This window comes from Priestia abyssalis (assembly GCF_002019595.1).
GTDB lineage: Bacteria > Bacillota > Bacilli > Bacillales > Bacillaceae_H > Bacillus_BA > Bacillus_BA abyssalis.
This window is the reverse complement of the sequence record NZ_KV917369.1, coordinates 216129-331471: the sequence shown is the minus strand read 5'-3', so window position 1 is coordinate 331471 and position 115343 is coordinate 216129. Positions and strand designations below refer to the sequence as shown.

General features: G+C 39.8%; 108 protein-coding genes and 2 riboswitches (2 of these 110 cut by a window edge). Of the genes, 31 read left to right on the top strand and 77 right to left on the bottom strand.

All coding sequences use genetic code 11. The features are described 5' to 3' along the window. From BK575_RS01645 to BK575_RS01625, 5 genes are all read right to left on the bottom strand, one after another. Positions 1-816, bottom strand: partial view of a thiolase family protein gene (locus BK575_RS01645; RefSeq protein ID WP_078408619.1) — the 5' portion only. 360 nt of this gene lie to the left of the window's left edge; the window shows 816 of its 1176 coding nt (coding positions 1-816); it begins with the start codon at positions 814-816; its stop codon lies off the left edge, out of view. Positions 817-1038: 222 nt separating this feature from the next. Beyond that, the gene (fabG, locus tag BK575_RS01640) at positions 1039-1779 is read right to left on the bottom strand and encodes a 3-oxoacyl-ACP reductase FabG (RefSeq protein WP_078408618.1); all 741 of its coding nucleotides are present in this window, start codon (positions 1777-1779) and stop codon (positions 1039-1041) included. Beyond that, positions 1776-2687, bottom strand: a complete 912-nt coding sequence (phaZ, locus tag BK575_RS01635; protein WP_078408617.1) for an intracellular short-chain-length polyhydroxyalkanoate depolymerase — start codon at positions 2685-2687, stop codon at positions 1776-1778. The genes fabG and phaZ overlap by 4 nt, the downstream gene beginning before the upstream one ends. Before the next feature lie 316 nt (positions 2688-3003). After that, positions 3004-6228: a BTAD domain-containing putative transcriptional regulator gene (locus BK575_RS01630; protein ID WP_078408616.1), complete on the bottom strand. Its 3225-nt coding sequence runs from the start codon at positions 6226-6228 to the stop codon at positions 3004-3006. Positions 6229-6561: 333 nt separating this feature from the next. Continuing rightward, a complete protein-coding gene (locus BK575_RS01625) occupies positions 6562-7170 on the bottom strand; it encodes a TVP38/TMEM64 family protein (RefSeq protein WP_078408615.1) in 609 nt (202 codons plus the stop codon). 317 nt (positions 7171-7487) lie between these two features. On the opposite strand from BK575_RS01625, the gene BK575_RS01620 reads away from it, so the two are divergent. Further along, positions 7488-7724 (top strand): IDEAL domain-containing protein, encoded by a 237-nt coding sequence (locus BK575_RS01620; RefSeq protein WP_078408614.1) that lies wholly within the window; start codon positions 7488-7490, stop codon positions 7722-7724. Positions 7725-7859: 135 nt separating this feature from the next. On the opposite strand, the gene aceA is transcribed toward BK575_RS01620, so the two are convergent. The 9 genes from aceA to BK575_RS01575 form a co-directional block, all read right to left on the bottom strand. After that, positions 7860-9140, bottom strand: coding sequence for an isocitrate lyase (gene aceA / locus BK575_RS01615; RefSeq protein ID WP_078408613.1), 1281 nt, complete (start codon positions 9138-9140; stop codon positions 7860-7862). A gap of 509 nt (positions 9141-9649) precedes the next feature. Next, a complete protein-coding gene (locus tag BK575_RS01610; protein ID WP_078408612.1) occupies positions 9650-10903 on the bottom strand; it encodes a M48 family metallopeptidase in 1254 nt (417 codons plus the stop codon). A 262-nt stretch (positions 10904-11165) separates the two neighbouring features. Next, a complete protein-coding gene (locus tag BK575_RS01605) occupies positions 11166-11960 on the bottom strand; it encodes an ABC transporter ATP-binding protein (protein ID WP_028398722.1) in 795 nt (264 codons plus the stop codon). Next, positions 11935-12945 (bottom strand): ABC transporter permease, encoded by a 1011-nt coding sequence (locus tag BK575_RS01600; protein WP_078408611.1) that lies wholly within the window; start codon positions 12943-12945, stop codon positions 11935-11937. The genes BK575_RS01605 and BK575_RS01600 overlap by 26 nt, the downstream gene beginning before the upstream one ends. 309 nt (positions 12946-13254) lie before the next feature. Beyond that, positions 13255-14253, bottom strand: coding sequence for an ABC transporter substrate-binding protein (locus tag BK575_RS01595; RefSeq protein ID WP_078408610.1), 999 nt, complete (start codon positions 14251-14253; stop codon positions 13255-13257). A 346-nt stretch (positions 14254-14599) separates the two neighbouring features. After that, the gene (locus tag BK575_RS01590; protein ID WP_078408609.1) at positions 14600-15376 is read right to left on the bottom strand and encodes an enoyl-CoA hydratase-related protein; all 777 of its coding nucleotides are present in this window, start codon (positions 15374-15376) and stop codon (positions 14600-14602) included. 82 nt (positions 15377-15458) lie between these two features. Beyond that, positions 15459-17012 carry a fatty acid--CoA ligase family protein gene (locus BK575_RS01585; RefSeq protein ID WP_078408608.1) on the bottom strand — a complete coding sequence of 518 codons (1554 nt, stop codon included), beginning with the start codon at positions 17010-17012 and terminating at the stop codon, positions 15459-15461. Positions 17013-17274: 262 nt separating this feature from the next. Continuing rightward, a complete protein-coding gene (locus BK575_RS01580) occupies positions 17275-17439 on the bottom strand; it encodes a lipoate protein ligase C-terminal domain-containing protein (RefSeq protein WP_235867451.1) in 165 nt (54 codons plus the stop codon). Between the two features lie 22 nt (positions 17440-17461). After that, on the bottom strand, positions 17462-18199 hold the full coding sequence (locus BK575_RS01575) for an MBL fold metallo-hydrolase (RefSeq protein WP_078414598.1): 738 nt from the start codon (positions 18197-18199) through the stop codon (positions 17462-17464). A 551-nt stretch (positions 18200-18750) separates the two neighbouring features. Between BK575_RS01575 and yhfH the strand changes: the two genes are divergently transcribed. Continuing rightward, positions 18751-18882, top strand: coding sequence for a protein YhfH (gene yhfH, locus BK575_RS01570; RefSeq protein WP_078408606.1), 132 nt, complete (start codon positions 18751-18753; stop codon positions 18880-18882). A gap of 120 nt (positions 18883-19002) precedes the next feature. Here yhfH and BK575_RS01565 read toward each other — a convergent pair whose 3' ends face one another. The 6 genes from BK575_RS01565 to BK575_RS01535 all read right to left on the bottom strand — a co-directional run bounded on the left by BK575_RS01565 (position 19003) and on the right by BK575_RS01535 (position 28320). After that, positions 19003-20583, bottom strand: a complete 1581-nt coding sequence (locus tag BK575_RS01565; protein ID WP_078408605.1) for a response regulator — start codon at positions 20581-20583, stop codon at positions 19003-19005. A 5-nt stretch (positions 20584-20588) separates the two neighbouring features. After that, entirely contained in the window at positions 20589-22400 is a 1812-nt protein-coding gene (locus BK575_RS01560) for a sensor histidine kinase (protein ID WP_078408604.1), read from the bottom strand. 226 nt (positions 22401-22626) lie between these two features. Beyond that, positions 22627-23925 (bottom strand): ABC transporter substrate-binding protein, encoded by a 1299-nt coding sequence (locus BK575_RS01555; RefSeq protein ID WP_078408603.1) that lies wholly within the window; start codon positions 23923-23925, stop codon positions 22627-22629. 657 nt (positions 23926-24582) lie between these two features. Beyond that, positions 24583-26031, bottom strand: coding sequence for an aldehyde dehydrogenase family protein (locus BK575_RS01545; RefSeq protein ID WP_078408601.1), 1449 nt, complete (start codon positions 26029-26031; stop codon positions 24583-24585). Between the two features lie 119 nt (positions 26032-26150). Continuing rightward, positions 26151-27110 carry a hydroxymethylglutaryl-CoA lyase gene (locus BK575_RS01540; protein ID WP_078408600.1) on the bottom strand — a complete coding sequence of 320 codons (960 nt, stop codon included), beginning with the start codon at positions 27108-27110 and terminating at the stop codon, positions 26151-26153. A 1-nt stretch (position 27111) separates the two neighbouring features. Further along, positions 27112-28320, bottom strand: a complete 1209-nt coding sequence (locus tag BK575_RS01535; RefSeq protein WP_078408599.1) for a CaiB/BaiF CoA transferase family protein — start codon at positions 28318-28320, stop codon at positions 27112-27114. A 624-nt stretch (positions 28321-28944) separates the two neighbouring features. Here BK575_RS01535 and BK575_RS01530 point away from each other — a divergent pair. After that, the gene (locus tag BK575_RS01530; RefSeq protein WP_078408598.1) at positions 28945-29187 is read left to right on the top strand and encodes an HPr family phosphocarrier protein; all 243 of its coding nucleotides are present in this window, start codon (positions 28945-28947) and stop codon (positions 29185-29187) included. Between the two features lie 416 nt (positions 29188-29603). Here the strand turns inward: BK575_RS01530 and BK575_RS01520 are convergent, their stop codons facing one another. The 9 genes from BK575_RS01520 to BK575_RS01480 form a co-directional block, all read right to left on the bottom strand. Further along, positions 29604-30743 carry a Ger(x)C family spore germination protein gene (locus BK575_RS01520; RefSeq protein ID WP_078408596.1) on the bottom strand — a complete coding sequence of 380 codons (1140 nt, stop codon included), beginning with the start codon at positions 30741-30743 and terminating at the stop codon, positions 29604-29606. Beyond that, positions 30740-31849 carry a GerAB/ArcD/ProY family transporter gene (locus BK575_RS01515; RefSeq protein WP_204524850.1) on the bottom strand — a complete coding sequence of 370 codons (1110 nt, stop codon included), beginning with the start codon at positions 31847-31849 and terminating at the stop codon, positions 30740-30742. Before BK575_RS01515 ends, BK575_RS01520 begins: the two co-directional genes overlap by 4 nt. Continuing rightward, entirely contained in the window at positions 31846-33399 is a 1554-nt protein-coding gene (locus BK575_RS01510; RefSeq protein ID WP_078408595.1) for a spore germination protein, read from the bottom strand. The genes BK575_RS01515 and BK575_RS01510 overlap by 4 nt, the downstream gene beginning before the upstream one ends. A gap of 764 nt (positions 33400-34163) precedes the next feature. Continuing rightward, positions 34164-35399 (bottom strand): MFS transporter, encoded by a 1236-nt coding sequence (locus BK575_RS01505; RefSeq protein WP_078408594.1) that lies wholly within the window; start codon positions 35397-35399, stop codon positions 34164-34166. A 432-nt stretch (positions 35400-35831) separates the two neighbouring features. Next, the gene (gene aroQ / locus BK575_RS01500) at positions 35832-36269 is read right to left on the bottom strand and encodes a type II 3-dehydroquinate dehydratase (protein ID WP_078408593.1); all 438 of its coding nucleotides are present in this window, start codon (positions 36267-36269) and stop codon (positions 35832-35834) included. 238 nt (positions 36270-36507) lie between these two features. Next, positions 36508-37332 carry a sugar phosphate isomerase/epimerase family protein gene (locus BK575_RS01495; RefSeq protein ID WP_078408592.1) on the bottom strand — a complete coding sequence of 275 codons (825 nt, stop codon included), beginning with the start codon at positions 37330-37332 and terminating at the stop codon, positions 36508-36510. 37 nt (positions 37333-37369) lie between these two features. Next, entirely contained in the window at positions 37370-39127 is a 1758-nt protein-coding gene (locus BK575_RS01490) for a thiamine pyrophosphate-binding protein (RefSeq protein ID WP_078408591.1), read from the bottom strand. Further along, the gene (locus BK575_RS01485; protein ID WP_078408590.1) at positions 39124-40122 is read right to left on the bottom strand and encodes a zinc-dependent alcohol dehydrogenase; all 999 of its coding nucleotides are present in this window, start codon (positions 40120-40122) and stop codon (positions 39124-39126) included. The genes BK575_RS01490 and BK575_RS01485 overlap by 4 nt, the downstream gene beginning before the upstream one ends. A gap of 124 nt (positions 40123-40246) precedes the next feature. Further along, positions 40247-41695, bottom strand: a complete 1449-nt coding sequence (locus BK575_RS01480) for an aldehyde dehydrogenase family protein (RefSeq protein WP_078408589.1) — start codon at positions 41693-41695, stop codon at positions 40247-40249. 816 nt (positions 41696-42511) lie between these two features. On the opposite strand from BK575_RS01480, the gene BK575_RS01475 reads away from it, so the two are divergent. Next, a complete protein-coding gene (locus BK575_RS01475; RefSeq protein WP_078408588.1) occupies positions 42512-43270 on the top strand; it encodes an IclR family transcriptional regulator in 759 nt (252 codons plus the stop codon). Positions 43271-43887: 617 nt separating this feature from the next. Here BK575_RS01475 and BK575_RS01470 read toward each other — a convergent pair. Continuing rightward, the gene (locus tag BK575_RS01470) at positions 43888-44604 is read right to left on the bottom strand and encodes a FadR/GntR family transcriptional regulator (protein WP_078408587.1); all 717 of its coding nucleotides are present in this window, start codon (positions 44602-44604) and stop codon (positions 43888-43890) included. Positions 44605-45153: 549 nt separating this feature from the next. On the opposite strand from BK575_RS01470, the gene BK575_RS01465 reads away from it, so the two are divergent. Further along, positions 45154-46503 carry a hypothetical protein gene (locus BK575_RS01465; protein WP_078408586.1) on the top strand — a complete coding sequence of 450 codons (1350 nt, stop codon included), beginning with the start codon at positions 45154-45156 and terminating at the stop codon, positions 46501-46503. A gap of 125 nt (positions 46504-46628) precedes the next feature. Next, complete coding sequence (locus BK575_RS01460; protein ID WP_078408585.1) at positions 46629-47183, top strand: shikimate kinase; 555 nt, start codon at positions 46629-46631, stop codon at positions 47181-47183. Positions 47184-47332: 149 nt separating this feature from the next. Here the strand turns inward: BK575_RS01460 and BK575_RS01455 are convergent, their stop codons facing one another. From BK575_RS01455 to BK575_RS01420, 8 genes are all read right to left on the bottom strand, one after another. After that, positions 47333-48628 (bottom strand): ABC transporter substrate-binding protein, encoded by a 1296-nt coding sequence (locus BK575_RS01455; RefSeq protein ID WP_078408584.1) that lies wholly within the window; start codon positions 48626-48628, stop codon positions 47333-47335. Between the two features lie 107 nt (positions 48629-48735). After that, entirely contained in the window at positions 48736-49563 is an 828-nt protein-coding gene (locus BK575_RS01450; protein ID WP_078408583.1) for a carbohydrate ABC transporter permease, read from the bottom strand. Next, positions 49563-50531, bottom strand: a complete 969-nt coding sequence (locus BK575_RS01445) for a carbohydrate ABC transporter permease (protein ID WP_078408582.1) — start codon at positions 50529-50531, stop codon at positions 49563-49565. The genes BK575_RS01450 and BK575_RS01445 overlap by 1 nt, the downstream gene beginning before the upstream one ends. Positions 50532-50811: 280 nt before the next feature. Beyond that, positions 50812-52998, bottom strand: coding sequence for a YhgE/Pip domain-containing protein (locus BK575_RS01440; RefSeq protein ID WP_078408581.1), 2187 nt, complete (start codon positions 52996-52998; stop codon positions 50812-50814). 120 nt (positions 52999-53118) lie between these two features. Continuing rightward, positions 53119-53691 (bottom strand): TetR/AcrR family transcriptional regulator, encoded by a 573-nt coding sequence (locus tag BK575_RS01435; protein ID WP_078408580.1) that lies wholly within the window; start codon positions 53689-53691, stop codon positions 53119-53121. A 192-nt stretch (positions 53692-53883) separates the two neighbouring features. Beyond that, positions 53884-54819, bottom strand: coding sequence for a ferrochelatase (hemH, locus tag BK575_RS01430; RefSeq protein ID WP_078408579.1), 936 nt, complete (start codon positions 54817-54819; stop codon positions 53884-53886). Between the two features lie 300 nt (positions 54820-55119). Then, positions 55120-56166, bottom strand: a complete 1047-nt coding sequence (gene hemE, locus BK575_RS01425; protein WP_078408578.1) for a uroporphyrinogen decarboxylase — start codon at positions 56164-56166, stop codon at positions 55120-55122. Positions 56167-56308: 142 nt separating this feature from the next. Further along, positions 56309-58456 carry a transglycosylase domain-containing protein gene (locus BK575_RS01420; protein ID WP_078408577.1) on the bottom strand — a complete coding sequence of 716 codons (2148 nt, stop codon included), beginning with the start codon at positions 58454-58456 and terminating at the stop codon, positions 56309-56311. Between the two features lie 293 nt (positions 58457-58749). Between BK575_RS01420 and BK575_RS01415 the strand changes: the two genes are divergently transcribed. Both BK575_RS01415 and BK575_RS01410 read left to right on the top strand, forming a co-directional pair. Next, entirely contained in the window at positions 58750-59259 is a 510-nt protein-coding gene (locus tag BK575_RS01415; protein WP_078408576.1) for an antibiotic biosynthesis monooxygenase family protein, read from the top strand. A 390-nt stretch (positions 59260-59649) separates the two neighbouring features. Next, positions 59650-61041: a hypothetical protein gene (locus tag BK575_RS01410; RefSeq protein ID WP_078408575.1), complete on the top strand. Its 1392-nt coding sequence runs from the start codon at positions 59650-59652 to the stop codon at positions 61039-61041. Between the two features lie 129 nt (positions 61042-61170). Here the strand turns inward: BK575_RS01410 and BK575_RS01405 are convergent, their stop codons facing one another. Next, complete coding sequence (locus tag BK575_RS01405; RefSeq protein ID WP_078408574.1) at positions 61171-61821, bottom strand: phosphatase PAP2 family protein; 651 nt, start codon at positions 61819-61821, stop codon at positions 61171-61173. A 192-nt stretch (positions 61822-62013) separates the two neighbouring features. Between BK575_RS01405 and BK575_RS01400 the strand changes: the two genes are divergently transcribed. Further along, positions 62014-63225 (top strand): M20 metallopeptidase family protein, encoded by a 1212-nt coding sequence (locus tag BK575_RS01400; RefSeq protein WP_078408573.1) that lies wholly within the window; start codon positions 62014-62016, stop codon positions 63223-63225. A 115-nt stretch (positions 63226-63340) separates the two neighbouring features. Here BK575_RS01400 and BK575_RS01395 read toward each other — a convergent pair whose 3' ends face one another. The 3 genes from BK575_RS01395 to BK575_RS01385 all read right to left on the bottom strand — a co-directional run bounded on the left by BK575_RS01395 (position 63341) and on the right by BK575_RS01385 (position 66076). Beyond that, complete coding sequence (locus BK575_RS01395) at positions 63341-64060, bottom strand: EcsC family protein (protein ID WP_078408572.1); 720 nt, start codon at positions 64058-64060, stop codon at positions 63341-63343. A gap of 68 nt (positions 64061-64128) precedes the next feature. Beyond that, positions 64129-65340 carry an ABC transporter permease gene (locus BK575_RS01390; protein ID WP_078408571.1) on the bottom strand — a complete coding sequence of 404 codons (1212 nt, stop codon included), beginning with the start codon at positions 65338-65340 and terminating at the stop codon, positions 64129-64131. Next, positions 65333-66076, bottom strand: coding sequence for an ABC transporter ATP-binding protein (locus tag BK575_RS01385; protein WP_078408570.1), 744 nt, complete (start codon positions 66074-66076; stop codon positions 65333-65335). Before BK575_RS01385 ends, BK575_RS01390 begins: the two co-directional genes overlap by 8 nt. Positions 66077-66943: 867 nt before the next feature. Here BK575_RS01385 and BK575_RS01380 point away from each other — a divergent pair. From BK575_RS01380 to BK575_RS01370, 3 genes are all read left to right on the top strand, one after another. Further along, a complete protein-coding gene (locus BK575_RS01380) occupies positions 66944-67378 on the top strand; it encodes an HIT family protein (protein ID WP_078408569.1) in 435 nt (144 codons plus the stop codon). 280 nt (positions 67379-67658) lie between these two features. Further along, a complete protein-coding gene (serC, locus tag BK575_RS01375) occupies positions 67659-68762 on the top strand; it encodes a 3-phosphoserine/phosphohydroxythreonine transaminase (protein ID WP_078408568.1) in 1104 nt (367 codons plus the stop codon). Between the two features lie 120 nt (positions 68763-68882). Next, positions 68883-69407, top strand: coding sequence for a tryptophan transporter (locus BK575_RS01370; RefSeq protein ID WP_078408567.1), 525 nt, complete (start codon positions 68883-68885; stop codon positions 69405-69407). 197 nt (positions 69408-69604) lie between these two features. On the opposite strand, the gene BK575_RS01365 is transcribed toward BK575_RS01370, so the two are convergent. Beyond that, a protein-coding gene (locus tag BK575_RS01365) for an IS630 family transposase (protein ID WP_139367955.1) occupies positions 69605-70649 on the bottom strand; the annotation gives its coding sequence in 2 pieces (ribosomal slippage) (positions 69605-70150 and positions 70152-70649; 1044 coding nt in all). Between the two features lie 316 nt (positions 70650-70965). Continuing rightward, positions 70966-71157 carry a hypothetical protein gene (locus BK575_RS01360; protein WP_078408566.1) on the bottom strand — a complete coding sequence of 64 codons (192 nt, stop codon included), beginning with the start codon at positions 71155-71157 and terminating at the stop codon, positions 70966-70968. A gap of 401 nt (positions 71158-71558) precedes the next feature. On the opposite strand from BK575_RS01360, the gene BK575_RS01355 reads away from it, so the two are divergent. Both BK575_RS01355 and BK575_RS01350 read left to right on the top strand, forming a co-directional pair. After that, a complete protein-coding gene (locus BK575_RS01355) occupies positions 71559-71933 on the top strand; it encodes a YtxH domain-containing protein (protein ID WP_078408565.1) in 375 nt (124 codons plus the stop codon). Positions 71934-72070: 137 nt separating this feature from the next. Next, complete coding sequence (locus BK575_RS01350; RefSeq protein ID WP_078408564.1) at positions 72071-72670, top strand: HTH-type transcriptional regulator Hpr; 600 nt, start codon at positions 72071-72073, stop codon at positions 72668-72670. On the opposite strand, the gene BK575_RS01345 is transcribed toward BK575_RS01350, so the two are convergent. Further along, entirely contained in the window at positions 72667-73011 is a 345-nt protein-coding gene (locus tag BK575_RS01345) for a DUF1878 family protein (RefSeq protein ID WP_078408563.1), read from the bottom strand. The genes BK575_RS01350 and BK575_RS01345 overlap by 4 nt on opposite strands. A gap of 222 nt (positions 73012-73233) precedes the next feature. On the opposite strand from BK575_RS01345, the gene BK575_RS01340 reads away from it, so the two are divergent. Further along, positions 73234-73413, top strand: coding sequence for a hypothetical protein (locus BK575_RS01340; protein WP_078408562.1), 180 nt, complete (start codon positions 73234-73236; stop codon positions 73411-73413). A gap of 50 nt (positions 73414-73463) precedes the next feature. Here the strand turns inward: BK575_RS01340 and BK575_RS01335 are convergent, their stop codons facing one another. Further along, entirely contained in the window at positions 73464-73556 is a 93-nt protein-coding gene (locus BK575_RS01335) for a YjcZ family sporulation protein (RefSeq protein WP_139367954.1), read from the bottom strand. Between the two features lie 232 nt (positions 73557-73788). On the opposite strand from BK575_RS01335, the gene BK575_RS01330 reads away from it, so the two are divergent. After that, complete coding sequence (locus tag BK575_RS01330; RefSeq protein WP_078408560.1) at positions 73789-74646, top strand: peptidylprolyl isomerase; 858 nt, start codon at positions 73789-73791, stop codon at positions 74644-74646. 191 nt (positions 74647-74837) lie between these two features. On the opposite strand, the gene BK575_RS01325 is transcribed toward BK575_RS01330, so the two are convergent. The 4 genes from BK575_RS01325 to BK575_RS01310 all read right to left on the bottom strand — a co-directional run bounded on the left by BK575_RS01325 (position 74838) and on the right by BK575_RS01310 (position 78385). After that, positions 74838-75032 (bottom strand): sporulation YhaL family protein, encoded by a 195-nt coding sequence (locus tag BK575_RS01325; RefSeq protein ID WP_078408559.1) that lies wholly within the window; start codon positions 75030-75032, stop codon positions 74838-74840. A gap of 74 nt (positions 75033-75106) precedes the next feature. Continuing rightward, positions 75107-76048, bottom strand: coding sequence for a 3'-5' exoribonuclease YhaM (yhaM, locus tag BK575_RS01320; RefSeq protein WP_078408558.1), 942 nt, complete (start codon positions 76046-76048; stop codon positions 75107-75109). Between the two features lie 197 nt (positions 76049-76245). Beyond that, entirely contained in the window at positions 76246-77493 is a 1248-nt protein-coding gene (locus BK575_RS01315) for an ABC transporter permease (RefSeq protein WP_078408557.1), read from the bottom strand. Beyond that, positions 77486-78385 (bottom strand): ABC transporter ATP-binding protein, encoded by a 900-nt coding sequence (locus BK575_RS01310; RefSeq protein ID WP_078408556.1) that lies wholly within the window; start codon positions 78383-78385, stop codon positions 77486-77488. The genes BK575_RS01315 and BK575_RS01310 overlap by 8 nt, the downstream gene beginning before the upstream one ends. A 130-nt stretch (positions 78386-78515) precedes the next feature. Here BK575_RS01310 and BK575_RS01305 point away from each other — a divergent pair, with 130 nt between their 5' ends. Continuing rightward, positions 78516-78701, top strand: a complete 186-nt coding sequence (locus BK575_RS01305) for a YhzD family protein (RefSeq protein WP_078408555.1) — start codon at positions 78516-78518, stop codon at positions 78699-78701. A gap of 153 nt (positions 78702-78854) precedes the next feature. On the opposite strand, the gene BK575_RS01300 is transcribed toward BK575_RS01305, so the two are convergent. Beyond that, a complete protein-coding gene (locus BK575_RS01300) occupies positions 78855-79631 on the bottom strand; it encodes an enoyl-CoA hydratase (protein WP_139367953.1) in 777 nt (258 codons plus the stop codon). A gap of 97 nt (positions 79632-79728) precedes the next feature. Beyond that, positions 79729-81348 carry a long-chain fatty acid--CoA ligase gene (locus tag BK575_RS01295; RefSeq protein WP_078408554.1) on the bottom strand — a complete coding sequence of 540 codons (1620 nt, stop codon included), beginning with the start codon at positions 81346-81348 and terminating at the stop codon, positions 79729-79731. Between the two features lie 253 nt (positions 81349-81601). On the opposite strand from BK575_RS01295, the gene BK575_RS01290 reads away from it, so the two are divergent. Then, positions 81602-82072 carry a DUF3920 family protein gene (locus BK575_RS01290; protein ID WP_078408553.1) on the top strand — a complete coding sequence of 157 codons (471 nt, stop codon included), beginning with the start codon at positions 81602-81604 and terminating at the stop codon, positions 82070-82072. Between the two features lie 92 nt (positions 82073-82164). Here BK575_RS01290 and BK575_RS01285 read toward each other — a convergent pair whose 3' ends face one another. From BK575_RS01285 to BK575_RS01270, 4 genes are all read right to left on the bottom strand, one after another. Continuing rightward, positions 82165-83679: a coproporphyrinogen III oxidase gene (locus tag BK575_RS01285; protein ID WP_078408552.1), complete on the bottom strand. Its 1515-nt coding sequence runs from the start codon at positions 83677-83679 to the stop codon at positions 82165-82167. A gap of 211 nt (positions 83680-83890) precedes the next feature. Then, positions 83891-84757 carry a Cof-type HAD-IIB family hydrolase gene (locus tag BK575_RS01280; protein ID WP_078408551.1) on the bottom strand — a complete coding sequence of 289 codons (867 nt, stop codon included), beginning with the start codon at positions 84755-84757 and terminating at the stop codon, positions 83891-83893. A gap of 401 nt (positions 84758-85158) precedes the next feature. After that, complete coding sequence (locus tag BK575_RS01275) at positions 85159-85515, bottom strand: YlbF/YmcA family competence regulator (RefSeq protein ID WP_078408550.1); 357 nt, start codon at positions 85513-85515, stop codon at positions 85159-85161. 190 nt (positions 85516-85705) lie between these two features. After that, positions 85706-86836, bottom strand: coding sequence for a DUF445 domain-containing protein (locus BK575_RS01270; RefSeq protein WP_078408549.1), 1131 nt, complete (start codon positions 86834-86836; stop codon positions 85706-85708). A 274-nt stretch (positions 86837-87110) separates the two neighbouring features. Here BK575_RS01270 and BK575_RS01265 point away from each other — a divergent pair, with 274 nt between their 5' ends. The 7 genes from BK575_RS01265 (at position 87111) to BK575_RS01235 (ending at position 94719) form a co-directional block, all read left to right on the top strand. Beyond that, positions 87111-88232: a YheC/YheD family endospore coat-associated protein gene (locus tag BK575_RS01265; RefSeq protein ID WP_169907480.1), complete on the top strand. Its 1122-nt coding sequence runs from the start codon at positions 87111-87113 to the stop codon at positions 88230-88232. Continuing rightward, positions 88233-89309 (top strand): YheC/YheD family endospore coat-associated protein, encoded by a 1077-nt coding sequence (locus BK575_RS01260; protein ID WP_078408547.1) that lies wholly within the window; start codon positions 88233-88235, stop codon positions 89307-89309. A 16-nt stretch (positions 89310-89325) separates the two neighbouring features. Continuing rightward, the gene (locus tag BK575_RS01255; protein WP_078408546.1) at positions 89326-90675 is read left to right on the top strand and encodes a YheC/YheD family endospore coat-associated protein; all 1350 of its coding nucleotides are present in this window, start codon (positions 89326-89328) and stop codon (positions 90673-90675) included. Further along, entirely contained in the window at positions 90672-91883 is a 1212-nt protein-coding gene (locus BK575_RS01250; protein ID WP_078408545.1) for a YheC/YheD family endospore coat-associated protein, read from the top strand. Before BK575_RS01255 ends, BK575_RS01250 begins: the two co-directional genes overlap by 4 nt. A 41-nt stretch (positions 91884-91924) precedes the next feature. Further along, entirely contained in the window at positions 91925-92134 is a 210-nt protein-coding gene (locus tag BK575_RS01245) for a DUF5342 family protein (protein ID WP_078408544.1), read from the top strand. A 286-nt stretch (positions 92135-92420) separates the two neighbouring features. Then, complete coding sequence (locus BK575_RS01240) at positions 92421-93311, top strand: PucR family transcriptional regulator (RefSeq protein WP_169907478.1); 891 nt, start codon at positions 92421-92423, stop codon at positions 93309-93311. A gap of 298 nt (positions 93312-93609) precedes the next feature. Continuing rightward, complete coding sequence (locus BK575_RS01235; RefSeq protein WP_078408542.1) at positions 93610-94719, top strand: ABC transporter ATP-binding protein; 1110 nt, start codon at positions 93610-93612, stop codon at positions 94717-94719. Positions 94720-94753: 34 nt separating this feature from the next. Here the strand turns inward: BK575_RS01235 and BK575_RS01230 are convergent, their stop codons facing one another. Next, positions 94754-94999 (bottom strand): hypothetical protein, encoded by a 246-nt coding sequence (locus BK575_RS01230; RefSeq protein ID WP_078408541.1) that lies wholly within the window; start codon positions 94997-94999, stop codon positions 94754-94756. A 298-nt stretch (positions 95000-95297) separates the two neighbouring features. Here BK575_RS01230 and BK575_RS01225 point away from each other — a divergent pair, with 298 nt between their 5' ends. After that, positions 95298-95519: an alpha/beta-type small acid-soluble spore protein gene (locus BK575_RS01225; protein WP_078408540.1), complete on the top strand. Its 222-nt coding sequence runs from the start codon at positions 95298-95300 to the stop codon at positions 95517-95519. Between the two features lie 519 nt (positions 95520-96038). Here the strand turns inward: BK575_RS01225 and BK575_RS01220 are convergent. The 14 genes from BK575_RS01220 to BK575_RS01155 all read right to left on the bottom strand — a co-directional run bounded on the left by BK575_RS01220 (position 96039) and on the right by BK575_RS01155 (position 105602). After that, positions 96039-96773 (bottom strand): amino acid ABC transporter ATP-binding protein, encoded by a 735-nt coding sequence (locus BK575_RS01220; RefSeq protein WP_078408539.1) that lies wholly within the window; start codon positions 96771-96773, stop codon positions 96039-96041. Positions 96774-96803: 30 nt separating this feature from the next. Next, entirely contained in the window at positions 96804-97508 is a 705-nt protein-coding gene (locus BK575_RS01215) for an amino acid ABC transporter permease (protein WP_078408538.1), read from the bottom strand. Then, positions 97492-98316, bottom strand: a complete 825-nt coding sequence (locus BK575_RS01210) for an amino acid ABC transporter substrate-binding protein (protein WP_078408537.1) — start codon at positions 98314-98316, stop codon at positions 97492-97494. Before BK575_RS01210 ends, BK575_RS01215 begins: the two co-directional genes overlap by 17 nt. Positions 98317-98596: 280 nt before the next feature. Continuing rightward, positions 98597-99253: a thiamine phosphate synthase gene (gene thiE / locus BK575_RS01205; protein ID WP_078408536.1), complete on the bottom strand. Its 657-nt coding sequence runs from the start codon at positions 99251-99253 to the stop codon at positions 98597-98599. Continuing rightward, a complete protein-coding gene (gene thiD / locus BK575_RS01200) occupies positions 99250-100056 on the bottom strand; it encodes a bifunctional hydroxymethylpyrimidine kinase/phosphomethylpyrimidine kinase (RefSeq protein WP_078408535.1) in 807 nt (268 codons plus the stop codon). The genes thiE and thiD overlap by 4 nt, the downstream gene beginning before the upstream one ends. Before the next feature lie 17 nt (positions 100057-100073). Beyond that, positions 100074-101093 (bottom strand): thiazole biosynthesis adenylyltransferase ThiF, encoded by a 1020-nt coding sequence (locus BK575_RS01195; protein ID WP_078408534.1) that lies wholly within the window; start codon positions 101091-101093, stop codon positions 100074-100076. Then, positions 101090-101857 (bottom strand): thiazole synthase, encoded by a 768-nt coding sequence (locus BK575_RS01190; protein WP_078408533.1) that lies wholly within the window; start codon positions 101855-101857, stop codon positions 101090-101092. The genes BK575_RS01195 and BK575_RS01190 overlap by 4 nt, the downstream gene beginning before the upstream one ends. 2 nt (positions 101858-101859) lie before the next feature. Further along, the gene (gene thiS / locus BK575_RS01185) at positions 101860-102063 is read right to left on the bottom strand and encodes a sulfur carrier protein ThiS (RefSeq protein WP_078408532.1); all 204 of its coding nucleotides are present in this window, start codon (positions 102061-102063) and stop codon (positions 101860-101862) included. A 12-nt stretch (positions 102064-102075) separates the two neighbouring features. Continuing rightward, positions 102076-103206 carry a glycine oxidase ThiO gene (gene thiO / locus BK575_RS01180; protein ID WP_139367952.1) on the bottom strand — a complete coding sequence of 377 codons (1131 nt, stop codon included), beginning with the start codon at positions 103204-103206 and terminating at the stop codon, positions 102076-102078. Beyond that, on the bottom strand, positions 103187-103822 hold the full coding sequence (gene tenI / locus BK575_RS01175; RefSeq protein ID WP_078408530.1) for a thiazole tautomerase TenI: 636 nt from the start codon (positions 103820-103822) through the stop codon (positions 103187-103189). The genes thiO and tenI overlap by 20 nt, the downstream gene beginning before the upstream one ends. A gap of 84 nt (positions 103823-103906) precedes the next feature. Then, positions 103907-104009: riboswitch (TPP riboswitch) on the bottom strand. A gap of 75 nt (positions 104010-104084) precedes the next feature. Continuing rightward, positions 104085-104399, bottom strand: a complete 315-nt coding sequence (locus tag BK575_RS01170; protein WP_078408529.1) for a YbjQ family protein — start codon at positions 104397-104399, stop codon at positions 104085-104087. Then, positions 104380-104583, bottom strand: a complete 204-nt coding sequence (locus BK575_RS27900; RefSeq protein ID WP_235867284.1) for a hypothetical protein — start codon at positions 104581-104583, stop codon at positions 104380-104382. The genes BK575_RS01170 and BK575_RS27900 overlap by 20 nt, the downstream gene beginning before the upstream one ends. A 357-nt stretch (positions 104584-104940) precedes the next feature. Next, complete coding sequence (locus tag BK575_RS01160) at positions 104941-105255, bottom strand: DMT family transporter (RefSeq protein WP_078408527.1); 315 nt, start codon at positions 105253-105255, stop codon at positions 104941-104943. Beyond that, entirely contained in the window at positions 105255-105602 is a 348-nt protein-coding gene (locus BK575_RS01155; RefSeq protein ID WP_078408526.1) for a DMT family transporter, read from the bottom strand. The genes BK575_RS01160 and BK575_RS01155 overlap by 1 nt, the downstream gene beginning before the upstream one ends. Before the next feature lie 68 nt (positions 105603-105670). Then, positions 105671-105769, bottom strand: a riboswitch (guanidine-I (ykkC/yxkD leader). 556 nt (positions 105770-106325) lie between these two features. On the opposite strand from BK575_RS01155, the gene BK575_RS01150 reads away from it, so the two are divergent. From BK575_RS01150 to BK575_RS01140, 3 genes are all read left to right on the top strand, one after another. Next, positions 106326-106805 (top strand): nucleoside deaminase, encoded by a 480-nt coding sequence (locus BK575_RS01150; RefSeq protein WP_078408525.1) that lies wholly within the window; start codon positions 106326-106328, stop codon positions 106803-106805. Between the two features lie 461 nt (positions 106806-107266). Further along, positions 107267-108424, top strand: a complete 1158-nt coding sequence (locus BK575_RS01145) for a C40 family peptidase (protein WP_078408524.1) — start codon at positions 107267-107269, stop codon at positions 108422-108424. A 373-nt stretch (positions 108425-108797) separates the two neighbouring features. Next, complete coding sequence (locus BK575_RS01140; protein ID WP_078408523.1) at positions 108798-109118, top strand: ArsR/SmtB family transcription factor; 321 nt, start codon at positions 108798-108800, stop codon at positions 109116-109118. Positions 109119-109258: 140 nt separating this feature from the next. Here BK575_RS01140 and BK575_RS28255 read toward each other — a convergent pair whose 3' ends face one another. From BK575_RS28255 to BK575_RS01130, 3 genes are all read right to left on the bottom strand, one after another. Continuing rightward, positions 109259-109405: a hypothetical protein gene (locus BK575_RS28255; protein ID WP_169907475.1), complete on the bottom strand. Its 147-nt coding sequence runs from the start codon at positions 109403-109405 to the stop codon at positions 109259-109261. 225 nt (positions 109406-109630) lie between these two features. Next, a complete protein-coding gene (gene yppF / locus BK575_RS01135; protein WP_169907473.1) occupies positions 109631-109846 on the bottom strand; it encodes a YppF family protein in 216 nt (71 codons plus the stop codon). 150 nt (positions 109847-109996) lie between these two features. Continuing rightward, positions 109997-111409, bottom strand: coding sequence for a SpoVR family protein (locus tag BK575_RS01130; protein ID WP_078408521.1), 1413 nt, complete (start codon positions 111407-111409; stop codon positions 109997-109999). 642 nt (positions 111410-112051) lie between these two features. Between BK575_RS01130 and BK575_RS01125 the strand changes: the two genes are divergently transcribed. Together BK575_RS01125 and BK575_RS01120 are read left to right on the top strand one after the other, a co-directional pair. Beyond that, positions 112052-112294, top strand: a complete 243-nt coding sequence (locus BK575_RS01125; RefSeq protein ID WP_078408520.1) for a YhdB family protein — start codon at positions 112052-112054, stop codon at positions 112292-112294. Positions 112295-112434: 140 nt separating this feature from the next. Beyond that, on the top strand, positions 112435-113040 hold the full coding sequence (locus BK575_RS01120) for a biotin transporter BioY (RefSeq protein WP_078408519.1): 606 nt from the start codon (positions 112435-112437) through the stop codon (positions 113038-113040). A gap of 192 nt (positions 113041-113232) precedes the next feature. Here BK575_RS01120 and BK575_RS01115 read toward each other — a convergent pair whose 3' ends face one another. The 3 genes from BK575_RS01115 to BK575_RS01105 form a co-directional block, all read right to left on the bottom strand. Next, complete coding sequence (locus BK575_RS01115; protein WP_078408518.1) at positions 113233-113766, bottom strand: NADPH-dependent FMN reductase; 534 nt, start codon at positions 113764-113766, stop codon at positions 113233-113235. 297 nt (positions 113767-114063) lie between these two features. Then, complete coding sequence (locus tag BK575_RS01110; protein WP_078408517.1) at positions 114064-114717, bottom strand: response regulator; 654 nt, start codon at positions 114715-114717, stop codon at positions 114064-114066. A gap of 10 nt (positions 114718-114727) precedes the next feature. Then, positions 114728-115343 carry the 3' portion of a GAF domain-containing sensor histidine kinase gene (locus BK575_RS01105; protein ID WP_328589542.1) on the bottom strand. 506 nt of this gene lie beyond the right edge of the window, so only the last 616 of its 1122 coding nucleotides appear in the window; its start codon lies beyond the right edge, outside the window; the stop codon is at positions 114728-114730.

Here is a 115343-nt window from a genome sequence, read left to right as displayed (position 1 = left end):
AGCAAGCGGCTTGACACCCTTTCTCTTTGCCATTTCTTCTGTCATCAGCACAAGTGCGGCCGAGCCGTCGTTTAAGCTTGATGCATTACCAGCTGTGACAGTACCGCCTTTTCTAAATGCAGAGCGCAATCCAGCTAATTTTTCGATGGTTAAATCAGGTCTCGGACTCTCATCTTTCGTTATAACTGTTTCGCCTTTTCTCGTTTTAATCGTTATCGGTACAATTTCTCGTTCGAAATACCCTTCTTGTATGGCTCTTACAGCACGCTGATGACTTAATAACGCTATTTCATCCTGTTCCTCTCTTAAAATTTGATGTAAATCTGCTAAATTCTCTGCTGTTTCACCCATCATAATATGATGGATGGGGTCCTCTAAAATCTCCCATACTGTATCGGTTACTTGACCATGTTGAAGCCTTCCTCCCCAACGATGCTGCTTCAATACATAAGGACTTGAACTCATGGCTTCTACTCCGCCGGCGACGACTATTTCACACATGCCGGCTTGAACCTGCAGAAATCCAGAAATAATCGCTTGTATGCCCGATGCACATTGACGCTGTACGGTATAGCCGGTTGTCGTATCGGCGAAGCCGGCCAACAAGGCGGCTGTACGGCCAATATTAGGCTCGTCCGTGCGCTGAATGCAATGGCCTAGAATGACTTCATCCACTTCATTTTCCCTCACACCGCTCCGCTTTATCGCCTCTTTTAATACAGGAACAATCAAATCAGAAGGCAGTAAGTCTTTGAATGCCCCTCCAAATGTTCCAATTGGTGAGCGCACTGCCGATGTAATCACAATGCTATTCATAGCCGTCCTCCCGTCTTTTGTTACTATATACATTCCGCTCAATAACTCGACACATCTTCCTCCCATCAAATGGTACTACAATCGGTCGTCTAGACGACTTAAATCGTCCCTCAAAGATTAGAAAATTCGACATGACCGCCTTTTAGTCATGTCGAATTTTCTAATCTATTTATATAGTAAAGGATAAAATTGGACGCAAATGATTTGCGTCCAATTCGTTACTTACATCATAATCCCACCATCAACATGAAGCACCGTTCCATTAACATAATTTGATTCATCAGAGGCTAAGAAAAGATAAGCATATCCAATTTCAGAAGGCTGACCTAAACGTTGCATTGGAATCATGCCTCTAATTTGATTAATAACCTTTTCTGGCACCTGCGCTACCATGTTAGTTTCAATGAATCCAGGGGCAACGGCATTCACATTAATTCCTTTTCTCGCCAATTCCTTGGCCCATGTCTTCGTCATTCCTACTACCGCCGCTTTAGCCGCAGCATAATTCGTTTGGCCAAGATTTCCATATACGCCTGATACGGATGAAGTGCTGATGATTTTTCCTTTTCCTTGTGCGATCATATGCGGCACAACTGCTTGTGTACAATGAAACACTCCGGTTAGATTTACATCAATGACTTTTTGGAAATCTTCTACGGAAAGCTTTGTTAAAAACCCGTCCCTTGTAATACCCGCGTTGTTTATCAAAATATCAATCTTTCCAAATCGTTCAATCACTCCGTTAACCATCGCGTCTACACTATTTCGATCAGCCACATTGACTTTAAAAAACTCTGCATCTCCACCCGCATCTCTTAATTCTTCTACCCTTTGGGTTCCTGTTTTCTCATCAAAATCGACAAGCGCCACTTTCGCGCCTTCTTTAATAAAAATACGAGCAGCCTCCAACCCTAATCCATTTGCAGCACCAGTAATAATAGCTACCTTGTTTTCAAGTCTCATCTCATTACCTCCTGATGTTTTAAAAATTCAGAAACATGATCGAGCAATAAATCCAAGCTATCTACTAAAGGCGAGTGTCCACAATTTTTCAACTCCACATATGTTGCGATTTCTCCCAAGTCTTGCAAAATTTCTTTTGTCATTTTATCTGTCACAACCAAATCTAAATTGCCGCGAAGCACTAATACAGGGATGCGAATGTTTGAAACCTCTCCTGTTGCTTTTGCCGCTTCATTATCAACATGACTTATGTTAAAGACGTTTAACGAATGGTACACGTCAGCCAGGTTCTGTTGAGTCAGCATATCATCAATATATTCCTCGTACAGTTCTTGTGAAGGCTGATTTTTCCGGTAGATAAGCATATTCCACATTTGTTTTAAAAATGTGCGGTTTTTTTTATCGTAAGCGGTTTGCACAGGCAAGGTTTTTCCGGCGTCTTTTGAGACCTCTTCCTTTGTCTTTAAACGATTTGTTACATCTGGCTGTCCTAAAGCATTCGTCCCATAGAAAGGATAGCCTCTCGTAGAAGCGGAAGCCAGCAACACCAGCTTTTTACAGTATCCCGGATAGTCGGCAGCAAACTGCATACAAACGGCTCCCCCCATAGACCACCCTATTAAACTAAAATTCTGCAAACCCAGTTCATCTACAAAAAGCTTGAGATCTTCCGAAAAATCACGGATACTGTCAACAGGCTCATGGTAAGTGGAGGCACCGAAGCCTCTCATATCTACAGCATAAAGTTTAAATGTTTCATCCATTCTGTCTAACAATAAATCCCAATGTTTAGATGAAGTCATATTTCCATGAACAAGAATGACAACATGCTTTCCGCCCGCTCTTTCACGATATCCCATCGTTTCACCATTCTGTAGTTCAACCGTTTTCAATGCAATCACGTTCATCCCCCCTTGCAATGTAGGACCCATAAAAAAATGAACCTTTCTTCATTTTTAGTCCATTCCTCGTAAAATCATGTATATGTTTTACCTTATTCGATTCACCTAACTTTTATGGCACTTTTGCTGATTCAGCCACACAGCTTAGGGAGGCGGTACGTATATCTTTCCATGAGCGAATGAAATAGACAATGTCCACAACTCTCTCCACGAATAAATACACGGTAAGAAAACGTCTGTTGTTTTCATCATTGTGAACATTGCCTTATATAGTCTAATTACACCTATCTTATATAAAAACGGTTACAAGAAAGTTACAGACTCACATTTTAACAATCATTTCATATACTTGTTCCGTTTTAATTGATGGTGAAATTCCAAGTTCCTTTTTCAACTGCTCCCGGCATTTCTGATATACCTTCAATGCTTGTGGACGATTGTTTTTCTGCATATAACAAACCATTAATAGGCGATAGGCTTCTTCCCAGAGAGCATCTTGTTCCAAAATTTTTTCGCACCACATAATAACCTGATCGTATTGATAATCATTCATCAATAAGGAAGCAAGTTTTTCAGCTCCCCGTAAGAAATATAACTTTAATTTTTCCTTTTCATGAATGCACCAATCTTCGTATCTTCTATTTGGCAGATACTCCCCTTTATACAAGGCAAGACCCTCTTGTAAACAATGCATGGCTTTTTGTTCATTTCCCTCTTCTAAACCCTTTTGAACCTTTTTTTCAAAATTTATTACGTCCATCTCATAGTCGGCTTGTTCATTTAAACCATACGCACTTTCTACTCTGCGGATATAAAAGGTGTTTCCTCTTGCTTTTCGGTTAGGTTCAAGGACATTATTAAGAGCATTTAACGCCACTTTAAAATCCCTCAAGGCGGTTTCTTCTTCAACATTCGCCCATAAATAGGCGATAATCTCTTGTTTTTGCAGTAGGGTACGGCGATTTGTCACAAATAGCTCTAATAATTCCTTCGCCTTTGCTCTTTGCCAATCTCTCTCTTGAATTTCCTGTCCTCCTAACCACACTCGAAATGCCCCCAGCGTTTGAAATCTCAGTGTATACCCAGGATGACTGGCTGCATCCCCTATCCCGGACTCTTCCAGCAAACGGATCATTTGTGTTCTATACACATTACGCTTTTGCCCTTCAAGTAAAATGGGAATGAACCGCTTTAAGTCTCTTGGACCAAACATTGACCGCTTAAATAATAAATATTCATAGCCTCCTTGTTCGACACTCTCCCAGAAAGCAGAAAGCAGCTGTTCAAACTCTTGCCACTGCCCGTTTTCATAGGATGAAAATGTTTGCCACATGTAAACCAAACTTTGACCGTAGCCATCCCCGCAATGATGGAACAGCCGCTGTGCCTCCAATAAAAAATGGACGCCTTCTTTCCACTTTTCATTATGTACAGCAACCACTCCCATACAAAGTTGAATGAAACCTGACATCCAGGAATCGTTCACTGAGTCTGTTTCTTTTAAAGCTCGTTTTCCTTGATGAATAGCGGTTTCATAAGACCCATTAAAACCATGTAAAAGACACAGTCCCATGAATGCTTCTGCTTTTCCCCTTGAAACGGATAAATCATCCATAATCTCAAGAGCAGTTTCATAACACTTTTGCGCAAGATCTGAATCATAACGTTCAAGAAGCTGTACTGCATGGCCCATTCTCGTCCATCCACAAGCTTCCAAAAAAGGTGCCTTTACCTTGACCCCTCGTTTAATTCCATCATTCGCCAATTTCTTGGCTTCCTCTGGATTTCCTGCCCATGACTCAATAAGTGATAATAGCAGAACATTTTCGCGATGTGATTGTTGCAGCCGCATAAACATTTCAGGAGCATCTTTTTGCTTTTCAATCAGCTTTTTCCGGGCACTCTCTAAATTCCCCGTTCTTAGTTGCAGCCTGATTTCTAAAGACTTATCATCAAGACCTGCCTTTAATGACTTGCCTTTTTCATACCACTTCTTCGCCCGGGCTGCGCTTCCTCCATTCAGTAAGTTTTCTGCCATTAGATAATAAAGCTTTGCCTTTTCTCCGGCTGAAGAAGCTTCATGTCTTTCCAAACATGCAACCGCATGCTCCAAGAAACACTCTGCCTTCCTTGGCTGAATAGTATCCAAATAAATTTTGGCCTGCCCCTCTGCAGCCTTTCCTTCTCCATTTACATCGTTTGCCGTTCGTGCAAATTCTGCCGCTTTTTGATAACATTCTCCCGCTTTTTGGTACATGCAATGATATCGATAAACTTCCCCTTCGAAATACCATGCCATATAGTGCTCATTTTTAATGGTTTCCGGCATTTGGTCTAAAATCTCTTTCATTTGGTGCAAATATCCTCTTTCTAACATTTCTTCACCGTTTGTTCCAAGCAAATGTGCTATCTCTTTGTAGCATTCAATAGATTTATAATGTTGTAATGCCTGTAAGTACTGCTTTTGTTTCAAAAAATAAGAAGCTGCACCCATATGCAATTGATGGTAGAGTTCCCTGTTTTTCTTTAAATGCATTTCCAAAAACTCCCTAAATAAAGCATGATAGCGAAACTGGCCTTCTCCATTCATCATGAGAAATAAGTTTCTCATTTGCAATTCTTCTAATATAGGACGAGCATTTTGGATATGCAGGACATGTAAACATAGATAGGAATCGATTTGTTCAAAAATAGACGTTTTCAACAAAAATTGTTGTATATCTGGAGGCTGATTCATGAAGACTTCCATAGCTAAAAAGGAGAAAAGTTCTTCTAATGAACTTTGTTTATTGTGTAGAAACTCTGCAGCATGTTCCGATTCTTTCATTTGCTGAATGATCATTTGTACAGCAATCATCCACCCCTCTGTTACATGTGAAATAACCTCCACATCGGCCGGACAAAGGGAACAGTGATAATAATCATTCACTAACACATCAATTTCTTCCTTGGAAAGAGCCAAGTCTTCTTGAGTAATCTCGAGTAGATGCTTTTTGACCCTCAACGCAGGAAGAAAGGTCCAATTAATTTTAATCCGACTGGACAGTACAAGAAAAAAATTAGGGGGCTGATGTTCTAAAAGCCATTCAATAAAACGCTGAATATCTTCCGAATGAAGCACATGATGAACGTCATCTAAAACGAATATAATCTTTTGGTCGTATGCGGAAATTTCATTAATAAACAAGGCACATAAAAAATGAATATCCTCCTCATGAAAATGATGTTCCAATTCGCTAATGTAAGTCAGGAATTGTTCACCAAACATGGGAAGCTTCTTCCGAAGGCTATACGTCATGTATCGTAAAAAAGGGATTAGATCATAATCGCTTCTATCAAGTGAATACCAGCCATATACTTCTTTTATAGACTGTACAAACGAAACCAGCATCGTACTCTTTCCATAGCCGGGACCGGAATGAATCACGGTTAAGGGATATTGAGAAATTTGCTGCATCTTCTTCATTAATTGGGGACGTTGAAGAATCGGCCCTTTCAACGCAGGAATAGATATTTTCGTTTCCATTACATACGCTTTTGGAGGCATACTACCAACACCTCTCATTTATCATTTTCTTCCATCATTTTACCATATAGATGTGATTTACACATATATAAAATATGTACAGCAGATAAAAAACATCTGCTGTACATATTTTATAGAAGAAAGAATGACTCAAAGGGGCAAAAAGAAGTCCTTTTGAGTCATTCTCCTAAAAGACCCCGTCATGAAAATCCAGTAAAACCAAGAATTTCGTGACGGGGCCTTTTATTAAAAATCAGTTCTTTTGACTTGCAAGAGACTTACGGGACAGCCTCTTCTATGATTTAGGCTGATTTATTGATACAGGATTTAAGAAAATCTTCACTATCCATAAGGTTATTCATAACGCCTTTGCACAACCTTACTGCTCAGACGCGATTCCAACCGTTTGCCTATAAACCACAGAACAAAGATAATGACTCCGACAATTGCCGTCCGAATGGGCTGAACAAAAAACGCTCTAAAGTCAGCACCAATAAAACTCATAATAAAAATCATGACCATTTTCCCTGCTAATACCGCTAAACCGAATTGCACAACACTTACACGCGAAAGTCCCGCAACGATATTAATAGCAGCCGATGGAGTAAACGGAAAACAAAGCATTAAGAATAACGGGCCAAATCCGTGACCTTCCAACCAGCCCATAATTTTTCGAATTTGTTCATGACGTCTTACAAAAGAGAAAAAGTGTTCTTGACCATATTTCCTGACAAGAAAAAAGACAAGGAACGCTCCGGTACATGCACCAATCCATGAAAGCAAAAAGCCTTGCCATAAACCGAATGCGGCTGCATTTGCCATGACAAATGCAAAAAGAGGCAGAATCGGCAAAAAAGCTTCGAGCATCGGTAGCAGCAATCCTGGTAAAGGCCCGATATCCCGATAATCTTCAAGTAACTTTAAAATATATTCTAACGTAAAAAATTGTTGTATTGATTCCATTGTTTCTCCTTCTTCAAATACTTGTCCATTACATCTTCTATTTTACAACCAATTCCCTGTTTAAAAAAAGTTAATCCAACATAAAATTTTTTGAACTTAAATGAATAGATATGATAATGAGTAAGAAACAAATTTTTCCTTATAAGCAACTCAGCGTTCAAGATATAAGAGTCAATGAGAGGGAAGGTTCTTTTTATTATGCTGTCAAATCGTTAAGAAAAATGATTCCGAATAAATTTTTAGAAAATTTAGAAAAAAAGTTGTTTTTTTACCCCTAAGTCTATATAATAAAAAAAAGGCTTCAGGGGTGATTTCTCATGAAACATGAAAAATCTTATACGGAAATGATGAAGTCGTTAGCTCATTCAAAAAGGGACGCAGATGTAAAAAAAATCCTTCATATTTACATTGATATGATCATTGACGAAGCGATTTTTCTACATCAAAAGGAAAAATTAGAAAAGAAAATTGATAATGCACTGGACATGAGAGATAAACAAAAGTTTGAATTTCTTTCAACCAAGTACAAACTATTGATGGAAAAAGCTACTTAGACATAATAAGAATGTGACACCAAAAGGCCATTGAGAAGATGTTTCTCAATGGCCTTTTGGTGTGTCTATACTCAGTGAATCGACAAAAAACCTTCATACTTCCGCATGAAGGTTTTGGTTTTTGGACATAGTCAATTACGCCTTTGTGAATTGTTCTTCTTCTGTCGATCCTTTTAATGCTGTTGTTGAAGAAGTTCCTCCCGTTACGATTTGAGCTACTTGATCGAAGTAACCCGTTCCTACTTCACGTTGATGTCTTGTCGCTGTATATCCATAGGCTTCACTCGCAAACTCTCTTTGCTGCAGTTCAGAGTAAGCACCCATTCCTCTTGTTTTATATCCTCTTGCTAATTCGAACATGCTGTGATTAAGGGCATGGAACCCTGCCAATGTTACAAATTGGAATTTATATCCCATTTTTGCGATTTGCTGTTGGAAGGTTTCGATTGTCTTGTCATCCAATTTCTTTTTCCAGTTAAAAGATGGAGAACAATTATAAGCCAACAGTTTGCCCGGGAACTTTTCATGAATGGCATCCGCAAACTTCTGAGCCTGCTCCAAGTTCGGTTCGGACGTTTCGCACCAGATTAAATCAGCATACGGTGCATAGGCAAGCCCTCGAGCGATCGCTTGGTCAATTCCTGCCTTTGTACGATAGAAGCCCTCTCCTGTCCGCTCACCTGTAATGAATTCACGATCTACCGGATCGATATCACTTGTGATTAAATCAGCCGCATCCGCGTCAGTACGGGCTATTAAAACCGTAGGAACATCCATAACGTCTGCTGCCAGACGGGCTGAAATTAAATTGCGGACTGCGGTTTGCGTCGGCAATAATACTTTACCTCCAAGGTGCCCGCACTTCTTCTCTGACGAGAGCTGATCTTCAAAGTGTACAGCAGATGCCCCGGACTCGATCATCCCTTTCATCAGCTCAAATACATTAAGCTGTCCTCCAAATCCGGCTTCTGCATCTGCAATAATTGGCAAAAAGTAATCAGTGTCGCCTTTTCCTTCAAGATGTTGAATTTGATCGGCACGCTGTAAAGCTTGATTAATCCGTTTCACTACATGCGGTACACTGTTTGCCGGGTATAAACTTTGGTCAGGATACATGTTCCCTGAAAGGTTAGCATCTGCCGCTACTTGCCACCCGCTTAAATATACGGCTTTCAAACCAGCTTTTGCTTGCTGAACAGCCTGATTCCCTGTCAATGCACCTAATGCATGGACATACTCTTCTGTCTGGAGAAGATTCCAAAACTTCTCCGCTCCCTTACGCGCCAATGTATGTTCAATATCAATTGACCCTCTTAAGCGAATAACATCTTCGGCTGAATATGGGCGTGTAATACCATTCCAACGTTTTTCATTTTTCCAGCTCTCTTCAAGTTTTTGGATACGTTGATTGTTCATCTTAACATCCCCCTAATTAGTTAGTCATCTCGTATATTCCAAAATTTTCATTATGAACTGCGGCTACCCCTCTCGAAGCCGCCTAAAAAAGCTTTTGAGTAATCAAGCTGCTTCCGTGAAGCATTCTTATTTAGCAGATTCTTTCTTGGTGAGTGAAATATGAGCTGAAGTGGTTGCAAAAATTGAATTGTATGTAGTGTTATAATCTCGAGGTAAGTGGAAGTGATTTTAAAGATCATCTGTACATCAGTTATACCAAATTCTATTTCTATAAGCACCCCCTCGTTGTTATAATACAGTTTTTTCTATATGTTGTTATTATATAACAGACTCCCCTAAATAAAAAGCCTATTTTTAACTTTTTTTACAATTAATTTGCCAGTCCCTTTACAACCCTTATCATACGTACGCTTGGCAATTCATTTTTATCACAACATTTCCATTGATTTTTCTTCTGATTTATAAAAAAACGAGAACCTTGTTGAGATTCTCGCTTACTTTGAAATTCGTCACTTCTTGTATTGTTCAATAAAATTGATCCGCTCCAAAATGGTCGGATGTCCATAACGGAAGATTTTCACGAGAGCCGGAGGATTGACCTGGCTTAATCCCGCTTTCGTTAACTGTTGGAAACTCGAAACGGCTGCCTCTTTTTTTCCTGTTATTTCAATCGCATACTCATCTGCTTTATGTTCTTGAAAGCGCGAGACGGCGTTTGTAAAAGGACTTGCGGTGAAAGAAAGGATTGAAAATATCAGTAAAATCAAGGGAAGTGATGATAAATCACCTATATGCTTAATGCGGAAAACATCTTGTCTTTTAGTAACAATTCTCTCCAGCAAGATCTTGGTAATATATAGACCTACCAAGGATAACAATAAATAACCCGCTACCCCGAAGTATATATGCTTCATGACATAATGCCCCATCTCATGAGCCATGATGAATAAAATTTCTTCTTCTTTTAGCTTATTCAGAGTCGTATCCCACAAAACGATTCGGGAGTTTTGTCCGATTCCGGTTACATATGCATTTAAAGCATTCGTTTTTTCCGACATATTCACTTCATATACATGTTCGGCAGGTATATCCGCTTCATCGGCCATCATTAAAATTTTCGCTTCAAGTTCTTTATTTTTTAATGGATAAAAATCATTATAAAGCGGATCAATAATGACCGGCTGAATAAAGGTCACAAAAATCGTAAAAGGGACTGATAACAGCCAGGCATACAGCCACCAGCGCTTTTCGAACTTGCGGATGAGTTTATATAAGACAAACACGATTATAATCATCAAAGCATAGTTAACCCAAAAGCCTATGAGCTGATCCCTCATCCACCCTTGAAACGATTGAGATGTAATCTGGTAGCTTTTTGAAACCTCATAACTGATCAAGTCCAGAGGAAATGATAGGATAAATGTAAAAATCGAGAACCAAAAAACATAAATGACCGTTTGCAAAAGCGACATGCTACGGATGGCCGCTGCCCATGTGCTGAACTTACGAGAGAACCCAAAACAGAGAACCGCAATCATAATGAACCATTCATAGGGAATAGAGATAAAAAACAAAAGATTGCGGATTTGCGAAAACTCTTCGCTTAACATCATCTCACGCGGTGTCATGAATGTTTCAGGATCTACACTTGATCCTTTTAAATGGGGAGGAATAGATGTATCATTCATGTAAAATAAATAAACGCAAATAACAACGGTATACACTAAAAAGGCAATAGCGCTCCAGCCTACAAATTTTCTCATAGTAACCCCCTTAGCAGCCTGTCTATAATTATATTGTAGGTTTTCTCCCCATTTTTAGAACTATGAGGATGCGGCAAAAGGGTAAAAGGCACCCTTTTGCCGCATCCTCACGAAAGACCCCGTCATAGAAATCCAGTAAAATCAACGGATTTGGTGACGGGGCCTTCGCAAAGATTAGTTTTTATAATCAATTCAAGAATTTTGAGACAACCTGATTCCATACTAACAGACATTCCTCTTCCAATGACGCAAGATTCCTTTATTAAACAAGCAATGCACGGTCACTGGACATTTGGGTTCCGCGAATGCGCTGGAACTCTTGCAGAAGTCCTTCAATTGTGAGAGCTTGTTTCTCTTCCCCGCTTGCCTGGAAGATAATTTGCCCTTTATCCATCATAATGAGCTTATTGCCTAAATATAAAGCTTGCTGCATATTATGGGTAACCATTAACGTCGTTAGCTCAAGACGTTCGACAATCTCCTTCGTCAGCTCGGTAATGAGCTCGGCTCTTGAAGGGTCAAGCGCTGCTGTATGCTCATCTAATAATAAAATACTCGGCTCGGTAAATGTAGCCATCAGCAGTGAAAGAGCTTGGCGCTCCCCTCCTGAAAGCAAGCCGACTTTGGCATCAAATCGGTCTTCCAATCCTAATTGAAGACGTTCCACTTGCTCCTTGAAAAAAATCCGGCGCTTTTTTGTTACACCTAAAGACAACGTTCTCTTTTTCGTGCGGGCATAAGCAATCGCAAGATTTTCTTCAATGGTTAAATGGGGAGCGGTACCTGCCATCGGGTCCTGAAAAACGCGTCCGATTAGACGTGCTCTCTTATGCTCTGACAGGCTGGTGACATTCTGATTATCAATGATCACTTCGCCCGTATCCGGTTGAAGGCGCCCCGAAATAATGTTCATCAATGTCGACTTTCCTGCTCCATTACTGCCGATAATGGTTACAAAGTCTCCTTTTTTTAAAGAGAGGGGGACATTTTGCAAAGCAATTTTTTCATCCGCTGTTCCCTCATTAAATACTTTATAAATCTGATTTAGTTGCAACAACGCCCTCACCCCCGCTCGCAGCTTTCATTTTCTCAGCCAATCTGGCTTTCTTTCGTTGTTTTTCCTTATAATTGCCCATCATTTTCGGAAGAAGCAATGACAAAATAACAATCGCTGCTGTAATTAATTTCATATCTCCTGTTTCCAAGAATTTCACACGAAGCGCCAAGCTTACGATTAAACGATAAATAATCGAACCGCCAATAACCGCAAATGTTGCCACGGCCAGCTTCTTCGTACCGAAAATCGCTTCTCCGATAATAACTGATGCAAGACCGATTACAATCATCCCGATACCCATTCCGATATCACTGAATCCGCTGTACTGAGCGACAAGTGCCCCTGAAAGAGCGACGAGCGCATTCGAAATGCCAAGGCCTACAATAATATATCCATCTGTATTTCCGGCGAAGCTTCGGATCATGTCAAGGTTGTCTCCTGTTGCCCGCAGTGCCAGCCCCATTTCCGTTTTAAGGAACTGATCCAATGCAAGCTTCAGGATAGCGACTATCACTATCATTAAAATTAAGATAGCCCATGTGCGCGGAATAAATCCTGCCATTCCTGCTTGAGTTAATAGATTATTTAAGCCTTCATCGAGTCCTTTAAGCATACTTGTAAAAGACGTAAACATCGTTTCTTCTTGCAATAAAGGAATATTGGATTTCCCCATTATTCGAAGGTTGATGGAATAAAGGGCAATCATCATTAAAATTCCAGATAATAATGCATTCACTTTCCCTTTTGTATGAAGCAGCCCTGTCATGCTTCCAGCGGCAAAACCGCCAAGCAACGCAAGTATTGATGCTGCTACAGGGTTTATCCCATTAATAATGCAAACAGAAGCGATGGCAGCCCCTGTTACAAAACTGCCATCAACCGTTAAATCAGGGATATTTAAAATTCGAAATGAAATGTAAACACCCAAAGCCATAATAGCGTACATTAAGCCGGCTTCTACGGAGCCGAATACGGCTGTAAACATATTTCTCCCCCATTCTTCTAGTGTGTGTTCAAAAAGGAGGACAAAAAGGAACGAGAAGTTCAAGGAAGCGCCGTCTCAAGCAACGGAGCGTATGCTGTTAATACGTGAGTAGCGGAGAGACAAGCTTATGAAGCCCGACTAAGAACCGCCACTTCAATCGCGCCAACGTCGGATCAGTACGTCCTGTACAAGTAATTTCGACGGTCATTTTTCCCGGACTTTTTGAACATCCTCTTCTAGATGATCCTTTTTTCCCCTGCCTTAACCAGCAGTGAATCCCCGCTATTATCCGGGGATTCACTTTATGGTTTATTCAGCGTATTCCGCTTCTTTGTCCCACTCAGGCAATAATTTAACTCCCATATCTTCAGCTGCTTTTTTATTGATCAGAAGTTTTAACTTATCCGGGTATTGAACAGGGATATCGGCAGACTTTTTATCGCCGGTTAAAATGCTTGCCGCCATTTCTCCCGTTTGATAACCGATGTCATAGTAATTAAAGCCATATGCAGCGAACCCTCCGCGTTTAACGGAATCCAGTTCTCCAACGTAAAGAGGAATATCTTCATCACTTGCTACTTTAATCACTGATTCGAGTGCTGATACGACAGTATTGTCTGTAATGATATAAATAACATCGGCATTTCCGATAAGAGATTCAGCTGCTTGTTTAACTTCGGCAGATGTAGATACAGGCGCTTCGACTACCTTTAAATCCGTCCCTTTCACTGCCTCTTTTACCATATCGATTTGTGCTACGGAATTTTGTTCTCCTGAATTGAAGATCATTCCAATTTTTGTACCTTCTTCATATTTATCGATAAATTTAATTGTATTTGGAATCGCCTCGGGATGCGTATCCGTTGTTCCCGTAATATTAGCTCCCGGCTCTTCAAATGATTTTACAAGACCGGCTCCAATTGGATCGGTTACAGACGTGAATACGATTGGGATATCTTTTGTTGCATTCAGTGCCCCTAACGCGCTTGGTGTTGAATTTGCAAAGATAAGGTCAACCCCATCACCGACAAAATTTTGGGCAATAGTCTGATTATTGTTCATATCCCCCTGAGCGATTTGAACATCATACTCGACATCCAACCCTTTATCTTTTAAAGCTGCCTGAAACCCTTTATACGCTTCATCAAGAGAAGGATGTTCCACGATTTGAGTTACACCTACAACATACGAATCCTGTTTTTGCTCTCCTTCATCTCCCGCTGTTGTATCGGCATTTGAACTGCATCCTGCTGCCATCAGCAACATTGCTAATGCTGCTCCTGCCATGCCTTTTTTTCTCTTTATCATTTCATATTCCCCCTAATCGCTTTCCAGCTTTTATGCGCGTTCACTTTTGCGCTTTTATGCTTTTATGCTTTTATACTTTTATGCAATAGATTATATCCTATATAAAAATAATTTCAACAATTTTCCGAAAATTTTATTGAAATAACTATTCCTATCCATTCACTCTGTTTTTATATATACTTCACTTAATAACTCGACACATCTTCATTCTCTCAAGACACATCCACAATCAATTATCCAGACCGCTTGAATCCGCCCTCAAAGGTTAGAAAATTTGGCGTGGCCGTTCTTTGGTCATGCCAAATTTTCTAAATCGATCTATATAGCATCATCCCTTTCTCTTGCTCTATTTTCCTTTAAATCTAGGTTTTCTTTTTTCACTAAAAGCAGCTAATGCTTCCAAACGATCTTCTGTCGGAATCGTTAATTCATATGCTTTTCGCTCAAGGTGAAGACCAGTCTGAAGGTCAACTTTCATCCCTTCTTTAATAGCAAACTTTGCCTGCCGTAAAGCAACCGGTCCATTTTGCAGTATTGCATCTGCCAGGCGCTGTACAGATGTCTTTAATTGATTAGGAGGTACTACTTCTGTAAACATACCGTATGTATATCCTTCGACCGTAGAAAGTTTACGAGCCGTTAAAATTAACTCCAAAGCTTTTGCTTCTCCAATTAAACGAGGAAGGCGCTGAGTCCCTCCTGCTCCTGGAATGATAGCCAGACTTGTTTCGGTCAAGCCGATAAAAGTATTATCGGCCGCAATACGGAAATCACAAGCAAGTGCCAGCTCCATTCCCCCGCCGAATGCGTATCCATTTAAAGCAGCAATGACCGGGTGGGGAAGCTGTTCAATCTTCGTGAAAACCTCTCCAATTTTATAAATATTTCGTTTGACTTCCTCGTTTGTCAATGATTTTCTTTCTTTCAAATCCGCTCCTACGCTGAATGCCTTTTCTCCCGCTCCTGTTATTGTAACAACCCGCACAGTTTCATTGGCTCGAACTGATTCCACGGCTGCCTCTAATTGAAGCAGCATTTCATAGTTGAATGCATTCAATACATCGGGACGGTTTAATATAATGCTGGCTATATGACCACCCACCTCATATCGTATAGAATTCATTAATCTACCACCTTTGTTAGCGTTTACATTATTGATTCTATACGAAAAAACAAAACCCTTTTTACCGCAGGGCAATTTCAGCCTACTTGTTTAATAGTTGTTGTTTCAATACTCTTCTTAAAATCTTTCCGGTCGTGTTTTTAGGGAGCTCTTCTAAAAATTCAATTTCACTTGGGACTTTATACTTTGCTAAGTAGTTATGACAATGCGTTAATAAATCCTCTTCCGTTACATTAGGTTCTTTTAAAACAACAAAACACTTGATTGCTTCTCCAAAGTTTACATCGGGAACGCCAATGACCGCCGCTTCCAAAACAGATGGATGATTGTACAACACTTCCTCTAATTCACGCGGATAGACATTGTATCCCCCTACAATAATCATATCTTTTTTGCGATCGACAATATAAAAGTATCCATCCTCGTCCATTCTTGCCAAATCCCCTGTATACAGCCAGCCATCTTTAATTGTAAATTCAGTTTCCTCAGGCATCTTGTAATAGCCTTTCATGATGTTGGGACCACGTACAATTAGTTCTCCTACTTGTCCAACCGGAACCTCTACGCCAAACTCATTTACCACTTTATTTTCTACATTGACGATACTTGTTCCGATAGATCCCGGCTTACACGGACGGTTAAGAGGATTAAAGCATGTAACAGGCGATGCCTCAGATAATCCATAGCCTTCCGAAACCACGACATCAAATTTTTGCTCGAATGCTGTTAAAAGCGCTACCGGCATAGATGCTCCTCCAGAAATGCAAAGCCTCAGTGTCTTCACATCCGCTTGATTTTCTCCCGGGTATTGAAGCAAGAAATTATACATGGTGGGAACTCCGGCAAATATAGTTGCTTTTTGGTCCCGAATGGTTTGAAAAACAGCAGACGGGCTGAATTTCGGCATAATAATGACTGTTCCCCCATTCATTAATGGAGCATTTAACGCCACCGTTAAACAAAATACATGAAACATGGGCAAAACGGCAAGCACGCGATCTTGTTCATTAATATTTAAAAAATCTGCGATATCTTTTGCATTGCTGTATAGATTTTGATGGGAGAGCATGGCCCCTTTTGGTTTGCCCGTCGTGCCCGACGTATATAAAATAACCGCCGTTTCTTCCTCCTGAAGAATTGGAAAATCGTATGTTTCTTCTCCTAACGACATAATTCCTGTAAATGATTTCATTCCATTTGAAAGAAACAACTTCGATTCTTTTTGGGCATTTTCGGATTGCCCGGACGTTTCACATATGATAATATGCTCCACATTTGGAAGAAGCGATTCCATACTCTGTAGTAGAGGAGTTAATCTATCAAGAGCGATAATGGCTTTCACATCACCATTGTTCATAATGTAGGCAATTTCATCTGTGGTGTAAATGGGGTTTACTGGGATAACGGTTGCACCTAAACGCAGCGCCCCGTATAATCCCAATACAAAATAAGGAGAGTTCCCTAATAGCATGGCGATATGATCGCCCTTTTGCAAACCTATTTTCTCTAATCCACTGGCGAATTTAGAAACTGCTTCATCCAATTCTGAATAGGTAACTGCTTTGTCTTCAAACACATAGGCATGCTTAGCTGCATGCTGAATTGCTGTGGCATGTAATTGCGATGATAAGTTCACCCTTTCACTCCCTTTCCACGCATAATGAATGAACAACCATTCATTATTGCGAGCTATTTTATTTAAATATTCTAAATATATTATATTTAACAGAATCTGTTCCTGCAAGATATCAATTTCAATCTTTTTCTAAATTTAAAGCTGCGGAAGAAAAGACTCTCCGCAGCCCCTATTTTATTGTTAAACAAACGTTTGTTTAACTTTTTATCCATTGATCTAACAAACTTTCTGCTTGCTCTTTCTATTTCTCTCTACATTATGTTCAATAAATTAAATTGATAAATTCTTCTTTTGTAATGCTTCCGAAATAATGTTGAATATTGCCATTTGCCAATGCTTCTTCCAAAGCCCCGTATTCGTACCGAGTATGTTTCAACTTATTTTCAACGTCAGATACATCTCTAACTCCAAAGAAATCACCATAAATTCGGCACTCTTCTATTCGGCCTCTATTCCTTCCCCCATATTAACCCGCTTTCGGCCAAATAAACGGAACCATCAAATACCTCTTTCGCTTCCTGTACAAGCTGGTTCAGTTCTCCATAATGAGGCAAGTGGGTTAGCATGAGCTCTTTGACATTTGCCTTTTTGGCAATTTGTCCCGCTTCAATGCTATTCATATGTCCTGGGCTTGTCCCATCCTGACTTTTATAAAGATTGCACTCGCAAATGAGAAGATCTGCCTCTTGAGAAAATGAAACGAATTCCTCCATATAACTTGAATCTGCTGTGTAAATAATGGTTTGTTCTCCTGCAGTGATTCTCATAGCAAAACAAGTAACGGGATGCTTCGTTTCAAGAAAAGTAATGGTAAACGGACCTATCTTCTTTGCATGCGCCAAATCATAAGACATTGCTTTTGTGACATTTGGCATCTCTAAACGGGCAAACCCCTGTTCATCATATACATGCCCGTAAATAGGAAGTTGAGGAACATTCTTCCCTAGATAGGATTGGATCAGCCTGGCATATTGCAAAACTCCCACATCCGCCACGTGATCATGATGATAATGGGAAAGAATGACTGCATCCAGTTCCAAAGGCGATACATAATTTTGAAGCTGAGCGACTGCGCCGCTTCCACAATCTATGAGCAGCCTAAATCCCTCATGTTCTAACAAATAACTTGATGTCGCTTCATTTTTTTCCGGGTATCCACCCCAAAATCCTACTACTGTTACTTTCATCTTTTCACCCTTTTCCATTTATTTTCTAAAAGTTAGTATAACCGAATCCACCAAAAAAGAGAGGAAAAAACACTTAATATATAAATCCACATAAATAATTTAACACGAGCAAAGAACGCCCGTGTTAAATTATTTACGTATAAGCGGCTGACAAGCTCCCTTGCAGGTTCTTGTCAGCCGCTTATACGAGAACCTTTGAGAGCCTATTCAAGATGCAGAGACCCCAAAATCCTAAAGAGGAATCACGGCCAAGGTAATGTTAAAAACTTAAATTGTATTTATATAGATTGATTTATAAAATTCGGCACAGCCAAGAAATGCCCGTATCACCTTTCCCAGATCGTTGAGGGCGGATTGAATCTGCCTAAACCACACATTGATATCTTACGGCGGAGTGAAGATGGACCAAATTATTAAGCGGAATGCATATAATAGAACTCCCTCTGTTTTATAACAATTTTCAAAAATGCGAAATTTGTTATAAAACATTATTGACACACACTTTACTGTTATAGTACAATCAAGACAACAAAACAACGGAGGCGAGTCAAATGTTAGTTAAAATGTCCGAATTTTTCAAAAACCTACCTTCAAAAAAATGTTTAGAATGCGGAAAAGAAATGGAAGAACAGCATGAGTGCTATGGAAATAAGTGTGATCACTGCCTTCATGTAGCAGAATAAGATTTTTATATTCTTTTAGTCTATGAAAAAGCCAATTTGTGTTATAACACAGATTGGCTTTTTCATAGACATTAAACATTAGGGAAGATCTTAAGCTTCCCCCCGATTAACAATTTTCAATCAAAGATGTAAGCCCCGGTACTCATTTGGAGTAATCCCTTCGATCTTTTTAAATACCTTTCGAAAATACTTATCATCCTGGTAGCCGATCATATTGGCAATTTCATAAATTTTCAACTGACTGTTTTTAAGGAGAGATTTTGCCTTATTCATCCGGATTTTTACTAAATAATCGGAAATGTTTTCATTAAATTCTTGTTTAAACTTCCTTGAAATGTATTCCCTGCTTAAATAAAATCGGTCTGCTATTTCTTGAAGTTTTACATCGCGATTGAAATTGGCTTGTAAATACTGCTCAATTTCTGCAATAACATTTTTATTTTTTTGAGGGGAATGCCGTTTCACTATTTTTAGAAAGAGGGCAATTTCGCGCTTCTTGCGATTTGTATATTGTTCCAGTTGAAATGTTCCTTGTTGATCAAAAAACAAGTCAATTTGTTTCTCGACATGATCGGTCACAAAATAAGGCACTTCATATTTTTTCAGCCATCTGTGGCTCATTACCTGATATTCCTTCTCAAAGTGGAGAAGCTGCCTTAAAGACAAAGTGCGCGACTCTTGAAATTCCTTCAATAGGTTTTGAATAATTTCTTCAAACACACGAATCTCTCCGGTTTGAATGGCTTGTTCGATTTGGGACGAATAGTCCATTAAATTTGTTAGTAACATCGGCTTTTCCACTTCTTCTGTGTATACTCTCAATTCCGTTTTAGCCAATACATTACTGCTTAATAAAAGCTCCTTCGCATGTTTATAGGATTCCATCAGATTGGAAACTTGGCCAACGATCTTCCCCAGTCCCATTGGACATGATACTTTTAATGATTTTATTAAGGAAAGATAAATTTGCTGCAGCAGTTGATCTGCTTGTTCCAGCTGATCCCAAAAGATGATCACGATTTCTCCCTTATTGGATAAGTAACGAAAACCGATTCCGCATTTCTTTTCGCTTAATACTTCGTTGATGACATTCAAGATGGTGAAATAAGCTAAATCCCTGTCTCCCTTAAAAGGATCGATGGTCCTATCGTTTATTCTTATAATCGCTACTTCGTAGTTTTGCGTTATATGGAGGCCCATTTCCTCGTAAATCGACTGATCAATTTTTTGGCTGTTGAGCAATTGCGTCAATTTTCGGTCACGGTACACCGGCTTCATTTCATTCATTAGCTGGTGGATGCTTTTATCTTTTTTACGGCTCGCTTCTTCCTTTTTCCATTCTGCCACCGCATTTGCTAACGTATCATTTAAAATCTCTGGATCAATTGGCTTTAAAATATAATCGGCGCTTCCGAAGTGAATGGCCTTTCTCATGTAATGGTAATCATCATACCCTGTTACGACAATGGTCTTACTGCCCGATTGATTATTTTTAATCCACTCTAATAGTTGTATTCCATCCATTTTTGGCATTTTCATATCTGTAAAAATGATCGCTGGTTTATACTTCTTTATAAGATCAACAGCCTCTTCACCATTTTCAGCTTCAAAAATCTCTTTGATTCCCTGATCATCCCATTGCCCCAATAACTTAATCCCTTCACGAACATGTTGTTCGTCATCTACAATTAATGCTCTCATGAAGATTACACCTCCTTGCGTATAACAGCCGGTATTTCAATGGTAATTGTAAAGTGTTCATTTTCACGACTTGTAATGACCATCTTGGCTTGATCGCTGTAATAAATATTTAAGCGATCGTAAATATTCTTCAACCCGATTGCTTCGCGTTTGGCTATATCCGCCGGCGCTGTTCCCTCAAGTGCTTTTCGGATGCGTTGGAGCTGTTCTTCATTTACCCCCTTCCCGTTATCTTGCACCTCGATGCAAACGGTTCCGCACTCATTTATAAAAGCCCTAATATAAATGAATCCTTTCTCTACCTTCTGGTCGAACCCATACTTAAAACAGTTTTCGACGATAGGCTGCAAAATCATTTTGGGCAGGAGGACACTATTCATTTGCTCTTGAACCTTCAACTCATACTCAAAACGTTCTCCAAATCGCTGCTTCTGCAAAGACAAATAAGATTTTACATGCTGGACTTCCTGTACAAACGACACAACATCTTCCTTCATGTTCATGCTGTATCTCATAATATTTGATAATGATGTCAACAGTGAATATACAGGCACTGCTTTATGCTTTAGTGCCAATGTTCCAATCGATTGCAGAGCATTATACAGAAAATGCGGGTTAATTTGTGACTGCAGCACTCTTAGCTGAGTCGATTTATTTTCAATCTCGAGCCTGTACTCCCTCTGAATTAAATCATTAATTTTCGTAACCATTGATTTAAAATGCCTTCCGAGCATCCCAAACTCGTCATTTCCTAATGAATCAAATTCGACCTCAAATTCACCTTTTTCCACCCGTTTCATATTGGCAATCAATACTTTTATAGGCGACGTAAATTTAAATGAGACCACCATCGTGGCCAATACGACTATCACTAATGTAATCATCCCGATTAAAATATTGATAAAGGCCGTTTCTCTGGCACTTTTATAAAGAAGGTCGTAAGGAATTCTTTTGACGATGTACCAGTCTTTAAAAGGCGCAGAAAACTTTTCATGGACAATGACACCGGAAAAATGGTCATCCTTCCATTCTAAATCACGATTAGAAAGAGGCGATTCTTTTACATACTCAAACCATTCTTCTTTGTTTTCCGTTCCTATCAATGTTTGCTCAGAGGAATAAACGACAATCCCGTTTTCATTCATTACATAAAAATCCTCTGCTCCTTTCGTATATAAACGATCGGCAATGGCCCCCAATGATGATAGATTAATATCAATGGATAAAAAGCCTAACGATTTATCTGATGGTACATCTTTTATCATATTGTGAAAACTTAACACTTGTCTCTTTTCAGACTCAGGAATCACAGATAGATTATTATAACTATAGGTCCTGTGGGGCGGCTCAATAACCGTGAAGTAATTGGATTGCCCTAACTGAAAGTAGTATGGATGTTTATATACTTCCTCATACTTCCCCCTGCCGCTCAATCTCGAATGATAGATGGTATAAGAATCCTTCCCTTTATGGATATAAAGATGCATTTGTTCAATCTCCGGCCGTGTATGAAACAGATACATGAGTATTCTGTTCACTTCTTCTTGATTTTGTCGTAAATCGCTTGACACCCCATCCCTTAGTACATTCAGAAATGGAGTATAGCCATAAAGCCTCGTTGTCATATGGGCAACATCCTGCATATAAGTTGCGATATCTTTTTTTCCATTCTCGATTACATCATGGTTAGTGGAAACAAAGCGATCTTTAAGAGACTCTTTCGTATGATAATACGTAATGGCGATTGATGCTCCAAAAGGGAGAACGGTTACAATCATTAAAAAAATAATTAATTTTTTACGAATACTCCATCCCATACGATCCTCCTTTAGATTCTTTTTACAGTTTACCCCATCTTATATATTATTGTAACACGAATAGCTGGAATCCTTGCCCTTTAGCCATGTTAAAACTTCTAATCCCAAAAAAGGCCCTTCCGTTAAATCTTGTTATCGCAACAAGTTAACGCGAAAGGCCTCGTTTAGAAGAGAGTTCTGATTACTGGTTCTTCAGGCTTTTGGAACCTTATTTTTAACCTTGTTATTACTTTAATTTAGTCCAAGTTGCGTCTAACGCTTTAAATAACTCTTCTTTTGAAGTTTGACCGCCAACATAAGCCTGCATAGCTGCACCAAACTCTTGTGTTGCACCATTTGGGAATTTGAACCAGTTCCAAGAAAGGGTTTTGTTCTCATTAGAATATTTAACGATGTCTTCACCTAATGGGCCTACACCCTTCGCTTCGATTGTTTTGAACGCCGGGATGAATTTAAAATCCTCAACTAAAGCCTTTTTACCTGCTTCAGAAGAAACCATCCAGTTTAAGAAATCTTTTGCAGCTTCTTTATCTGCTTCAGGTGCATTTTTGTTAACTACCCAGTTGTTCGGTACCCCGACTTGCAGCTTATCGTTTGCTTCTGCATCATCGCTGATTGGCATTGGAATGAATCCGATATTCATATCTGGACTGATTTTATCAATCATCGGTTGCGTCCAGTTACCTTGTTGCATCATGGCTGTTTCACCGCTTGCAAACTGCGTAACTTGAGTATTGTAATCCGTTGTTAATGGATTTTTATTACCGTATTTAACTGTTAAGTCTAACAAGTCTATTACTTCATTGAATTCCTCGTTGCCTGCGATTGTAGCTTTTCCTTCGTTCAAACCATTGATGAACGCATCCGGATCCTCTTGATGAGCAAATCCTAAGTTCAACAAGTGCTGACCGATTACCCACCACTCGCCATATCCTACTGAGAATGGAGTGATGCCTGCATCTTTAAGCTTTTTCGAAGCAGCTTCCAGTTCTGATAATGTTTTTGGAAGTTCTTTGATTCCAGCTTTTTCAAATAAATCTTTATTGTAAATGAAACCGTATCCCTCAAGATTCAATGGCTGTCCATATACTTTGCCATCCATTGTCATTGGCTCTAATGCTGTTTCATAAGCATCTTTCACCCATGGTTGATCAGATAAATCTTCCAGTTTTTCTTTCCAAATTTTCGCTTCTTGGTAACCGCCATTGTTGAAAAGATCCGGTTCATTACCAGATGCAAATTGAGCTTTCAATGCCGCACCATAGTCAGCTCCGCCACCCACTGTTTGAATGTTGAATGTCACATTCGGGTGTTCTTTTGTGTATTGGTCTGTTAACGCTTTCAATTGATCGGCGATTTCAACTTTAAATTGGAACATATCAACAACAACTTCATCACCCTTTGCTCCTCCAGAAGCGTTGTCTTTTTTATCTTCTGAAGCATCATTCGAACATGCTGTTGATACAAGGAGTGAAGCTGATAACATACCTGCCACTAATGGAAGCCTTTTCATTTTTGGTGCCATTTTTGTTTACCCCCTATTTTTTAAGGTTTTGCCTTAGTTATATTGTACTAATATCGCCACCTTTGAACAGGTGACGATATTGAACAATAGAGTGGAATATATTGATGGTATTATTTTACTTCGAAAATTACTTTACACTTTTATGAGACCAATCAGCTGGACTTATAACTATTTTTGATTCTGGTACACTCCAGATTTTTGTGATTTGATGAAAATAATGGAATAACAAAGTTTAGTCATTGCTTACACAAAGATTATACTTTAATCCTCATAATCCAAATGGGGATTGAGACACTATTAAAACTAATAATTGATCTTTAAACATATAGGGGAGCAGCAATGCTATACTTGTTCCAATCATACCGGCAACCAAGGGAAGACGGAATCCAACACGATCCGACAACCTACCTGCATAAACTGCAAAAAGCATCGGAAACAAGGAAGACACCTTCAAATACCATCTTTTCTGTTCAATGACTAAAGGATACACAAGGTTTTTATCAAGCATAACGACACATGATATTGTAGAACACCAAACAGCCAAGGCTAAAAAAATCCTTGGCTGCTCGGGTATCTCGTGATGTACTTAACTAAAAGTCAATCTTATTTCCTTCTGAATCTACTGTAGGATATAGATAGGTTCATTGTCCTTTTCTTTTATTCATTAACAGGAAGTTGCAATACAATCATTTTTGTTTCTGTCATGTCTTCAATTGCATAGCGAGGGCCCTCACGCCCGATTCCACTATTCTTCACGCCGCCGTAAGGCCAATGATCCAGTCTAAAATTCGACGTTCCGTTAATGACCACACCACCGACTTCAAGTGAGTGGGCAACTTTATAAGCTAAATCCATTTGATTTGTAAATAATCCTGCCTGGAGTCCAAAGGAAGAGTCATTTGTCTCTTCAATTGCTTCTTCGATTGTTTCATAAGGAATGATACTCACAATCGGTCCAAATACCTCCTCGCAAACGACTTTGCTTTGCTTAGGCGGGTTTAACAGTATCGTCGGTTCCACTGTCGCACCATGTTGCTTGCCGCCGCATATTAGTTTTGCACCTAAATTGACCGATTCACTGATCCATTCCATAATCCGCTTTGCTGCATTAGTATCTACTAGAGTACCGACATCTGTATCTGGCAATAAAGGATCTCCTATTTTAAGCTTTAGAACTTCTTCTTTTAGAAGTTCCGTAAACTCTGGAACCACGGATTGATGTACATAGATTCTTTGAACGGAAATACAACTTTGTCCTGAATTACTGAATCCTGTTCTCGCACACATAGCAGCTGCACGTTTTAAATCCGCGTCATCATGAATAATAGTAGAAGCATTTCCACCTAATTCAAGAAGCACTTTTTTCATACCTGCTAATTCACATATATTTGTACTAGCCACTACTCCACCGGTGAATGAAATCACATTGACGCGGTCATCTTTTACAATTTGTTGTGCGATTTGTCGTCTGCCAAGAACCATATTGATCGCATTTTCAGGAAACCCTGCTTCCAGCAATAATTTTAACAGTTCAGTCGCAATCAACGTCGTTTGAGAAGATGGTTTTAAAATGACGCTGTTTCCTGCCGCAAATGCCGGTCCAACCTTATGGCATACAAGGTTCAAAGGGGCATTAAACGGTGTAATGGCCGCAACGACACCAACAGGTACTCGGAAAGTAGAAGCGAGCGCTTTTGTTCCTCTTTCAGAAGAATCACCGGGTAACGTTTCTCCTATTAATCTCTTCGCTTCTTCACCTGACAATTCTAATGTTTCAATAGAACGTGATACTTCATCAAGTGTATTTTTTAACGGTTTTCCTAATTCAAGAGAAATAATCTTTGCAAATCTTTCTTTCTGTTCTTCTAATAACACAGCTGCACGTTTTAAAATCTTCGCTCGTTCATGAGAAGGTATACTGGCAATTTGTTTTTTAGCTTCATAAGCAGATGCTAAAGCCTTTTCAACATCCTCTTGCGTTGCTAACACTTGCTCACCTATTACTTCTCCCGAATAAGGATTTATAATAGAAACGGTTTCACGTTCTGAAACAATCCATTCCCCATTAATATGGGGTTGTGATTTTCTTACAGTCGTTTTTATCATCTTTATCACCTAGTTTTATGAATTTTGAAAGCAGAGTTTTTATTCATACATCATTTGATAACTCTAAAAAACTACTTTTTTAATTTGTCTAATAAGGCCGCCTGTTATCCCAATCTATTTTAACTTCCCAGTTTCTCTTGAACCTTTGGTTTAGCATATAATTGTGAACATGGACCAGCCTGAAGCATATAACTTCCCCCGTCATGGCCGATTGTTTGCCTTACATCCTTCGCTACGTTAATCAGACTATTAAGGTCAATCCCTGTCTCAACTCCCATCTCTGTTAACGCATGAACAACGTCTTCAGTGGCAATGTTTCCAGTTGCGCCAGGTGCATATGGGCATCCTCCTAATCCAGCAATGGAACTGTCAAAATGAACAATTCCCTGCTGTAATGCTGCTACGACATTTGAAAGGGCCATTCCTCGAGTATTATGAAGATGCATAGAGAACGTCATGTTTGGGAAGCTTCCTTTTAATTGCCCTAACATATCATACACCTGCTTAGGATTCGCCATGCCCGTTGTATCAGCTAATGAAATCTCATCAATTCCCATTGTTGTGTAACGTTCGACAATGGCAGCGATACGCTCCACTGGCACTTTCCCTTCATAAGGACATCCAAAGGCTACAGAAATCGAACCTCCGACTTTGACTCCATGTTTTTCTGCCAGCTCGATAATAGGGTAAAAACCATTTTGTGCTTCCTCAACAAGACAGTTAGCATTCGATAAGCTATGAGCATCTGTTGCAGATAGCATAAGCTTTAATTTTTTAATTCCAGCGTCAATGGCACGCTGTGCTCCTTTGACGTTAGGAACTAATGCACGGAATTTGATTCCTGTTAAATCTTGAACACTTTTCACTACTTCCTCTGCGTCTTTCAATTGCGGAATCGCTCTCGGATGAACAAAGGACGTAATTTCCATCGACTGAATACCTGTTTTCGCTAATTCACGTACAATACGGATTTTTTGCTCCGTCGGAATCCACTCCGTTTCTGCTTGGAACCCATCACGCGGCGCGACCTCACAGATCGTAACCTTAGAAGGCAGCACCATCTCTTTTAATCCACTCATGTTAAATAACCCCCTTCTCTTTTAGTACAGCAAGCTCTTCTGCCGATAGACCAAGTTTTCCACCTAAGATTTCTTCGTTATGCTCCCCTAATTCCGGTGCGCGGTGGCGGATAGCCCCCGGTGTACTTGAAAACTTTGGAACAACTCCTGGTACTTTAATCGTTCCTAAACGCGGATGCTCGACCTCGACGATGTTTTCTCTTGCCTGGTAATGAGGATCATTAAAGATGTCTTCAATTGTATAAATAGGGCTGACGGGAACACCAAAGGAATCCAATTTTTCCTGCAATTCTTTTTGGGTATGCTGACGAATCCAACCAGATACAAGTTCTTGCACTTCATGATCATTCTTTAACCGTTCCGAATTCGTATAATAGCGCGGATCTGTTAGCATATCCGTTCTTTCCATCGCTTCTGCCAGACGGTTAAAGGTGGAATCTGTGCTGCAAACAAGAACAACAAACTTCCCATCCTTTGTCTCATATGTACCTGCCGGGCTTGAATGGCCTGCGAGACCAGGACTTCTTTCTCTCACTTTACCGTTTTGATCATACTCAGCAACTAAAAACTCCAGCATACGGAAAAGCGATTCATACAGACCCATTTCCACTACTTGTCCTTCTGGCTGATCGTTTGCCTCCCGATGATAGAGAGCGCTTACCGTCGCAAAAGCCGCATAAACACCTGTAATGTAATCCAATAAAGAATACGAAGGGCTGACCGGCGGTCGATCCGGGTAGCCTTGGATAGCCGTATGTCCGCTAAACGCAGTACCTGGAGTTCCAAACCCTGCTTTTTCTCGATATGGACCTGTTTGTCCATAACCGGAAACACGTACCATCACCAATCGAGGATTCACTTTTTTCAGTTCTTCATAGCCTAAATTCCATTTTTCCAATGTACCTGGACGGAAATTCTCAATTAAAACGTCTACTTGACTAATTAACTTTTTAAAGATTTCCCGCCCTTCGTCTGTGCGAATATCTAACGTAACAGATTTCTTATTGCGGGCTAATCCCGGCCACCTTAAAGGCTCGGTTCCTTTCCACGGTCCGACTGTTCGGAGCGTGTCCCCTTTTCCCGGAAGCTCCACTTTCGTCACTTCCGCTCCTAAATCTGCTAATAAGGTTGCCCCGAAAGGAGCAGCAATCATCGTTGATATATCTAAGATTTGAACACCTGTTAAAGGTCCATAATTTTGTTTAAGCATTATTCTTCCTCCTTCTATTAAGTGCCTAACTTGCACCACTATTTTTTCGTATATTCTTTCATTACACATACCTAAAAACATTGGATCACTTATGTCTAAGCCTTTTTATCACAATCGGACTATTGGTCTATTGGACTATTGGTTAGTCCAGTTATCTAGATTATAGTCAGATAAATCTGAACCGTCAAGATATTTATTTTTTAATTGTATTAATCGCTGTTATCTTACCAATAAAAGTGTTTTCATATTAGACACTCATTAGATTTTCACTATTAAAAAACCTTTGATTTTCATCGAACATTCTGATAATACCGACATGAAACAAATCGGACTAACCAGTAGTTCGATAAACCCTATTAAAAGTGATGACTATCTTGTAAATTCTGCAAGAATGATAACAAAAATGAAGAAATCTCTTCACCATGATATTAATAGATAGAAAAATAGATTTTCTAATTCCTTTGTAAGCATTAGTTAAGCAAAAGATTTAGCAATTATGTAAATGACGCAATACTAAAAACCTACGACATTGCCGTGGGTTTTATTTAAAAGCAGATAACAACTTATATTATATAAATAATTAGTGAAGGAGAGAATGATTGTCTATGATAGAAAAAAAGGGTTATCGTTCGGCTGCCACATGGTCTTCAAGCTCGAACTGCTACCGAATTTGTGCAAAAAGCATCATCTTTTAACAGCGAAATAAAGGTAGCTAAAAACGGAAGATTAGTAGAATGTAAAAGTATTATGGGAGTTATGGCTGCAGCAATTAGAAAAGGGGAAGAACTTACCCTAATTGCAAATGGTAATGATGAACAACAGGCCATTGCAACTCTGGAAGACTTTCTTTCCAACAACAGGGAATGAATTTTTCATATATTGATTTAAAAGACAATGCGATTAGTAAAATAAGAGAGACCAAGCAGCCAAGGTCTTTTTTGAAAGCCTTAGCTGCTTTTCCTATAACTATTCAACAGAAAGAAGAAAGTTTGCTTAAGAAGATATGATCATCAATAAAGAGTTATTGAATACTTTTAACAGCTATTTCTCAAAAACCTTACTAAATGGTTGAAAAACAGCCTCCAGCATTTGGACTGGGCTTGGCAAGTCTGGAAAGAAAAGAAGAAGGATTGCGAGTAACCACTCCATTGTGACCAGTATGACAAAGACTGATTTCTCTCTTTTTTGGCTTTGACTCATTCTTGGCCATTCATATAGAACCATAAGAGCGACTACTAGCGTTATGCCAATTATAAAAAACCAAGTCAAGTTTCTTCACCTCATTACGGAGCGCTTCCCGCACCCGTTCTAAGAACATGGGCCTCGATATCAAATATCACCTCAACCGTAGGAAATATCTCCTCCCAGTCATCTTTTGCTTTATTCCATTTTTTAGGGTATTTTCGCTCAAAGGCCTCTGCGAAACCGAAAATATCTGCTTTCATTTCTTTTTGTACTTGATCGATCGTTAATTGTAAACGTTCTTCAATCTCTTTTTCCAACTCTTTTTCCAGCACTTTATTATTTTGTAGTTTATCCAATTTTAAATTGCTTTCATTTTGAATTACATCGTCTTCTGTTACTGCTTTAACCGTCATTTCCCACTTTTCACCCTTGATTTTTGGGATGAGTTCCGTGTCCGCTCGAATAATAGTCATCGAGATATACCCATCTGCTCCTTTTGGTTTTGTGGTGACGCTGGCCTCTTTGATTTCATCTCTTAGCCAAAGCACTCCCCTCGTCACTTTATCATCAATCGTGTCTATCATTTTGCCCTGTTTAAAAACAGCCGTACGGTTAATATACGCAATCGTTTGTAAGGGATTTTGGCCCTCTTCTGGCGGCAATCGATCAATCATCGGAAGAGCTGCTGCATCTCCTTTTAACATTTGAAGTAACTCGATTAACGTCACATTCATCAACACCTCAGATACAGCCAATTCCCGCAGCACTTCGGCTGAGCTTTTTTCAATAGGGGGCTGCAAGGCCATCACATCCTTTGCGTTTCCTTTCGTGACAAACACATATGATCTAATCCGAGGCTCAGGATGACGAATAAAAAAATCAATGTGGTCACGAATTCCTTCTTTGGCCAGCTTCTCACCAATCACGAGCACTTCTGAATGGCCCCAAAAGACTTTTCTTGGAATTCTTTCTTTCAACTGCTCTAAAGCATCCGCAATGGTAACTCCTTGTCCCGTTCTAATTAGTGTTTGACCGCCTCCGCCGCTACCTCCGCTACTTCCTTCACCAATCTGCATTTGAGGAACGGATATTTCAACAGTTACTTCTATTCGGTTGTCATCCTTTTGATCTAAACCGACTCCTCTTATAAGGGCGACATCATTCAGTTCCGTTCGATCCCAACAACCGGTAAGCAGAAATAGACTCGTCCAAACGAAAAAAAACGAGAGGATTTTCATCCTTTTTGTTCCTCCTTTTTCTTACGAATCCCTTTTTGTATGGAAGCAACAAGCAGAAGAAACATCGGGATAGCCGTTTGGATAATTGGGTTTAAAAAAACGTCAATTGTTCGATTATAGCTAATGAATGTTGAGACATTTGAAATTTGCCAAATCGCCAATAAGACCGTTAAAAAGCCAAGTGGGAAAACAATCGGACGATAGTCTGAGAGATTCAGCCATTGGGCCGTTCCCAATACTACTACATAATAAAACACACATATTTTCATAAACGCGCCTGCAATCCAAATAGCCATGACAAGGGCTTCAAGATGGGATAGAAAATCAGCAACACTAATATATTGAACAGCGTTCATTAACGGAGCACCAAAGTTGCCTGTGGCATTTCCAAATACCAAAAGAGTCATGAGGTTTGTCACCACCATCGTCAGCAGCACAGCAATGACCGAAATGACCCCCCATTTCCTTCCTTTTTGTCGGTCCGTTACAAAAGCGAGAAAAAACGAGAAGAAGAAGAATTGGCCGAACCAGATATTCGAGAACGCGGCTCCCTTCATCGAAGGCGTGATTCCTTTCCCCATGATTGGAAATAGATGTTTCGCTTCTGCGTCCGGAAGAAGAAGGATCACGATGAATAGAAAAAGCAATAGAAAAATGGGAACAATCATTTCCGCAAGCCTTCCCATTACTTCTACGCCCCCGCGTACGGCAAAAGCACAAACCAGGATCATACTTCCCAGCACGACAATCTGCGGAGTTTGAGGAAGAAAGTAACTAATCACGAACTCTCCATACTGCCAGATGACGTTGCTGGTCCCATGCAGATAAAAAAGCAAAATGGCAGCCCCGATAACTTTCCCTGGAATCGCTCCTAGAATGTGCGTACTGTATTGGATGATGGTCTCTTTCGGATAGAACTGGTTCAACTTAGTTACCATAAGTACTGTAAGAAATCCTATAACAGACGCCCAAATGGGGGACAACCACAGGTCACGTCCTGCATAATCAAACGAGGTGGCAGGTAAAAAAAGAATGCCGGTCGCTATAATGCCAGGATAAATCATCATTGCCATTTGCAACGCAGATATTTTTCCATTCTCCATCATTCTGTTTCACCCCCATTTTTTGGGTCCGGTTTTTGATGAGGCGCTTGTCGGTATTGATTGTACTCCCCTGTTAAATGAGGGCGTGTGTTCAACATCCACCAAGGGGCCCGTACCAGCACATCTTTCATGTCCCTTCCCTTCATTGGAGCCATTGGGGAGAGATAAGGTATACCGAAGGAACGCAAGGTGCATAAATGGGTGAGAATGACGAGTAGGCCAAGCATTACCCCAAGTAATCCGAGTGTGCCGGCAAGAAAAATCATCGGAAAGCGCAACAGTCTTATGGAAGCTCCAAAGTTGTAGCGGGGAATGGTAAAAGAAGCAATTCCCGTCAGCGCCACCACCATGACCATCGGAGCCGAAACTAAGCCGGCTTGAATGGCGGCTTGACCAATGACCAGGGCCCCTACAATACTGACAGCAGCACCAACCTGCTTAGGAAGCCTGACCCCTGCTTCACGCAATGCTTCAAAGGTAATTTCCATAATCAATGCTTCTACGAGGGCAGGAAACGGAACAGCTTCCCGAGAAGCTGCCATACTAAGGATGAGTTTCGTTGGTACCATTTCTTGATGATAACTTAAGACCGCCACATAGATTGAAGGAAGCAGAAGCGAAAGTACCACAAATAAATAACGTAACCATCTGATAGCTGAACTCAATACAAATCGTTGATAATAATCTTCACTAGATTGAAGCAATGAATAGAGCGTCGTGGGCGCAATCAATCCAAAAGGACTGCCATCGACGAGAATGACAACACGTCCCTCCAGCAAACTAGCAGCAGCCGTATCAGGTCGTTCGGTACTCATAATCTGGGGAAAAGGCGAAAAGGGCTGATCCTCCATCATTTCCTCAATATAACCGCTGTCTAATATTCCATCGATCTCAATTCGTTGCAGCCGATTCGTAACCTCTTTAATCAGAGTTTTGTCTGCGATTCCTTCTATGTAAGCGATTGTGATTTCGGTTTGAGTATACCGCCCCACTTTCATCGACCTCATTTTTAATTGGGGACTTCTGATCCTTCTTCGTAGTAGTGATGTATTCACTCCTAGTGTTTCTACAAATCCTTCACGCGGTCCTTTTACAACCGATTCAGAAGTGGGTTCCTCAATCGAACGCTTCTCCCATTGAGCCAATCCTAAAGCCGCCCCGCGATTTTCACCATCAACCAATATGACTGGATTACCTGTGGATATTTGCCTAATACAATCATCCGAAGTTTTCACTTCTTTCACCTTTGAAACAGATACTGTTTCTTTCAGCCATCCGGTAAGAGTGCTTTGTTCTCCTTTCGTCTCTCGCATCAGCGGGGAAAGCACATTTGTATCCATTTCTTGAATATTCGATAGACCCTCGATATAAATTAGTTCCGCTTTTAGTTGTCCTCCAATCAAGAAAGGACGAAATACTACATCTGAGCAATCCTCATAGAGAGAACAAAGAACCTGGAGATTTTGATCCAAGTTCGAAGAAAGCAAGTCTTCCTGTTTCTCATCCTGCCGAGCTTGATTTATTCTATTACTTTTAGACCTCCTAAAAATCATTTACATACCTCTTTTTCTCTATATAAGATCCACAGTTACACTTCAATTTCAACTAGTTATTCGTGTACCATTATGGACAAAATAAAAAAGATTTAAACACTATAACTTTCCCTCTTCTCCATATATATAGCTATATAAGTCAGCTCAATAGCCATGGAAAAAAGATAGTAGTATTTACATCTTTAATGACAAGAAAATTAGGCTCTCATTCTAGTAGAATTCACACGTCAACGCTTGAGCTCTTTTAGTCAACATATGTATTCTCCCCTTTTACTAACTGTTACCAACAAAAAACCCTTTATTAGTTACAAATTAATATGTCTCGCAAAAAAAAATCACCATTTTCTCTAACTCATTGATTACTCAACAAATTAGGGAAAATGATGGTTTCTTTAGGGTTAGGGTGACTCAAAAAGATATTTTTGTGCTTTCAACTACTCTTCTTTTTACCTATAAGCTTTGTTAAAGAACAATATTGATTTTTACCATTTTTGACTCATTCATTCGAAAATTAACATTAAACTTTAATATAGCCTATCTATAAAAGCCCATACTTTGACACACTGTCTTTATCACGATTTATTGCTAAATAAAGATTAATGGATTTCCTTAATAAATCCGATTAACATTGGTGTAAAAATTCCTGCTAAATTGGCGAAAAAATTGAATAGTCCACCAGCGGCTGTCTCATTACTATGAGCAGAACGAACGGGTTTCAGATCTGGCTTGTCTTCTAGAGCGTCAAAGATTGAATGAATTGCTTTTTAAGATATCTTATCAATTATTTTTCCAGCACTCTTGTTAAAATCTTTTCCACCATGGCCATTGACTAATTTTCTATAACGGAAAAAAACAAATAACGCACACACTAAACCAATGACCGACAGAAGTGCATCGAAAATAAAGATGATCTTAATATTTCCAGTTTTCGACAACATACCTGTCACCAACGGCATCACGACAGAGGCAAGTCCCCCCGCTGTAGCAAGAATTCCTGTCACGGTTCCTTTCTTTCTCCAAAAGATTTCAGTGATCGTTGCAATTGATAATTGGAAAATACCCGCTGTTGAAAAACCGACGAAAAATGAAGCTACCGATACAACTTCGGCTGATCTAATCGTTAAAATTGTCACAATCGAAATAAACGTAATGATGGGATAAATCACAAGGACTGTGACCGGACGTAAGAACTTTTTCAATAATACAGCTAAGGATAAGACAGACACAAACATCCCGACACTGTAATAGCTGAGCAATTTAATTGAATGAACCTCTGTCATCCCTAGCACTTGCTGGCCAAAAGACGGCAGCCATATTTGAGCTACAGTAAATAGCCCTGTGGAAGTGAAGCCGATCACAACAAGGGCAAGCCCCTCTTTCTTAAAATTTGGCTCTGAGAGAAACTTAGTGCTTCCATTGTCCTGATCCACTTCGGGAGTTTGCACTGTTCGATGATTGGGAAAAAAGACAGTAAACAGAAATAGCGTATTTAGAAAATAAATAACAGCCGGTACAAAAAAAGCATAGCCGTAAAACATCTCCTTACTTGCAATAAACGAAATCATTATCGGTAACAGTCCTGTACCAACTGCCATAAAAGCTTTGACCATTACACTGGCCGAACCAGCCGACTTTGGAAAAATCTCAACTAAACCTGGATACGCACCTGCATCGAGCGCCGAATTGGAAACTCCTGCTAAAAACGCAAGCGCAAATGCAATTTGATAGCTTGGAGCCAACGGAATCCCAGCCAAGAAAATAGCTAAGCCAAAAGACCCGAAAATAACGAGTGGCTTTCTTCCAAACTTGTCCGATAAACGGCCCGATAGTGCATAAGTAAGTAACTTTCCGATTCCGATTGCAGAAATAATATAACTAATTCCAGCGCTGTCCGTATTCCACTGCCCCGTTAACGAAGTCATATTTGAAATAAGGATGATATTCACCATACCAAGTAAAAAGTAGCTGATGTACATCCCTAATGCTGCCTTTATATACATTCCCAACAACCCCTATCCACCGGCAAAGGTTTTCCATAAAACCGGTTAATTTAAATAGTACAGGTATTCATATAATTAGAATAGTTGATACTTACAATCTGAAACAGGAATTGTTTAAATCAACAGAATTGAAAGTTAATAAATCAAACTGTTTCAGCAACCTACTTCTTATAGTTTTACATAGAAAGAAATTTTGACAAGTAACTAAATAATATTTGTAAGCGTTATTATTTTACTCATTTATTATACTTATCGTTATGAAATTTTTCTTTCCTGTACCGATTACACTTCTCGTTTGGAGCAATAGTATGAGTATATCAAAAATTTCGACATTTGTTTCAATTTAACCAGAAAATTCTGTATAATTTTTGTGCATGACTAGACAAGAGAGGAACAAGCCGATACTAATAGGCAGTCCCTCCATGATCCATACTATTTTATCGCCGCTACGGCTGCCCTTAAGCCAAGGAGGTAGCTGTCGACCCCGAATCCGCAGATTTGGCCTTTTGCAATTTCAGCAAAAACCGAATGATGACGAAACTCTTCTCTTGCGTGAATATTAGACATATGAATCTCAATAATTGGTGCAGTGAGAATCGCAAGAGCATCACGCAATCCATAACTATAATGAGTCCATGCACCTGCATTGATGATAACGGCATCCTTGTTCTCTAAAAAGGCTTGATGAATCCTTTCACACATCTCGCCTTCATGATTGGTCTGAAAACTCTCTATTTCAACCCCCAGCTCCTCTGCAAGCGCCTTCAATTTCGTGTCGATTTCTTCCAAGGTAACCGTGCCATATTGAATAGGGTCTCTCTTCCCAAACATGTCGTGATTGATTCCATGCAGCATCAGAATCTTTTTCATATGATCTCCTCCTTTGTTTTAATGAGATGGACTATGGCAATCAGCAAATATCTTGCGAATATACGTAAGCGCTATCTTATAATTCAATACGATTTCCACTTCATGCCACGTAACATTTCTCAATGGGTTCATTTGATGTTATATCTATAGAAACAACTTTTATATATAGACTCATCACGCCTTTGCGAAATGAGTCTACGTTTTCAAAATCCATGTACATTTACTCTACCTGCGTTTACTAGCAACTCTGAAACGAGTATGCTTCGAGATACGTTTTCGCAGTCTGCAAGCAACGTCGCGCATGTTCCTCATAACCTAATGCCTGAGCGCGTTTGTCGTGTGGCAGCTCAATCGAGTAAGGAATCTCAGGAATCCGATTCACGATACTCGCAATATCAATACCGCCCTCTCCTATGTACAAACGTGCCTCACGCAGGATTTTGGTCATCGCTTCTTTTGATGTCGGAATTTCCGCAGGTGCATCGCAAAGATGGAGATAACGGAACCATTCGCGTGGCACTGCGTCCAAATCCTCTACCTTATCCCCTGCGCGATGAAAATGATGGATATCGATCATAAGGCCAGCATTTTCCTGGTTTGCTGTACGAAGAACATCAAGAGCTCCCTCAAGATTGGTCACACTCGCAATCGGAACATACTCTAATTCTATTGTCAGTCCGAACGGTTTAGCCAGCTCGCAAAGTTCAGTAAAACGCTCCATATATAAATTGCGATCGTTCGTCCATATGCTGCTAAGAACATGTCGTCCGCCGAGTTCAGCCGCAACTTCCATAGCAGGTACATATTTCTTTGGATTAACGTCATCACATATCCGTGCCAGTTCGATGTCAAGAAGCTTGACTCCTGTTTCAGCAAGTGCAGCTTTCGTTTCCCGCATCATCTGTTTATTTTCAGCTAACGCATAGTTAGGCTCGCCAGGCAGTCCCATATAAATGGGTCTAAGGCTAACGAAATCATAGCCAGCTCTCGCGGCAAGGTACGTCATCTCTGGTGGTGTACAACCAAGCACTGTAAGATGAGCTAGGGAGAATTGTTTGGTCATCTTCTTTTATTCCTCCAATCGTATAGTGTTTTTAGATTTAAACAGATACGTGGTGAACCTTCTTACCTGGAGAATAAATATCCATGATGTTCCAGTGTCCAGCAGTTGGTACCGGGTTGTTTAACATGGCTACATCAATGACAACTGGTTTATTGGACTCAATGGCCCGTTGTAAAGCCGGCTTAAACTCTTCCGCCGATTCAATTTTAATTCCTTCTACGCCATAAGCTTTTGCGATCGCTGCATAGTCAGGCGAATAAGGTTTTCCGTCTTTTTCAAACAACGTACCAAGAGTTGTGCCGTAATGGGCTTTTTGCAATCCTGCAATCGTACCGAACGCATAATTGTTCATGATGATCCACACAACCGGGATATTTTCTTCAGCCGCTGTAGCAAGCAAAGCAGGATTTTGTCCAAAACCGCCGTCTCCTACCAACGAAACGACCACTTTATCCGGCTGCGCAATTTTTGCTCCTAAGGCCGCTGGAGCGCCAAACCCCATTGTGGCGAAACCGCCTGGTGTTAAAATGCTTCCTGCTTCATAAATTGGAAACTGCTGTCCTACTCCATTTTTATTCCAGCCTACATCTGTTGTAATGTACGCATCTTTCGGAAGGACTTCGCGGACTTCTTCTAAAATGCGTTGAGGCTGCATTGGGAAGGAATTGTCTGTAATAAATTTTTGATTGCTGTTTTTGAATTCTTCTCGGTAAGCAGCAATTTCTTGTCTAAGCTCCTCATTTTGTAATCCTTCTGGTACTAATTCTTTGGCCACACGGTTCAGAACGGTTAACGCTTGTTTTAAATCCGCTACTGCCCCAATTTCGACTGGATAATTCCGGCCGATTTCACTCGGGTCAATATCAATCTGAATTAATTTAGTAGGAGGGAAATTAAAGGTATATTCCGGCTCCCACGAGCTAGAATCGGCTTCAGCGAAACGAGTGCCTAATGCAAAAATATAGTCCGCTTCCTTACATTTATCATTAATAAACTTTGTTCCCCAGAATCCTGTCATTCCTAATGTAAATGGATGGTCATCGGAAACAGCGCCTTTTCCCATAAGAGAATGAGCAACCGGAATACTCAAATGGTCAACTAGTTCTCTCAATTCATGCGCTGCATCTGCCAGCATAATACCTCCACCTACATAGAAGAGAGGATTTTTGGCATTCACAAGGGTTTGGATGATTTTTTTCGCTGTAACATCATCAATAGAAGGCTTGTGAAGCGCTTTCGTATTGTGGCTTAACTTCTCAAATAACGCCGGATCCACTTCTTTCGAGAAAATATCCATTGGTACCGATACTAAAACCGGTCCTGGATTTCCGCTTTCCGCCAGTTGGAAAGCCTTCTCCATAATTTCAGGAAATAAATCAGGACGATCCACACGCCATGCACGCTTAACAAACGGACGATAAATTTCATACTGCGAAGCATCGGCATGCAAGTTGACTTCCTGATGCGGATGTTTACCGTAGTAGTGACTTGGAACATCCCCGGCAATCACGACCATTGGAATAGAGTCTAAAGCTGCGTTGGCAACTCCTGTAGCAGCATTGGTTAGGCCAGGCCCTAAATGGCTTAATAAAACAGAGGTTTGTTTTTTAGCTCTCGCATATCCGTCAGCCATATGGGCAGAGATTTGTTCGTGTCTGACATTGACAAATTTGATCGAACTATTTTCTAAGGCAGTTAAAACCGCAATGTTTGTATGTCCGCAAAGACCAAAAATGTGTTCAATTCCTCTGTCTTCCAAATACTTAACTAATTGATGGGAAATGAGATTATTCATTGACTTTGTTCCTCCTTAAAATTCAAAATAATTTTTCCATACTTTCCGGAAACAGCCGCTTCAAAGGCCCGTTTATACTCAGTGAAAGGAATAATCATTGAAATGATCGGTTCAACATTAAATTCATCCTGCATTAGATATTCCATACTCTGTAAGAAATCAGATGAGAAATCATAAATGATCGTTCCATATAACGTCAATTCATTTCTTACCACACGAACGACAGGAAAATTAGCTTCTGGTGCGATACCAACTAAAACCACGGATCCACCAGGACTTGCGATATCTATTGCCTGTTCAATTGACTGTTTTACCCCGGCCGCTTCAATGACCACATCAAACGTTTCATTTTGAATCTCTTGAGGATGAGCAGTTTTGATATCCCCGAAACTCTTTGCTTTATCCAGTTTCTCTTGGTTAATATCGATGGCTGTTACATCAGCCCCTAAATAAGTGGCCAGTGCAACCGCCAGCATTCCCTCCGTACCGCAACCAATAATCGCAACCGAAGTACCTTTTGTAATCGTAACCTTTTTAAACGCATGAACGATGACCGCAAATGGTTCAATTAACACGGCTCTTTCATCCGGCATGCCATCAGGAATCGGCAATACATATTTGGATGAAATAACAAACTCTTTGGAGAATCCACCATCCGTATTAATACCTAACGATTGCCTATGACGACAAATGTTGATTTTCCCCTTTAAACAAAGATCACATTCACCGCAAAATGAATTTGGTTGAACGACGACTTTCGATCCAACTTTATATTTTGCGTCTTTACTCGCCTCAATAATCGTCCCAATTAATTCATGACCAGGGCGGATAGGATAGGAAGCATAGTTCACCTTCCCTTGAAAAACCCGAATATCTGATCCGCAAATCCCGCCATACGTTAATTTAATCTTTACTTCATCCTCTTTTAAAGGAGATGAAGACGGAAATTCTTTTAATTCTAAATCACCTGGTTTGTTCAAATATAATCCCAACATTTTCTTCACCACCAGTTCAACTACTCTCTCGTTTCCTATAAATAATAGAAGTAATTGATTATGAATGCTCTTTATTACTTCTTTCTCATTTCTTGCAACGCTTTCATTTCAATGTTCATTGTTTTTATTCACTAACAGGGAGCTGCAACACAATCATTTTGGTTTCCGTCATATCCTCAATCGCGTAACGAGGGCCTTCACGCCCAATTCCACTGTTCTTCACACCGCCGTAAGGCCAGTGATCCAGTCTGAAGTTCGACGTTCCATTAATCACCACTCCACCGACTTCCAGTGAGTGAGCGACTTTATAAGCCAAATCCATTTGATTTGTAAACAATCCTGCTTGGAGTCCAAAGGAAGAGTCATTGGTCTCTGCAATTGCTTCTTCAATCGTTTCATAAGGAATGATACTCACAATCGGTCCAAACACTTCTTGACAAACGACTTTGCTGTGCTTCGGAGGATTTAATAGAACCGTTGGCTCTACTGTCGCGCCGCGCTGTTTACCCCCACATACCACGGTCGCCCCCAGCTGAACAGATTCATCAATCCAATCCATCACCCGTTTCGCTGCGTTTGTATCGACTAAACAGCCAACATCCGTATCTGGCAATAAAGGATCTCCAATTTTAAGTTTTAATACCTCTTCTTTTAACAGGTCCGTAAATGCTGGAACAATGGATTGATGCACATAAATTCTTTGGACGGAAATACAGCTTTGTCCTGAATTACTAAAGCCTGTTCTCGCGCACATAGCGGCAGCACGCTTTACATCTGCATCTTCGTGGACGATCGTAGAAGCGTTTCCACCTAATTCAAGAAGGACTTTTTTCATCTTGGCTAATTCACATATATTCCTGGCAGCCACTACCCCACCGGTAAACGAAATGACATTGATGCGGTCATCCTTTACAATTTGCTGACCGATTTCGACTCCACCAAGCACCATGTTGACAGCGTTTTCAGGAAGTCCCGCCTCCAGTAACAGCTTTAACAGCTCCGTCGCAATCAACGCCGTTTGCGGTGCCGGCTTTAAAATCACACTATTACCTGCTGCAAATGCCGGACCCACTTTATGACAAACAAGGTTAAGCGGAGCATTAAATGGTGTAACAGCCGCTACCACGCCAACCGGCACACGGAACGTAGCCGCGATGGCTTTTGTTCCTCTTTCAGAGGCATCGCCCGGTAATGTTTCTCCCATTAATCGTTTCGCTTCTTCACCTGACAGCTCTAATGTTTCAATGGAACGGGATACCTCATCAATCGTGTTTTTTAACGGTTTTCCTAATTCAAAAGAAATAAGCCTGGCAAATCTCTCTTTCTCTTGTTCTAGTAACATGGCTGCACGTTTTAAAATCTTGGCTCGTTCATAGGAAGGGATCTTAGCTATTTGTTTTTTCGCTTCATAAGCAGAGGCTAAAGCCTTTTCAACATCGTCTTGCGTTGCGAGTACTTGCTCGCCAATGACCTCTCCGGAGTAAGGACTTTTGATTAAAACGATTTCCCTCTCTGAAGTAATCCATTCCCCATTAATATAAGGATGTGCTTTTTTTACATTCGTTTTTATCATGTTTTATCACCTAGCTTTCTAAATGATATTTTGTCAGTTACCTTGGACTTAAATTAAGAAAATAGAGTATAAATATTTTCTGAACTCCCCTCTTTGTCTGTAATTCTTATAACGAATTATATTGAGTTACATACAATGGAATCTATTTTCACTGTATGTAACTTTAAAGTGATTGTATATTAATTTTTAGAATCTTTCAATAGTTCATAAAGATAAAATTTTAAAAAATCTTTATGAACTATTGAGATATAGTCACCTTTTGTATAAAAAATTATCTATATTAATAAAAGAACTTGTTTTGAAAATTAAAAAATGAAAACTGATATTTAAGTTAAATGAACCCATTTCAAATCAGGCAATAAATACATTCGCTCAGGAAACAACGTTGTTTGACGTGAAGGATGGTCACTTTTTAGAAAGAAAAAGGGAGGAATAAATAAAACATTGCCAACAAAAAAAGTCGACTTTACCAATTGGTAAAGTCGACTTTTTTGTTATATATATGCCTTCAATGGCTTGCAATATGTAAATATATTTCATACATTCTTAATCCTAACATGAGAAAAACTTCTTTCTTGATGAATTGATGCTCTTCCTCTATATCCTAGTTAAGTTCTCGGGTTTGATTGTTCCTAACTATTATATTAGATTCCGTAATACAACTTGAACTTGTGAGTGTTTTCCTGATAAGGAATAATGGAACCTAAAAGACTTGATTGCAAATTAAATTCAGTGTAGGATGTAAATGAGTTCCAACCAGTGGAATTCACTTAAAATAACAAACGAATTTATTAAACATAAAAGGATGATGAAAAGATGCCATCTGAAAAAGAAAGTGGAGGACAAGGAATACGAACCGTTCAAAGAGCGTTGGATATTCTTGCTTGCTTTAGTGAAGCACAACCTGAATTAAATCTCACTCAAATTTCTGAAAAGATAGGACTGGCTAAATCTACAACAACTAGACTTTTGGCAACCTTAGAACAAAATGGGTATGTAGAAAAGGATTTATCGACGCTTAAATATAAGCTGGGTAAACAAATTTATTATTTGGGTCATATAGCTGGTAAATCCATTGAGTTAAAAACTATTGCAAAACCTATTATGGATACATTACGGGATGAAACAAAGGAAACCATTAACTTACACATTTTAGATGGTACTTATAGAGTGTGTATTGAGCAATCTCTGGGACTTAATACTATAAGTCATAGCATAAAAATTGGAGCAAAACATCCTTTATGGGCGGGTGCTGGCGGGAAAGCAATACTCGCTTTTCAAGATAGCGAATTTATCAAAATGGTTTTAGAAACTGCAGCCAACCCCAAACCAGATTTAGTGAATGAATTGAAAGAAATGAAAACAACATACTCTTGTAGTAGTATTGACGAAGAAGAAATTGGCTCTTCAGCTGTTTCATCACCGATTTTTAATCTAGATGGAGTAGTCAAGGCATCCCTTTCGATTTCTGGACCAACGAGTAGATTTTCTCTAGAAAACATAAAAAATTACCAAAAAATTGTTAAAGATGCTGCTTTTTTAATATCTTCCAAAATGGGTTACTTTCACCAATAAAAATTCCTATTAGAATATCCTGAAAAACTTCTTAATCAATGATTACTTCCTTACTTCATTAATGGAAGCCTGATACGTTGCTTATGAGAATTAGAGCTATGACATCAAAAAGGATACCCTTTAAAGAAAAAGGTATCCTTTTGGTTAGAAGTTAAAATTATCGGGATCCGGACCAACTCGATAATTTTTATCATTTTAGGCAAGAAGACTCCCACTTCCATTTTGTGCAGGGCGTAGCCCAAAAATAAGTGGGAGATGAATCGCCTTTTTGCATAGCGAAACACTTGTTCTTATAGGATAATCTGCCTGTACAGGTTGTTCTTTGAAAACTGAAGATATAAGGTTGTGACAGGAAAAACGTCTGTCACGTAAAATCTTCAACGTTCAGTCGCCCCGCACGTATCAAAGTAGCGAAAACCAAGCAGAATCTTGTGCGGTGAGTTCAACGCACAAGATTCTAAAAAGTGTTCACCGTAGGGACTACGGGTAGAGCCTGCTCCATAACTGGTGGATACACTGGTGTTCGCAGGAATCCCCCACTTAACCAATAGCCAAGTTTTCCTCCCTATCTCTACAGCAATTACTCATTCCTAAAGAAACTTCACCAAAGACTACTTTTATTTTGTTATATCGTTAATTCCTAATACATGATCCCGAATATGTTGAAGATGAATACGGGTGGCTTCGATAGCCTCCGAAGCATTCCGACGTTTCACTGCCTCTAAAATGGCTCGATGTTCCGCTAAAGATTGGAGGTATCGCTCTTGTGAATGCAAGGTTTGCTTCCGAACCTGGCGGCTCATGTTTAATTTTGCTTCCATCATGGATACAAACACAAAGTTTTGCGTAGCTTCCGCTAAAGCTAAATGAAAACTGCTATCTGCCTCTACCATTTCGTCGGGGTGTTTTAGTCTTTCTTCCATTTTCAATAAGACCTGTTCCATCTTTGCAATGTTTTCCTCAGTGGCTCGTTGACTGGCTAACTCTGCAATTCTTGGTTCAAGGGTTTCCCTTGCCTCCAAAAAGTAGATAATGGCTGTCTTTTCAAGCATGTCTACTGTATTAAAACGATACTCCACCGTCATATTTTGGTCAGCTTGTTGAATAAATCTCCCACCGCCAGGCTTCGAAACGATGAGCCCTTCTGACTCTAACACTCGACATGCCTCCCGTAAGGAAGTGCGGCTGCATCCTAAAGTTTTGGCCAGTTCACGCTCGCCTGGTAAACGATCGCCTGGTTTTAACTTTCCATCCTCTATTAATTGCCTAATTTGTACCACTATTTTTTCGTATATTCTTTCATTACGTACACCTAAAAATATTTCATTACTCATAAATAGACCTCCTCCGTCTAATTGACAAACCGGTCCATTGGTTAGTCCAATTAATCAAAATTATAGTACGATGAACCCGAAACGTCAATTTCTTTATTTCCTTTTTAGCTGAATCCACTTTATTATGCCTCGTTCCACATGACTTTAAGAATCTTTTAATTGGTGATCGGGTAATCAAAGAACTAATAGTTATAGCCTTAAAGCACTAAACTCTATTTTTCCATTAGACGGAACTAATTTTCATCTACTGGCACAAAAGTAAAGAATATAGTAATCTAATGGTATGATTTTGGGATGTAACACATTTCATTTGTTCTATTATAAAACGAAACTGCAAATTATACGTCTTTTAACAATTACTAGTTCAAATTATTAAAGTGTAATAGACAATTTCCCGCCACCGGACTACCTAGTCTCACTTTTTATTAAATTGAACATCTTACTCTCTTGTTAAATTATTATTTTAATGAATTGCTTTAGAGCGAATAAGAAATTTAATTTCATGATTTTATAACTATACTTTATTCAAGAAAGGAATAGGTTTAACACATGATTATTTATGTCTATACAGCACTTATCATCTTGTATATTGTATCTAAATTTATATCGGTTCCTGTCCTTACTTTTAGTATTGGAATACTAGCTATGATTGCATTAGCCATTTCATTATTTCGTGCTACAGGACTGTATTTAATATCAGGCATTTGCTTTTTCACAGGTGGAGTTTTCTTATTTATATATAACGGTCTCCCCTGGTATACATTTTTTTTGCATTTTGAATCGATGCTTGGGGTCCTCTCGCTATTTTTAGTTCTACCTTTTATTAATTCTCTCATTCGTGTTGGTCGTTATGACAAAAATCTTAGTATGCTATTACAGCAAGGAGTCACTCACTTAAGTAAACTATATAGACGCAGTTCTCTTGTTTGTCATTTTCTTGGCTTATTCCTAAACATTGCGACTCTGCCATTATTAATCAATTCCTTAAATAGAACATTAAATCAATTTCCAAAAAAGGTGTCTGAAAAGTTTTATGCACAAAATTTACTACGTGCGTATGCACTTTGTCTTACTTGGAGTCCGATGGAAGTTATGGTAAGTACATCGATAGATATAACAAAAAGTAGTTATTTTCATGTATTTCCGATAATGCTCTCTCTCGCAATCATAATTATTATCTCAGACTGGATTCTTTCAGCTTTCAAACACAAGAATACTCCTTTAATCATTGAAGAAAAAACAGAAGTATCTTTAAAAGGAATTTATAAAAAAATACGTGAAATGTTGGTTCTCCTGATTATTTTTATCCTACTAGTTTCATTATCACAACACATTCTTAATAAGGGGTTTCTTTTTTCAGTAGTTCTTGTATTAATACCAATCTCCATTGCTTGGGCTATGTTTATTGGAAAAATGGACAGATATTTTTTAATCACGATACCTCATTGGAAAGAGCGAACAAAAGGATTATCTAATTATTTTTTTATGTTTTTAAGTGCAGGATTATTTGTAGAAATGTTATCTCTTTCCGGGCATCTAACCTTCTTGCAATCTGCTTTCGGTTCAGTAACAGAAAAAACATTATTGCTTTATTTAATGATTGGAGCATATTTTTTATTTACTTCCCTTGTAGGGTTTCATCCTTTAGTTTCCATTACTCTTCTTGCTGAGTTATTAAATCCTATTTTACCTGAGATATCTTCTATCTCTTTAACCATTGTCTTAATTTCTTGTAGTTTATCTACTGTTATGTACAGTCCATATAACCTTTCTGTATCAATTTTAGCTGATCAACTAAAGATTAATTCCTATAAAATGGGAATGTGGAATATTTCCTTTGCAGCGTGTTATATGTTAGTGAGTATTCTTATTGCATATTTGATTAAATTAATTTCCTAAAAATTAAAATTATTCCCCACCAATTGATCATTCTATATTATAATTTTAAATGAAGCATTTTTATAAATGTTTATTCTCCAAGTGTTAAAATTGTAATTAAAAAATCGAGAAAGAGTGCTTATAAAATGACTAATAAAGAAATGTCTCTTAGAGAAAAAAGCATCGTTTTTATAGGGTTCATGGGTGTGGGTAAAACTACCATTGGGGAAATTGTGGCTAAAAAATTATATAGGGATTTTGTTGATATAGATAAAGAAATTGAAACAGAATTTAATATGCCAACTACAGAAATATTCAATACAATAGGAGAGAAGGCTTTCCGTGAAAAGGAAAAAAACTTAATTAACCATTTTTGTAAACAAAGGTTAAAAATTATTTCTGTTGGTGGAGGGGCTTTTTTACAAGAAGAAATCAGAGAAATTTGTTTATCTAATTGCATTGTTTTTTTTCTAGATTTATCTTGGGAATCTTGGAAAGAAAGGATCAGCCTAATTATTGATAGTCGTCCTATATTACAAGGCCGTAGCCTTGAAGAGATTGAAGAACTTTTTTATAAAAGACAAGAAATATACTCACTTCATCATTCAAAAGTTAAGACAGATCATCTTGATGTCGAAGAAGCAGCTAATTATATTATTGAATCACTAAAAGTAGCCTGGGATATTTACGAGCCTCATTAAAATAAAAATATTTTAAAAGCTCATCATAGATACAACAAAACAGCCAAGAACTGTTTATAAAAGTTTTGGCTGTTTTGTTATCCTAAAACATTAAAGAAAGCTAATCAAATTTTACGATGTCTCCATCAAATAGTTTTTGCACCAGAACTCTATTTTTTGAACTTAGCCCAGCTGCTATCAAGAGCTTTTAAAAATTCTTCTTTTGAAGTTTGACCGCCTATATAGGATTGTGCTGCTGCTCCAAACTCCTGTTGAACACCATCAGGGAATTTCATCCAGTTCCAAGAAAGGGTTTTCCCCTCATTTGAGTATCTAACAAGCTCCTCCCCTAAAGGACCAATACCATTTGCCTCAATTCCTTTAAATGCAGGAATATATTTAAAATCTTCTACAATCGCTTTTTTACCGGCATCAGATGTTACAAGCCAGTTCAAGAAATCTTTTGCAGCTTTTTTATCCGCTTCAGGAGCAGTGTTGTGAATGACCCAGTTATTTGGAACCCCTACAGCCAGTTTATCATTTGCTGCCGCATCATCGCTGAGTGGCATCGGCAGAATCCCAACATTCATGTCTGGAGTAATTTTATCAAGCATTGGCTGTACCCAGTTTCCTTGCTGAAGCATAGCGGTTTCGCCGCTTGCAAATTGCGTTACTTGGGTATTGTAGTCTGTAGTCAAAGGATTTTTATTACCGTATTTAATCGTTAAATCCAACAGTTTGACATATTCATCAAACTTCTCGTTTCCTTCTATTTTAGCCGTTCCTTCACTTAACTGCTTAATGAATGCATCCGGATCATCTTGTTGTGCAAATGAAATGTTTAATCCGTGCGTTCCTAATACCCACCATTCGCCGTAGCCCACCGAGAACGGGGTAATACTTGCAGCTTTAAGCTTCTTCGCAGCTGCTTCCAGCTCAGATAACGTTTTTGGAGTTTCTGTAATGCCGGCTTTTTCAAATAGATCTTTATTATAAATAAAGCCGTATCCTTCCAGGTTTAATGGCTGTCCATATACTTTACCGTCCATCGTCATCGGGTCCAGCGTCCCTTCAAATGCTTCCTTTGTCCACGGTTGGTCTGATAAATCTTCTAACTTGTCCTTCCATGTTTGGGCATCCTGATAACCGGTGTTATTAAAGATATCGGGTGCATTGCCTGAAGCAAACTGAGCTTTTAGCGCCGCACCATAGTCGGAACCGCCGCCGACTGTTTGAATGTTGAATTTCACATTCGGGTGTTCTTTTGTATATTGATCAGTCAGAGCTTTCAATTGTTCGGCGATTTCAACTTTCCCTTGGAACATGTCAATTACTACTTCGCCGTCCTTTCCTCCTCCGCTCTTTTTATCACCTTCAGCATTATCATTAGAACAAGCTGTTGAAAAAAGAAGCGAGAAAGACAACGCACCTGCTGCTAATGGAAATCGTTTCATCTTTGTTGCCATGTTGTTTACCTCCTATGTTATAAAAGCGGTTATTTAACATACATTTATTGTCTCTCCGTTAACCCTTTCCTAAGGGATGGCGAGACAATTCAAGAAAAGAAATAAACTTATTTGATGGACCCGCTTGTAATGCCTTTGATGATATGTTTTTGCATTGCGAAGAAGAAAATCAATAATGGGATGATACTAATGACCAATGCTGCCAATGCTAAATCCCACTGTTTTGTATATTGTCCGAAGAAAAAGAATGTTGCTAATGGAATCGTTCTCAATTCTGGATCTTGAAGAACAAGCAATGGTAACAAGAAGTCATTCCAAATCCATAAGCTGTTCAAAATCATAATGGTTACTGTAATCGGTTTTAACAGCGGGAAAACAATTCTCCAAAACACACCTAATGGTGAACAGCCGTCAATAATGGCCGCTTCTTCAAGCTCTACTGGAATTCCTTTAATGAATCCATGATATAAGAAGATGGTCATACCTGATCCAAAGCCTAAGTACATGAAGACAAGTCCCCAAATACTGTTTAACAATCCTAAGTTACCTGCTACTTTCACTAATGGAATCATGATAGACTGGAATGGAATAACCATTGCCGATACGAAAATCATAAAGATGATTCCGCTGATTTTCTTTTTTGTTCTGACAAGCATATACGCTGCCATCGAACAGAAAACAACGAGAACAATGTTACTGACGACTGTGATAATAAGTGAGTTTGTGAATACTTTTAAATAGTTCATTTGCTGGAACGCATTCACATAGTTTTGAAATTGCAAAGCCGATGGCAATGCTGATGTATTCGTCAAAATCTCTGAGAACGGTTTCAAGGAGTTTGATACAACATAATAGAACGGCACTAAAAATACGAGACCAAGCAAGATAGCGAGAATTTCAAGAGTAAAGGTTTTTCCGTTATACTTGTTTCCCATTATGACTCAACCTCCTTCTTCTTCGTGTACATAACCTGAATAGCTGTGATGGCTGCTACGACGATGAAGAAAATTAATGCTTTTGCTTCACCGAGTCCATAACGGTTATTCACGAATGATTCTGTATAAATGTTAAGCGCTAACATTTCTGTCGATTTAAATGGACCACCGTTTGTCAACGATAAGTTGACATCGAAAATTTTGAATGACCATGAAATGGTTAAAAACAAACATACCGTTACAGCCGGAGCTACCATTGGCATGGTAATATGGCGAAGAATTTGCCATCTGTTCGCTCCATCAATTTTAGCTGCTTCAATTAATTCTTGCGGAACATTTTGTAGTGCTGCTGTGTAGATTAACATGATGTAACCTGCACCTTGCCATACACTGACAATGACAATTCCCCAGAAAGCCGTTTTGGCATCACCCAGCCAAGGTAATTCAAAAAATGAAATCCCTGTTATTTGCCCGATTGATGCAAAGCCTTTAACGAAAATGAACTGCCATACGAAACCTAGTAAAAGACCTCCGATTAAGTTCGGTAAGAAGAATACTGTACGTAAGATGTTTCTTGTTTTCAACATTTGAGTAACAAGCAACGCTAATACGAAACCTACGATGTTAGTTAATATAATGGCAACGACTGTGTATTTAGTTGTAATCCAGAAAGATTGCTGAAACTGCTTGTCCTCTGTGAATAAATATTTAAAGTTATCAAATCCGACCCAATTAATGTTTCCTGTTACCCCGTTCCAATCTGTAAAGGCATAATACACACCTGTAAAAAAAGGAACCAATACGATAATACTAAAGGCCAGAAACGCCGGACCAACAAATAAAGCAAATAAACCTGCCTTTTTTAGCTTCCTATTAGTAGATGAGGTAACTGATTCGTTAACTTTCGAATTTTTCTGATCATTAACGGTAGCTGAACTCACATTTTCCAACTTACTTTGACTATTCATAAAACTGCACCTCCTATGCCTTTATTTTACCGAATGAAAGAATTTATGAAACTGCTTACATTGACCGTTAGGGTGGAAAATATTGAACTAATAATCGATCGTCTTCGAAAGAAGACGATCGATTATTAGTAAAAAAATAAAAACACCTTATGAAGATCGGGAAGAACAATTTTATCCACCTTGTCTCGCTCAGCCCATTAATAGAGTCTCAAAAGATATTGAATATGCAACTTTTCCAGCAAAAAAACAACCTGCTCCTTTTGAAAGGAGCAGGCTGTTTTTACGCATTCACTGATTCATCTTCTTCCATGACAGCAAATTGACGTTTATGTTGTAATGAAAAATAAGCGATCGTGCCTGCAATTGCAATAGCAAAGAATATACCTAAAGTCGCGGCATTTTCCCACATGAATGCGAAATCTCCACTTGAGATCACCGCTTTGAATCCAGCAACAGAATATGACATCGGGAGCCAATCATGGAACGGTTGCAGTTTGTCTGGAATCAGTTCTAAAGGGAACGTTCCTGCACTCGTTGAAAGCTGTAAAATTAGAATAATGATCGCTATAAATCTCCCTGGATTACCAAAAGGCGTTACAAGCATTTGAATTAACGCCATAAATGTCAAACTCGTGATAATACTCAATAATAAGAATAGTGGAACACTCTGTACTTCCATTCCTAAACCAATTAGTAAAATCGCATCTACTAATAATGCCTGAATAATCCCAGCTAGTGCCACTACACCAAACTTCCCGATAAACCAGCTGAAGCCGTTGTTTGGCACATTGGCTGGCTCATAAAACGGAAATACAATAGACAGTACCAGCCCTCCCACAAATAAACTCAAGGATAGAAAATAAGGGGCAACTCCTGTACCATAGTTTGGTACTTGATTGATTTTTGTCTCTTTGACATGTACAGGATCTGCAAACATGTCATATACGTCATCATTTGCTTTTACATCACCTGTTTCTTTCGCCCCATCAGAAAGTTTTGAAGCCAATTCATCCGAACCATTTGATAATTTGTCCATACCCTTTGTCAACTCGCCCGAGCCATCTGATAGTTTATCTATGCCATTCGCCAGTTTATCTGAGCCATCTGATAATTTGCCCATACCGCCTGCTATCTCGTTTGAACCTTGAGCCAGTTGATTAGTAGCAATCTGCAGCTTACCAGAACCAGCTGATAACTCTCCTAGTCCAACAGATAGCTCTTTACTGCCAGTAGCCAACTGTTCTTGGCCCTGAATCAAACGCTTCATTCCATCGCCGAGTGCTAAACTGCCTTGATGGACCCGAGACGCTCCCGTCGAAAGCTCATCTGCACCGTGCTTAATTTGTGAGGCACCATCAGAAAGTCCAGCCAAACCACCTTCGACTTTTTTATTTCCTTCCGACAGCTTTACTAAGTTAGCTTTCAATGATTCAAGAACGTATTGTTGCTGCTCATCTGTAGTTTGAACCAGAATCTCATCGATTTTTCTCATCATATCGTCGAGTCCTTTGCTAATATCAGCAGCCCCTGCTTTCGTTTTTTCGGCGCCTTCCTGCCATTGCTCTACTGCTGAGGCTAATTGACCAGCTCCGCTGCTTATTTGTTCAGTTCCTTTTGTTAATTCAGGCAGCTTACTGTTCATTTCATTCATTCCAGCGAGCGATTGCTCTAATCCTGAAGATAGGTCACCTGCTCCAGATTTAGCCGAATTGATTCCTTCATGTAGATCGGATGCTCCTTTATTTGTCTGAGAAAGTCCTGTATAAAGCTGGTCTACTCCGCTTTTCGCCGAATTGATACCATTATGAAGTTCATCTGCTCCGCCTTTTGCTGAATCGATTCCATCACGAATCTCCTCTGTTCCATCTTTTGCTGAATTAATTCCATCGTGTAGCTCGCCTGCTCCTTCACTTGCATCAGCCAATCCTTCTGACACATCTTTAATATCAGCAAAAACAGTTTCTGCATATGTTTCGGTGATATTATTAGAAACTTCTTCCTTAATCAGCTCAATAGCTGAATCCCCCATTTTAGCTGATAAAAAGTTCAACCCTTCATTTGCCGTATACACTAGATCCGATTTCTTTGGATGATCTTCTTGTAAAGTAGTGGCGTTTTGAGAAAAATCCTTTGGAATTTCAATCATCATATAATACGTTTGTTCTTGAAGTCCTTTTTCAGCCTCTTTTTTGCTGACAAATTTCCAATCAAACTTTTTTTCTTCTTTTAGATTTTCAACAAGTTCATCCCCAATGGCTATCTTCTCGCCGTTCATTTCAGCGCCTTTATCTTCATTTACTACAGCGACAGGCAACTTCTCTACATGGCCATAAGGATCCCAAAATGCCCATAAAAGCGTACTTCCATAAAGTAAAGGAACAAATAATACACCGATGACGGAAATTAAAGTTTTACGATTTTTAACGACTGCAGAAAATTCACTCATCAGTGCTGAAAGATTTTTCATAATAAACCTCCTCGTTCTCTCAAAGATCATCATATATCTTATTTCATGGTTTGTTCATTACCGCCCAACAAATGACCACTTTTCTCATTCGGTCAATCGAAACGATAAAAGATGGACTATCTAAACTGATAATCCACGTAAAAAGTAGAGCTCGATCAATTCAGCAATCTTTTCTTTAGACAAAGACTCGTGTCGCTTTTCCCAATCTGATACAAGCGCGATATATATCTTAAAAAGAAGAAAAGCTGTAATCTCCGGGTCACACTCACGAATTTCGCCTTTTTCGATTGCCTCTTCAATTTTTTGCTTAATATATGAAACAATCGTCGTTTCCACTTGTTCCAACACTTCTTGAACAGCTGGTGTTCCCATTTCCTTTTCTTCCTGAAGCAGTTTAATCATCAACTGATGTTCCGTCCGGAATTCCAAAATGCGATAAAGAGCGTGATGAGCCTTTTCGAAAAAGGATTGACGGCCATCCATCGCTCGTTCTGCTACTTCCTTCATCTCAATAATCATGGTTGAGACAATTTGATCAAACAATTCTTCTTTATTTTTAAAAAACGTATAAATTGTTCCTTTACCGACATTGGCAATTTTCGCAACCTGATCCATCGTTGTGGCTTTATAACCAAATAGTGAAAACGACTTTGTTGCTGCTTGAATAATGGATTGTCTGCGGTCGATCATTATTTTTCAACCTCCATTCTGACCAAAATAACAAAACGGTCAATCAGTACAAAAGCAATCATATCATGAAATAATTAAAGACTCAACTTTTTTATTTCTTTGTGAAAGTCTTTCCCGCTGCTCCCTTCAACAGAGGTTCCCTGATTGTTAAAAAGAGACAAAAAACGCGCAGGGAACTGCACGTTTTTTCTACACTTAAATTTTCTCTAAAGCCTTTAATACAACCGTTGCCATCGCATCCATAAATTCAGGCTGGGCGTTCGGCATTTCTGGACGGTAATAATTAGCTCCCAGTTCATCTGTTACGACTTTACATTCATAATCGTTATCATAAAGTACTTCCAAGTGATCTGCTACGAAGCCTGCAGGCACATATACAAAAGATGTGTAGCCGTGATTTTCATGCAGCTCTCTTGTCAAATCTTGAACATCCGGACCAATCCAAGGCTCTGGCGTATTGCCGGCACTTTGCCAGCCGATGACACAGTGTTTTATCCCGGCAGCTTCTGCAATTAAATCTGCTGTTTCCTGCAGTTGCTGCGGATATGGATCTCCTGCTGCAATAATCTTTTCAGGCAGGCTGTGCGCCGATACAATTAATACTGCTTTTTCACGCTCTTGTTCAGACATGGATAAAAACGTGTTCTTTACGCGTTTGGCCCAATAATCCACAAACTTCGGCTCATCATACCAGCTTTCAACCGAATGAATAATTGGCCCTCCCAATTTCTCTGCCGTTTCTCTTGCACGTCCATTGTACGATTTTACACTGAAAGTAGAAAAATGCGGAGCCAATACAATGCTGACCGCTTCAGTGATTCCGTCTTCATGCATTTGCTCCACGGCATCTTCCACAAAAGGTTCAATATGTTTTAAACCAAGATACATCTTGAACTCAATTTCATCCTGAACTTCATTTAGACGCTGTTCCAGCTTTTCTGCTTGTTCCTGTGTAATTTTAGCAAGAGGAGAAATACCTCCGATTGCTTCGTAACGGCTTCTTAAATCTTCAATCATTTCAGGAGAAGGTTTTCGTCCATGACGAATATGCGTATAATACCGCTCTAAGTCTTCTTCTTTATATGGAGTACCGTAGGCCATTACAAGTAAGCCCATTTTTTTGTTCTTCATTATTTGCTGCACCTCATTTACAGTTTGTTCATACCCACTCTTCATTTTGCCATGAACTAAAAACTAAATTCAAAAATAAAGTATATGGAAGTGCCTTCCCCTAACCTTTTTCAACCCCTCCGAATTCTCTGTCCATGAATTCAGGGGCAAATGCTTGTAAGGGACCGGCCAAGTGCTGACACACCTAGCCGATCCCTCATGAAATGGGCTGTTGGAATGATGATGCTGTAAATGTTTGATTAATAAAAAACTCTTTTGCCAATATCAAACACGCACATTTCATTTACAAGCCCGCTTTGCCTATTTCAATTTACTTGCAGAATACTCATGGATAAACGCAGTCAATCTTTTCAATGTTTCTGGATTTACTTCCGGGAATACACCGTGTCCAAGATTGAAGACATATCCTGGTTGAGCCATTCCTTGATCTAAAATGGCTTTCGCACGTTCCTCAATGACTTCCCATGGTGCTAAAAGAATAGCAGGATCCAAGTTTCCTTGAACGGCTTTTGTAATCCCCATTTCTCTCGCCTCTTGAATTGGCAAACGCCAGTCAAGCCCGACTACATCGAGTGGAAGATCATGCCATTCTTTTGCCAGATGACTTGCACCTACTCCGAACATGATAAGAGGTACATTTTTCTCTCGTAATGCGGAGAAAATGCGTTCCATTACCGGCTTAATGAAATAGCGGTAATCCGCTACATTCAGGGCGCCAACCCATGAATCAAAAATTTGGACAGCCTTTGCACCTGCATCGATTTGCGCCTTTACATATGTAATCGTCATGTCAGCCAACTTGTCCATCATAGCAAACCAGGCTTTTGGTTCCGCATACATAAATGCTTTTGTTTTGTTATAGTTTTTCGATGGACCGCCTTCAATCATATAGCTTGCCAGCGTAAAAGGTGCACCGGCAAACCCGATAAGCGGTACATTCAATTGCTCTCTTGTCAGCAATTTAATCGTTTCCAATACGTAAGGTACATCTTCTTCCGGTGAAATTTCACCTAATTTTTCTACATCGGCCATTGAACGGATAGGGTTATCAATCACTGGTCCAATACCCGTTTTAATCTCAACATCTACTCCGATCGCCGGCAGCGGCGTCATGATATCTTTATAAAGAATGGCTGCGTCTACATCATATTGCTCCACAGGCAGACGCGTTACATAGGCACACAGCTCCGGCTGATGTGTAATTTCAAATAAGGAATATTTCTCCTTTAGTTTTCTGTATTCAGGCTGTGAACGACCTGCCTGACGCATATACCATACAGGAACATAATCTGTTTTTTCGCCTTGGCAAGCTTTTAAAAATGTTTCGTTTATTCTTCGTTGATCCATGACCTTTCCCCCATTTATATCATCTATACGTCATTATAGTATGTTTTCATTTTTCGAACTAGGCTTCACTTGCAACTATACCTATAATTTCTTTCATTGTATAGTTTCCAACGAAAAATTTCAAAAAATCGCCACTAGCCTTTCATTGTGCGGCTTCTTCACTAAAAAACGCAGGTATGACTTCATTCGACTTATCGCCTTGCTGCTTCGTTAATTGATTGTACGGAACAATATAAAAAGATGGGATGTTTAACACATTAACCTTTTCAACGTCGTATTGGCCTTTTCCTTTCACTTTCCCGACCAACCGAGCATCTCCTTCTTTTAACTCGTATATATGATAGACCAATCGTTTGTCAGATGGGGGTGTCCATGTCAACCGTACTGTAAACAAACCGAGCGGCTTGAAAATAACATCGCTTTTTAAATCGTTAACAGCTTGAAGATGAATCGGCTCGGGTAAGTCCTTCACATCCTCTGGAGGGGTAAAGGTTGTGGCATGTTTTAAAGGCGATTTTGTTAAAATATCTTTAAACAGCCTTGTTGGATAAGAGCTTCCCTTTGTTAAATAATGCTGTTTATCCGTCCTATCGTATCCCATCCAGACTGCCCCTACCACATCATCTGTATATCCCACAAACCACGTATCTTTGGAAGCCCCTTTTACCCCGGTATAAGAAGTCGTCCCTGTTTTTCCGGCCAGAGCTCCTTGAAAACTTCCGGATTTGGCGGTACCCTCCTTCACAACCGTTTCAAGCATTTTTGTCATATCCCATGCCGTTTGTTTGGAAAATACTTTTTCCTCTTTTGGTGCAGCCTCCGCAATCACTGTTCCATGGCGATCTTCAATTTTTTGAATAAAAAACGGTTCAATCGTTTTTCCTTCGCTGGAGAAAGTCCTGTACGCAGAAACGAGTGATAGCGGGGTCACGCCTTCTTTTAGTCCCCCGAGTGCCATGGCAAGACCATCATCTTCAATTTCTAATCCTAAACGGTTTAAATACTGCTTGCTTATCCCCACTCCTAATTCGTTCAATGCCCAAACGGCAGGGGCGTTCGTGGAGTGAACTAACGCATCATACATCGTGATGGTCCCCTTATACTGGCCATCTATATTTTGAGGAGCATATCCGTTATATGTAAGAGCTTTGTCCTCCAATAAAGAATAGGGTTGAAACTTTTTCTCCTGAAGCGCCGGAGCATAAACGGCCAGAGGCTTAAATGTAGAGCCTGGCTGCCGCTTAATGTTGACCCGATTCAATCCTTTTTGGACATAATCCCTTCCCCCAATGACTGATAACACACCGCCCGTTTTTTGATCCATCAACACAAAAGCACCTTGCACAGTTTCATCTGTACCTGGAAAATAGCTTCCTTTTTGGAATAGTTCATAGGCTGTTTTCTGCACATCCCGATTCATGGGAACGGTAATTTTATACCCTCCCTTTAACAGCTCTTCATTGGAAATGGAGTACTTATCCTTTGCCTCATCCATCACCATATCAAGATAGGTCAAAAAGGCTGGCTCTTTTACTTGCTGGTGTACATCCAACGCCAATGTTCGGCCTTGCAGTCTTACGGTCTGTTCACTCGTTAAATAATCTGATTTCCGCATTAATTCCAAGACAACATTCCGGCGCTGCAAACTTCTTTCCGGATGTAAAATAGGAGAATACGCTCCTGGAGCTTTCGGCAAGGCAGCCAGCAAGGCACCTTGTTCCACCGTTAATTGTTCAACATCCTTATTGAAATAAAGCTTAGACGCTGCTTGAATACCATATGCACCATGCCCGAAATAAATCTGATTCAAATACACTTCCAATATTTTTTGCTTGCTGTATCTCTTTTCTAAATTCACAGCAATCACGACTTCTTTTGTTTTACGCATCCATGTTTTCTCACTTGATAAAAAAACATTTTTGGCTACTTGCTGTGTGATCGTGCTCCCACCCTCTACTTTGCTTCCTGCAAGCAGGTCTTTGTACAACGCCCGCCCAATCGCTTTTATATCGATCCCATGGTGATGATAAAAACGGGCGTCTTCCACAGCAATGAACGCCTGCTGCACATGTTTCGGGATTTCGTTAATAGACACGATATCCCGATTCTCAACATAAAGCCTTGTAATTTCATTTCCCTTTTCATCCACTAACGTAGCAGCGGAATTCATCACAAATTTCTTCTCGTCAATGACATATTTTCCTAAGAATAAAATGAGAAGATATCCAATAAGAGCAAGCAAGACCATTCCTATAATGGAAAAGAACACAATCATTCCTTTTCTATTCATATCAATCACCTCGTGTTTCACTAGGATGATAGTAGGGTAAATTAAATATCAATGCTTTTGCACTTTTCATATTAAGACCTCATCAATATTTCATCACCATTGCCCATCTTACACTATTTAATATAAAAATCCATGACACAAGTTCTCTAAACATGGGAAAGGTCTCCCGCTATGAAGAAAACTAAGTCCATTTTTGTCTTCTTTTGTCTCAAATTATATAATTTAGTATGAAGATAAATGAAACATTATATACCAAAACAAGGAAAATATACATAGCAAAGAGAGGGAATAGCATGAACATGTTCATTACATTCGGAACAGCTGATTATTTGCAAAAGGTAAAAGAAAACCACCTTCAAGAAACTATGATTCTCATGTCCAATGGAGATAATGCCATGCTGATTCATGAAACAGCGGAAAAAACCGTTTTTAATTCTGGCCACCATTATGAAGTACTGGATACAGTCGGCAATGTGGAACAAGGGAGTTTTGCCGTATTAAATAACATCCCTGTTACGGATGAAGGCCGTCCTGTATTTGAATACCGCTTCAGTCAGCGGGCCGGATTGATTGAACAAGAACCGGGATTTATAGCCATCCGAGTATTGCGCCCCAAAGATACAAATACGTATGTGATTTTAACCATGTGGGATTCGGAAACATCCTTTAAAAAATGGCAGGAATCGAAGGCTTATGAGAAGGCTCATGAAAAACGGGGGACATCTGAAGGAATGGACCAGCAAAAGCCGATCTTTTCTGGACCATCTTATGTTACGACTTATCATGTCATATCCGGTGAGTAAAAAGAGCAGCAGCAATGTACGGGACTACTTTTGAATCCTATTGAATTTTTAATATCCATTCTCGACTTTCATCCGATTTTAGCTTTTCTGTTCTTCCATCTTGAATCATATCAAAAAGGTTTTCGTATAACGGAACATGGGTGTTTTGTTACCCATGTTCCGTTATTTATGTGGATTCTATATGCATTCCACTTAATAACTCGACACATCTTTCTCTACCACAATCGTTCATCCAGACAACTTGAATCGCTGCTCAAGGGTTAGAAAACTCGACATGACCACCCTTTAGTCCTGTCGAATTTTCTAAATTGATCTATATATTGGGCATTCGCACATTTGAACGGCCTTGTCATATTGTATAGTACAGTGACCTATTGGGAGGGATTTTTTATGGGCATTGAACTGACTGCCCTTCATTGGATTTATGTGAGCTTCATTTTTCTTATCATTGGGTTCATGGTTATGAGAAGAGACACAAGTCTTGTTTGCATAGTCGGAATTTTCTTATTGGCCATCACCGCTACCTCTTCATTAAGCGGTGCCGTAAGCGGTATTTTTAATAGTTTTATTTATGCCATCACCGAACTTCTCCCTACCATTCTCGTCATCTCCATTATCGTAGCCATGAGTAAAGCCCTGACTACAACAGGGGTTAACGATGTCATGATTTCTCCATTTGCCCGTCTCATCAAGACTCCTGCTCTGGCGTATTGGACCATTGGATTATTAATGATGATCATTTCATGGTTCTTCTGGCCTTCCCCAGCTGTAGCGTTATTAGGCGCTGTGTTATTGCCAGTTGCAATTCGTGCGGGTCTTCCTGCACTTGGTGTCGCTATGGCTATGAACTTATTTGGTCATGGAATTGCCCTGTCAGGGGATTTCATCATACAAGCAGCACCAAAATTAACAGCGGATGCTGCCGGATTATCTGTTAATGAAGTGATCACTGCCAGCATTCCGCTAGTAATCGTAATGGGAACAGTCACGACTATTACGGCCTTCTTCCTTCTAAGAAGAGAGATGAAAAACGGCACCCTTACTGCCGATCCAGCTACACCATCCTTTTCTTCAGATAAAGATGAGACACTCTCCCTTTCTCTTCGCACAAAACAATTCATTGCCGTCGTGATTCCTATTTTATTTGCCATTGATGTATGGGCCATGTTTATGTTGAATTTACAAGGTGGAGACGCTACCGCATTAATCGGTGGAACTTCTGTCTTCATTCTTGTTCTGGTTGCTCTCATCGCCTACAAAGGAAATGGCTTGGAGAAAACAACGAGCTATTTGATTGAAGGCTTTCAGTTCGGTTTTAAAGTATTCGGTCCGGTTATTCCAATTGCTGCGTTCTTCTACTTGGGCGATTCAGGATTTCAGGCTATTCTCGGCGATTTTCTGCCGAAAGAATCCCACGGAATCGTGAATGACTTGGGGGTAGCCCTTGCCTCCATCGTTCCGTTAAACGCCCAGATCGGGGCCATTACGTTAACAGGCGTCGGGGCCATTACAGGCCTTGATGGTTCTGGTTTTTCAGGCATCTCCCTTGCCGGTTCCATTGCCCAACTGTTTTCTGCCGCCATAGGGGCGGGAGCTGCAACTTTAACGGCACTTGGCCAAATCGCTGCCATTTGGGTCGGAGGGGGTACCCTCGTTCCATGGGCGCTGATCCCGGCCGCCGCCATTTGCGGTGTAGACCCGTTTGAACTGGCACGTAAAAACCTGCTTCCTGTCACGATTGGGTTAATCGTCACAACGATTGTGGCAATGTTTTTAATTTAATCACGCCTAAGCATAAAATCTATTCTTAAAGAGATAAGATTTCAAAAAAGAAAAGGCGGTCCGCTAGCACATTTCCAAATGCTGACGAACTGCCTCTTTCTTTTTCCATTCTTTACTTATTGCTTACTTTCACTTCTTACGTATACGGTCATAAATCGTTATAGCTATAATGAGCATCAATCCGCCTAAACTGTATCCCGCCAAAACATCTGTTGCATAATGCTCACCGAGGGCAAACCGGCTGACACCTATGGCAATCATTAATAAAATCACAGCATATAGAACTGCGTTTTTAAGCAAGGAATGCGATGAGTGTCGATGGATAAAGTAGACAGTCATCCCGTACATAATCAATCCGACCATTGCATGGCCGCTCGGAAAACTATAACCTTCTACGGCGATACCATCCAAAAGCGGCCGCTCTCTTTGCACCCAGTCCTTTACTAGTTTATTGACAAAGTTACCCCCCAGCACAAATAAAAACATCGTAATCATTCCCGCATAGTCCCTCTTTAGAAACCATAAAAAAATGATAGTCAAAATGGAAATGCTAATGATAGCTGGTTTTGAAGCTAATGCTGACACAACTTCCAGTGCTTCAATTTCCACAGGTCCTATCCGGCTTACAAAAAGATTGTAGATCCGCTCATCAAAAATGGAAAGTTTATCTCCAGCAACCATGAATGAGATAATTGAAAATAATAACACACAAATAAAAAACCCGCATATAGGCCATATGTTCATTCTTCTTTTTAATTCATATGAACGTTGGATTTCCACATTTCCTTCCCCCTTCTCGCCTGTTTGAATCTTCTTTATTATAGAGACAAAGCAAAGATAGGCAATATATTTTTCTTTATCTAAAACTTTTTACGATGTTATAATTGTAAGAAATATCAAAAATTTCAAGGCTTTCTTCTATCACTTACTTTGTTTATAAGTTCCACTACATAATTATAAGGGGGTTATGGCATGTTTTCCAATTTTATGAAGGCTCTTGAGCAGAAGTATGAGCAAATGGTTGAAATAAGACGCTATCTCCATCAATATCCGGAACTTTCATTTAAAGAATATCAAACAGCGGCTTATATTCGTTCTTTTTATGAAAGGCGCGGCATTGCGGTTCAAGCTAATGTGGGCGGCAACGGACTAGTCGCTGTTATTGAAGGAAAAAAACCTGGAAAAACAGTGGCACTGCGGGCTGACTTCGATGCTCTTCCGATTCAAGACGAAAAAGACGTACCTTATAAATCAACTGTGCCTGGAGTCATGCATGCTTGCGGCCACGATGGCCACACTGCCACTTTGCTTTCCTTGGCAGAAGTCTTCTACGATATGAGGGAACACCTTCACGGGAATATTGTCTGCATTCATCAACATGCAGAAGAATATGCTCCAGGGGGAGCGAAAGAAATGATTGAGGCCGGCTGCCTGGAAGGTGTTGATGCCATTTTCGGTACTCACTTATGGGCAACCGTTCCTACAGGCGTTATTCAATACCGAACCGGTCCCATAATGGCAGCCGCAGACCGGTTTGAAATTACGATTAAAGGGTCAGGCGGCCATGGAGCCCAGCCTCATAAAACGAAGGATTCCATCGTGATCGCTTCACAGCTTGTCATGAATTTACAACAAATCGTAAGCCGGCGTGTCAATCCGATTGATTCCGCTGTCGTCACCGTTGGATCATTTGTAGCGGAAAACGCTTTTAACGTCATTGCCGACAGTGCCAAGCTTGTTGGTACCGTTCGTACCTTCAATGAAGAGGTTAGAACGCAAATCGAAGATGAAATTGAACGAGTCATAAAGGGTACCTGCCTCGCTGCAGATGCAGATTATGAATATGTTTATACACGCGGTTATCCTCCTGTTGTCAATCATCCGGAAGAGACGGACTTTTTAATCGATACGGCAAAAGGAATCGAAGGCGTTATTGCGGTGGAGGAAACAGAACCCCATATGGGCGGAGAGGATTTCGCTTATTATCTTCAGCATGTAAAAGGTACCTTCTTCTTCACCGGTGCTAAAGCGCCTGAAGTGACAAATGCTTATCCGCACCACCATCCACGTTTTAATTTTGATGAAAAAGCGATGCTCATTGCCGCAAAGGTGCTGGGAACGGCAGCATGGACATACCTAGAGAAAAACCAGCCCATTGAAGAAAGCGTGACAACGAACAACTAGAACCGCAAAAGAAACCATTAGTGAGGATCTTATGGCCGTTAATCGGGGATAACCCTTTTAAAAAGAACCAGCACGGACCTTTCCATGCTGGTTTTCTTTCTCTTAAATATGAAATTCAACAGAGGCTATCTTTCAGCAAACGCAGACGATAAACATTCATAGCCGTTTCACCCAGATGATCGAGAAGACGATAGTTCGCAACCGCACCAACGACAGCACCGATTCCTGGCATGAGCTGGAGCATTTTCACAAAATCAATATAGTCACGATACTCCTGTTGGAAAGTGCGCCAATCAACCTCTTTGGTTTCTGTTAGATCGCTGTTCCATTTCTCCAATTTCTCTAAAATGACAGGACGCAGTTCATCACTGCAAAATGCCAAATGAAAAATATATAAAACAAAAATACGTTCCTCGACTTTTTTAATGTCAAAACCGTAAATGGAAGCTATGTCGAATAAACATTTCATTTTAATGGATAATAAAAGCGGAAAATCAGCCAATCCCCACAAAAAACCGCCTGCACCTGTTCCCGCCCCTTCCACTGCTGCCGTTTTTTTATATTGCTCAATCGTTTTCAATACCAGCTGCTCTTTTTGCTCTAATGAAAAGTTGGCAGTACTTTTAGCCTTCGTTGTTAAATTAGAGCCCATAATGGTCGCCTGCACCATTTTTTTGATGCTTTCGGTGATCACTTCATGAACCTTTTCTGGAATTTTATTGTTAATTGTCGTTTGAACCTTCTTGGCCATCCGCTGAAAAACAGGAGATTTTTTATCCATTGCTGCCTTCCAGTTCATCACTTCGGCTAGTACTTTCTGTTCATATGCATCCATACGCATATCATCCTTTTCTTCGATTGTTACTAATAATACGAATGAGCTCCTAATTCGTTCCTTCTTTTTCACATTTTTTTAAGTTTGGAACGAATATAGATTTTAATGAACAGCTGACCGAACAAAAGCCCCATAAGCAAAACGGCTGAACTTGTAATGGGATTTTTTAGGAGAACGAATAAAGATAAAAGAATAGCTTGAACACTTAAGACGATTTGAAGCAAATTCAAAAAAGCTTTTTCCCTCTGCGCTTCTTCAATAGGGTATAGTGATGTCCACAGCTTATATTCATGATGCTTCCATAACGGCATGAGCTGAAAACCAGTTAAATAAATAATAGCCGCAGCCACTATCATGTTTCCATATTGCAGCGGCGCATTCCATAGTATAAGTCCCCCAATAATCGTCAATCGAATAACCAAACCAAAATAATCGCCGGCTCGCAAAAACGTTCGGCTATATAAATACTGGTAAGATGCCGATGGAGCAAACCGTATGCGTTTCAATAACCAGTCCATGTAAGCGCGCCGCACGACCTTCTCTTTTATGTTCGGAACATCGGTAAATAAATTGGCTATACGATAAAAGAACAGCATCCGCTTTGTTTCCAGCTCAATTAAATGCTCCCACTTTAATGGCTTTTTCTTTGTTAACGCATAATAATAATAAGCCAATCCGGCAATAAGAACGGCCACTGCCAAAGGAAAGAAAAGAGGAGCGTTCGCAAACAATAAATAAGCAAATACGCTATTCAAGGCAAACCTCACTGCATAATCGGCTCCTCTTGCCGAAAAATCTTCAAAATATGTCATATGCCATGACATAAAGGCGTTTGCAAGCTTCACCAATAAAAAAAGAATAAACACCGTTACAATCGATCCGTAAGCTTGTCCTGTCGCCTTCACATAAAGAGGAGCCAATGCAGCAACTGTAATTAATAACACGTAGACCTGAGATGTAAAACTAAAGAAAAAAGACTTGATCAAATAAGGCTTCAGTCGTTGTTCCAAAGGAAGTAAAAAGACGATATCAGCCTGCTTGAAAAATGTCCGAATCCCTCCTGTCGTCAATACAATGCCTATAATAAGCGCCATCAATAAAGCAGCCGGAAAAGAAGGAGAGAGTTGTTCTAGCCATAATTGATAATAATAGGCCGCTCCTCCGAGAATAAAAATTAAGACAATTTTTAAATGGTCGTTCAGCATGTACTTCAAATATTTTCTCGTATCGGCCGCATATTGTTGAACTCGTTGCTTCCACAAAGCATTTACATCATTCATAATCTTCTTCCTTCGTTAACCGAATATAAATTTCATCCAAAGTTGCTTCTGGCATGGCAAATTCTTGGCGCAGCTCCTCTAACGTCCCTTTCGCCCGCACTTCCCCATTATGTAAAATGACGAATTGGTCACAATAACGTTCCGCTGTCGCTAAAATATGTGTGGACATTAAAATACCAGCTCCCTGCGCTTTCATCTCGTTCATTAAATCGAGCAGAGACTGAATGCCGAGAGGGTCCAGCCCCAAAAAAGGTTCATCTATGATATAAAGGGATGGCTGAACTAAAAAAGCACACATAATCATGACCTTTTGCTTCATCCCTTTTGAAAAATGGGCTGGGAACCATTTCAGCTTTTTATCCATTCTAAACTCTTTCAACAATTTGGACAGACGCTCTTCATAGGTTTGCCGGTCGATATTATAAGCCATCGCTGTCAATTCAAGGTGTTCCTTTAATGTAAGTTCATCATACAGCACAGGTGTTTCCGGAATGAATGTAAATTGGGAACGGTAACGATTTGCGTCTTCTTTAAACGATTTTCCATTAATCGAAATATCTCCGCTTTTTGCTTCCATTAATCCAATAATATGTTTGATCGTCGTACTTTTCCCTGCTCCATTTAAACCAATTAAGCCAACAAGCTCTCCCTTTTTCACATGAAAGGATACATTCTTTAAAACCGGCTTTTTTGTATAGCCTCCTGTAACATTTTGAAGCTGTAATAAAGTTGTCATGAATTCTCCTTCTTTTTCATTAATTTTACTTTAGCTTTATTTTAACAAATCTTCGCTCTTTGCACATTTTTCTTATAGCGCGTGATTAAAAACCATTATTTCCCTTTGTATGTTTTTCTTAAATGGCGGGTAATCTAATTGAGGAAGAGGGGACAAGATAAAACAATGTTGATAATCATTTTACAATGATTCACAGTTTCAGCATTGAAATGAGGTGTCTACAAAAGACAATCTTGTCAATTAGACCATACACTTCTTTCTACGCTTATTAATAAGGGGATGGTTAGTTTGAACAATGTGAGTGAACATGAACAGCAAAAATTTACTTCATTGTAAATGAGGTGTTTATCGCAGGCCATATAGCTGATTTGCTCATTAAAGGTCAGACTTACTAAATCATTTCTTTAAATGAGGTGTTTGTCAAAGACCATGCAGCCAATTTGCTCATATTCATTTAGACTTACTAAATCATTTTTAAAATGAGGTGTTTGTCGCAGGCTATGCAGCTGATTTGCTCATAATGGATTAGACTCACTAAATGAGGTAAATGAGGTGTTTGTCAAAGACCATGCAGCAGAGTTGCTTATATTAGGTCAAGCTCACTAAATTTTTTGCTTAAAATGAGGTGTTTGTCGCAGACAAGTAACCAGAAAATAAGCAAATAAATGACTGGCAAATGAGGTGTTCCCTAAACGTAACGTAAGATGAAGTAAAAGCTTTTTATCTATCCCTTCTTCCGGCGGGAGGATGCATCATTCGATTGCATTCTCTCGTTTTTATTTGCCTTGTATTAAAATCAGCATGGTTCTTTAATGGGTCCTTATGATAAAATACCAATAATTACATGAAGAGAAAGGAAGAAGTCAGATGAGTACACATGATGAACAATGTATTTTTTGTAAGATTATCCGCGGTGAAATTCCTTGTGCTAAAGTGTTCGAAAATGAGCATGTGCTCGCCTTTTTAGATATTAGCCAGGTAACGAAGGGCCATACTCTTGTCATTCCAAAAATACATAAAAAAGATATTCATGAGCTGACACCGGACATCGCTTCCCGTCTATTTGAAGCGGTCCCTCAAATTGCAAACGCCATTAAACAGCAATATGAACCCGCTGGTTTAAATCTTTTAAATAATAATGGAGAAGCAGCCGGACAAACTGTTTTCCATTATCATATGCACATCCTGCCGCGCTATGGCGACGGAGATGGATTCGGGGCAGTGTGGAAATCCCATCAAAGCGAATACACACCTGAAGATTTACAAAACATTGCCACCACTATTTCAGAAGCCATTCGCTAATTTTTTACCCCGATGCAACAAACACTATTTTTTGAAGACTAGCCTAAATTCGACAATGCTCATGAAAGCGACATTGTTCTTTATTTAAAAGGAACCGTCAATACATCCTCAGCTTTTACTGAATCTCCTTTGACGGTTCCTTTTCAGGAGGGCAATTCGAAACACGCTTTTTGTTCGAATTGCCCTCCTGAATTTTTAAAAAATTAACACTAAAATTCGACATTTCATGATAGTATAAGAATATTCATTTTAGTTAAATAACTCGAGGAGGAATTTTGAGATGAAAAGAGCCTATAACTTTAACGCGGGTCCATCTGCCCTTCCGTTACCGGTCTTGCAAAAAGCGCAAGCTGAGCTTGTCGATTATCATCAGACCGGAATGTCTGTAATGGAGCTTTCCCACCGCAGTAAAGATTTTGAACAGGTTTTAGAGAATGCCAAAAGTTCATTAAAAGAATTGTTAAGCATTCCGGACACGTACGAGATTTTGTTCCTTCAAGGCGGCGCAAGCCTGCAATTCTCTATGGTTCCGATGAACTTTTTAAGCGCAGACGAGACAGCAGCCTACGTTTTAACCGGCTCATGGTCTGAGAAAGCATTGAAAGAAGCCAAAAAAGAAGGTAAAACCGCGATTGCCGCTTCAACGGCAGAAGGCAAATACCGTTCTATCCCCAAACAAGAAGACATTATCTTACCGGATGAAAAAATTGCTTATTTGCATATTACTTCAAATAATACAATTTATGGTACACAATGGCATGAATACCCTTCATTTGAAGGTGTCGATTTAATCGCTGATATGTCGAGTGATATTTTATGCAAAAAAATTGATATCAACAAGTTCTCACTCATCTATGCCGGAGCCCAAAAGAACTTAGGCCCATCAGGCGTGACGGTTGTAATTCTAAAGAAAGAGCTGCTTGACCGCATCCCTGAAAACTTGCCAACTATTCTAGACTATAATACACACGCTAAGAGCAACTCTCTATATCACACTCCTCCTACTTTTGGCATTTATATGTTGTCACTCGTACTTGATTGGGTAAAAGAACAAGGCGGAGTAGAAGCTGTTCAAAAACAAAATGAATACAAAGCATCACTTATATATGAATGCATGGATGAACATCCAGACTTTTACCGTCCACATGCGGATAAAGACAGCCGCTCGATCATGAACGTAACATTCACCCTTCCGAATGAAGAGCTGACAAAGTCGTTTTTGCAGCAAGCAAAAGATAAGGGATTTGTAGGACTCGCAGGACATCGTTCTGTAGGAGGATGCCGCGCTTCCATTTACAATGCAGTTCCAGTAGAAACTTGTGAAGCACTTGTTTCCTTCATGAAAGAATTTCGTCTAGCAAATGTAAGCCATTCACAAAATTGATTTTTACATTTACATGGACTTTTGTTATAATGTCGTTAACAGTTTACGCAATAGGCAAATAGTGCACTATTGGTAGATTGTAAACAAAAAGAGTTCAGTTTAGAAGAGGAGAGATGAGAAGTGAATACAAAAACGTTGGTGTCCTTATCATTATTAGTAGGAATTGGAGCAGTGCTGCACACTGTAGTACCGCCTATTTTATTTGGGATGAAGCCTGATATGCTATTAACGATGATGTTTCTCGGCATTCTGTTATTCCCAAACCTAAAGAGCGTCTTATTGGTGGGGTTGACGACGGGGGCCATGTCAGCTTTGACAACAAGTTTCCCAGGCGGTCAAATTGCCAATATGATTGATAAGCCCGTAACAGCTTTGGTTTTCTTCGCTTTAGTAATGACGGTCAAGAAATTGGCTAAGTCAACAGCTGCAGCGGCTGTGTTAACAGCTATTGGTACAATCGTTTCAGGGGTTATCTTTTTATCTTCGGCTTTCTTTTTAGTAGGCCTTCCAGGTGAATTCAGCACTCTTATCAAAGTAGTTGTCTTACCGGCAGCTCTTGTGAATACGATTGTCATGGTCGTTGTATATCCAATCGTTTTAAATGTATTAAAACGTACGAGTATAAAAACTGAGGTTTCAGCCTGATAGTAAAAGTCCGACGTTAGTCGGACTTTTTTATGTATATTCCGCTTAATAACTTGAAACATCTCCGTTCCATCAAGAAGCGTTCACAATCGATTATCCAGACAACTTGAATCCGCTTAGGTTTAGGAAGTTCGACATGGCCGTTCTTTGGTCATGTCGAATTTTCTAAATCAATCTATATAAGTTGAATTTATCTTTTACAATCGAATACACAATCGATCAATCACTTTTCTAGGGGAGTCATTTAGCTCACGAATAAAAGCTTGCACATTTCTTCGAATCTCTTTGACAGAGGAATAAAAAAGGTTATTAATCACGTCTGATTTGAGCCATTTCCATAATCCTTCAATGAGATTTAACTCAGGACTGTAAGGTGGTAAAAAGACCAATTCTAAACGATGTTGGTGGCTACGCAAAAAAGGTTCAATCAGCTTCGCATGATGAATACGGGCATTATCTAACACCATAACAATTTTCCCGGTTGGATAATGTTTCAATACCTTTTGAAGAAAACGAAGAAACGCTTCGGCATCGTATCGTTCTTCTTCTACACAAAGCACATCTCCCGTTTCATAATTAAGTGTACCGATGAGTTTGACACCCTGATGCTTTCCATAAGTCGGAATGATTCGCTGCTTGCCTTTTAAAAACCATGTGTATTGAAGAGCTTGGTAATCCCGAATCATCGACTCATCTTGAAAGAGAAGATGGTCAATCTCCTCATTTAAGAGTTTTTTTATAGGCAGGGAATGTCTCTTCCACAAACTCTTTTTGTTTCAACGGGTCCGCTTTTGCCAGCGTATAAGTCGGTTTGGTATAACTAAGGCCTAAATCGTGTAAAAGCCGAGAAACACCACGAAGAGTATACGGTTGGTTCCATGTTTTCTCGATAAATGAAGCAATGATCTTTAACGTCCAATTATGCTTAGCTGGGAAGCCAACATCTACGGGAAGTTTGGTCGTAATCACTTGAGCCAATTCCTGTTCTTGGTCGGGAGTTAATTTGCGTGGGGCTCCAGGTGATTGTCCCATGGTTAAGCCATCTAGTCCTTTTTCTTCGTAGGCATTCACGTAGTTATAGATGGTTTTTTCGGAACGCCCAATCATGGTTGTGATGTCTTTTTTAGAGTAGCCTTGTAAATAAAAATAGATCGCTTGATAACGTTCATACATTCGTTTATCTTTGGTCGTTTTCATCGCTGTAAGCAAGGTTTCGATTTCATGTTGACGTGAATGGGTCATCTCGTTCCTCTCCGTTCATTGGTAAGTGTTACCCTTATACTTCAACAGAGAGTGATTGTAATCCTTTAATTCAACTTATATATATAGGTCCTATTTAATTTTTTAACATTCGCCACCGCTTCTTGCTCTATTTACGCCTTTTTGTTATTCTATCCCGAATAAGCCTACAAAGGTCTTCGTATAAGCGGCTGGCAAGAACCCGCAAGGGCGCTTGCCAGCCGCTTATGCGCAAATAATTTAACACGGGCGTTCTTTGCCCGTGTTAAATTATTTATGTGGATTTATAATATAAAATCATATGTTTATATAGCCCATATTAGGTTACATAATATAGTGTAAGGACCAGGAGCAAAATCACAAGCGCTGAAATCCCAAACATCGCTGCTCTCTTTTTTAATATGTGTTTAGGTGGATAAGATGCTGTTTTTTGCGTAGCTCTGATTGCATTGAACATCCCAAATAATAACAGTATACTCAGTGCCGCCAATCCAAAAATCATTCCTGCCATGTCTCATCCCCCTTTAATGGGTATTCAAATAAGACCGAGAAGTTTAACGATGTGAGGTGCTCTTTGAGCAGCCCAAACAGTAAGCTGACGCAGAGATTTAACCATCATTTTTCCCGGACTGTTTGAACAATCTCTTATATATATTCCACTTAATAACTCGACACATCTTCATTCAATCGAGAGGCATCACAATCGATGATCTAGACAACTTGAATTCGCCCTCAAGGGTTCACCTATGCGGATGGCGCCAACCCCGCAAGGGGGGTGGCAGCCGCTTAGGTCTAGAAAATTTGGCATGGCCGTTCTTTGGTCATGTCGAATTTTCTAAATCGATCTATATAGTTAACATTATGCACAAATAACAACATATATGTACTAATTTATATAGAGGAGTGAAAAACATGAAGCGTGGAAAGTCTCTTACATTAGGAATTTTAACAGGCGGCATCGCTGCCTGTGCAGGTATCCTTGTATTAACCCCTTACTCTGGCAAAGAACTGCGATCTCGATTACACATTGCCAAGGAAAAAAGTGAACAAACATTGTTCGATTTAAAAAGCCGTACAAACGATGTTAAAAAACAAGTTCAGCATACAACAGAGACAAGCAATACTATTGTAAAAAATGTCATGAAAGATCTCACACAATCCGTAGCAGAATGGAAACAAAGTACCCTTCCCCATCAGCAAGCCATCCAATCTCACCTGGATGACATTCAGCATTCATTAACAAATCTTGAACAACAAGTACAAAACACAAATACTAAAAAGAAATAATACACTAAAAAGAGAAGGAAAATACTCCTTCTCTTTTATAATTTAAAAATTTCGTAAATTTATATCTTTATAAATTTTTATTTTATTGGCATAATAGAAGATAAATAATAATTGAGTAGGTTAAAGTAGGTGGAGAAATGAAAAATGATGAAAAAGAGTTGAATTTAAAAGAAGCGATGCTATTTAGCCAGCGAATGGCTCAATTGAGCAAAGCACTCTGGAAAACTGTTGAAAAGGATTGGCAGCAATGGATCAAACCGTATGACCTCAATATCAATGAGCACCACATCTTATGGATTGCTTACCATTTAAAAGGGGCTTCCATTTCCGAAATTGCCAAATTTGGTGTGATGCATGTCTCCACAGCCTTCAACTTTTCCAAGAAATTGGAAGAACGGGGATTATTAGAGTTTTCCAAAAAAGAAAATGACAAACGGAACACGTACATCAAACTGACAGACAAGGGAGAAAATATTTTACTAGATATAATGGAAAACTATGACCCTTCTCAAAATTCAGTATTTGGCGGTTCTCTCCCTTTGAAGAACATCTATGGGAAGTTTCCTGAATTTATCGAGTTAATGTCAGTTATTCGTAAAATTTACGGAGAAGACTTTATGGACATTTTCGAACGCTCATTTCATAATATTGAACAAGAATTCATGGAAGAAAATGGAAAGTTGGTTAAAAAAGAAGAGAAAGCTGAAATTACAAAAGAAGAAATTATCCCCAATTAATCCCTTATCCGTTTTATAATTTCTGAAAATTCTCTCATCATTTCTTTGTATAGCCCCTGTTTGAAAAGCGCATCGACAGCTTCATGCGGGGCTATCTTGGGAGTGAGCATACCGACAAATTGTGTAAGAAGCGGAACATAGTCAATCAAACCTTCCGCCTTTTGCTCCTCATACTTTTTGCTCAACTCTTCACAAGTATTGAAAATATCGTCCACTTCCTGCTTTGTTAATTCTTTTTTGATGATAAGCATATAAAATGGTTTTCCGTCTAAGTTCGTATTTTCCCATACGATTTGAAAATAAAACTCTAGACGATTTAAACGAGATTCCAACGATTCCATCGAGCTATTCTTCTCCTTTACTCTCTACAGCAGAGTATAATCTCCTTTTGAAATATTCAATCCTTTTCCCGCTCTATCTTTATTCTATCTATTTCCACTTTTTTTTGGTATTGTTAATATAGTCAGGTATGTCTTTCCATACCATTGTTTCTCTTTATAACCAGTGAGCTTCATATATATAGCTGTGCCGCTCATTATTTTGATGTTGGGGGAATATATTGAATGACCATATTTTTCATTGCATTTGCTTTATTTATTTTATTTTACATTAATACATTAACAAATACATTATGTATTCAAAAAGAAATTCCAGAAGAAAAACAGCCGAAAGTTTTTCGAACCATAAATGTTCTCATGACTATTTTATTAATTTCATCTTATGTGGAAGTATTATTTACATAAGGCAAAAAAGCGATGAAGCCGGTCTTCATCGCTTTTTGCATTCTAAATGATTAGCAAAAACAAGCAGCACCAACAATAATCAATAAAATGAACAATACGACGATCAGCGCAAACCCGTTGTTGTAACCGCATCCTCCAGACATGACAAGCACCTCCTTCATCGATTCATATTCCATCGTATGCAAAAACACTAACTTTCGTTTAGGCTAATGTCCTGCATCATAATGAAATCCTGTAAAAGGCTGTTTCAAAGCGATATTATTGAAATACTTTCATTTTCAAGACCTTTTCGTTACAATGAGAGAATGTGATATATTAATGGATGCCGTTTGGGCATACTGTCAGTAAAAATTGAAAGTAGGAGTTGTTTGAAGAATGAAAAAAGGCTTAATCGCATTAACAACAGCTGCAAGTATGATCGCTCTTACAGCCTGTAATGGTGGAGGCGGAGACTCTGAAGTAGTCGTCGAAACAAAAGCCGGCAACATTACGAAAGATGAACTTTACAGCGCATTAAAAGATCGTTTAGGCGATGAAACCATCCGCGATTTAGTGGATGAAAAGGTTCTAGGCGAAAAATATAAAGTAACGGATAAAGAAGTCGACCAAGAGCTTGAAAGCTTAAAAGAGCAGTATGGACAGCAATTTGAAGCTGCTATCCAGCAAAATGGTGTAGACCAAGTTAAACGCATGCTAAAAATCGATCTTCTTCGTGAAAAGGCTGCAACAGCGGATATTAAAGTAACAGACAAGGAACTAAAAGAAGCTTACGATGCTAAAAAGCCTGAAGTAAAAGCAAGCCATATTTTAGTTCAAGACGAAAAAACGGCGAAAGAAGTAAAAGCTAAATTGGATAAAGGCGAAGACTTCGCTAAGCTCGCTAAAGAATATTCACAAGATCCGGGTTCTGCTGAAAACGGCGGAGACTTGGGATTCTTCGGCTCTGGCAAAATGGTTCCTGAATTTGAAGAAGCCGCTTATAAGCTGAAAAAAGGCCAAGTAAGTGAGCCGGTTAAATCTTCATTTGGTTACCATATCATCAAAGTAACAGACAAGAAAGAATTAGAATCATTCGAAAAAATGAAAGCGGAACTGGAAAAAGAGATCAAACGCTCAAAGCTTGATCCGGAAAAACTTCAAAAAGCGGTAGATGAAGAAATGAAGGCAGCTAAAGTCGAAGTGAAAGACGAAGACTTGAAAGATGCTTTCGAAACATCCGAAGCCCAACAATAAATAAAGAGGATGTGTCAAAAGGGTAACAAGTACTCTTTTGACACATCCTCCTGAAAGGCCCCGTCATGAAAGTCCAGTAAAAGCAAGGATTTCGTAACGGGGCCTTTTCAGTAACAATTCATTTTTTTCAGTTGATTAGAGGCTTATGAAACGGCCTTATTCCCTTTCTTATTCCATCTTAATCAAACAAATTACATGGAACTGCTCTCGTTGATCTGTTTTCTTTTTTCACGCTCTACTTCCATACGCTGAATGTAAATCTGCCCCTCTTTTTCAATATAAACATCATCGATTTCACGTTCCTTTTGTCCTGTGCGAATCGCCATAAAACCGCTGAAAAAAATCCCCATGACAACTAAATAGACCCAAAAAGGTAATGTAAGCATCTTCAACATCCCCCTGATTTTCCATTGCTATTTGTCATCAATATATGTAAGAATCAAAGATTTTATGACAAGCCTTATTCAATAGTCGGTTTATAGAAAGCTCGATTATCTAACGCAAATACTCTTTCTGTATACTCCCCTGGTTTCACCCGCTCGAGTGCCCGATCCAGCATATTCATCTTTGCATCGATGTTGTCAATAAGATGAAGCATTTCCGCTTCTTTGATAAGAGGAGGCTTCGGACTACCCCATTCTGCTTTTCCGTGATGCGACAGCACAAGATGCTGCAGAAGCATCACTTCTTCTCCTTCAATGCCCATCTCGTCTGCCATCTTTCCAATTTCACTTACCATAATGGAAATGTGGCCAAGTAAATTCCCTTCAATGGTATAAGAAGCGGATACCGGACCAGACAGCTCTATGACCTTTCCTAAATCATGCAAAATGACACCCGCATATAATAAGTCACGATTTAAGGATGGGTACAGTTCAGCGATTGCCTTTGCCAATTGAAGCATTGATACCACATGATAAGCCAAACCGGATACAAACTCATGGTGGTTTTTCGTAGCTGCTGGATATTCTAAGAAAGCAGCCTGATATTTATTTAAAAGTTGCCGGGTAATACGTTGAATATTAGAGTTCTTCATTTCAAAGATAAACTGGGTAATCGTTTCAATCATTTCTTCCCTTTTCATCGGCGCTGTTTCTAAAAAATCGGATATGTTGACCGCTTCATTCGCCTGTACAGGACGAATATGGCGGATTTTCAACTGGTTTCTTCCGCGGTAGCTCATAATATCTCCAGCAACCCGTACAATTTTTTGCGGGGCGTAATTTCCTTCATCGTCAGGAGAAGCATCCCACAGTTTCGCTTCAATTTCTCCCGTCTTATCTTGTAAAATTAATGTCAAAAATGGTTTTCCATTGCTCGCAATCCCCTTTGTAGATGACTTAACGAGTAAGTATATATCTACCTGCTCGCCCACCTCATAATAGACAATCCCTTTTTTCATAGTTGTCCCCTCCCTGCATCGCTTCAATCATATTTACTTATAGCATAACGCTTTTACGATCATTTACACAACATATGTGCGAAGAGAATACGATTTTTTACAACAAACGGCCCAAAAGGAACTTGTTGGTTTCTTTTGAGCCGTTCATTTATCCCGCATTAACGGGCAGTAAGACCTCCACTGATGGAAGGTTCCCTTTATTTTTCCTTTGTTAACAAGAGCGCTTTTTTAATATCCTTTAACGATGAAGACTGTCCATACATAAGGACACCTCCCTTATAAACCCTAGCTCCGAATATCGCTAGCAAGATAATCGTGCCGACAAGCAGGAGAATAGATAAAATAATTTCCCATGGCGGTACCGTTAACATTCCTACGCGTAAAAACATGATCATAGGGGTAAAGAATGGGATGAATGATGTTATCTTAATAAACGCGGCTTCCGGCTTGCCTAATCCAAACATTGCAATTAAAAAAGCCCCTACGATCAGCAATGTCATCGGTGTGATCATTGGCTGCACATCCTCCGTCCGACTGACAAGGGAGCCTAAAAAGGCAGCCAGTGTCGCAAACAACAAGTAGCCCAATATAAAAAAGAGAACCGCATACATTATTGTCCCAATTGGGATTTCACTCACTGCCATTGAACCCGCAAATCCTCTAATCTCGGATAGATTTTGCTTGAAAGAAGCATATCCAACCAGTAAAATGACGGACAACTGCGTCAAGCTCAAAAGTGCCACGCCTAAGATTTTAGCAAACATTTGAGTAACAGGAGACACACTGGATACTAGAATCTCCATGACTCTGGATGATTTTTCAGTCGCCACTTCCATCGCAATCATACTTCCATACATAATGACATTTACATAAATAATGAACAACAAAATGTAGACAAGACCTCTCGCCTGATCCAGCTCTTCTTCTGTTTTGGCCTCCTTAACGAGCGCTTTCTGGTGAAACTCGACAGGAGCATACAATTGCTCAATTTGCTCAGAAGTCAGACCCATTTTCGCTGTAGCAATCGATACTTTTGTTTGCTGCAGTGCATTTTGCAACACATTGATTATGTCAGAATCGGTCAGAGATCTGGCTTTATAAATTCCTCTCGGTAACCCTTGTGAATCTTTTTCCATCAAGAGATATCCTGTAATCTCTTCTTTTTCAGCCGCCTTGGCAGCATCTGTTTCAGCTTCATACTCCGTCAGCTTGAACGTAGAATCAAAACTTGCAACTTGCTCTTTAAACGGATTATAAAGCTCGTTCGTCGAATCAATAATACCAACCTGAACCGACTTACTATCCTTTTCAAAGAAACTAATAATGTTATTTATGTTGGTGATTCCAATAAGAATGAGAGCCGTAATAATGGTTGTGAAAACAAAAGATTTTGTTTTCAGTTTTTGAATGTATGTGTGAAAAAGGATAATCCAAAACTTACTCAAAAGAAGCACCTACCTTTTCGATGAAAATATCATTCAAAGAAGGCTCTTCCAATACAAATTTCCTGACAAACGTCATTTGAGACAGCTCTGTAAAGATTTTCTGAGAGACTTCTTCGTTTTCGATTTGCAGTTCAAGGCCCTCGGCTGTTTTTTTCCATTTCGTAACTCCCTCCAGATGCTGGAGCCTGCCTAAATCTCCCTGCGCATGAACGATGACATTCTTTTTCCCGAATGCCCGCTTTATATCTGCCAACTTTCCATGAACAACCGGTTTTCCATGATGCATAATGCATAAGCTTTCACACATCTCTTCTACATGCTCCATTCGGTGACTGGAAAAAACGATGGTCGTGCCCTGTTCCTTTAAGTCAAGCACAGCCTCTTTCAACAGCTCTACGTTAACAGGATCCAAGCCGCTGAATGGTTCATCTAAAATTAGAAGCTGCGGTTGATGGATAACAGAAGCGATGAATTGAATTTTTTGCTGATTCCCTTTAGAAAGCTCCTCCACCTTCTTATTTGCATATTGAGGTATTTTAAAGCGTTCCAGCCACTGCTCCATTTCTATCAAAAGGCTTTTCTTGCTCATTCCTCGTAAACGCCCTAAATAAATAAGCTGTTCTTTCACCTTTAATTTTGGATAGAGCCCTCTCTCTTCAGGTAAATAACCGATTAAATGGCTTTTTTCATATGTAATTCTTTGTTCGTCCCACAGTATTGCACCTTCCGTCGGTTCAAGCAATCCCAAAATCATTCGAAATGTTGTTGTTTTCCCAGCCCCATTGGCACCTAAAAAACCAAACATTTCTTTTTTCGGAATTTGTAAAGTTAAATCGTCTACCGCTGTAAAAGAACCGAATCTTTTAGTCACTTGATTAATTACTAAAGACATTTTTCCCCTCCTAAATGTGGATTTATATAGTATTACGAATTAATGGGAAAAAATGTTTCAAAAGAATGCCGGCAGGAGAATATCGATAATATGAGAATATTGTATTAATAGAAAGATAGGAGGATGAATAATGGGCGTTTATACATTAACCGTATTTGAGCAAAACGGAGAAAAACTGCTCGATGAAACATTCGAGGCAGCAAACGATAGCGAAGCAAAAAAAGCGGGGGAAGCAAGACTCCAGGACCTCAATTTCATCGCTAAAACACACCGCTGTACTTCCCCGACCGGAAAACTATTACTCTTCCATCGCTAAAGAGACTGGGTCAAAAGGTTTTTTCCCTTTTGACCCAGTCCCCTGAAAGGCCCCTTTATAAAAATCCTGTAAGACCAAAAGATTGTATGACGGGGCCTTTCAGAAAAAAATGCGTTCTTGTGATTTATCAGAGCCTTATGGAACAGCTACTCATTATCTCCCTGCGAATGCAGGAAATCTTTTTTCTAGAAATGCCTGTATTCCTTCCCGATGGTCTTTTGTATCTCTCATTTTTGCTTGCCCTTTCGTTTCCACTTTCAATACATGCTGAAGTTCTGAAACGGTTTGCTGTATGTACAGCTGTTTCGTTTCCTTCATAGCCAGAACAGGCTTTCTCCTCCATTCTTCTAATTTTTGCTGAACGGCTTGCTCCGCATCAGCTATCGCTTCATCTATCATTCCAATTCGCTTCGCTTCCGCTCCGGACAGCACCTCTCCATTCCAAATAATATGCTTCGCCTGATGAACACCTAAACGCTCCTTCAGAAAATAATGCGCTCCTCCATCGGGAATTAATGCAATGCCGATAAAGTTCATAGCTATTTTCGCTGTTTCCTCTGCAATGACATGATCACATGCAAGAGCCATGCTAAGGCCAAGGCCTGCAGCCGAACCGTGGATGGCTGCGACTGTCAGCTGCGGCATCGTATATAGCGTCAAAATCACATTCCCAATGGTCTCCATGATGTCTGAAAACAGCTCTCCTGTTTCTGGCACCGTCATCATTTTAATATCGCCGCCCGCTGAAAACACCTTCCCCTTTCCTTTCAAAACAAGGAAATCCGCCGGGCTTTTCTTCACTTCGTCTAACGCTTCAAGGATTTGTTCGAGCATCTCTTTATTTAATGCATTAAATGATTGTGGACGATTTAAAGTTAAAACAGCTAACCGGTCTATATATGCCAGTTCAACAAAACGCTCTTTCATCATTAAACACCTCTCCTTTATTCTCCTCTGAAAACTCCAATGTTTATCTTGTATTAACAATCAGAAACTCCCAGGAGCTTCTTTTAGTAAATTCATATAATTAGGATTTTGATTGATAATGATCTATAACTTGATGACGCAATGTTCGCTTCAGAAACTTTCCTACGGATGTTTTTGGGATTTCATTCAAAAACAAAATATCATCAGGCAGCCACCAGTTGGCAAATTGCGGTTCTAAAAATTGCAGCAACTCTTCTTTTGTTACCTTACCTTGCATATTTTCTTTCAACACGACACACGCGATGGGCCGCTCTTGCCATTGTTCATGAGGGATAGAGACGACGGCCGCTTCAAAGACGGATTCTTGAGCCATTAATGCATTTTCTAAATCAACGGAAGAAATCCACTCTCCGCCGCTTTTAATCAAATCTTTCGTCCGATCTACAATTTTAATAAATCCTTCTTCATCTACCGTTACTACATCTCCTGTATAGAGCCATCCATCACGAAAAGCATCACTGCTGCGCTCATCCTTATAATATTCAGAGGCAATCCACGGCCCCCTAAGAAGCAGTTCACCCATCTCTTTTCCGTTCCATTCCACTTCTCCGTCTTTTCCGATTACTTTCATTTCAACCCCTGGAACAAGAAGACCTTGCTTTGCTTTATATTCATATTTTTCTTCATCCTCTATATCGGACTGATAGCTCTTGAGACGAGATAAAACGACAAGCGGACTTGTTTCTGTCATACCGTAAGCATGGACAAAAGGAATATTAAATTTCTTTTCAAAACGTTCAATAACAGCTTTTGGAGCAGCAGAACCTCCGCATAAAACAGATCGAAGGCTGCCTGTATCATACTGTTTTTCTTCCAGTTCTTTCAACAGTCCCATCCAAATGGTCGGGACACCTGCTGCAATTGTCACTTTCTCGCTTTCAATCAATTCCGCTAACACTTTAGGCGTAAAAAATGGCCCTGGCATGACAAGGGTCGTCCCAAACCAAACTGCTGCGAACGGCAGCCCCCAAGCATTCACATGAAACATCGGAACGACAGGCATGGCAATATCTGATTCTGACACAGCCGCATTGTCTGCAAGCCCTAATGCCATACTGTGCAGCACGACAGAACGATGCGAATACACCACTCCTTTTGGATTGCCGGTAGTCGCTGATGTATAACAAAGCCCCGCTGGTTCTAGTTCCTTTATATCTTTGCAAAATTCAAATTGTGGATTTCCTTGTTCAATAAATTGATCATAGTGGTAAACAGGATGAAAGTTCGTCTGCGGCAATTCTTCGCTGTCAGTCATCACAATATAAGCTTCGACCGTTGGAAGATCATTCTTTATTTGTTCAAACAACGGTAAAAAACATTCATCAATAAGCAGGACTTTATCTTCTGCATGATTGATAATATAGGCAATTTGTTTTGGATCTAAGCGTATATTAATCGTATGAAGCACTGCCCCTGCTCCGGGGATCGCGAAGTATGCTTCTAAGTGCCAATGATGATTCCAAGCAAATGTCCCAACCTTATCTCCCTTTTGAACTCCTAAATGTGACAGCATGCTTGAAAGCTTTCTCGTTCTTTCGGCAATCTCACTATAAGACACACGTCGGATTCCGCTTCCTGTTCGGGAAATCACTTCCTTTTTCCCAAAAAATTTCTCTGCTCTCTCCATCATGAGCGGAACAGTCAATTGAACATCCATCATTCCTATCACCCCTTACCAATATAAGAAAACGCTTTCATTTTTAAAAAAAAAGCTATCTGGACGGTATATATTATTTCGACGAAGATTTCAGCATCCCTTCTGTAATGAAAGCGAAACTTTAATAGGGGGGGAACTGGTAAACAACATTTAAATCATTCTCATGTATGGGAACCGTCAAAATATCCGAAAATGCTAATAATCATCAGCCGCACTTTTTGACTCATCAAGTCAAGAGCCAAACAGGAGGAGTGATATGAATTTAAATAATGTAATGGCCAAAAGGACCGTTTATCAGCAGGAAGATCAATGGTACGTATTAGATGAAGAGTTTTCATGGGATTTATCCATTTTAAAGCAAGAAGTAGTTGTTTGTATGGAAAAAGAAATTCCTATTCCCGTCATTTTTTGCGATACATGTGAAGCAAATAAAATTGTAGCTGAATTGGGTGAGGAAGAGGCGGAATATTTGCAGTTTGCTTCGGGTATGTATTGGCGGGAAGTCGGGATTGTATTTATCTTTCGATTCCATGAATATCTTGCGTTAATAGAAACCATCTTTCATGAACTTCGCCACGTGATGCAAGAAGATATTCCTGAATTACAATCTCATTTTGAATGGGATAAAAAAATTCCCTATGAACAACGAATCACTGAAAAAGATGCTTTCCATTATGCTAAAACATATTTAGATAAATACATTCAGCAAAACCACCTATCTATATAGATCGATTTATTCAGTGGAATCTAAATCAGCCATGACCAAGGAACGGTCATGGCCAATTTTCTCAACCTCGAGAATCTATAGAAACATATGATTTATTCAGTTATTTTACTCTCTTTGAATAGTTCATTTAAGATTTTGATTTTTTCTTCTGTATAATGCTTAAATCCATCATTGTATGATTTTGGATCTTTCGGATTGGCAAACCTTGTGATTTTCCCTGTTTCCGGGTGGACAAACTTACTGGAAGCACCGCAGCCTAACCCAATAATGGTTTGTTGCTCTTCCATAATCATAATATTATAAATGCTTTCCTGCCCAGGGAATGAATACCCGACATTTTCTAAGTTCCCTAAAATATTTTTCTGACGGTATAAGTAATAAGGAACATAGCCGTGCTCATTTGTCCATGCGCTTGCCATGTTCATCATGTCGCTGATCTCCTCACGGTCTGCCACTTTGTATTTCTTCTTGTTTTTGGTCATTTCCGACGCGCGTTTAAACGACAACGTGTGAACCGTCAATGATTCAGGTAGCAATTTCTCTGTTTCGTTCAATGTATGCTGGAACTCTGGAACCCCTTCTCCAGGCAATCCGATAATCAAATCCATATTAATGTTATTCATGCCCATCTCACGTGCTAACTGGAACTTTGTCACCGTTTCTTCTACCGTGTGATGGCGTCCAATCGCTTTCAGTGTTTCTTGAATATATGATTGGGGATTGATGCTGATACGGTCGATATTCCATTTATTTAACACTTCAAGCTTTTCTGGAGTAATCGTATCCGGCCTGCCGGCTTCTACCGTAATCTCGCGAATATTGGCTACATTCGGAAATGATTCATACATTTCCTCATACAGCATGTCCATTTCTTCTGCCGTAATGCTCGTCGGTGTACCGCCTCCATAATAGACTGTGGTGATTTTTACCCCTTTTTCTTTCAACCAGCGGCCGATTTCACGCATCTCATAATGAAGCCCGCCCAAGAAAGAATCCACGGAACCTTGTCGTCCATTAATTGCATAGGCCGGGAATGTGCAGTATGCACATTTCGTAGGACAAAACGGAATACCGATATAAATACTCACTTCATTTGATAAATTATATAAATCAGGAACTACAGCTAATTGACGATCAACAATTTGCTGCATCAAGCGAATCTTCTCATCTGTAATTAAGTATTGTTCTTTTAACTGCTCGTGAGCCGATTCTTGACTTTCCCCATCTCGCAATTTTTTATGAAGAAGCTTCGTTGGACGAACTCCTGTTAAGATCCCCCAATTTTGTACAATACCCGTATGGTCTTGCAATACTGATAAATAAACATGTAAGACTACGTTCTTTATTTGTTTAAAGCGGTCTTTATCAGTCTCGAATCCTGATAACTCCTTTTCAAACGAAGCTGTATACACATGGCCGGTTTCTTTCGCTGTCAATACAGCTGCTGCCATGGCTGTTTCTTCTATCCTTAATTCAAAGGAAACCTCTATATTTGCATCCTCAAAGGGCTGTTGCGATACAACGCTTTCTTCAAAGAATAAATCCGCAATTAACTCCAGCGGACGCTGAAAACGTTCATCACTTAAACCTTTCACATATATATTCAATCATATCACCTTTCAAAACAACATATATGAAGCTCTTATAAGTGTACAAAACATGCATTCTAAGGTCAATCTCTTACAAGCATTAACAAATTCTGTTAGAACAGCTTCATCTTCCTCATGAATTTTCCATGTTAAGTGAAAGCAAAACAGCCGGATGAAAAGAAACGACTTCATCCGGCTGTTTGTTTTTTCTGACCGCAGCTTCAACGCTTTAACTATTCAAATAGTGTAGATACCCAATTCTTTGCTGTTTCCGGAATAGCTCTTTGACCATATATGCTACACCGTTTTCATTATTAGAACGAGTGACCCAATCCGCTACTCGCTTAAGGTCTTGAGGAGAGTGGCCCATTGCAACTCCCATTCCCGCTTGTTCCACCATTTCAATATCATCGAAACAGTTCCCGATAACGACTACTTCATTCATGGGAATGGAAAGCTCCTGGGCGACAAATCGAAGTCCTGCGGCTTTTGTAGCCCCTTTTGCCGTTATATAGCAGCGGTCTTCATTCGGATACGTAAACCACTCAATTCCTTGAAAAGCGGATGCGATGATCCTTTCTGCTTGCTCTTTTTCTTTTCTGCTGGAAAAATATACTTCTACTTTCGGTGATGACACCGGCTCATTCATTAATGTATCCCCCAACGAATCAACAAATTGAATGGGATAAAAGAGCGGTTCTCCCGAACGTAATGTCGTTTTTGCCGTGACGTTGCCTTTAAGTTTCACACGATTACCAATAGAAAAACGCTCATGCATAATTCGGATATGACATTCAAAGTTTTCCAATACCTGTACTAAATTAAAAATTTTCTCCTCACTGATTCGCTTCTCATAGATAGGTTTGTCAACGGTCGAACCGATAAAACCGCCGCTATGGGTAATAAGCAATGAAGATGGAAGTTTTAGTGCCTTCGCAATTTTTTTAGCAGATAAAAAGTGACGGTTCGTTACAAGTGTCACGTATACCCCTTTACTTTTCACAAACTCGATTGCTTCCTTCGTTTCACGCGTTAAGCGTCCTTGATTATTTAAAAGAGTTCCATCAATATTAAGTGCTAATAATCTATAGGCCATGCGAGGATCCCCTCTCCCTTTGATGTCAAAATCAACCTACTACACCCTTATGATGGTTTGCCCTTTTTTAGAACTTTCTCACTTTCGAAAAGCAAGCGAAAATCACCACCTTTGTTTAATAAAGCTAAGCAGAAATATGGCTGTCAGCAAAAAAATGGAAGGTCCTGAATCGAGGCATTATTCGCCGATTCAGAACCTCCCATCATACTACTGAACTTACACACATATCCAAGTTAACCTAACACTTCTATATATAGTTCACTTAATAATTCGACACATTTCATTCCATCGAAAGGCATTTACAATCGGTCATCCAGACAACTTGAATCTGTCCACAAAGGTTCACCTAAGCGGATGACCGTTCTTTGGTCATGTCGAATTTTCTAAATCGATCAATATATTTACTGAGCGTTCGGGATTCCGTACAATTCTTCAAGCGGCTTGGTAATAATTTTGTTTAAATCCATAAAAAGTGTGTTCATAAGTTGTTCAGCCTGCATTAACTGAGAAATAGTCGGATGCTGTTGAACGATAGCAACTGTTTTTTGTGCTTCTTCTACTTCTTGCTGAGAAATTTCCTGACCCATCATTTGCTTTTGTTGTAACTCGATCTGCAAATTTCGAAATTTCTCAAATAATTGCTGGGCCGCAGGATCGGCATTTACCTCATCATATAATTGTTTTAGTTTTGTATATTCATCGCTTTGACGCAAAGCTTTCTCCAAGTTATAGGCGTAATCGTATAAGTTTACAGACATAAAAAAATCCTCCTATTGTGAATTAAGGTCATAACGCTCCCTTTTCTTCTTTCACTATAACAAACTATTCAATAAGATGCACCTTCAGAACCATCTTGTTTCTCATAATGCACTTTCAATCAGCGGCTATTCATTCCTTCTCACCAATCTCCAGTAGAACTTAGCCAATTCCTGCAAACAGTTAAAATGGTTAAATAAACAGCGCAAGCACGCCTTGGAATGCTCCAATGATTCCTCCCAGCAGAGCTCCTAAATACGTAATCATCTTAAACTCTCTGCGTGAAATGGACAATACCATCTCTTCTAATCTCTCTACTGAAAATGACTCGACCTGCTCACGGACGATTTCTTCGAGTTTCAATTTCTGCATCAGCATTTCCATCTTCTCGGCCGCAAACTCCCCTGCCCGTTCAATAAACGCTGGCACGACTTGTAAAATGGATTCTTGCAAAGGTCCAGCTACATCGCGAATCGATTTATTAAACAATTGATCAATGGAAACCAGCTTCCTCACAGCTTGTCCACCGGCAGAAAGAATTGTTTCTCTTCCAATCAACGATTCGATTTCCTCTACCTTTTTCTCTTTTATTTTTTCCCACTCTGCTTGAAAAAGATTTTCAAACAGTTCCCTTGTTCCTTCATGTTTAAAGAATTTAATGATTTCCGGCTGGACTTTATCCACGACCTTCACATTTCCTAAAAACATTTGAACCATATTGCCAAGCATTCCTTTATTCATCAAAAAGTCATCAATCATTTTTTCCAACCGCTGTTTTCCTTCGTCACTGCCAAAGTAGGCAACAGCTTTCTCACAAATAAAAGCGGCAAGCATTGAGACTGCCTGATCTCCTTTTCCCATCAAAGAAGGCGGCAGTACATCTGCGAGAGACTTGCTTCCGTTCTTATCCATCATTTCTTCATACTTTTTTCGCAAAAAATCCTGCAGCTTCTCCTCTGCTTTCTTACCCAGCTTTTCGTACCCAATAGTCTGCGCTAATTCATTTACTGTTTTTTCAGATTGAAGCCAGCGAGTAATTTCTTGGTTGACGAATGTTTGAATCGTTTCTTGAAACGTGCGCTCTTGCAATTTTCTCTTCAAACTTTCCGGTGTAACTAAATGCTCCACCACCATCTTTCCCATCTGAACCGCTAATTCTTCTCGGCGCTTCGGAATCAATCCGGGTGTAAAAGGCACACGCTTTCCAAATATATATTTCGCTTCATGAGGCTGAAACAGCATTTTAATAGCTAAATGATTCGTAAATCCTCCAATGGCTGCTCCGATGACAATCATTATCATCACAACTAATAGTTGCTCCATTTTTCTCAACCTTTCAAACTTAATTTGTCGTGCTCTAATGATAACAGGTGAATTGTTTTAAAGTTTATCGCGCATCAACGGACAATCATCCCCCATCTCCAAACTCTGCATCGGAACCACAGTCCGTAAAAGCCCGGTAAGGTCAACGCCCCATTAGTAAGGGATAAATGCCCCGCTGATGGAAGTTTCCTCTATTTTATTTCACCGTTTTTTGTTTTTCTCATACGATACATTATAAACATTCGCCCAATAAAAAACGAGGACTATGATTAAGATGATCATAAACAACGGAAACAAACTTACTCTCAGCCCCGTCATTGCCCTATTAACAGAAATCTATCCAGAACATGAAAGCTCTCTGTTCGGTTCGATTACGGCCTTTTGTGAAGAAATAGCGCAATACTGTCAGCGCCACGGCTTTTTCTTTTACGTTTGTTCTTTAAAAAGTTTGTTAGCTCCTGACATCCAAGGCTATATAAAGGTTCATGACCATTGGTCTCTGGCAGATGTTCCATATCCCGATGTCGTCCATAATCGGCTTCACTCACGTAAAGTTGAAAAATCTCCACTCTTTCAACAAGCCGTCGAAATGATGAAAAGCAGGGGTACACCTTATTTTAATGCTCACTTTTTAGACAAATGGTCGGTGTTTACATTGTTGTCCAACTTCGATCATTTACAGCCCTACCTGCCTGAAACGTATCAGCTACGCAAAAAGGAGGATCTCATTGATGCTCTGTCAGCTCATTCCGGCGTTTTTCTAAAACCCGTTCATGGGAGCCAGGGAAAACACATTTTTCGTATTCAACAAGATGAGCGCTTGTACCGGGTTGATTATACGACCTTTTCTCAGCCTTTTGAAAAGGAATATCCGACTTTCCAAAGCTTATTTGAAGCGTTATATACACAATTACAAAAACAGGGATTTTTAATCCAAAAAGCTCTTCCCTTGCAAACGTATAAAGGATGTCCTTTTGATTTCCGCATTCTTTGCCATCGAGTGAAAGAAACAAACTGGAAAGTGACATCTGCCGTTGCACGTGTTTCCCAACAAGGCAACTTTGTATCAAACTTGGCTAGAGGCGGGGAAATCGCTCATGTGTACGGGTTGCTTCAGGAAATTTATGCCCCCCTTACTTCCCGGCAAATCACCAAACTGCTTAAAGAGCTGGCCCTGGATATTTGCCACTGCATTACCGTTTCGACAGACGGACTATTCGCTGAACTTGGAATTGATTTAGCCATTGACACGGACGGACATCCGTGGATCATCGAAGTCAATACAAAGCCGTCCAAACAGCATGATTCCATTACAGATAAAAAGATTCGCCCTTCTGCAAAGGCGATTGTTCATTATTGCGCCCATCTATCCGGGCATTCGACTGAGGAGGTATAGATGATGATTTCTTTTGGCTTTTTAACCATTCACTCCCATCAAGAACATCCATATGTGACTGAGATTGCCAAGCGCGCTCACGAGTACGGCATTACGTGTTATCGTTTTACCCCTTTTTGTATTCATCCAAAAGACGAATTAGTTCACGGAGAAAAATTCGATGCAACCGCAAATGAATGGAAGGAAGAAAAATTCCCGCTCCCTTCCTTCATTTACGATCGCTGTTATTATAAACATGACTCTATTTCCAAACGCGCCAAACCCATCGTTCAATGGCTGAAAAAGTCTCCCCTTACTACTTTTTTAGGTCATGGGTTGCCAAGCAAATCAGAAGTTTACGAGACATTAAGTGAACATCCTGTACTATCTCCCTATATACCAAAAACAGAAAAAGCCGAATCTTCCCTGCATATCTTACAAACTCTCTTAAGAGAAAAAACAATTTTATTAAAACCAGATAATGGCTCCCAGGGAAGAGGCATCATAGTTCTCTCCTTTTATAATAGCCGTGTAAAAGTCCAGTCTCAGACGGGGCAAGATTTATCGGAATTAAGCTTTCAAGATGAAGATTCGTTTCACAAATGGATGACCCGAAGACTGGAACGAGGTTCTCTTTTAATCCAACCGCTCTTAAACATCCACAACTACGAGGGTAAACCATTTGACATTCGCGTTTTATTGCAAAAAGGGGCACAAGGCAACTGGATAGAAGCTGGGAGAGGCATTCGTCAAGCTCAAAGTGGACAGATTTTAACCAACGTCAGCCATGGAGCGGACATCACCTCTTTTGATGAAGGATTACGCGGCTTTTCACCATCACAAAAACGATTTATACATGATGAACTCAACAGTATTATACCTCTTATTCCAATCGCCCTCGAGAAGGCTTTCTCACCTCTTTTTGAACTGGGAATCGACATTTGCATTGATCGCCGCGGAGCCATCTGGGTGCTGGATATGAATTCAAAACCGGGACGAAAAATTGTATTGTCTACTTCTCCCGAAGAAGAAGAGAGACTGTATCGTCGCCCCCTTGCATATTGTCGTTATTTATCAGAAACGAAACTGATGGTTTAAAAAGGGAGGGATTTTAATGATCAAGTTATCGCTAATTGATGACAAACAGCCTGTATTATATCTCCCTGTTCGTTATAAGCAAGATGGTCTGCAATTCCTATCATTCGGAGCCTGCACACTTTCCTGTACTATTAAATTTCTCCCTCATCTTGAGGACGAAGCGATGATTTCTACTTTCCTTTTTCGTGAATTAAATATTCCATTTTGCCAGACCATTCACCTTTTCTTTCAAGAAGATACCATCCATATTGGGCCATTGGTTGGCATTTTTTCGGCAGGATTCACCGGTTCAAAGCTGCGTCCAATCGGACAGCGTTCTATCTTTTTTTCTAAGTTGCTGGCAGCGGCAAAATCAACAGGCGGATATGCCTTCTTATTCGGGGCCCATCATATCAACTGGGAACTTGGCACAATAAATGGCTATTTCTACACAGGAGACGGATGGATTCAGAAAGAAGTTCCGCTCCCTCATGTCGTTTATGACCGCTTGCCTAATCGCCGAACGGAAAATCATGACTTATTTATACAAGTGAAAACAAGACTGCAATCAGACTACTTAATCCCCTGGTATAATCCAGGCTTTTTTAACAAATGGGATATTTACCAACAGTTGCAGGCAAATGCAGCTACAAAACCCTTCTTGCCGGAAACCTATCAACACCCATCCATAGAGCTCATCCAACCCTTGCTTGAAAAACATCATGGTGTCTTTTTAAAACCGATAAACGGAAGTCTCGGCAATGGAATCTTCGAAATCGTCCGCTCTCTTTCCTCCGAGAGCTACTACTGCCGTTACCATGATGGAGAAAAAAATGTTCTGATCCAGTTCAACCAGCTGCCGGTTTTGCTTTCTCATATCTTTCAACAGAAAGAGCGAGAGGATTATATCGTTCAACGAAGGATTTCTTTGATTCGCTTTCAAGATCGTCCTCTGGACTTTCGGATTCATACGAATAAAAATGGCCAGAACGATTGGCAGGTAACGGCAATGGCAGCTAAAATAGCAGGAAAAGGAAGTGTCACAACCCACCTGGCTAATGGAGGCTTGATTAAAACCATCGAAGAAATTTTCCCTTCACCTGAGCGTTGTCATGAAATGAAGAAACAGTTGGAACACGCTGCTCTCCTAATTAGTGGAATCATTGAACAATCCATGGACGGATTTATTGGAGAGTTCGGGTTCGATTTTGGTGTGGATGAGCACGGTAAGGTATGGCTGTTTGAAGCTAACTCTAAACCGGGGCGCTCCATCTTTACTCATCCGAAACTATTTGAACAAGATAAAATGACGAGGCAACTCTCCTTAGCCTACGGTATTTATTTAGCGGAAAAAAGCATTCTTGACCCTGAGGGGCTTTACACATGATGACGATTCATTTTGACTGTGAGAGTGACAAATGGTACCACCAAGATCCCCATCATTCATGGTCATGGGGACACAACCGGATGGAGATGCCTTTCCAGCTGATCGACACTGACTCTATCCTTTTCTCCATGCGTACTTATAATGGAAAAACAGGTCCTCTTATCGGACTGCTGACAAGTACAATGATGAAAGCTCAATTAAATGAACAACCTTCCAGCCATATTATAGACCTGCATTATATCATTCAAAAACAAGGGGGACTCCTTCTTATTTTCTCTCCTGAAGATATGTATACAACATATATGAGCGGGAAGGTTTATCACCAGAGCGAGAAAAAATGGATAGATGTTGTCACCCCATTGCCTGATGTTGTATACAATCGGTTCCCTGGCCGTAAACGCGAGAAAGAAGGAATATGCCAACAAGTGGTTCGCCGCTGTCAAAAAGAAAAGATTCCCTTTTTCAATCCCCACTTTTTCTCTAAATGGGATCTTCATCAGCTGTTTTCGGAGCAACCTTTCTTGAAAGAACATCTGCCTGAAACGCTTCAATATAAAAGCAGCCTTACTATTAGTGAAATGCTGGACCGCCATCCGGCCATTTATATAAAACCTGCGGAAGGAAGCAAAGGAAAAGGAATTTATCGTGCAGCCAAAACGCCTGAAGGAAAACTTCTAGTGGAAACAATAAAAAAGTCTATGGTGTATATTCATCTCAATGATTTTATTCGTATTTCCTCATTCAACGAAAACTGGCTTGTTCAACAAGCCATTCAACCCGACCATATCAGCGGTAAACGGTATGACTTAAGAATTATTGCCACCCGTTCAAAGAAAAAACATCAAGTAAGCGGAATCGGTATTCGCCAATCTCTTACACAAGACGTCACAACACACGTTCCAAACGGGGGACAAATCATTCCCTTATCACAGGTGAGCGAAAGACTGGATTTCCCCCTTATCGAAAACATTACAGCCGCCTGCGGAGATGCGCTGGAAAAACAATATGGCCTCATTGGGGAATTTTCGATTGATATGACCAAATCAATCGAAGGACGGTACTACCTTCTTGAAGTTAATGCAAAACCGATGATTTTCGATGAGCCTGATATTCAACAAGAAAGACTACGTAATTTAGCCTCACTTTTCTATCACATCTCTCATTTTTCTCATTCCTCTATCACAACGGAACAACCCATGATAAACTAGTAAAAACAGAAAATTCAATCATAAGGAATGAGGAATATTACATGCTCTCACATTTTCAATATCGTCCTTTATATGAACACAACAATTTACCAGGATGGTCACTCTCTTTTTATTTCAAAGGCCAGCTTTACCAGGCCGTCTATCATCATGACGGACACATTGAATGGGTGGAGCTTTCTCCCCCTGATTCAAGTATTCATGACATCTCTTCACAAATCCACGAACTCATGTTGTTCCATGTTTATGAATGAAAAATGGCTTCAAAAAAACTGAGCACCTTTATATGAACATATAAAAAATTTTATAGGGGCTGTCCCTTAAGATACGATACAAGAATTATTTTTCACTGAAGGGCCCTTTCACTGAATGTGTAATTTTACTGGATTTCCGCCATGGGCCTTTTCAGGGGGATGACTCAAACTTTTTGAGTCATCCCCCTCATAAATGATTTAAGATGGGACTTTCTTTTCCCATCTTAAATCATTTATGTGTGGTAGAATAGTCATTAACATTTTTTTGGAGTGGAGAGATTTCGAGATGATTGATCGTTTAAAAGCATATTATGGAGAGCATGCCGTTCTTTCACCTATTCCCCGCAGCGGACAAAATATGGCATGGTTTCAAATAGAAGACAGCAGCTACATTGGAATTAATAAAAGCGTTCTTTCTACTAAAGATTCAGAACTTCTATCCATTTTTCTAACACCTTATGACTCTGAAGAAATCCATCTTCCGCCTGAAAAAGTCTATTGGTATAACTTGCTTTTTCAACATCCTGACGAAGTATTGCATGAAGAACAAAACTGTTGCATCCAGTTCATTCATTTTTCAATTGCTCGTCCAATACAGGACAAACAAGAATTCGAGGAAACATTAAAAGGTCTTTATCATTCAAATGTCGTCATCCTTTGGGAAAACAATCAAAATGGAGTTGTTATCGAAAAGTTCAAACAGATGATTTTTCCAGATTACAATCTAGATGCTGTCATCGATGTTCTCATCAGCGATTTTGGAGCTAACATGCAGTTTTTTGAAGGACAAGTTCACCGCTTGCCTATGAAGCCAGGACAACAATTTCATTTAGAAAAGCAATGGTTCAAACGATGTAAGCCCGCCCTTCATCAACAAAGAACGATTCGATTGACAAGCGTTTTCGCCCATTTGCTTCTTTCCTACATACCAGACTCTTTAAAAGAAGAGCTGCAACATGCCCTTCATGAAGTGACCGAAGACAAAGAGCTGCTTAAGACGATCAGGACATATTTAGAATGTAATTTGAATGTTTCTCTCACTTCTAAGAAGCTTTATATGCATCGCAACAGCTTACAATACCGCATTGAAAAATTCATTGAAAAAACGGGAATTGACATCAAAAATTTTCAAGGGGCTGTCACTGCCTACCTCGCAATCTTAGCTAAAGAAGGATAATAAAAAGGAAAGGCTTTCGGCAACATGCATGAAAGCCTTTTCCCTTTTTTGTGCACTTCGTCCATTTACCCAATTAGCAAAACACTTTAAACTTTAGTCAATAAGAAAAGCGCAAGGCGCCCGTAATCACCAACAAGCATAAGACGAGCACTGGCAGAAGGCGCTTTTTGCCTTCAGAAGTGATTGGCTAGACCCAAGAGCCGATGGTGCCTGGAGCTAGACACCATCACTAATTAAAAAAATTTATACTTTCTTATCTTTTAAAGAAACCGTTTTCATTAAAAAGGAGGCAACATAAATGGCAGAGTTACGTTTAGAACACATTTATAAAATTTACGATAAAAATGTTACGGCAGTTACAGACTTTAACCTTCATATTCAAGATAAAGAGTTCATTGTATTCGTAGGCCCATCTGGGTGCGGTAAGTCAACAACCCTTCGTATGGTTGCAGGTCTCGAAGACATCTCCAAAGGGGATTTCTATATTGACGGCAAACGCGTAAACGATGTACCTCCTAAAGATCGTGATATCGCGATGGTATTTCAAAACTACGCCCTCTATCCACATATGACTGTATATGACAATATGGCATTTGGATTGAAACTGCGCAAATTTCCAAAAGATGAAATTGATCGACGTGTAAAAGATGCTGCCCGCATCCTTGGCCTTGAACAATATTTAGAACGCAAACCAAAGGCGCTTTCAGGCGGTCAGCGCCAGCGTGTGGCATTAGGGCGCGCCATCGTTCGCGACGCAAAAGTATTCTTGATGGATGAACCGTTATCAAACTTAGATGCTAAGCTTCGTGTACAAATGCGCTCTGAAATCGCTAAACTGCACCAGCGTCTGCAAACTACAACTATTTATGTAACACATGACCAAACAGAAGCAATGACAATGGCTACTCGCCTTGTTGTTATGAAAGATGGAATTATCCAACAAGTCGGCTCGCCAAAAGATGTATATGAAAAACCGGAAAACGTATTCGTCGGCGGTTTCATCGGTTCTCCTGCGATGAACTTCTTTAAAGGAACGCTGAAAGACGGCTCCTTCCAGATGGGCGAAGTAAGTGTTGCGGTACCTGAAGGAAAAATGAAAATATTACGTGATCAAGGTTATGTAAATAAAGAACTAATTCTTGGAGTTCGTCCAGAAGACTTCCACGATGAGCCGGTCTTCATTGAAGCATCACAAGGCACAAAAGTAACCATTAAAGTAGATGTAGCAGAATTAATGGGTGCTGAAACAATGCTCTACTCCCAAATTAATGGACAAGACTTTGTGGCACGTGTCGATGCTCGTACAGAAGTCAAACCAAATCAGCAAATGGACTTAGCGTTAGATATGAATAAAGCGCATTTCTTTGATGGTGAAACAGAACGACGCGTTAGAGCTGAAAAAGAGTAAACAAAAAAGGAACCTGCCTAGGGTTCCTTTTTGTTTACTCTTCAATAAGCTTGACCTCTTCATGATGGCACATCGGACAATAAAATAGATGGGCACATTCATGCCCGCTTAACGTGGTAGGAATCCCATCGATTTGCTTAAGCTGATCGATTTCCATATAAGCGCTGTAATCATCGAAGTAGTCCATAATCCGGCCCACTTCCTCTATATGGTGACCACATTTTGAACATTGGTAATGAAACTGCTGAAAGCCATTACATAAAGGACACATATGACTCATGTACTCACCCCGTTTTAAACATTGGGTATTTTACATGAATAATATATGTCAAATGTTGAAATTATAAACAGCGGATATTATTTAAATATTAGTATTATTTACCAAATAAATCAGTGCATATCTTTGTTTCTCCCGTTCCATAATACTATTAACACAACGGGGAACCCACAGGGCGCACCACTCTCCCCACACTGGGTTAAGCCAAGGAAGGCAGCGGATTCAACGTTTCCGTCACGCTGGTTCAAGTCCAGCTAACCCAACCATATTAACCAAAACTAAACGAGGAGATGAATCAATTATGCAACAAAATCAAACATCATCAAGAAGCAATTCGTCAAATCAACTTTTAGTTCCTGGTGTACAACAAGCTTTAGATCAAATGAAATACGAAATCGCATCTGAATTCGGTGTACAATTAGGTGCAGACACAACTGCTCGTGCTAACGGTTCTGTTGGTGGAGAAATCACTAAACGTTTAGTACAAATGGCTGAGCAACAACTTGGCGGCAGCTACAAATAAGATAAACTACAACTTCATAAAAATGGCGATAACGCCTCGGGTCTTTGGCCCGAGGCGTTTCATTTAATCATGGAACACTTCGTTTTGCTGAATCTCCCGGTCATTAGAACATATAAAGGGAAACTCTAAATAAAGCGTGGAGAAAGTCCTTATGTTTTGCAGGATTTTCTTCACGCTTACGTTTTGAAGCACATGGACGTGTAAATGGAGCTGTGGAGATTGACATGGCGACCTTAGTCGGCCTTCTCTGACCAAGGCGCTTACGCTTTTCGTTATTGTCCAGCTCCAGCGCCTAGCTCGCTGTGGAAATGATGATTGCCCTCATAAGGCAAAAAGCGCCTTATGGGTCAATCCCTATTTCCTTCACGAGCTGACCAAGGCGCTTACGCTTTTCGTTATTGTCTAGTTCCACAAGCTATGCTCTACGGTAACTTCACCACCTCCCACAAAGTCAAAAAGCGACTTCTCGTCGGAGGTTCCAGTTCCCTATGAGCATGAACGAGCTTGTTGCACTTTTCTTTATTGAATCATATTGAGGAATTTCCGGGTGCGCTCTTCTTTCGGCTGGTTAAAGATATCTTCCGGCTTGCCCCGTTCAACGATAACGCCTTGGTCCATAAAGATGACCTCGTCTGCCACTTCCTTGGCAAATCTCATTTCATGTGTGACAACGACCATTGTCATCCCTTCTTGTGCCAAGTCTTTCATTGCTTTTAAAACTTCACCGACAAGCTCGGGATCGAGCGCTGATGTCGGCTCATCAAACAACATCACTTTCGGTTCCATCGCCATCGCTCTGGCAATCCCTACGCGTTGTTGCTGCCCGCCTGAAAGCTGGAACGGGTAGTAGTCTTTCTTATCTCCCAACCCTACTTTCTCCAATAAGGTCTCCGCTTTTTGACGGGCTGTTTCCTTTTGAATACCTTTAACAATGACAGGACCTTCCATCACATTCTGCAGTGCTGTCATATGAGGAAACAAATTATAGTTTTGAAATACCATGCCTGTTAAGCGCCGAAAAGCTGCCACTTCTTTCTTCGTTACTTTTCCATTAAAATTCAATTCTTTCTGATCAATCTCTACCGTTCCGCTCGTTGGTGTTTCCAGTACGTTCAAACAGCGTAGAAAGGTGGTCTTTCCTGAACCGGAAGGGCCGATCAGTACAACAACCTTTCCCTTTTCTATCTCTAAATCCATACCTTTCAATACATGGAGGCTTCCAAATGATTTATGAAGGTCTTTTATTTTAATCATTTTCTTAAAACTCCTTCTCTGCCAAACCTCTTATTTAGATACATAACGGTCTAAACGCGCTTCAATTCGCCCTTGAACGACCGAAAGCAGAAAACAAATAATCCAATACAATAATGCCGCTTCACTATACAGCAGCAAAAACTCATAGTTAGTAGCCGCAATTTCCTGCGCTCTTCGGAACATTTCTGTAACAAGAATAAGCGAAGCGAGTGATGTATCTTTTACAAGGCTGATAAAAGAATTGGACAAAGGCGGAATGGATACGCGTGCTGCTTGCGGCAGAACCACTCTTTGTAATGCTTTACGATAAGACATCCCAATCGAATAGGCGGCCTCCCACTGTCCTTTCGGAATCGATAAAATCGCAGCTCGAATAATTTCTGAGGCATAGGCACCCATACTAAGGGAAAATCCAATGACAGCCGATGGAAACGGGTCAATTGTAAGCCCCAAATTAGGCAATCCGTAGAAAATAATAAATAATTGCACAAGTAATGGTGTGCCTCGAATAATCGAGACATACATACGCGCAATTATGTTCAATACTTTAATATGGGATAAACGGGCAAGTGCCGTTAAAACAGCAAGGATAAGTCCTAAAACAAATGAAATAAGCGTTAATGGAATCGTATATTTAAGAGCTCCCTCTATCATTGGATAAAGGGAACTCTTTGCAATCATTATGAGACGTTCTAAACGTTCTGGATCCTGAAAAATATTATTTAGGAGATACATCTTCACCGAACCACTTTTCAGAGATTTTCGTATATGTGCCGTCTTCTTTCATTTCTGTTAACGCCTTGTTTACTTCTTCCACTAATTTGCCGCTGTCTTTTCTAAACATCAATCCGCTTGCCGCTGCATCTTCTGCCTCATCCACAATTTTCATGGCTGCATCTGGCTTTTGTTTTTTGTAATCAAGCACAGACAGCTTATCATTGATCGTTCCATCCACTCGTTTTGAAGCGATTAGCTCCATCGCCTGGTTGAATCCTTCAACCCCTACAAGCTCAGCTCCGTAAGACTTCGCCAGCTCACCATAGTTGCTCGTTAAAGATTGAGCCGCTTTTTTACCTTTTAAATCTTCAAACTTGGTAATTTCATTATTATCTTTACCTACTACTAACACCGCTGCAGAAGCGATATATGGATTAGAGAAGTCATACTTTTCTTCACGCTCTGGTTTAATCCCTACTTGGTTCGCAATCATATCAAAACGTTTTGCGTCTAACCCCGCAAACATACCGTCCCATTGCGTCTCCATAAATTTCGGCTCCACTCCAAGGCGTTTTGCCACCTCTTCTGCAATTTCCACGTCAAACCCTGTTAATTTACCTGACTCATCATGGAATGTGAACGGAGGGTACGTGCCTTCTGTTCCAACTTTTAAAACGCCTTCTTCTTTAATTTTGGCGTATAAATCTTCTGTAGCTGCGCCATTCTTCTCTTCGTTTTTGGCTTCTTCGCCTCCATTTGTATTACAAGCTGTTAATACAAAGGCAAATGCCAATAAAGTTGCCATAAGTGCAAATATTTTTTTCATTTTTAAACCCCCAGTATTCTTATAGGAATTGAAAGCTATAGTGATGGTAACCGAGATATGAAAAAAAGTCAACTTAAAAATATCACTATGGTTATTTTAACCGTTCCTCACTAATTAATCCATTCCCCTGTTTCTCTCTATTTTATTTAGTCAATTTACAGCCATTCCTTCGAGGCTACTCAATAATAAACTATTGAATAAAGGATGAACCAATAAAAAAGCGTCAAGAAAATCCTTTAATTTGGATTTTCTATGACGCTTGGCTTTAAGGGAAATTCGCTCAAATGATATGCTTTTTATTTTCATCCACAATTGTTTTTAATTTTCTTGCTGACTGTTGTGGATCATCCTGCAATGAAATAGCCGAAATCAAAGCAATTCCATCTGCCCCCGCAGCTATTACTTCATGGGCATTTTGAGAGTCGATCCCCCCAATTCCAACAAGAGGAAGAGTAATCTCTGCAGAACGTATCATTTGAATAACAGCTGGACCGCTCACTTCACGAATATCTTCTTTTGTCGTCGTATAAAAAATCGGGCCAACCCCAAGGTAGTCTGCTCCCAATAGCTCCGCCTGCTTCGCTTCCTCTGCATTATGAACGGATACTCCTAAAATTTTATTGCCAATCTTTTGTCGGACTTGCTCAATTTGCTCATCTTCTTGCCCGATATGAACTCCATCCGCCCCGATTTCTACAGCTAAATCCACATCATCATTGATGATAAATGGTATACTATATTGTTTGCAAATACGTTGTAAAGTTTGGGCAAGCTCCTTTTTTTCGCTTCCCTTTAAACTCCCATTTCCTTTTTCACGAAACTGGAAAATGGTCGTTCCGCCTTTAATGGCTTCTTCTAAAATAGATTGGGGGGGCGCAGGACAATTCGTACTTCCCATTACAAAATATAGAGCCAATTGTTCTCTTAATGTCATCATATCATCACTTCCTGCTTTCGATAAGCCCAATGATTCGTAGGGCCGTGTCCGCTCCCGATATTCAATGTATGCTTAATAGCTGCATGAACAAATTCAGAAGCCGTTTCAACAGCCTGAACAACCGATGCCCCTTTTGCCAATTCGGCTGCAGTACAAGCCGAAAACGTGCAGCCTGTACCATGCGTATGCTTTGTGGCAATTCGTTCATGTACAAATTCGATAAACTTTTCTCCATCATACAGTAAATCAACCAGTTCATTCGTCTCAGAATGTCCCCCCTTAATGACGATATGGCGGGCACCTAAATCATACAGATAGCTTGCTGCCTTCTTTCGGTCTTCCATTGTTTGAAGCTTCATTCCCGTCAGTTCTTCCGCCTCCGGGATGTTAGGTGTAATGACTTCACATAAAGGAAGCAATTTTTTCTTCAGCATGTTTACCGCGCTCTGCTGTAAAAGAGAAGCTCCTCCCTTTGCAATCATTACCGGGTCTACTACTACATTTCTCAAATCATGTTTTTCTATTTTATCGGCAACAAGCTCAATGATTTCTGCACTGAACAACATTCCCGTTTTAATGGCAAAAGGCCGCAAATCTGTTACAACCGAATCAATTTGGGATGCAATCGCATCCAACGGAAGAGGATATACACCTTGTACACCTGTCGTATTTTGTGCCGTGATGGCTGTAATGGCTGACATGCCAAACACAGTGCGTTCTTGAAATGTTTTTAAATCCGCCTGGATACCCGCTCCGCCGCCGCTGTCTGAACCTGCGATTGTCAAGGCTTTTGCAATGGTCATGTTTATCCCTCTTTCTTTTAGCCTAAATAACGATGGTATAGCGTTTTGGCTAATATGATGTCGTTTGTTCCATGTACAAATACACGTCCGTCCTTAAATAAAACAAGACGATGCTCATCAATTGTAAAAGAAATAAGATATGGATTTTTCTCCACCTGTCCATGCTGTTTTTCCAAAAGCTGAGCGGTTTCTTCCAAATTTCGCTTCTGTGCATGGGCAGGGCGAATTTGTACTGTATTGCGTCCGCATAAGACCGCTGTCTTCATTTGATTTTCATATTGTAAAAAGGGATAATTACGATTCCCTCCACAAGACGGGCAATCTTCCCTTTTCAGCTTCTCCACAGCAATCATCGTATGTTGGTTTTTCCATAAATCAAATGAAACAAGCTTCTTTCGCAAAGAAGCTTCATCTCCTACGAGTAATTTCATCGCTTCTGCCACTTGATAAGCAACAACCATTTGAACGGCAGGACCGATCACTCCTGTCGTATCACACGTTAATCCATTCATCGGGACCGTTTCCAACAAACATGATAAACATGGTGTCTTCCCCGGGAGAATAGTATAGCTGAGGCCATAGCTTCCCACACAAGCTCCGTATATCCATGGAATTCCATGCTTTTGGGCCAAGTCGTTGATCATAAAACGGATATCAAAATTATCCGTTGCATCCATGATGATATCTACATGTTTGATGAGCTCTTCTAATTCATTGACATTCGCATCCATGACATGTGCTTCAATCGATATTCCAGAATTAATCACTTGAAGACGCTGTTTTGCTGCAACGGCTTTCGGAAGTCTGTCTTCCGCATCCTTTTCGCTGTACAATTGCTGGCGCTGCAAATTGCTCCATTCTACATAATCACGGTCTAAAATGGTCAGCTTGCCGACTCCAGCCCGGGCAAGGGACTCCGCAATCCCCGTTCCCAGCGCACCTGCCCCTACAATTAGTACATGTTTAGAGCCTATGTTTTTCTGACCCATTTCTCCAATTGGTGCAAACAGCTGCTGGCGTGAATAGCGTTCAATCAAACGAGACTCATCCCTTCTGTCGGACTGCTTGCTGTTGCATAGCGTTTTTTCGGAATTCTTCCAGATTCATATGCAAGACGGCCTGCCACGATGGCCAGTTTCATCGCTTTTGCCATTCCCACAGGGTCCTTTGCTCCTGAAACAGCGGTATTCAATAAGACTCCATCCGCCCCTAACTCCATTGCCTGTGCAGCATCCGAAGCCGTTCCAATTCCCGCATCTACGATAACAGGAACACTTGCCTGTTCAATGATAAAGCTGAGGTTTAGAGGATTAATGATTCCTTGACCGCTGCCAATCGGTGAAGCTCCAGGCATAATCGCATGAACCCCTAATTCTTGCAATCGACGTGCAAGAAGGACATCGTCTGAAGTGTAAGGCAATACAATAAATCCTTCTTTTAATAACTCTTCGCTTGCTTTCAACGTTTCGACAGGGTCAGGAAGCAATGTTTTATCACAGCCGATGACCTCTACTTTTATCATGTCACAAAGTCCGGACGCCTTTGCAAGTTTTGCGATACGGACTGCTTCTTGTGCCGTTTTGGCCCCTGCTGTATTCGGAAGAAGCGTAAATCTATGAACCTCTAACTCTTCCAATAAATTGGGCTGTGTTGCTTCAAAAATATTCATTCTTCTAACCGCAAACGTCAAAATGTTTGTCTCTGATGCTTCGACTGCTTGTTTTTGGACATTGTAATCCGGAAATTTGCCTGTTCCTAACAATAAACGAGATTGAAATTCATATGGACCAATTTTCAACATATTCAACCGCCTCCTACAAATGATACAAGCTCTATACGATCTCCGTCTTTTAACGTTGTACCTGCATGTTCTTCTTTTTGTAAAATCATTTCATTCAGCTCAACAATGACCACCCGCTGCTGAAGCTGGTGCCACTCGAGCAATTGCTGAACAGTTTCAATTTTTTCATCTGTTTGAATGGCTTCCCCATTAATGATAAGTTTCATTCGGACCCTCCTTTATGTAATCACTTTGTGTCGATGCGCTCCAAAGGCATCCAAAAAATAAGAAGATACTGGTTTTTCTTGAATGAACTCAGCCATGAAGGTTCCTGTTGCGGCACTTAATAAAATACCGTTCCGGTAATGGCCAAATGCCATATAAAGACCTTCATATCCCTCATGCTTTCCTAAATACGGCCACCCATCATCCGTTTGGGGCCTCAGTCCCGCCCAATGGCGCTCAAACACCGCTTCTCCTATACGCGGGACAATCTCTTTTGCCTTTTTTAACAAATAGGCAATTCCATCGAGTGACACATCTTTATTGAATGAGTGAGGAATTTTAGTCGCGCCAATAATAATACGCCCCCCAGCCTTCGGTACGAGATAAAACCCTTCATCTAAAAAAATCGTACTTGCAAGCAGGCGCTCTTTTGTTAAAACGGATGCACATTCACCTTTTACCGGATATACGTCTCCATCCGGGAGAAACGGTTCTAATAGCTGCTTCGCCCATGCTCCCGTTGTGACAACGACCTTATCTGCGTAGATTACCTGGTTGTTTGTTACGACTCCTTTTACTCGCTGGTTCACCTGCACTATGGATTGAACATCGCAATATTCTCTGATGACCGCCCCGTGATAGGAAGCCCCCAGCATGAAAGCCTCTGTTAACTTTACCGGATTCACCTGGCCGTCATTTGGAATATACATGGCTCCTGATAAAAGCGGTGAAAGCTCTTTTTCTTGCTTCATCGCTTCTTCTTGTGTTAGCCAAGTGACATCTGCATCCCATTTTTGATGATGCTTCACTTTTTCTTTCAGGATCTTTGCTTCCGCTTCTGAGCGGGCAGGCTTTAGTAAACCCTTTTGAATCAGCTCTGCGTCAATCCCTGTTTCTTCTTTTAGTTGTTTAACCAACTCGCCAAATTGCCCTCGGCTTTGCAAAGCAAGCTCGAGTAAAGGTCCTTCCTCGTCAATCTCCGCTTGAGCACCTAAAATACCAGCTGCCGCACTAGAAGCTTCGCTGCCAATTTTGTTTCTCTCTAAAATGACTGTTTTCACTCCGCTTTTTGCCAATTGGTAAGCAATGGAACACCCAATGATTCCGCCCCCGACAATCACGACATCATAGGATTCGTGCATCATTTCCCTCTCCCTTCTGCAAAAAATTTTGATATCGTTTCGCTTCTTCTGCCGGATTTTCCGCTAGAAAAATTCCAGACATCACCGCAATCCCATAAGCACTTGTCTGCTGGATTTCTGAAATACGCTCATAATCTATGCCTCCAATGGCAATAACGGGAATGGAAACAGATTTTGCTACCTCTTCCAAAGAAAAAACCCCTCTTGGCAATTGTCCCTGTTTAGATTGCGAAGGATAAACATGGCCGTAAAAAACGTAATCGGCCCCTTGTTCCTCCGCCAATCGGGCCTCATCTATAGAATGAACAGACCTGCCAACGAGCAAAGAAGAACCATTTTGCTTCACTTGATCTGGAGAAAGGCTGTGATAAGCTAGATGAACCCCTCTCACCTTCATGGCATACGCCACATCCGCTCGATCATTAATGACGATTTGAGAAAGTGGAACTTGATAACGTTTCAGCTCTTCGATGATATATACTAGCTCGGCAGCTGTTTTGGCTTTTTCCCGTAAATGAATGACATCAACATAAGGGTGGATAGCTGAAATCGTGTGAACCAATTCTTCGGTTGACTGTCTTCCCGTTGATACAACATGAAAACGCGGTACTTTTTTCATTTTTCAAACCTTCCTTAATAAGGTGAAACAAAATAAAAAACCACTCTGCACGCAGAGTGGGTTGAATATAACAATTTCATGTAAATCGTTACGCCACCACTTCCCTACGCTGGTATAATCCAGATCAGGTTCAAAGGGTCCGGAAGCGTTTCCGTCTCAGTCCATATAGACTCCCCTAGTGAATTTTCGAATTATTTACTTTTTTACGTCCTTAGTATAACATACCTGCTTTGTTTGACAAGCCTTAAATACGTCAATATATTTATTCTACATAAACTGCTGTACCATAAGCCATAATTTCAGACGCATTTTGCATTACGTTTGATGTTTCCAAACGCAGGGCAATAACCGCATTTGCTCCCTTACGCTGCGCGTCTTCAACTAGGCGGCCGATTGCTTGCTGACGTGCCTCATCCATCATTTCCGTATATTCTTTTATTTCTCCTCCTACAATCGTTTTTAAGCCGGCCATGATATCTTTACCGATATGTTTGGACTGTACAGTGCTTCCTCGTACAAACCCCTTTAATTCTTTAATTTCCTTTCCTGGTACAAAATCAGTAGTCACGATAATCATGTTCATCGTCCTCCTTTTTTTCTTTTCTGCGTTCGATTACTAACACAATCAATAATAAGGCTAATCCTATTCCATATACGATAAAGAAAGTGACTGCTTTTTGTTTATCAATAAAAAGCAATACCATTCCCGTCACCTGTCCAACTATCGCTACGATAAAAAATATATATTTCAGTAACTGCACAATAGGCTATAGGCTCCTTTTCGGTTTCAAGTAATGAATCATTTATTGTACTTCTCCCAGCTATATCGTATATCCTTCCGCCAGTAGTATTTCTAACACCCCAACCTCCATAAAGGAAACTTTTATCAGTGGGGTTCTTACCGCCTGTTAATGCGGGATAAATAATGGACTGTAAATAAAACATATTCACGTTCCATTATTTTAATGAGAGAATTTGGATTAAACAAACGTTTGTTTAATAAGCAATTTCCTCTATCAATAAGAACTCCTTATTATTTGACCTTAGCTAACAAACTCCCCCTCACCTTAATTTTATAAGAAGCAGAGGCTTCTATCTCCATTCAAATGCAGTTCTCGCTATGATACTGCCTTTAGGCCAATTGCAGTAGAAAGAATCAATCCAATAAAGAAAATCCGGCGCCAATCTTTTGACTCCCCATACTGCAACATCCCTAAAATTGCACCTCCAGAAGCCCCTATCCCTGTCCATACAGCATAGGCCGTTCCCATCGGTAATGTTTCCATCGCCAATGACAGGAAAAGAAAACTTGCAGCAAACCCTGCCAAAAGCAGGAAAAGTGAAGATTGTTTCCCATCATGATGCCATTTATTAATCATTGTGACACCGGCCATTTCGAAAATACCAGCCAACACGACATACAGCCAAGCCATTATGATTTCTCTCCTTCCACCTCTTGTTCAGAATTCTGCGTCACCAGTTTCAATCCAATCACTCCAATAAGCATTAGTAGAATAAAAATTACTTTTATTAATTTAAACGGTTCTTCAAAAAATACAACTTCAGCAAATACGGTTCCGGCAGTCCCCATTCCCACGAACACGGCATATACAGTCCCGACCGGCAAAGTTCTTCCTGCCATAATCATCATATAAAAACTGATCGCGATACAAACCGCTGTTCCTGCCCATTCCCAAACGCTATCAGAATGCTTTAATCCTATCACCCAAAATACTTCGAAAAAGGCAGCTATAAAAACCTTTATCCAGTTTGAATTCATACTTATTCTCCTTCCCTTGCTGTTTTTTAGTATGAAACAAAAAGCCCGGGAGATATCATCTAAAAGATACCTCCCGGGCTTTTATCCCTCCGTGTAACACAACAAAGCTGTGCGTTTTCTCTCGGACCAGGCCAGTCAGACACTGCGGAACCCTAGAAAACTTTTACCATATGTTCTTGTCACTACATTTTTAATACAAAAAACACCCTTTGTCAATCCTTTTCATATTGATTACCCAAGTGACAGATTCACCTTCGATTTACCATACACAAGATTGATACAGGTGTTATGTTTACTCAAACGAACATACAATAGGATAAATGTTCCTTTTCCATCGAAACATACAGAATAACAAACACATTCCTGAAAAGCGGTTCCTGCAGGGAAGTATTACCCTTTTCTCCTATTTATACATCCCAACTTAATAACTCGTCACATATTCCTTCCACAGAGGGACACTCACAATCGGGCATTTAGACAACTTGAATGTGCACTCAAGGGTTCACCTATGCGGATGGCGCCAACACCGTAAGGAGGGTGTCAGCCGCTTAGGTCTAGAAAATTGGACATGACCGTTCTTTGGTCATGTCCAATTTTCTAAATCGATCCATATAAAATCATGTTAGATAACTTGACAAAAAAGTAGTACTTCTAAACACATTCCCTCTAGAATAATCCATTATAGTTAATTACCCCATCTTACCATGAAAGGGAAGATTAATGATGAATGAACACCGTTACTTTCTTGACTTGGCGTTAAAAATAGCAGCTGAAAATGTCCAAAATGGAACAGGAGGGCCGTTCGGGGCTGTCATTGTTCAAAATGGAAAAGTGATTGGAACCGGGGCAAATCAGGTCACCACCACTCACGATCCGACTGCCCATGCCGAAATTCAAGCGATTCGTCAAACCTGCCAGACCCTCTCCACTTTCCAGCTTCAAGACTGTATCATTTATACAAGTTGTGAACCGTGCCCCATGTGTATGAGCGCCATTTACTGGGCAAGAATCAAAGGAGTGTATTATTATCACAACCGTACAGAAGCCGCTGCCATCGGATTTGATGATGATTTGATTTACCGTGAAATTCCGAAGTCTCCCAGCGAACGAATCATCTCTGCCCAACAAGTTTCCTTTCCGGTCTCTGCCGAGGAAAATCCTTTCCACCTTTGGAAAGTTAATCCGAACGTTATTCACTATTAACTCCCATTAATCAAGAAATCACGTTAGAGGAAATGCCGAAGACATTGTCAATCATTTTAAAGAGGCAAGTACGAGGCCAAATTATCGTCCGCCTCTAAATCAGTATTAAACCGCGAAGCTGTCCTATAAGTCTCAAGCAAATTATAAGAAACGGTCTTTTAGGGAATGACTCAAAAGAGCTTCTTTTGAGTCATTCTCGTCACTTAATCTCCCTTTCACCAAAATTTTCATTCAAAAAAGCCAAATGGCCCACTCCCTTTTTATACATATATCGAAATACCCCTCCCCCCCCTTCTTTACGAACTATTGATTTTTCCAATAAATCCAATAAAAAAATGAATATATAACCATGTCGAAATTTGTAACATTAATGTAACAATAATGAATAATTTTTGTAATAATCCATTGCTAGTATGTAAATATTGTTTCTTTATACATATTTTAGTTACGGGGGAAATTTTGTGAAAAAATTATTGTATTCTGTTGCTCTATGCTCTTCACTAACAATATTACCAACAATTAGCCACGCCGCATTAGGCGATCAAATATTAAAACAAGGCATGAAAAATAACGATGTACAAGAACTTCAAAATAAGCTAAAACAAAAAGGATATTTCAAGCAGAATTCCACAGGTTATTTTGGTTCTGCAACTAAAAGTTCAGTTCTTTCTTTCCAGCGTACCCATCATTTAACAGCAGATGGCATCGTTGGTCCAAAAACTGTACAAGCTCTTGGGCAGTCAGCTGCGTCCACTAGTTCCATCTCTTCTGCCATTTTAAAATTGGGCATGAAAAATAATGATGTAAAAGAAGTGCAAACGCTGCTTAAACAAAAGGGATACTTTAAATCAACTGTGACCGGCTATTATGGTTTTATTACGAAAGATGCTGTAATGGCTTTTCAACGTGCCCATAACTTAAAAGCAGACGGAATTGTCGGGCCTAATACATATCGTGTCTTAATCGGTATGGAATCTGCACCTTCTAAAACTTCTTCAGCTGTAAACACTAGTAAAACTCTAAAGTCAGGCATGAAGGGTACAGCCGTACAGCAACTTCAGCAGGCTTTAAAAAATAAAGGCTACTTCAGCGGAAATGCTACTGGATATTTCGGTTCTATTACAAAAAGCGCCGTAATGGCTTTTCAACGCTCAAATGGCTTGGCTGTAGATGGCATTGCCGGTCCTGCTACTTTAAAGAAGCTATCTTCTAACCAGGTTGTTGCAGCGTCATCAAGTGTCGCCGGAGTTTCTACTATGAGCGTGACAAATGAAGTTATTTCGCTTGCAAAAAGATTGATGGGTACCCCATATGTATGGGGTGGAACGACTCCTAACGGTTTTGATTGCAGTGGATTCCTCAATTATGTGTTTGAAAAGGCGGGAATCAGCTTGCCTCGTACGGTAGCGGGCATATATGCAGCCGGAACGAAAGTAAGCAATCCAAGTGTCGGTGATCTCGTCTTCTTTGAAACATATCAACCTGGGGCTTCTCATGCTGGAATTTACCTTGGAAATGGCAGTTTCATTCACGCCTCTTCGTCTAAAGGTGTCATGATTTCATCATTAAGCAACTCTTATTGGAAACCCCGTTATATAGGAAGCAAATCCTTCTTTTAATATAAAGAAAACTAACCATCGGTAGGGATTTTTCTCTCCCACCGATGGTTAGTTAGACCCGCAGGACGCGGCGGTGTTAGTCTGTGTTCTTATGTTTGGGCTTTTACGCGAGAAAGCGAGGCGACTGTTCAGGGGCTAGATTAGGGCAGTTATTTCCCACTTAAACTTCCCAATTTTGAAGTAAGGGTCTCTTACTGCCTGTTAATGAGGGATAGAAACGAAAAGCTGCCACGAAAAGGCAGCTTTTTATGTACATTATGCTATGTTGCGGATTCATTTTAATCCATCCCCTTTGATAACACGATTGCATATTTCTTTTTTGGATATATAATTACATTAAATCAATAAAAATTGATATAGGAGTTGATTAAGCATGAAGCCATTCTCATCACAGGACCCATCATTAGAGTCCACCTTTGTCATGTATGAAGCAAAATTCAAATCATTGGCAGATCAAAAGCGTCTCCACATTATGCACCTCCTTTGTCAGCATGGTTCCACTTGCGTTTGTGATTTAAGCGAGATGATTGGTATGCCCCAATCCAAATTATCCTATCACTTAAAAATTTTATTAGATGCCAACTTAATTACAAAAGAAACTAAAGGAACTTGGAGTTATTACGAATTAAACAGCGAAGAGGTAAATAATTTATTATCACCTGAGCTCTGCTGTTTATTTCACTCTTCTTGCTAATTTCTCAAACAACAAATCCATATTTTTTAATGAACGAAATGAATAATACGATGTATGAATACAAATAGGCCATTCTTATAGATGAGAAACAAAAGAAGGTAGAAAGGTGTGTTGTCCAGACGCGGCAATATGAAGAGGTTTTAAAACGATCGATAACCATTTACTCCCGTACTATCTGCATATTGACTGATTACAATACTGCTGGCCAGTGTTTGTTCGCTGGCTTGAGAGTTAAGAAAGATAAATATCCCGATAACCATACAAGTAACAATTGCCCATATTAGCATTATAGCCTCTTTGCTCATTAGCATTCTCCCCCAATGTTTTTGTTAGAATGTATGTCTCTTTTTACCGAAACATTCAAAGATATACATGTCCTATTAAAAATTTTAAAGCGGATGAATTTTTTTATGCTAATTAAGCTTTCCGGATAATTCCCCTGCTAAATGTCCCTTATGTGTTATAAAATGCAAGAAATAAAATATAAGCCTTGTAAGCGAAGCTTATAAGGCTTATATACAAACAGAAGGATTATATTCATACATGAATATTGTCCCCTTTTTTGCTTTACGCTTCTTAAGATCTGCAAACAATGTTTTATATTCGACCATAGATAATTCCCCGCGAATATAACTTTTCTGAATGTAGACAATTAATTCATTCATATGCGAGGGTTTTCTTTTTTTCATAAGTATAAATTGATGGATTAAATCTTCTACTAACATCATGATCCTCCTGTTCATTTCGATATTTTGGTTGCGCTTACAAAAAATCATACCATGAAATTTCATATTCATTAACATAAAACGTCAGACATTTTACTACAATTTTTTCAATCAATACAGAATAAAGCTGCCAATCTATGGCAGCTTTACCTATTAAATAAACTTCCGATGCATGCTCTTTCCGTCATACGTAAACACAACCGTTTTGTTTTCCAGCATGGTTTCCATATGGACCGCTCTTCCCCATAGCTGGTAGATATATGGGACAACCTTTTCTAAATATTTTACATCCAGTTCGATACCTTCGAACCAGTGTTTCAAATACAATTCTCCATTTTTTAAATAGTCGCCGTCATTCACGGTGATGTACGGAAACCCTCCATTTACCCTCATATTGACGAGCTGATCCCGCACTTCCGTCCATTCTTTATCGACGATTTTGTAGTCTTTTCCTTGTTTTTGAAATAAATACATATCTTCTCGCATGACCAAATCTTTCGTTAAATAATTGCGGATAAATGAAATATCCGATTCGATTTCACGGACTTCAAACATCTTCTCTCTTCCTGACCCCGGCTCTATCCCTTGGCGTTTCAGCTCTTCTATTGGATTGTTGTAACGTTCTTCAATATCTTCGAAGATTTTCAGGCCAAGGTAGTATGGATTAATTCCTGTCCGTGAAGGCTGGACAACCCCCGCATTAAGTTTGGCAAACTCAATAGATTCTCCACTCGTTAAATCCATTTCTCGTAAAATTCTTTGGTGCCAATAACTTGCCCAGCCTTCGTTCATGATTTTCGTTTCAAGCTGCGGCCAGAAATAAAGCATTTCTTCCCTCATCATTGTTAAAATATCCCGCTGCCACTCTTCTAAGTTACGGCCGTACTCTTCAATAAATAACAGAATATCTTTCTCCGGATTCGGTGGGAACTTTTTCATTTTTTTTGATGGTTTGGGCTTTTGACGGCCTTTATAATCTAAATTCCATAAATCATCATACGGGCCTAAAGAAGTTTCTGGATCTTCGTCTTCCTCATCATAAATACTCCAGGAAAGCTTCGGCCGCATTAACGATGGATCAATATGCTCTTGAATTGATAATACTGCATCTAAAAAGGTTTCTACTTCCCTCTTGCCATGTATCATTTCATATTTTTGAATACGGTCAGCTGTCGCTGCCATACTTTCGACCATATCCCTTTTCGTGTTGCTAAAACGACAGTTGTTTTTGAAGAAATCGCAATGCGCTAATACATGGGCAACAATTAGCTTATTTTGAATTAAGGAATTGGAGTCAAGCAAAAATGCATAACAAGGATCGGAATTGATCACGAGCTCATAAATTTTGCTCAAACCCAAATCATAGTGAAGTTTCATTTTATAAAATTGTTTTCCGAAGCTCCAATGTGAAAAGCGTGTCGGCATCCCATAGGCACCAAACGTATAAATGATATCCGCAGGACAAATTTCATAACGCATTGGATAAAAATCCAGGCCGAAACCCGAAGCGATTTCAGTAATTTCATCAATCGCCCTCTCCAGCGCCTTCCGCTCTTCCTCTCTCATTTGTACATCCCCCTTTCGGTCTTATTCTCAATTTATGAGCTTGAACAGTAAATGATGAAGCAAAAATCACAGAACTTGCCTTTCTTATTTATTTTTATTATAATATGTTTAAATGTTTAAACGTTTGATCGTAAAATTTAATATGAATTTCTAAAAAACATAACAGAACCTCTCGCTTTTTCATGAAAACTTCACTCTTTTCCATCATTTAAGTGAGACCGCATTATCATTCTCTTTCACTTAAAGCGGTCTTATCTCCGTTAAACATGTTAATTTAAACAAACTTGTCTATTACAAGAGGTGATCAGCATTGATGATTCAAGATATTATCCAAAAGCAGTTGTGATGTATTCACACATCACAAAAGTGTGTTGAATTAAACATCAAAAATTGATCCTCCGTTTCGTTATCCTTGTTTTAAATACGGTTTAAAATTCTTAAAAAGATCCTTAAATAAGTTTTTATCAACATCGTTTCAACGGAGACCGTAACGCTGTTGTATTTTTAGGGTTTCCCTTTTATTTTTTCCTCATCATAATTTTTATCCTACTTGTCAACTGGACAGTTCCCCAACATTTACAGGGCAAGAAAACTCCACAAAACACACACAATATAATCAACTCCTCTAAAGGAGGGCTTACCATGAACAACATTGATTATGATAAAGCACTATACTACACACACCGTTCACAATGGGATAACTTATTGATTCTGATGGTTCGTACAAAAGATGATTTTCTTTCGAAAAAAATTGAACATTTTCTACATGCCTATAACTTTGAGCGAAACTATCGAGTGATTCAAGAAACACTATACTCTTTATTAAGATACATTGATCATGCTTCCATTTCATCGGAATATGAACTGTACGCTGACGAAGTATAAATGCCTCCCTGCCTTCACATATGAAGGCAGGGAATTTTTTACCCGTAAAAGTGTTAACTTCATTCATTTTCATGTTGACAATAAATCTTTTTCCCCTTACCATTTTGGATAAGAAATACATTGTTTATGGGAGGCTTTTCATGAAAAGCAATAAGAAGTTTCACACTTTAGATATTACATTAGTGGCCATGTTTGCCGCTTTAATGGCCATTGGTGCAAATATTACATCATGGGCTCCGTTTCTCCAAGTAGCGGGTGTTCCACTATCCATGCAGCCATTCTTCGCCATTTTAGCCGGACTTCTGTTGGGAAGTCGTCTCGGCGCTGTTTCCATGTTCGTATACATGCTGATTGGAATAGCAGGTGCGCCGGTCTTCGCAGGCTTTTCAGCAGGTGCTGCCGTTATCTTTAAGAGCACAGGCGGATTTATTTTATCCTATATCGTCACAGCATATGTTGTCGGTAAAATGGTAGAAGCAAAGAAAGAGCCTCAGCTTTCTACCTTCATGATCGCTTCTTTTGTCGGTATTTTTCTTATTTATTTTATCGGAACGAACTATATGTACTTGGCCGTCAACTACTGGCTTTCTGCTCCAATGAGTTATGGTACTGCATGGAAGGTCATGTTGTGGTTTGCTGTAAAAGACGTTGTCTTCACGATTGTCGGCGGCTTTTTAGCACCGCGCATTTATCGTTCTCTTCAACGCTCGGCCTATTTTGCTCAACAAAAGAACCGTACGGCTTAATAATGACGAAAGCCCGTTCACCTCTGTGGTGAACGGGCTTTCGTATTGTCACACTAGATACGCCATGTGCTGCTAACACTTCACCATCTTATGGGAGGTCAATACCATTGGAGCGTACAGACAGGAAAAGAAAGATACGAAGCGGCTCTCTAATGAATCACGGAAACGGATTTTTACTTATCATTCGTTCCTTTATGCATGCAGCTGCTTTACGGCCTGATAGGCATGCATATAAAGTTTCAACTCGATGACGATATCATCAACCAATTTTGACCCCTCTTCTGTTAAAGTTCCCTTTTCTGTAAAGCAAATTGGATCTAGCACGACTTGCTTTGGAATAACATTCGCATATAGTCCGCGTGCCACCACACGCATATTATTTAAAGCATTAATTCCGCCTTTGCCGCCTCCCGCTACTGCTAATAGCGCCACAGGCTTATGCTGAAAGTGCTGACCGCTTAGAAAATCTAATGCATTTTTTAAAGCACCGCTCATCCCGCTGTGATACTCAGGTGAAGTCAACAGAATCCCGTCTGCCTCTCCAATCGTTTTTCGCAGCGCTTGAACATCTTTTAATTCACTTTGTGCAGCTTCACCGTTAAACAGGGGCACTGTTCCTTCACTTAAATCAATGAGCTCCGCTCCGTATGCACTGGCTGCAAAACGGCTCAATATTCCTGTACGTCCTTCTTTTCTCGGACTTCCATTTATGACAACTAATTTCATGATCGAACTCTCCTTTAATCCATCTCTTTACCCTTATTATAAGAGAAATATCCTTTTCTTAAATCTTACTGAAGCTTGAACTTTTCCTACGAAAAAAGATGAGAAAATAAAGAGGATATCTCAGACTAAAGTTGTAGAAAAATAAAAGGTGAATTAAAGACTAAAAAACACTCTTTAACTCACCCTCCTGAAAGGCTTCTTCATGAAAATACAGTAAAATCAAAAAATTTGGTGATTGAGATGTCCCCAAAAACGGCCTTGGGCAGTCTCTTATTTTAGAACAATGTTGATTTACTTTCACCACTTTTTATTCTCAACCACGCCGTTTCTGACAGCGAATAAAGCCGCTTGTGTACGATCAGCCAAGTTTAATTTGGCCAAAATATTAGATACATGTGTTTTGACCGTTTTTTCAGTGATATATAAAGCGCTGGCAATTTCTTTATTGCTCTTCCCTTTTGCAATTTCTACCAACACTTCTTTCTCCCGCTTTGTCAATTCTTCAATCGGTTTCTTTTCATCATTAGCAGGCGAAGATAAATGTGTTAACACGTGGGAAGTCACTTTCGGATGAAGCTGGCTTTCTCCACGGTAAACCGCTTGAACCGCTTGCACAAGTTCATCCGGCTCTGCATCCTTTAATTGATAGCCTACTGCACCTGCCCGAATTCCTTGAATGACATGGTCTTGGTCGGAAAAGCTTGTTAAAATGAGTACCTTCACAAACGGCATACACTCTTTCAGCTTTCGAGTCGCTTCAATTCCATCCATATTCGGCATCATCAAATCCATCAACACAACATCGGGATGAAGTTTTTGCGCCAATTCTACCGCTTCAATCCCGTCCTTTGCTTCTCCTACCACTTCAATATCTTTTTGGGTTTTCAAAAAAAACAGCAATCCTCTGCGAACGACATGATGGTCGTCTGCAATTAATAATTTAATTCCCATACTTTTCCCCCTACAAAGGAATGACAACCTCAATCAATGTCCCTTTTCCTATTTCACTTGTTAATGAAAACGTGCCATTTAACATTTCAGCTCGTTCTTTCATCGTAGCCAGCCCTAATGAGAGCAGTGGATTAGCGGGATTATAATAAAAGCCGTTTCCTCCATCCTTCACTTGCAGCGTTACAGAACCTTTTTTTACCTTTAAGAAAATATTCACTCTGACTATTCCCGCATGCTTGCTGCAGTTGTTCAATGCTTCCTGTCCAATGCGCCATATTGCTTCTTCGATTTTACAAGGAAGATTAATGACTCCTTCTACAGCTACCTGTACGGCAAGACCTAACACTTTTCCATAATTCATAAACGCACAACTAATGCCGTTTTCCAGCCCCTGGGGCCGCAGCTGCCAAATAAGCGATCGCATCTCATTTAACGCTTCTTGTGACAATTCTTGAATGTAGTCCAGCATTTCCTTCACATTTGCATCCTCTACCATTTCTTTTGTTCCTCTTGCTGTTAATGCAAGTGAAAATAACAGTTGGTTAACCGAGTCATGCAAATCCCTTGCCAGCCGGTTTCGTTCCATCAAAAGGGCATGGTCTTTCTCCTTCCGGGTAAGTTCAATC

Excerpts from the sequence above, each read along its gene's own strand:
- BK575_RS01555 (WP_078408603.1), bottom strand. The coding sequence starts at position 23,925 with ATGGCACCAAAAATGAAAAGGCTTCCATTAGTGGCAGGTATGTTATCA.
- tenI (WP_078408530.1), bottom strand. The coding sequence starts at position 103,822 with ATGAAAAAAGTACCGCGTTTTCATGTTGTATCAACGGGAAGACAGTCA.
- BK575_RS01270 (WP_078408549.1), bottom strand. The coding sequence starts at position 86,836 with ATGGAGCAACTATTAGTTGTGATGATAATGATTGTCATCGGAGCAGCC.
- thiD (WP_078408535.1), bottom strand. The coding sequence starts at position 100,056 with ATGACCATTGCAAAAGCCTTGACAATCGCAGGTTCAGACAGCGGCGGC.
- BK575_RS01355 (WP_078408565.1), top strand. The coding sequence starts at position 71,559 with ATGAAGCGTGGAAAGTCTCTTACATTAGGAATTTTAACAGGCGGCATC.
- BK575_RS01140 (WP_078408523.1), top strand. The coding sequence starts at position 108,798 with ATGAAGCCATTCTCATCACAGGACCCATCATTAGAGTCCACCTTTGTC.
- BK575_RS28255 (WP_169907475.1), bottom strand. The coding sequence starts at position 109,405 with ATGCTAATATGGGCAATTGTTACTTGTATGGTTATCGGGATATTTATC.
- BK575_RS01245 (WP_078408544.1), top strand. The coding sequence starts at position 91,925 with ATGCTCTCACATTTTCAATATCGTCCTTTATATGAACACAACAATTTA.
- BK575_RS01190 (WP_078408533.1), bottom strand. The coding sequence starts at position 101,857 with ATGTTGAAAATTGGTCCATATGAATTTCAATCTCGTTTATTGTTAGGA.
- BK575_RS01455 (WP_078408584.1), bottom strand. The coding sequence starts at position 48,628 with ATGGCAACAAAGATGAAACGATTTCCATTAGCAGCAGGTGCGTTGTCT.
- BK575_RS01505 (WP_078408594.1), bottom strand. The coding sequence starts at position 35,399 with ATGTATATAAAGGCAGCATTAGGGATGTACATCAGCTACTTTTTACTT.
- BK575_RS01345 (WP_078408563.1), bottom strand. The coding sequence starts at position 73,011 with ATGGAATCGTTGGAATCTCGTTTAAATCGTCTAGAGTTTTATTTTCAA.
- BK575_RS01125 (WP_078408520.1), top strand. The coding sequence starts at position 112,052 with ATGAACAACATTGATTATGATAAAGCACTATACTACACACACCGTTCA.
- BK575_RS01250 (WP_078408545.1), top strand. The coding sequence starts at position 90,672 with ATGATGACGATTCATTTTGACTGTGAGAGTGACAAATGGTACCACCAA.
- BK575_RS01115 (WP_078408518.1), bottom strand. The coding sequence starts at position 113,766 with ATGAAATTAGTTGTCATAAATGGAAGTCCGAGAAAAGAAGGACGTACA.
- yhaM (WP_078408558.1), bottom strand. The coding sequence starts at position 76,048 with ATGAAAAAAGGGATTGTCTATTATGAGGTGGGCGAGCAGGTAGATATA.
- BK575_RS01495 (WP_078408592.1), bottom strand. The coding sequence starts at position 37,332 with ATGACCAAACAATTCTCCCTAGCTCATCTTACAGTGCTTGGTTGTACA.
- BK575_RS01225 (WP_078408540.1), top strand. The coding sequence starts at position 95,298 with ATGCAACAAAATCAAACATCATCAAGAAGCAATTCGTCAAATCAACTT.
- BK575_RS01575 (WP_078414598.1), bottom strand. The coding sequence starts at position 18,199 with ATGAAAGTAACAGTAGTAGGATTTTGGGGTGGATACCCGGAAAAAAAT.
- BK575_RS01275 (WP_078408550.1), bottom strand. The coding sequence starts at position 85,515 with ATGTCTGTAAACTTATACGATTACGCCTATAACTTGGAGAAAGCTTTG.
- BK575_RS01540 (WP_078408600.1), bottom strand. The coding sequence starts at position 27,110 with ATGAGTGGATTAAAAGAGATGGTGCTGCCTTCTAAGGTTACGATCTGT.
- aceA (WP_078408613.1), bottom strand. The coding sequence starts at position 9,140 with ATGAACAATCAACGTATCCAAAAACTTGAAGAGAGCTGGAAAAATGAA.
- BK575_RS01265 (WP_169907480.1), top strand. The coding sequence starts at position 87,111 with ATGATCATAAACAACGGAAACAAACTTACTCTCAGCCCCGTCATTGCC.
- BK575_RS01170 (WP_078408529.1), bottom strand. The coding sequence starts at position 104,399 with ATGATTATCGTGACTACTGATTTTGTACCAGGAAAGGAAATTAAAGAA.
- BK575_RS01490 (WP_078408591.1), bottom strand. The coding sequence starts at position 39,127 with ATGAATAATCTCATTTCCCATCAATTAGTTAAGTATTTGGAAGACAGA.
- BK575_RS01480 (WP_078408589.1), bottom strand. The coding sequence starts at position 41,695 with ATGATAAAAACGAATGTAAAAAAAGCACATCCTTATATTAATGGGGAA.
- thiO (WP_139367952.1), bottom strand. The coding sequence starts at position 103,206 with ATGATGCACGAATCCTATGATGTCGTGATTGTCGGGGGCGGAATCATT.
- BK575_RS01410 (WP_078408575.1), top strand. The coding sequence starts at position 59,650 with ATGGGCATTGAACTGACTGCCCTTCATTGGATTTATGTGAGCTTCATT.
- fabG (WP_078408618.1), bottom strand. The coding sequence starts at position 1,779 with ATGAGACTTGAAAACAAGGTAGCTATTATTACTGGTGCTGCAAATGGA.
- BK575_RS01290 (WP_078408553.1), top strand. The coding sequence starts at position 81,602 with ATGAATTTAAATAATGTAATGGCCAAAAGGACCGTTTATCAGCAGGAA.
- BK575_RS01325 (WP_078408559.1), bottom strand. The coding sequence starts at position 75,032 with ATGCTTACATTACCTTTTTGGGTCTATTTAGTTGTCATGGGGATTTTT.
- BK575_RS01415 (WP_078408576.1), top strand. The coding sequence starts at position 58,750 with ATGAACATGTTCATTACATTCGGAACAGCTGATTATTTGCAAAAGGTA.
- BK575_RS01385 (WP_078408570.1), bottom strand. The coding sequence starts at position 66,076 with ATGACAACTTTATTACAGCTTCAAAATGTTACAGGAGGCTATACAAAA.
- BK575_RS01420 (WP_078408577.1), bottom strand. The coding sequence starts at position 58,456 with ATGAATAGAAAAGGAATGATTGTGTTCTTTTCCATTATAGGAATGGTC.
- BK575_RS01255 (WP_078408546.1), top strand. The coding sequence starts at position 89,326 with ATGATCAAGTTATCGCTAATTGATGACAAACAGCCTGTATTATATCTC.
- BK575_RS01215 (WP_078408538.1), bottom strand. The coding sequence starts at position 97,508 with ATGTATCTCCTAAATAATATTTTTCAGGATCCAGAACGTTTAGAACGT.
- BK575_RS01130 (WP_078408521.1), bottom strand. The coding sequence starts at position 111,409 with ATGAGAGAGGAAGAGCGGAAGGCGCTGGAGAGGGCGATTGATGAAATT.
- BK575_RS01565 (WP_078408605.1), bottom strand. The coding sequence starts at position 20,583 with ATGAGAGCATTAATTGTAGATGACGAACAACATGTTCGTGAAGGGATT.
- BK575_RS01450 (WP_078408583.1), bottom strand. The coding sequence starts at position 49,563 with ATGGGAAACAAGTATAACGGAAAAACCTTTACTCTTGAAATTCTCGCT.
- BK575_RS01620 (WP_078408614.1), top strand. The coding sequence starts at position 7,488 with ATGAAACATGAAAAATCTTATACGGAAATGATGAAGTCGTTAGCTCAT.
- BK575_RS01590 (WP_078408609.1), bottom strand. The coding sequence starts at position 15,376 with ATGAATTCTATACGATATGAGGTGGGTGGTCATATAGCCAGCATTATA.
- BK575_RS01470 (WP_078408587.1), bottom strand. The coding sequence starts at position 44,604 with ATGAGTAATGAAATATTTTTAGGTGTACGTAATGAAAGAATATACGAA.
- yhfH (WP_078408606.1), top strand. The coding sequence starts at position 18,751 with ATGTTAGTTAAAATGTCCGAATTTTTCAAAAACCTACCTTCAAAAAAA.
- BK575_RS01340 (WP_078408562.1), top strand. The coding sequence starts at position 73,234 with ATGACCATATTTTTCATTGCATTTGCTTTATTTATTTTATTTTACATT.
- BK575_RS01610 (WP_078408612.1), bottom strand. The coding sequence starts at position 10,903 with ATGAGAAAATTTGTAGGCTGGAGCGCTATTGCCTTTTTAGTGTATACC.
- BK575_RS01210 (WP_078408537.1), bottom strand. The coding sequence starts at position 98,316 with ATGAAAAAAATATTTGCACTTATGGCAACTTTATTGGCATTTGCCTTT.
- BK575_RS01600 (WP_078408611.1), bottom strand. The coding sequence starts at position 12,945 with ATGTTTACAGCCGTATTCGGCTCCGTAGAAGCCGGCTTAATGTACGCT.
- BK575_RS01380 (WP_078408569.1), top strand. The coding sequence starts at position 66,944 with ATGAGTACACATGATGAACAATGTATTTTTTGTAAGATTATCCGCGGT.
- BK575_RS01535 (WP_078408599.1), bottom strand. The coding sequence starts at position 28,320 with ATGCTTAAACAAAATTATGGACCTTTAACAGGTGTTCAAATCTTAGAT.
- thiS (WP_078408532.1), bottom strand. The coding sequence starts at position 102,063 with ATGAAACTTATCATTAATGGGGAAGCCATTCAAACAGATGAAAAAATT.
- BK575_RS01360 (WP_078408566.1), bottom strand. The coding sequence starts at position 71,157 with ATGGCAGGAATGATTTTTGGATTGGCGGCACTGAGTATACTGTTATTA.
- BK575_RS01390 (WP_078408571.1), bottom strand. The coding sequence starts at position 65,340 with ATGAATGATGTAAATGCTTTGTGGAAGCAACGAGTTCAACAATATGCG.
- BK575_RS01560 (WP_078408604.1), bottom strand. The coding sequence starts at position 22,400 with ATGGGATGGAGTATTCGTAAAAAATTAATTATTTTTTTAATGATTGTA.
- BK575_RS01485 (WP_078408590.1), bottom strand. The coding sequence starts at position 40,122 with ATGTTGGGATTATATTTGAACAAACCAGGTGATTTAGAATTAAAAGAA.
- BK575_RS01510 (WP_078408595.1), bottom strand. The coding sequence starts at position 33,399 with ATGATTTTTAGGAGGTCTAAAAGTAATAGAATAAATCAAGCTCGGCAG.
- hemE (WP_078408578.1), bottom strand. The coding sequence starts at position 56,166 with ATGGATCAACGAAGAATAAACGAAACATTTTTAAAAGCTTGCCAAGGC.
- BK575_RS01395 (WP_078408572.1), bottom strand. The coding sequence starts at position 64,060 with ATGGATGCATATGAACAGAAAGTACTAGCCGAAGTGATGAACTGGAAG.
- BK575_RS01260 (WP_078408547.1), top strand. The coding sequence starts at position 88,233 with ATGATGATTTCTTTTGGCTTTTTAACCATTCACTCCCATCAAGAACAT.
- serC (WP_078408568.1), top strand. The coding sequence starts at position 67,659 with ATGAAAAGAGCCTATAACTTTAACGCGGGTCCATCTGCCCTTCCGTTA.
- BK575_RS01240 (WP_169907478.1), top strand. The coding sequence starts at position 92,421 with ATGATTGATCGTTTAAAAGCATATTATGGAGAGCATGCCGTTCTTTCA.
- BK575_RS01520 (WP_078408596.1), bottom strand. The coding sequence starts at position 30,743 with ATGAAAATCCTCTCGTTTTTTTTCGTTTGGACGAGTCTATTTCTGCTT.
- BK575_RS01150 (WP_078408525.1), top strand. The coding sequence starts at position 106,326 with ATGAATGAACACCGTTACTTTCTTGACTTGGCGTTAAAAATAGCAGCT.
- yppF (WP_169907473.1), bottom strand. The coding sequence starts at position 109,846 with ATGATGTTAGTAGAAGATTTAATCCATCAATTTATACTTATGAAAAAA.
- BK575_RS01220 (WP_078408539.1), bottom strand. The coding sequence starts at position 96,773 with ATGATTAAAATAAAAGACCTTCATAAATCATTTGGAAGCCTCCATGTA.
- BK575_RS01305 (WP_078408555.1), top strand. The coding sequence starts at position 78,516 with ATGGGCGTTTATACATTAACCGTATTTGAGCAAAACGGAGAAAAACTG.
- BK575_RS01235 (WP_078408542.1), top strand. The coding sequence starts at position 93,610 with ATGGCAGAGTTACGTTTAGAACACATTTATAAAATTTACGATAAAAAT.
- BK575_RS01400 (WP_078408573.1), top strand. The coding sequence starts at position 62,014 with ATGTTTTCCAATTTTATGAAGGCTCTTGAGCAGAAGTATGAGCAAATG.
- thiE (WP_078408536.1), bottom strand. The coding sequence starts at position 99,253 with ATGATGACATTAAGAGAACAATTGGCTCTATATTTTGTAATGGGAAGT.
- BK575_RS01465 (WP_078408586.1), top strand. The coding sequence starts at position 45,154 with ATGATTATTTATGTCTATACAGCACTTATCATCTTGTATATTGTATCT.
- BK575_RS01110 (WP_078408517.1), bottom strand. The coding sequence starts at position 114,717 with ATGGGAATTAAATTATTAATTGCAGACGACCATCATGTCGTTCGCAGA.
- BK575_RS01230 (WP_078408541.1), bottom strand. The coding sequence starts at position 94,999 with ATGAGTCATATGTGTCCTTTATGTAATGGCTTTCAGCAGTTTCATTAC.
- BK575_RS01630 (WP_078408616.1), bottom strand. The coding sequence starts at position 6,228 with ATGCCTCCAAAAGCGTATGTAATGGAAACGAAAATATCTATTCCTGCG.
- BK575_RS01160 (WP_078408527.1), bottom strand. The coding sequence starts at position 105,255 with ATGGCTTGGCTGTATGTCGTGTTGGCTGGTATTTTCGAAATGGCCGGT.
- BK575_RS01545 (WP_078408601.1), bottom strand. The coding sequence starts at position 26,031 with ATGATAAAAACGACTGTAAGAAAATCACAACCCCATATTAATGGGGAA.
- BK575_RS01310 (WP_078408556.1), bottom strand. The coding sequence starts at position 78,385 with ATGTCTTTAGTAATTAATCAAGTGACTAAAAGATTCGGTTCTTTTACA.
- BK575_RS01475 (WP_078408588.1), top strand. The coding sequence starts at position 42,512 with ATGCCATCTGAAAAAGAAAGTGGAGGACAAGGAATACGAACCGTTCAA.
- BK575_RS01440 (WP_078408581.1), bottom strand. The coding sequence starts at position 52,998 with ATGAAAAATCTTTCAGCACTGATGAGTGAATTTTCTGCAGTCGTTAAA.
- BK575_RS01515 (WP_204524850.1), bottom strand. The coding sequence starts at position 31,849 with ATGATGGAGAATGGAAAAATATCTGCGTTGCAAATGGCAATGATGATT.
- BK575_RS01300 (WP_139367953.1), bottom strand. The coding sequence starts at position 79,631 with ATGATGAAAGAGCGTTTTGTTGAACTGGCATATATAGACCGGTTAGCT.
- BK575_RS01335 (WP_139367954.1), bottom strand. The coding sequence starts at position 73,556 with ATGTCTGGAGGATGCGGTTACAACAACGGGTTTGCGCTGATCGTCGTA.
- BK575_RS01295 (WP_078408554.1), bottom strand. The coding sequence starts at position 81,348 with ATGATGGATGTTCAATTGACTGTTCCGCTCATGATGGAGAGAGCAGAG.
- BK575_RS01460 (WP_078408585.1), top strand. The coding sequence starts at position 46,629 with ATGACTAATAAAGAAATGTCTCTTAGAGAAAAAAGCATCGTTTTTATA.
- BK575_RS01155 (WP_078408526.1), bottom strand. The coding sequence starts at position 105,602 with ATGAATTCAAACTGGATAAAGGTTTTTATAGCTGCCTTTTTCGAAGTA.
- hemH (WP_078408579.1), bottom strand. The coding sequence starts at position 54,819 with ATGAAGAACAAAAAAATGGGCTTACTTGTAATGGCCTACGGTACTCCA.
- BK575_RS01595 (WP_078408610.1), bottom strand. The coding sequence starts at position 14,253 with ATGATAAAGAGAAAAAAAGGCATGGCAGGAGCAGCATTAGCAATGTTG.
- phaZ (WP_078408617.1), bottom strand. The coding sequence starts at position 2,687 with ATGAACGTGATTGCATTGAAAACGGTTGAACTACAGAATGGTGAAACG.
- BK575_RS01330 (WP_078408560.1), top strand. The coding sequence starts at position 73,789 with ATGAAAAAAGGCTTAATCGCATTAACAACAGCTGCAAGTATGATCGCT.
- BK575_RS01625 (WP_078408615.1), bottom strand. The coding sequence starts at position 7,170 with ATGGAATCAATACAACAATTTTTTACGTTAGAATATATTTTAAAGTTA.
- aroQ (WP_078408593.1), bottom strand. The coding sequence starts at position 36,269 with ATGAAAAAGATTCTGATGCTGCATGGAATCAATCACGACATGTTTGGG.
- BK575_RS01120 (WP_078408519.1), top strand. The coding sequence starts at position 112,435 with ATGAAAAGCAATAAGAAGTTTCACACTTTAGATATTACATTAGTGGCC.
- BK575_RS01445 (WP_078408582.1), bottom strand. The coding sequence starts at position 50,531 with ATGAATAGTCAAAGTAAGTTGGAAAATGTGAGTTCAGCTACCGTTAAT.
- BK575_RS01280 (WP_078408551.1), bottom strand. The coding sequence starts at position 84,757 with ATGGCCTATAGATTATTAGCACTTAATATTGATGGAACTCTTTTAAAT.
- BK575_RS01350 (WP_078408564.1), top strand. The coding sequence starts at position 72,071 with ATGAAAAATGATGAAAAAGAGTTGAATTTAAAAGAAGCGATGCTATTT.